Raw genomic sequence first — 113,046 nt, forward strand, 5'->3', positions numbered from 1 at the left:
ATTCGGCGCGAGCAGAATCAAATCAGTGGCGAGGAAAACCGCTTCTTCAATGTCGTGGGTAATCAGGAAAACCGGTTTGGCGGTACGTTGCCAGACTTGCAGCAACAGCTCCTGCATCTGTTCGCGGGTGAAGGCGTCGAGGGCGCCGAAGGGTTCGTCCATCAGCAACACGCGCGGGTCGGCAGCGAGGGCGCGGGCGAGGCCGACGCGTTGTTTCTGGCCGCCGGAAAGCTGCCAGACGCGGCGGTTCTCGAAACCGGAGAGGTCGACCAGCGCGAGCATCTCGCGGGCGCGCTGTTCGCGTTTGTGCTTGGCAACACCGGCCAGTTCAAGACCGAAAGCCACGTTGGCCAACACATCCTGCCAAGGCAACAGGGCGTCGTCCTGGAACACCACGCCGCGTTCGGCGCTCGGGCCTTTGACCGGCACGCCGTCGAGGGTGATACGCCCGGCACTCGGTTCGACGAAACCGGCAATCAGGTTCAACAGCGAAGTCTTGCCACTGCCGGACGGGCCGAGGGCCACCAGCAATTGCTGAGGCCCCAGGGTCAGAGAGATATCCGCCAGCACCGGTTCCGGGCTGCCCGGGTACTGTGCGCTGATGCGCTCCAGCTGTAGCAAGGCCATCGCTATTAACTCCCGATCAGTTGGTGATGTATTTGGCGCTGACGTACGGCGCGTAGTCCGGCAGAACGGCTTCGACCTTGCCCTGTTCCTTGAGGAACGCGGCGGTGTCGGTGATGGCTTTGGTGGTCGGCGCGCCGAGGTCGCTGACCTGATCCGCCGCCAACGGGTAGACGTTGCCTTGCAGCAGCAATGGAATGTCGCTGGCCTTGGCACCGGAGAGCTTCACCAGTTTGTCGACGTTGGATTGATTGGCGAGCCAGGCTTTCGGGTCTTTACGGTAATCGGCGTAAGCGTCGAGGGTGACTTTGGCGAACGCGGTGACGATTTCCGGGTGCTTCTCGGCGAAGTCTTTACGCACGATCCACGCATCGAAAGTCGGCGCGCCGAACTTGGCCAGTTCACCGGAAGTGATCAGCACTTTGCCGTTTTCCTTGGCCACGCCCAGTGCCGGATCCCACACGTAAGTGGCGTCGATGTCACCACGTTTCCACGCCGCGATGATCGCTGGCGGCGCGAGGTTGAGCACGGTGACTTTCGACGGATCAATGTTCCAGTGCTTCAGCGCGGCGAGCAGGCTGTAGTGTCCGGTGGACACGAACGGCACGGCGATTTTCTTGCCGATCAGATCTTGTGGGGTCTTGATCCCGGAACCGTCGCGGGCAACCAGCGCTTCGGCGGCGCCGATCTGGGTGGCGATGAGGAACGTTTCCACCGGGACTTTGCGGGTGATCGCCGCCGTCAGCGGGCTCGAACCGAGGTAACCGATCTGCACGTCACCGGAGGCAATGGCCGCGATGATGTCGGCACCGTTGTCGAATTTGCGCCAGCTGATGTCGGCTTTGGTGGCTTTCTCATAAGCGCCGTCAGCCTGGGCGACTTTCGCCGGGTCAACGGTGGTCTGGTAAGCGACAGTGAGGTCGGCAGCCTGCGCCAGGAAGCTCGCGGCAGCCAGAGAGGCCACGGCCAGCAGGCGAAGCGGGAAATTCAGTTTCATTGAAGAGCTCCATATCAGGCGACCGAGCGTCGGCGAGATAGGAGACTAAATGATCTAAGAATCCAAAAATAAATAACTTTTTAGAATGAGCTTATGAGCGGAAAAATCTAAGGCTCGGCGGATATTGATCGTTCCCACGCTCTGCGTGGGAACGATCCAAGGCGACGCTTAGTTGCTGATTGCGAGAATGCTCGCCTGATACGACCCGACAAACACATCAAAATCGCCCACTTCGTTCTGCTCCAGCTCAGCCTGCGCCGCCAGAGAAGAACGCGCCACCTCCTCAAATTTCGCCTGTTCTTCGGGCTTCAAAGGCTCACTGCGGAAGAACTCCGCATGCGCCTGGCTCTGACGCAGGGAGAACTGCGCGAAGCTTTCCTTGTGTTCAGCCATTGCTGCCAGCACTTGCGCCGACGGTGTCAGCGACGGGTCTTTGACCTTGGTCAGCTGCGTATCCAGCGCCTTGCTGTGCGCATCGCCGCCATGGCTCTGATCCAGCAGCGCCGCCAGCGGCGCAATCTGTTCCAACAGCTCGGCCGCCCAAACCTTCAGCTCGACCGGCTGACCGTCGCGCTGCAATTGCAGGCCCGGACGGCGACCTTCCTTGACCACGCTGAGGAAGTTCGCGGTCGCGTTGCCGCAACTGGTGTTAGTCAGCAGCGGGCTGTCATTCAGCGTGCAGTACAGCAGGAACGCATCCAGGAAGCGCGACTCGGTGAGGTCGATGCCCATTGGCAGGAACGGGTTGATGTCCAGGCAACGTACTTCAACGTACTGAATGCCACGGGACACCAGCGCCTGAATAGGCCGCTCGCCGGTGTACGTCACGCGTTTCGGGCGGATGTTGGAGTAGTACTCGTTTTCGATCTGCAGGATGTTGGTGTTCAACTGAACCCACTCGCCATCCTGGTGCGTGCCGACCTCAACGTACGGCGGGTACGGAGTGGCCACGGCTTTGCGCAAGCTGTCGGTGTAGCTCGCCAGATCGTTGTAGCACGGCGTCAGGCCGGCCTGGGCGTTGCTCTGGTAACCGAGGTCGCTCATGCGCAGGCTGGTGGCGTAGGGCAGATACAGGGTGTCCGGGTCCAGTTGTTCCAGTTGATGCGAACGACCGCGCAGGAAACCGGCATCCAGCGCCGGCGAAGCACCAAACAGGTACATCAGCAGCCAGCTGTAGCGACGGAAATTGCGGATCAGCGCGATATAGGACGACGACTGGAAATCCCGGTCGGTGCCGACGAAACCCTCGGCTTCTTTCAGCAGCGGCCAAAGCTTTTCCGGCAGGGAGAAGTTGTAGTGAATCCCGGCGATGCACTGCATGGTCTTGCCGTAACGCAGTGCCAGGCCTTTGCGGTAGACGTACTTGAGCTGACCGATGTTGGACGTGCCGTAGTAGGCGATCGGGATGTCTTCCTCGGCCGGCAACGGGCACGGCATCGATGGGCTCCACAGGTACTCGCTGCCGAGTTTGCTGTAGGCAAAACGATGAATCTTGTCCAGGCTCGCCAGCGTGTCCGCCGGGTCGGGCAGGGCAGGCGTGATGAATTCCAGCAGCGACTCGGAATAGTCGGTGGTGATTTGTTCGTTGGTCAGCGCGGAACCCAAGGCTTCCGGGTGCGGCGTTTGCGCCAGTCGACCTTCGCTGGTCACGCGCAGGCATTCACGTTCGATACCGTGGAGGCACTGTTCGAGCAGAGAGAGGTTGGCGCGCTCACCGAGCAGAGCCAGGCGGCGGTTGAGAAGTTCGCTCAATTTGGATTCCTTCACGCGTCAGTCGCCCCAATATGGGGGTGGGCAGGACGGTCTACAAGGGTGAAGTTGAAACTGGCGTTTTCGCCTGGTTTTATAGCGGCAGGCCATTTGCCGGTCAGTCAAGAACTGCACAATCCCTGTGGGAGCGAGCCTGCTCGCGAAGGCGGTGTGTCAGCCAACATCTTAAGTGCTGATACACCCACTTCGCGAGCAGGCTCGCTCCCACAGGATTCGTTGCGCCGAAATTAACTCAAATTGATGGCCACAAGCTACAGGACAGCGAACGTGCCTTGCGCTTTTGCGACCAGTTTGTCGCCCTGCATCACATCGGCTTCGACCACCAACGTGCGGCGGCCCGGGTGGATCACCCGCGCCGTGCACAGCACCTCACCGTCGGAAACGGCGCGGATGTAGTTGATCTTGCACTCGATGGTCGCGCTCTGCTGATCGAAACCGTGGGTGCTGGAACAGGCCAGCCCCATGGCGATATCGACCAGACTGAACAGCGCGCCGCCATGCAATTTGCCGCCGCGGTTGCGCAATTCGGGTTCCAGCCCCAGGGCGACTTGCGCCACCCCGGTTTCCAGGCTGTGCAGGCGGCAGCCCAACAGCTTGAAAAACGCGCTCTCGACGAGCCCGGCCGGAATCTCCATCAGCGTTTCTTCAACTGCTTGGCGTTGGCGAACAGCGACGCCATCGCGTTGTTCACTGGCGCGGCGGTGGCGGTTTCCTTGCGTGGCGCGTTGTTCGAAGGCTGGCGTTGCGCCGAGCCCGGACGCGAGCCACGAGCGCCATCGATCTTCTCGCCCGGGGTGTCGCCCATGCGCATCGACAGGCCGACGCGTTTGCGCGGGATGTCGACTTCCATGACCTTCACTTTCACCACGTCACCGGCCTTCACCGCTTCGCGCGGATCCTTGATGAACTTCTCCGACAGCGCCGAGATGTGCACCAGACCATCCTGATGCACGCCGATGTCGACGAATGCGCCGAACGCGGTCACGTTGGTCACGACGCCCTCGAGGATCATCCCCAGTTGCAGGTCTTTGAGGTCTTCGACGCCTTCCTGGAACTCGGCAGTCTTGAATTCCGGACGCGGGTCGCGGCCCGGTTTTTCCAGCTCCTGGAGGATGTCGGTCACGGTCGGCAGACCGAAGGTCTCGTCGGTGAACTTCTTCGGGTCCAGGCGCTTTAGGAAACCGGCATCGCCGATCAGCGAGCGAATGTCACGGTCGGTTTCAGCGGCAATGCGCTGCACCAACGGATAGGCTTCCGGGTGAACCGCCGAGGAATCCAGCGGGTTGTCGCCGTTCATCACGCGCAAGAAACCGGCGGCCTGTTCGAAGGTTTTTTCGCCCAGACGCGCGACTTTCTTCAGCGCTGCGCGGGTTTTGAACGCGCCGTGCTCGTCGCGGTGCGCCACGATGTTCTGCGCCAGTGTTGCGTTGAGACCGGAGATCCGTGCCAGCAGCGCCACGGAGGCAGTGTTCACGTCGACGCCGACGGCGTTTACGCAGTCCTCGACCACAGCGTCCAGACCACGTGCCAGTTTCAGTTGGGACACGTCGTGCTGGTACTGGCCGACACCGATGGATTTCGGGTCGATCTTCACCAGCTCGGCCAGTGGATCCTGCAAGCGACGGGCAATCGACACCGCACCACGGATCGACACGTCCAGATCCGGGAATTCCTTGGCTGCCAGTTCCGACGCCGAGTACACCGATGCGCCGGCCTCGGAGACCATGACCTTGGTCATCTTCATGGCTGGATATTTTTTGATCAGCTCGATCGCCAGTTTGTCGGTTTCGCGGCTGGCGGTGCCGTTACCGATGGCTATCAGGTCAACCGAGTGCTTGGCGCACAGGGCCGCCAGAATGGCGATGGTCTGATCCCATTTGTTGTGCGGCACGTGCGGATAAACCGTGGCGTGATCCAGCAGTTTGCCGGTCGAATCGACCACCGCCACCTTGCAACCGGTGCGCAGGCCCGGGTCGAGACCCAGCGTTGCGCGCGGGCCGGCCGGCGCGGCCAGCAGCAGGTCGTGCAGGTTGTGGGCGAACACGTTGATCGCCTCGGTTTCGGCGCCGTCGCGCAACTCGCCCAGCAGGTCGGTTTCCAGGTGGGTGTAGAGCTTGACCTTCCAGGTCCAGCGCACCACTTCACCCAGCCATTTGTCGGCCGGACGGTTCTGGTTCTGGATACCGAATTGCTGGCCGATCATGCCTTCGCACGGGTGCATGGTGCCCGGCAGTTCGTCGCCGACTTTCAGCGCGGAGCTGAGGATGCCTTCGTTGCGGCCACGGAAAATCGCCAGTGCGCGGTGCGATGGCATGCTTTTCAGTGGCTCGTCGTGTTCGAAGTAGTCGCGGAACTTCGCGCCTTCCTCTTCCTTGCCAGCGATCACGCGGGCACTCAGGGTCGCTTCCTGCTTGAGATAGTTACGCAGTTTTTCCAGCAGGCTGGCGTCTTCGGCGAAGCGTTCCATCAGGATGTATTTGGCGCCTTCCAGCGCAGCTTTCACATCGGCCACACCTTTTTCGGCGTCGACAAAGCGTGCGGCTTCGCTTTCCGGGGCCAGGTTCGGGTCGTTGAACAGGCCGTCGGCCAAATCGCCGAGGCCGGCTTCCAGGGCGATCTGGCCCTTGGTGCGGCGCTTCTGCTTGTACGGCAGGTACAAGTCTTCGAGGCGGGTCTTGGTGTCGGCGAGCTTGATGTCGCGCTCAAGAGCAGGGGTGAGTTTGCCTTGCTCTTCGATGCTGGCGAGGATGCTGATGCGCCGTTCGTCGAGTTCTCGCAGGTAGCGCAGGCGCTCTTCCAGATGACGCAACTGGGTGTCATCGAGGCTGCCGGTGACTTCTTTCCGGTAACGGGCGATGAAGGGAACGGTAGAGCCTTCATCGAGTAGCGCGACGGCCGCTTCGACCTGTTGTGGGCGTACGCCGAGTTCCTCGGCGATGCGGCTGTTGATGCTGTCCATAAAACCACCTGACATATTGTGAAAGCAGGCTCGCAGGCACGGAAATAAAGGCCCGGAGTCTGGTTGAGCGGCATGAAGATGGCCGCTGCCTGGGTCAAAAGGCAGCCCATTGACCCGTGAAATCGAACAATTACTGCGCTGGCCCGGAAAAAATACCGGCCACTTGCGGTAACGATTCAGACGTTGCCTGGCACAAAACGCCGCGCATTATAACCAGCGTTCTGTCATTCGGGGGCGTTGCAGTCTGTAGGCATAAACCCCGGTTTTCTGGCAGTGAAGGAAAAATCTGCTAACAATGCACACGGTGCGTATAACGGCAGCTACGCCATAATGCGCGCCGAGCTAAAAGGAGCATCCAATGAGCAGCACTGCACAAACTGCTGAAGGCGAAAAAATTCTCATCGTTGACGACGATCCGGGGCTGAGCAGCCTGCTGGAACGTTTTTTCGTCAGCAAGGGCTATCGTGCCCGTACCGTACCGAACACCGAGCAGATGGATCGTCTGCTGTCGCGTGAAGTCTTCAATCTGGTCGTCCTCGATCTGATGCTGCCCGGCGAAGATGGCTTGACCGCATGCCGTCGTCTGCGAGCAGCGAATAACCAGATTCCGATCATCATGCTCACCGCCAAAGGCGATGAGATGAGCCGCATCAAGGGCCTGGAACTGGGCGCCGACGATTATCTGGCCAAGCCGTTCAACCCGGACGAGCTGATGGCCCGGGTCAAGGCTGTTCTTCGTCGTCAGGCCGCCCCGGTACCGGGCGCGCCGGGCAGCGAAGACGAAAACGTCACCTTCGGTGATTACGTGTTGTCGCTGGCCACCCGCGAACTGAAACGCGGCGACGAAGTACACATGCTCACCACCGGTGAGTTTGCGGTGCTCAAGGCCTTGGTCATGAACGCGCGTCAGCCACTGACCCGCGACAAGCTGATGAACCTGGCCCGTGGTCGTGAGTGGGATGCGCTGGAGCGTTCCATCGACGTGCAGATTTCCCGTCTGCGCCGGATGATCGAGCCTGATCCGTCCAAACCGCGCTATATCCAGACTGTCTGGGGCGTGGGCTACGTGTTCGTACCGGATGGCGCCGCCACCAAGTGATCGGTGATTTGTAGGAGCGGGTCTGTCGGGACTTGGCCATAATGGCCATCCCCGCAGACTCGCAATCCGCAATATGCGAGCATTGCTCGCTCCTGCAAGTGTGTAGCGGTTATTGATGAAGACCCCCGTCTGGTTTCCCCAAAGTTTTTTCTCCCGCACCCTCTGGCTGGTGCTTATCGTCGTGCTGTTTTCCAAGGCGCTGACCCTGGTTTATCTGTTGATGAACGAGGACGTGCTGGTGGATCGCCAATACAGCCACGGCGTCGCTCTGACGCTGCGCGCCTATTGGGCTGCTGACGAAGAAAATCGCGCGAAGATCGCTGATGCCTCAACCCTGATCCGGGTGGTGGGTGCCGGTGTGCCGGAAGGCGAACAGCACTGGCCGTACAGCGAGATCTACCAGCGGCAAATGCAGGCAGAGCTGGGCGCGGATACGGAAGTGCGATTGCGCATGCACTCGCCGCCAGCGCTGTGGGTTCGTGCGCCGAGCCTGGGGGATGGCTGGTTGAAAGTTCCGCTGTACCCGCATCCTCTGCGCGGCCAGAAAATCTGGAACGTGCTTGGCTGGTTCCTGGCGATTGGTTTGCTGTCGACGGCGTCGGCGTGGATTTTCGTCAGCCAGCTCAACCAACCCTTGAAACGACTGGTCTATGCAGCCCGGCAACTCGGCCAGGGCCGCAGTGTGCGTCTGCCGATCAGTGACACGCCTAGCGAAATGACCGAGGTATATCGCGCCTTCAACCAGATGGCCGAAGACGTCGAACAGGCCGGGCGTGAGCGCGAGCTGATGCTGGCCGGGGTTTCCCATGACTTGCGCACGCCGTTGACTCGATTGCGGCTGTCGCTGGAGTTGATGGGCGATCGCAACGACCTGACCGACGACATGGTGCGCGACATCGAAGACATGGATGCGATTCTCGACCAGTTCCTCGCGTTTATTCGCGATGGTCGCGACGAGTCGGTGGAAGAGGTGGACCTCAGCGATCTCGTGCGTGAGGTGGCGGCACCGTACAACCAGAGCGAAGAAAAGGTTCGCCTGCGTCTGGAGCCGATCCAGCCGTTTCCGTTGCGTCGGGTTTCGATGAAGCGCTTGCTGAACAACTTGATCGGCAACGCCTTGAATCATGCAGGCAGCGGCGTCGAAGTCGCGGCTTATGTGTCTGGTGACACCAGCGCGCCGTATGTGGTGCTGAGTGTGATGGACCGTGGGGCGGGGATTGATCCGTCGGAGCTTGAGGCGATTTTCAACCCGTTTACCCGAGGCGATCGTGCGCGAGGCGGCAAGGGCACGGGGTTGGGTCTGGCGATTGTGAAGCGCATTGCTTCGATGCATGGCGGCAATGTCGAGTTGCGCAACCGGTCCGGGGGCGGATTGGAAGCGCGAGTGCGTTTGCCATTGGGGTTGATGTTGCCGCGGGATGCCGTTTAAACGCTGAAAAAGATCGCAGCTTCCGGCAGCTCCACATGGGAATGCATACCCTGTAGGAGCTGCCGGAGGCTGCGATCTTTTGCTTTTAACCTTTGCCTTTGGTCCGAGTCATGTTCGGCCCGCCATTCTTCTCAAGATGCTCAATGATGATCCCTGCCACATTCTTCCCGGTGGTGGTCTCGATCCCCTCCAGCCCCGGCGATGAGTTCACTTCCATCACCAGCGGCCCGTGATTGGAGCGCAGGATATCCACACCCGCTACCGCCAGGCCCATGACCTTGGCCGCACGCAAAGCGGTCATGCGCTCTTCCGGTGTGATCTTGATCAGACTGGCGCTACCGCCGCGGTGCAGGTTGGAGCGGAATTCACCCGGTTTGGCCTGACGCTTCATCGCCGCGATCACCTTGTCGCCAACCACGAAGCAGCGGATATCCGCACCGCCGGCCTCCTTGATGTACTCCTGGACCATGATGTTCTGCTTCAGGCCCATGAACGCTTCGATCACCGACTCGGCGGCGGTCGCGGTTTCACACAGCACCACACCAATACCCTGAGTGCCTTCCAGCACTTTGATCACCAGTGGTGCGCCATTGACCATGTCGATCAGGTCGGGAATGTCATCCGGTGAGTGGGCAAAACCTGTCACCGGCAAACCGATGCCACGTCGTGACAGCAATTGCAGAGAACGCAATTTGTCCCGCGAACGGGCGATGGCCACCGATTCATTCAGCGGAAACACCCCCATCATTTCGAACTGACGCAGCACTGCGCAGCCATAGAACGTCACCGACGCACCGATCCGCGGGATCACCGCATCGAAGCCTTCCAGCGGTTTGCCGCGATAGTGGATCTGCGGCTTGTGGCTGGCGATGTTCATGTAGGCGCGCAAGGTGTCGATCACGACCATTTCATGCCCGCGCTCGGTGCCGGCTTCGACCAGACGACGGGTGGAATACAGACGCGGGTTCCGCGACAGCACAGCGATCTTCATGCAACACCTGTTGAGGAGGTAGATACCGGGAACACCGGCTTGTCTTGTACATATTTGATGCCCGGATTGACCACCAGGTGGCCGTCGATCAAGGCTTTGGAACCGAGCAACAGGCGATAGCGCATGGACTTGCGGCAGGCGAGGGTGAACTCGATCGGCCAGACCCGATCACCCAGAGCCAGCGTCGTGCTGATCACATAGCGTTCCTGGGCATGGCCATTGGAGCTTTTAATGGTTTTGCGCGTCACCAGTGGCGCTTCACAGCGCCGGTGACGCAACTGCACCACCGTGCCCAGGTGCGCGGTGAAACGCACCCACTTCTCGCCGTCGCGTTCGAACGGCTCGATGTCGGTGGCATGCAGGCTGGAGGTACTGGCACCGGTGTCGATTTTTGCTCGCAGGCCCGCGACTCCCAAATCCGGGAGCGCCACCCACTCGCGCAGACCGACAACGGTCAAATGGTCAAATGTCTTCAAAAAAATGCTCAACCGTGACAACCGATCAGCCCGCAGGGGCCGGATTTGCGGTATTCACGCAGAATAAGGGTTAAAAGGCGACAGATTTCTACAGCCCGGATTATCAGCCCCTGAAGCAGGCGCCGGAATGCATGCATTGTAATCCGGGATGCTGCAATTCATGGCACGACAGAAACGGTAGTACAGTTCACCAATATTTCAGAATGAGGACATTCCATGGCACAAAAAAGCGAAGAGGGCGACAAGGTCCGTCTCGATAAGTGGCTATGGGCAGCGCGTTTTTATAAAACACGTGCCTTGGCCAAAGCAGCGATCGAGAGTGGCAAGGTGCATTGTCGAGGCGAGCGCTGCAAGCCTGGCAAAGAGCCACGCATCGGCGATGAATTCGAGATCCGCACCGGCTTCGAAGTGCGCACGGTGAGGGTCGAAGCCTTGTCGATCGTGCGTCGTGGCGCGCCTGAGGCACAGACGCTATATGCAGAAACCGAGGTGAGTGTTGAAAAGCGCGAAGCGGCAGCGGCGATGCGCAAGGCGGGTGCGTTGGGCGTGAGCACCGACGGCAAGCCGAGCAAGAAACAGCGGCGGGATCTGTTTAAGTTTCGGGGTAACAGCAGCAGCGAGTAGGGCGTCACTGCCTCTTCGCGAGCAGGTTCGCTCCCACAGAAAATTGCATTCCAATGTGGGAGCGAGCTTGCTCGCGAATCGAGTGCGCAGCACCCGCCATGAACAACTCGATATCAGGCGCTACGCACCACACTCATCCGCGAAACAACCGGCAGTTTGCCGAGCAGATTGAAAATCGGCGCTGTCACCTTCAGCCAGAAATTCGCCGCGTGATACGCAAACGGCGTGTAATAACCCCAGCCCAACGCCCACACCGCCAGCAACACACCGCCGATGTAATCGTCCTGACCCCAATGTGCACCGGCCACCAGTCGCGGCAGCATGAACAGCAAGGTCAGACCCCAGATCGTCAGGAACTGGCCAGCCGTGCGGCTGAACACGCCCATGAATAGTGCCCAGATCAGCAACACCGAAGCGTGATCACCGGGGAAGCTCTGGCTCGAGCGATCCTTCAGCTCCCAGGTCTTCTCCAGATGTGGAAAGTAGTCGCTCAGGTGAACGGCGTCTTCAAGCACCATCGACGGGCTGCTGTGCTGCCAGTCCATGTGGTCGGCGAATTTGGAAAACAGTGCGCGGATCACCACCATCAACAGCAGGATCGAGAAAAAACCGAAAAATGCCCGACGTACATCAATCGCCTTGAACACCCAGTCGCCCTTGATCAGCAGCATCAGCAGAATCAGCCCGACCACAATGTCGAACGGGCGCAGACTTGCAATTGCCCAGATGTGGAGCCATATCGTGTTGCTGGCCAGCGGTGCATTGAGCGAGCGGAACAGCCACTCGTCGAAAATCACACACAGCGAGTTGCCCGTAGGCCATAACCAGAAAGCCAGTAGCGCTAATGGCACTACGTTGCACAGAACCAGCCGGCCGAGGTTCCACCTTGATTGGAACAAACCCGGATTGTTCATAAAATGCCTCCCATGGCTAAGCAGTCGGCACCAAAAAGGGTGCCAAGAAACGCAAATTTTCACGTTTTGTAACCATTTTGTCATCACTTTCAGATACCCAGACCTATGACCGACCTGACGGATACCGATTTCACCCAACGCTTCATCTTCGATGACAGCGACACCCGCGGCGAACTGGTTGCGCTTGAGCGCAGCTACGCCGAAGTTCTTGCCAAACACCCCTACCCGGAACCGGTTGCGCAACTGCTGGGCGAATTGATGGCGGCCGCTTCTTTGCTGGTAGGCACCCTGAAGTTCGACGGCTTGCTGATTTTGCAGGCGCGTTCCGAAGGCCCGATCCCGATGTTGATGATCGAGTGCTCCAGCGAGCGTGAAATCCGTGGCCTGGCGCGTTACCACGCCGATCAGATCGCGGCAGATGCGACCCTCAGCGACTTGATGCCCAACGGCGTCCTGGCCCTGACTGTCGACCCGACTGTCGGCCAGCGCTATCAGGGCATCGTCGACCTCGACGGCGAAACCCTGTCCGACTGTTTCACCAACTATTTCGTCATGTCGCAACAGGTTGGCACCCGCTTCAAGCTGTTTGCCGACGGTCGTCGTGCCCGTGGTCTGCTGCTGCAACAACTGCCGGCCGATCGTCTGAAGGACGAAGAAGATCGCGCCGCCAGCTGGCAGCACATCACCGCGCTGGCCAGCACCCTGAGCGCCGATGAATTGTTGAGCCTGGACAACGAAACCGTGCTGCACCGTCTCTACCATGAAGAGCAAGTACGCCTGTTTGATGTGCAGAACTTGCGCTTCCACTGCAGCTGCTCGCGGGAACGCTCGGGCACTGCGCTGGTCAGTCTGGGTCTGGAAGATGCGCAGGCGCTGGTGGCTGAGCAGGGTGGCAAAGTCGAGATCGATTGCCAGTTCTGCAACGAGCGTTACGAGTTTGATGCCGCCGATATCGCTCAATTGTTCGCTGGCGCAGGCGTCGACACCCCGTCAGATACCCGGCACTAAAACGGTTCAGCGCAGGTAAATTCACTGCTCAACGACGTAATTACGCCGTTACGACGGGAGGACCCTACTCTTTTTGGGCTTTTCTGGCATAATCCGGCCCACTTTTTTCGCGGTAGTAGTGCACGACTTTCTACTACAAAACGTTTGGAGCACACTCGGCCACTGGCCGACGGGGAACCTCATGACGCAAGCCAATAACGCCGTGTACACCGATCTGAGTGTTGATGATCTGGTAAAAGAAGCCCTGAATCGCGGTGAGGGCGAGCTTGCCGATACCGGCGCTCTGGTAGTCCGCACCGGTCATCGTACCGGCCGTTCGCCAGTCGACCGTTTCATCGTTGAAGAGCCTTCCACCCAGGCCGCTATCGCCTGGGGCCCGATCAACCGCAAGTTCCCGGCCGACAAGTTCGATGCGCTGTGGGCTCGTGTCGAGGCGTTCAACAACGCGCAAGAGCACTTTGTTTCCCACGTTCATGTAGGTGCGGCCGAAGATCACTACCTGGCCGTGAAAATGACCACTCAGACTGCCTGGCAGAACCTGTTCGGTCGTTGCCTGTTCATCAACCCGGCCCAGTACAACCCGGCTGGCCGTGAAGAATGGCAAGTGCTCAACGTGGCCAACTTCGAATGCGTGCCTGAGCGTGACGGCACCAACTCCGACGGTTGCGTGATCCTCAACTTCGCCCAGAAGAAAGTGCTGATCGCCGGCATGCGTTACGCCGGTGAAATGAAGAAAGCCATGTTCTCCGTGCAGAACTTCCTGCTGCCGGCCGCTGACGTGCTGCCAATGCACTGCGCCGCCAACATCGGTGAAGAAGGCGACGTGACCCTGTTCTTCGGTCTGTCGGGCACCGGTAAAACCACCCTGTCCGCCGACGAAAGCCGTTACCTGATCGGTGACGACGAACACGGCTGGGGCGAAGGCGTTGTCTTCAACATCGAAGGCGGCTGCTACGCCAAGTGCATCGACTTGTCCGAGAAGAACGAGCCGGTCATCTGGAAAGCCATCAAGCACGGCGCCGTGCTGGAAAACGTCGTCATCGACGACGCCAAACACGCCGACTACGCCGATGTCAGCCTGACTCAGAACAGCCGCGCCGCGTACCCGCTGGAACACGTTGCCAAGCGCTCCGAGCACAACCTGGGCGGCGAGCCAAATGCAGTGATCTTCCTGACCTGCGACCTGACCGGTGTTCTGCCGCCAGTGTCGATCCTCAACGAAGAACAAGCGGCCTACCACTTCCTGTCCGGCTACACCGCACTGGTGGGCTCGACTGAAATGGGTTCCGGCAGCGGCATCAAGTCGACCTTCTCCACTTGCTTCGGCGCACCGTTCTTCCCGCGTCCGGCTGGCGAATACGCAGAACTGCTGATCAAGCGCATCCGCGGCTTCGGCTCCAAGGTCTACCTGGTCAACACCGGCTGGACCGGCGGCGGCTACGGCGTCGGCAAACGCTTCAACATCCCGACCACCCGCGCCGTGATCGCAGCCATCCAGAGCGGCGCACTGATCGGTACCGCCACCGAGCACCTCGACACCATCAACCTCGACGTGCCACTGGCCGTACCGGGCGTTGAAACCAACCTGCTCAACCCACGCAACACCTGGGCTGACAAGGCTGCATACGACGAGGCTGCCAAGGCACTGGCCGGTCTGTTCATCGAGAACTTCAAGAAGTTCGAAGTGAGCGACGCGATCAAGGCTGCTGGGCCGAAGTTGTAAGACTTAGTTCTGGTGAGTGAAAAAGCCGCCTCTTGAGGGCGGCTTTTTTGTGGGTGATGGGTTGGGTGTCATTATCAGATCAACTGCCATTATTCCCGCAGCGTTCGCGTTAAACAGCCAGAATAATGCCACTTAAGTAGCCGCGAACTCTATACGCCGTTCTTCTTCTCTTCAGCCTTCATAGCCATTGCCGCCTGGTATGCAGTACTCGCAGCATCTCCACAGCATCAACTTTGATTGTGTAGATGATGTAGTAGTTTGGGGTGACAACCATTTCGCGGGTGCCTTGCGCGATACCTCTTTTGTATAAAGCTGGCTGCTGGCGGACGCTTTCTCCCTTCGATTCGAAAAGCTCATCGAGCTTAATCGCTGCAGCGGGATTTTCCTGGCCGATACGCTCCATGATGTTTTCTCGGTCATCCAGCGCCTCTTGGCGCCAGACCAACCTCATCAACGTACTCGCTGACGCAGAGCATCCCGCTTGGCGGCAAATATCCTGCGAGCGTCTTCATCGCTGACGCTGGGTCTTGGATCATCAATGCTGATTTGTACCTGTTGCTTGACCCATTCTTCATATGCCGCAGCTTCATGAGCTTGTTTCATCGCTTCGGCGCGATCAGGGCGGGCATAGGTTTTTATCTGCAGAGGGTCATAGCTGGAGGCGTCCACATCGAAGTGATTGATACCTACTCCTTGCAGGTAGGTCACCAGTGTTTCGAACCGCTTGAACAGTCGCACCTGACCACTGCGTTGTGCTGCCAGTGAATATTCCTTGTTTCCTTGCTGAATCTGAATTGACCAGCCACCGGGTTTGGCGACGATATGTGCGCTACTGATCGAACCATTCTCAAACAATCGCGCGAGAGTACTGTGATCAATGGTTTCAGTGGTCATGAAGGCGAGCTCTTGGTTGAACAATGGCTCCCATCGTACGCAATCAATAATAGTTTGCAAAATTCAACTCCTGTGCTGGACGCCGGGTGTGCAGCATCCATGTTCTTTGGTCAGGCAGGCGCTAGTTATTTGAGCGCGCATCTGCCTGAGATTGTTTTCAGGCGGGTGCTTTCCAATTGAGCATCTGCTGCTGCGCGACTTGCAGCAGGTCACAGCCATCCTGCGTCAGCAGATAGAGGGCGTGGGTGATGTGGGGGATGTCTTCGACGTCGGCTTGTTTGAAGCTGAGGCAGTAGAGGGTTTTTAGCAGGTCGCTTGACGCGCGCAGGCGTTGGACGGCGCATTCGAGGATGTCTTGCGGGTTGGCCGCTGTGTCGATGATCAGGGGCTTGGTGTCGGTGAGGTTGGATTCGAGTGGGCGGTAGCGATCGGTGGTGAACTGGGTCCATTTTTTCATTGTTCTTCTCTCTATAGGCGTTCCAATAGCCGCCGCCATCATGACCAAACGATGGGAGGCGACTGTGTTCGGGTTGGTCAACCAGAGAGAGAGAACTCCGTGTACGCCGAAGCGTCCCAAACACAGCCGCCATAAAGCATGCCGCACAATAGATGGCGGCAAGCATACAAGGGCATGCGCAGTTTCTCTCTCTCAATTTCAGGTGACCAAACCCGAGTCGCTGATTTGGCAGCGACAGTCACGACTATAGATTTGACTTACCAAGCCGCGATAGGCGGCAAGGGAGTCTGTGTTTGTAGGAACGGGACGAATACCGGATAGGGCATTGCTGTAGGTTTTTTCGCCGGCTCACCGATCCTCGCCATCAACGAACATGCCGACTCGTCGCCACATCCAGCACGGTGGTGTTCAGCCCGGTTGCGGGGGTGTAAATCGTGCCTTTCACCGCTGAGAACTGGACGTCTCTGCCGCCCAGGGACACACGGCGTTCGCCCTGGTCCATTTCGGTGAAGTAGGTGTACGAACACTCTTCCATGGCCCGGTATTGCTCCTGGGCGTTGACGATGGCATCGGCGAGTTGGTTGTTTCCAGGTTTGTTGTTTAAGGGGTGTGCTGGCGGTGTGCGGCTTTCAGTTTTGCAACTTCTAATAGTTCGCAGCCGTCTTGAGTCAATAAATAAAGCGCAGTGATGATGTTTGGAATGTCTTTAACGTCCGCTTGTTTGAAACACATGCAGTAAAGAGTTTCCAGTAGATTGCCGGCGGCGCACAGACGTTGTTGAGCCGCATCCAGCAAGTCCTCATGGCAGGCGTCGGTGTCGATAACCAGCACCGGATTTTCGCCGTAGCTGGTTTTCAAACGGCGGTAGCGGTTGCTGGGTGAGTGCAGTGAGGTCATGGATTAAGGCTGTCCTTTTAGAAGTCGCTACAGTGCGATTCAGTCGCGCCGGTCACTATAGGAGGGCGTCGCGCGGTGGAACAAGACAGCCGGGATGGACAGAGTTCGTAGGGGTTTTTCCTGGGTTCGGGCATTTGCCCTACGTGTTTTCATGGCGTTTTCAAGGCAAAACCCTTAGGCGGGAAGTTTCCTACGGGTTTGTCAGGCGCTTCCGACCAAACCTCTGTATCTTGCGCGCCAGAATCTGTGGGACGTTTCCAAACGTCCGATACGCGCTTAAAGGGAATTAGGTATGCAGTGGCTACGAATGGCCTCGATTGTATTGCTATGGGTCAGCGGTTGCCGTTTGACGATGGCCGCAGAACCCGGCAATTCGCTGGTGTTGAATTATCTGGATCGAACCGGTTGGCCGGAGGCGCTTAACAGCCAGGCGAATGTCGACACGGCCTCGCGCGCCGAAGTGCTGATGTTCGGCAAAGCCTTGCTCGCCAGTGAATCGCTCGACGAATCGGGTCTGAAGCAACGTTTGGGTGTGCCGCAAGTGCAGCTCAAATCGATCAGGCAGGTGCGCGATGGTCTGTGGGATCACTTGCTGAGCACTTATCGCAACGCCAGTCAGGACTGTGCCGAACAGCCGTTTTGTCCGCAGGTGCGCAGCGTCGCCGACCTGCGTCAGTTGGCGGCGGCGTTCACCGGCGATATCAGCCCGGCCCATGCGCTGTGGGCGAGCAAGAGCCTGAGCGTGCATGAGCAGGTATTGAACGAGCAGTTGCGCGTGGCGGTGCTGCTGCCCTGAGTGAAGGTCAGGTTTCGGTGAGGACTTGCGGTGTCGCTGAAATGGCGAACTGCGGAAGGTCTTCGGGTCCCCGCATGCATCCGCCCAACATCAGGGCGGTGAAGGTGAGGACGAGGGCTAACTTCAATCTGTAGTGCATGGTCACTCCTTTGAAATGTTTGCGCGCATCAGCCGTCCGGGCGTGATACGGAGGTGGAGCGGGCACGCTATCGCGATGTCGGCAAACACCGCGATAAACAAATCGTGGCGTTTGTTTCAGCCAGTGGCCAGGCCTCCGGGGCTGTATCATCTCGTATCGATTTGCCCCCCGACCTTTTCTCGACTCGCTGCGATCGCCCGCTAGGCTTTTGGCATGGCAGCAGTCAATGGAGTGACAGCGAATGCACAACACCCTGGAACAGGTTTTTGGTTATCCACAGTTTCGCCCCGGACAAGAGACCGCGATCAGCGCGGTGCTGGCCGGGCGCTCGGCAGCGGCGATTTTCCCCACGGGTTCTGGCAAGTCTCTTTGCTATCAGTTACCGGCGCTGATGCTGCCGAATCTGACGCTGGTGGTCTCGCCGTTGCTCGCATTGATGCAGGATCAACTGGCGTTTCTGCAACGCCACGGCATTTCGGCGGGCAGCATCGATTCGGCGCAGAGCCGCGATGACGCCAATGACGTGATGGCCCGCGCCCGTTCGGGCGAATTGAAGATTCTGATGATCTCCGTGGAGCGCCTGAAAAACGAGCGCTTCCGCAACTTTTTGCAGCAGGTGCCGATCTCGTTGCTGGTGGTGGACGAGGCGCACTGCATCTCGGAGTGGGGGCACAATTTCCGCCCCGATTACCTCAAGCTGCCGGACTACCAAAAGCAGTTCAACATCCCGCAAACCCTGCTGTTGACGGCTACGGCAACGCCAAAAGTCATCGCCGACATGCAGGCCAAATTTGCCATTGCCGCCGAGGATGTCGTGACGACCGGTTTCTATCGGCCCAATCTCAATCTGCTGGTGGAACCGGTGCGCGGGCAGGACAAGCGGCGGCGTCTGGTGGACTGGATGGCCGAGCGTCCGGGCCAGCCAAGCATCGTCTATGTGACCTTGCAGAAAACCGCCGAGCACATCGCCGAACACCTTGAGCGCAACGGCATTCAGGCCGAGGCCTATCACGCCGGTTTGCCCCACGATAAACGCGAAGCCATCCAGAAACGCTTCATGGCCGGTCAGTCCAATTGCATCGTCGCTACCATCGCTTTCGGCATGGGCATCGACAAGAGCGACATACGCAATGTGGTGCATTTCGACCTGCCCAAATCCATCGAAAACTACAGTCAGGAAATCGGCCGCGCCGGGCGTGACGGGCAGCCGTCGGACTGCCTGGTGCTGGCCAACCGTGACAGTCTCAATGTGCTGGAAAACTTCGTTTACGGCGACACCCCGGAGCGCGACGGCATTCGCTATGTGCTCGATGAACTGAAGGCCTCGGAACCGGAAGGGCAGTGGGAGTTTCTGCTCGGACCGCTGGCGGATCAGAGCAACATCCGCGCGTTGCCGCTGAAGACCTTGCTCGTGCAATTGGAGCTGCGTGGCTTGATTGCCCCGCGCTACGCGTATTACGCCGAATACCGCTTCAAATACTTGCTGGAGCCTGAGGCGCTGCTTGAGCGTTTCGAGGGCGAACGTCGGGAGTTTGTCGCGGCGCTTATCCAGACGTCGACCCGTGCGCGTACCTGGGCCACGGTGAATTTCGAGGCGATGTATTCGCAGTATTCGGCTGAGCGTAATCGGGTGGTGAAGGCGCTGGATTATTTCCAGGAGAAGGGCTGGGTCGAGCTTGAGAGCAAGCAGATGACCGAGGTCTACAGCCTGCTGCAAAGCGATTTTGACAGCGACGTGTTGAGCGGTGAGTTACACGATTACTTCACCCGCCATGAGCAGACGGAAGTCGCGCGGATTCACGCGATGCTCGATGTGTTCGCCACTGAACGCTGTTTGGGTTATCGGCTGGCGGAGTACTTCGGTGATCACGATGCGCCTGAGCGCTGCGGGCATTGTTCGGTGTGTCATGGGCATGTCGCTCGACTGCCAGCGCCACCGGAGTTGCCAGCGCTTGTGGATAAAAATTTTGCCGCGCTGTGCAGTGACTTTATCCACAGGCATGAGCAGCACACGGGCAATGCACCGACGTCGGAACGGCTGACGCGGTTTTTGTGCGGGATCAGTGTGCCGCTGTTTACCAAGCTCAAGGCGCGAGCGATTTCCGGTTATGCGACGTTGGAGGAGTATCCGTATGCCGAAGTGCGGGGTTGGGTTCAAGCACATCTCTGAGGCTGCATCCATCCGCTGAATGTCGATCATCACGGTAATAAACTTCAAAAACCGTCGTTGGCTGACTATGGTGAGACCAGTCTTTGGATCGCCAACAAGAGAACAACATGAGCCAGACATTCGATATTCAGCAGGCGGCGGTGATCGGTGCGGGCACCATGGGGCGTGGCATTGTCATGTGCCTGGCCAATGCCGGCGTGACGGTGCAATGGGTGGATAACAATCCACAGATGCTTGAGCAGGCGCTCGCAACCGTTGCCGATACTTATGCACATAACGTGCGTCAGGGGCGGATCGATCAGGCCGAGGCTGATGCGCGTCTCGCGCGGGTCAGCGCGGCGGCCGATTACACGGCGATCCGCAATGTCGATCTGGTGATCGAGGCGGTCTACGAAAACCTTGAGCTCAAGCAGAAGATCTTTCGCGAACTGGATGGCTTGCTCAAGCCTGAGGCTCTATTGGCGAGTAATACGTCGGCGCTGGATATCGATGCGATTGCTGCCGCAACCAAACGACCTGAGCAAGTGCTGGGCCTGCATTTTTTCAGCCCGGCGCACATCATGAAGCTGCTGGAAATCGTTCGCGGCGCGCAGACTTCGCCGGCAGCACTGGAAGCTGCGTTGGTGCTGGGCAAGCGTATGGGCAAGGTCAGTGTGGTCTCCGGCAACTGTCACGGTTTTATCGGCAACCGCATGCTGCATCCGTATGTGCTGGAGGCGCGCAAGATGCTGCTTGAAGGCGCTTATCCACAGCAGGTTGATGCGGCGGTGCAGGGCTTCGGTTTTGCGATGGGACCGTTCCGCATGTACGACGTGGTCGGTATCGATCTGGAGTGGCGTGCGCGTGAGCTGGCCGGCAAAGGCCAGGACGCGCCGGAGGTTCAGGTGGATAACCGCTTGTGCGAGATGGGTCGGTTTGGGCAGAAGTCCGGCAATGGTTACTACCACTATGAGCCGGGCAGTCGTCAGGCTGAGCATGATCCTGAGGTTGATGCGCTGGTATTGCAGGTCAGCGAAAGTCTGGGCTTTCAGCGTCGTGAGATCGGCCCGGAAGAGATTCTTGAGCGTTGTCTGCTGGCGCTGGTCAACGAGGGCGCGAAGATTCTGCAGGAAGGCATTGCCGAGTCGGCCCATGACATCGATCTGGTGTATCTGAATGGCTATGGCTTCCCGGCGGACAAGGGCGGGCCGATGGCCTGGGCGGATCAGCAGGGGCTCGCGGATATTCATCAGCGCTTGTTGGCGCTGGAGACGCGGCAGGGCGATCAGTGGAAACCGGCGCGGTTGATTGGTGAGTTGGCGGCGCAGGGGAAGGGGTTTGCTGACCGTTGAATGATGTGGCGCCTGTGCCGGCGCCTTCGCGGGCAAGCCCGCTCCCACAGGTATAGTGGGCGTTCTCACGGTCAGCGTGAGAACGCCCAATACGAGAACTACGCATGAACCAACGCTCTGACTACCCGCATTTCCAGCCAATCACCACGCGCTGGCACGACAACGACGCCTACGGTCACGTCAACAACGTCACCTATTACAGCTTCTTCGACACGGCCGTTAATACCTACCTGATTCAGGTTGGCGGGCTGGATATCCATGACGGAGAGGTGGTGGGTTTTGTGGTCAGTTCGGCGTGCGATTACTTCGCCTCGATCGCTTTCCCTGATCTGATCGAGATCGGTTTGCGGGTCGGCAAGTTGGGCAACAGTTCGGTGCAGTATGAACTGGCGGTATTCAAGGTCGGCGAAAGCGAAGCGTGTGCCGCCGGGCGTTTCGTGCACGTGTTTGTCGATCGGGCGAGCAATCAGCCAGTGCCGATTCCTGCCGGGTTACGCGGGGCGCTGGAAAGATTGGTGGTGTGAAAAAAGTAAAAAAAATCGCAGCCCTAGGGCTGCGATTTTTGCTTTACCGGCCAACGAGGTGTTTAGGCCTCAGTCGCGATACTTGTGATGTTTGCGGTGGCCATAAGCGTGGCCGCGACCCGGGTGACGGTCGCGATAGTAGCGACGGTCATCGTGACGGCGATCATAGCGACGATCATCGTCATCGCTTTTGTTGCCCATGTAGTTACCCAGCGCGCCACCGGCGCCGCCACCTGCTGCGGAGCCGATCAGGCTGCCGGTGGTGCCGCCCATGCTGCGGCCAACCACGTTACCGCCGGCCGCGCCCAACGCACCGCCAATGGCGGCTTCGCCACGGCTGCGTTTGTCTGCGCCTACCGCACTACCACCCGCGCCGCCCAGGGCTGCGCCGATGGTGGAACCTGTATTGCCGCCTAACGACTGACCGACGACCGAGCCAAGAACCCCGCCCAATGCGCCGCCCACACCTGCTTCGGTGGTGCCGCCGGCGGAAGCAAAACCACTGACCAGGCCAAGGGACAACAAGAGAATCGAGGAGAACTTCATAGATGAGCCTCAAAGGGATGACGGCGCCGATCCTGAGGCTGTGTAACAAGCGTGACAATCGAAATCCGACGAATAGCACGACTTGTATACAAAAGCGTAAGTTACTGTTTTATGGGCGGAACTTAAGCGATTTTCGCCGGTCTTTAGCTACTTCGGACAGGCCGTTTTTGTGAAAAAGCGGCCTTTTTTGTGGGCGATGGAAACGCAAAAAACAAGCGTTGATCGTAACCATGCTATGCGTGGTTACGCATCCTTGGACGCTCCGCGTCTGCTATTGGGACGCGGAGCGTCCCGGTCTGCGTTCCCACGCAGAGCGTGGGAACGATCAAAAGAAAAAAGATCGCAGCCTTTAAGCGGACTTGGCCATGATCAACCCGGTCTCGCTTGCCGCTTCCAACCGGATCGCAATGAACTTGGATGTCGGCGTATGGCTACCATCCCCAGTGCTTTCCAGCGGCACCAGCGGGTTCACTTCCGGGTAATAAGCAGCAGCTTGTCCAGCCGGAATATCAAACGCCAACAGCGTGAAGCCCTTCACCCGACGCTCACGACCATCGTCCCAGATCGAAACGATGTCAGCCTTCTGCCCCGGCCGAAAGCCCAGGCGAATAATGTCGGCTTCGTTGACGAACAACACATCACGCTGACCTTTCACCCCGCGATAACGGTCGTCGAGGCCGTAAATCGTGGTGTTGTACTGATCGTGGGAGCGCATCGATTGCAGGATCAGATCCGGCAACTGTCCGGTCGCGCGGGTGCGTTCGTGTACCAGATCCTTCGGCAGCAGGTTCGGGCGGAAATTGGCGCGGCCCGATGGCGTGTTCCACTTACGTGCGCCGGCGCTGTTGCCGAGGTAGAAGCCGCCCGGATTTTTGACCTTCTCGTTGAACTCCTTGAAGCCGGGAATGGTGTCGGCGATCAGCTCGCGGATACGCCCGTAATCGGCCACCAGCCAGTTCCAGTCCACCGGTTTGCTGCCCAGGGTCGCGGCGGCGATGCCGGCGATGATCGACGGTTCCGAGCGCATCTGATTCGACAGCGGCTGCAACTGGCCGTTGGAGGCGTGGACCATGCTGAACGAGTCTTCCACGGTGACGGCTTGCGGGCCTTCAGTCTGGATGTCGATGTCGGTACGGCCCAGGCAAGGCAGGATCAACGCGTCTTTACCGTGAGCCAGATGGCTGCGGTTGAGTTTGGTGCTGATCTGCACGGTCAGGTCGCAATTGCTCAGCGCCGCGAACGTGCGCGGGCTGTCTGGCGTGGCCTGGGCGAAGTTGCCGCCCAGCCCGATAAAGACTTTGGCGCGGCCCTCGGCCATCGCATGGATTGCCTCGACCACGTTGTGGCCGTTTTCACGCGGCACCTTGAACTGGAAGCGACGCTCAAGCGAATCAAGAAACGCCACCGGCGGACGTTCATTGATGCCCATCGTGCGGTCGCCCTGCACGTTACTGTGGCCGCGCACCGGGCACAGGCCCGCGCCCGGCTTGCCGATGTTGCCGCGCAGCAACATCAGGTTGGCGATTTCCTGAATGGTCGGCACCGAATGGCGATGCTGGGTGATGCCCATGGCCCAGCACATGATCACGTTCTTGCCTTTGGCGTACATGCGCGCCGCTTGCTCGATTTCCACCAGGGTCAGGCCGGATTGCTCGACGATCTGCTCCCATGACGTGTCGTCGACAACGCCGAGGTACTCCAGCACATTGGCGCTGTGGGCGTTGAGGAAGTCGTGGTCGAACACGGCCGGGGCGCCAGCCTTCTGCGCATCGCGTTCCCATTGCAGCAGGAACTTGGCCATGCCGCGCAGCACTGCCATGTCGCCGCCCAGTGCCGGGCGGAAATACGCGGTGTTGGTCGGCTTGTCGCCGTTGGTGAGCATTTCGATCGGGTGTTGCGGGTGCTGGAAGCGTTCCAGACCGCGTTCTTTCAGCGGGTTGATGCACACCACCTGAGCGCCACGTTTCACTGCTTCGCGCAGCGGTTCGAGCATTCGCGGGTGGTTGGTGCCCGGGTTCTGGCCCCAGACGAAAATTGCGTCGGCGTGTTCGAAATCGTCGAAAGTCACGGTGCCTTTACCGACGCCGACACTTTGCGCCAACGCCACACCGCTGGCTTCGTGGCACATGTTCGAGCAGTCAGGGAAATTGTTGGTGCCGAAGGCGCGCACGAACAGCTGATACAGATACGCCGCTTCGTTGCTGGCGCGACCCGAGGTGTAGAACTCGGCCAGATCCGGGCTCGGCAGACTTTGCAGATGTTTGGCGATCAGGGCGTACGCGTCGTCCCAAGCGATCGGTTTGTAACGATCGGTCTCGGCGTCGTAGACCATCGGCTCGGTCAGGCGGCCCTGATACTCAAGCCAGTAATCGCTCTGCTCCAGCAGCGAAGTCACGCTGTGTTTGGCGAAGAATTTGGCATCCACCCGGCGCTTGGTCGCTTCCCAGTTCACCGCTTTGGCGCCGTTCTCGCAGAATTTGACCATGCCGCTTTCCGGCGAATCGCCCCAGGCGCAACCCGGGCAGTCGAAGCCGCCGTTCTGGTTGGTCTTGAGCATCATGCGCAGGTTTTTCAGCGCGTTGTCGCTGGTCAACCAGGCCTGGGCCACACTGATCAGGGCACCCCAGCCGCCGGCTGCACCTTTGTAAGGCTTGTAGCGCGGGACAGGTTTCTGGTCGGCTTGATGATGTTGGCTCACGCTTGATTCTCCATCGCGGGGCTATACACCCGCGGCGCACTTTTCTGCGGCAGGTGGATGAGATTGAGGTTGTGTCGACGGGCCCATTGCACGGCAAGGCCCGTGGGGGCGGACAGGCTGACCAGGGTCTGGATGCCGGCGCGCAAAACTTTCTGGATCAATTCGAGGCTGCAACGGCTGGTGACAATCGCCAGTCCGCCTTCTGTGGATATCTTCTGGCGGATCAGCCCGCCGATCAGCTTGTCGAGGGCGTTGTGCCGGCCGATGTCTTCGCGCCCGAGCAGCAGTTCACCGTTGGCGTTCATGAACACCGCCGCATGCACCGCACCGCAGTGCTGGCCGAGCGGCTGGAACGCGCCGATGCGCTGGCGCAAACCGTCGAGCCATGCAAGCGGTGGCAACGGCGCGCCGGCCAACACTTTGAGATCGGGCAGCGCTTGTTCCACCGCTTCGACGCCGCACAAGCCGCAACCACTGGTGCCGGCCAACTGGCGACGTTGTTGCTTGAGGTTCCAGAAGGCACGGTTGGCGATGGTCACTTGCGCGTATTGCGCCGAGCCTGCGCCAGTCAGTTGCAGGTCATAGATATCGGTAGCGTCTTCGATGATGCCGCTGCCGAGGCTGAAACCGACGATGAAGTCTTCCAGGTCCGTCGGCGTCACCAGCATGACCGCTTGACTGATGCCGTTGTAGGCGATCGCCAACGCGACTTCCTCGGCCAGCGCGGTGCTGGCCGATTCCTCGAGGGGCAAATCGCTGTAACTGTAGGTCTGGCTGGCGGCGGGCGCGGGCGTTTCAAGTGCAGGCGCCGCGCAGGCTGGGCGCTTGGCGTTCATGGCATCACCGACGGATTGATCAACGCTAAGACTAGGCGCGGCAAGATGTCGCGTCTAATCGCTAATGTCGATCTTCCGATAGATGCCGTCGATCAAGACTCGCCTGGTGATTTTTGATACAGCGCAAAACAGGCTTCGGCCAGCGCCGAACGCGGGGCACCACGGCGCATGATCAGGCCCAGCGACGCGAGGGTTTGAGCATTCTCGATCGGTTGCAGGCGCAGGTGATCGGTAAGCTTTTCGAGGCCTCCGTCGAGCGGCATGATCGCGCAGCAAAAGCCGTTGTGTACGGCTTGTAACAATTGATGCACAGCGTCGGTTTGCAGCAACGGCTGCGGCGTCAGGTTACGGCTGTGGAAGTTGTGGTCGATGGACTGGCGAAAATGCATGCCGCTGGTCAGCATGCCCAACGGCAGTTCGATCAACGATTCCCAGCTTAACGGCGCCTCGCCAAAAGTGAACGAGCGCTGGTCGTAGAGCAGGCCCATGCGGGTTTCGCTTAAAGCCAGGGCTTCGAAGCGTTCGTTATCCAGACGATCCAGATAAGACACGCCAAGGTCGATGCGATTGTTCGCCAGATGCTCGAGGATCTGCTCGGAACTGAGCGCCGACAGTTCGAAACGCAGATCCGGGTGCGCGGCGTGCAGGCGTTGCATCAGCGGCAACGGATCGAAGCTCGACAGCGGCACCACGCCCAAGCGCAGCGTGCCGATCAGGTTGCCGCGACACGCCGCCGCTTCCGCCTGCAAACCGTCATAAGCCGCCAACACCGTGCGCGCCCACGCCAGCACCCGTTCGCCCGGCGCGGTGAAGCCTTCGAAACGCTGGCCACGGTTGACCAGCGGCAGGTCGAGCTCTTCTTCAAGGCTACGCAGGCGCATCGACAGGGTCGGCTGGGTGATATGGCAGCGCGCGGCGGCTTGGCCGAAGTGGCGGGTTTCGTCGAGGGCGATGAGGAATTTCAGCTGCTTGATGTCCATCTTCGCTCCGAAGGGTGGCGGCGGGGGTGGGTGATTCTACCGCTTGGGGGGCGGCAGGGTCATTGGTCGGCTTGGAACCGGGTTTGTCATTGGTGGTCTAGGCTTGAGCGACGAACCTATATTTCATGGAGAGAACACGATGAGCCTTTTCAGCTTTTTGAAAGAAGCCGGTGAAAAAATCATTGATGCGCTGACGCCGGAGAAGGCCGAGGCCAATGGTGCGGCGCTTACCAAACACGTGCAGGCCGCGCTGACGGGCATCGACACGTCGAAGATCCAGGTCAAGGTTGAAGGCGAGAAAGTCATTGCTACGGGTGAAGCGGCCACCCAAGAGGAAAAAGAAAAAATTCTGCTGGCGTTGGGTAACGTGACCGGCGTCAGTAGTGTAGATGATCAAATCACCGTGACCGGCGGTGGCAAGACTGAGCCGAAATTTGTCACGGTCGAGAAGGGCGACACGCTGAGCGCAATTTCCAAACGCGTGTATGGCGATGCCAACAAGTACAACAAGATTTTCGAGGCGAACAAGCCTCAGCTCAAACACCCGGACAAGATCTATCCGGGGCAGGTACTGCGTATCCCTGAGTAATCTGCAAGATCCTGTGGTGAGGGGATTTATCCCCGACCGGCTGCGCAGCAGGCGCAAAAAAACCAGGGCCGCTGCGCTGCCCATCGGGGATGAATCCCCTCGCCACAATGGATCTTCATAAACCGGAAATGAGGTCGCGGTAATCCTCGACCGCTGCAAACTCCGCAGTATCTTTCGGCCCTTTGCGGCTGTCCGGTTCTTTGACCGCCAACAAGTGCGCCACACCGAAATCCCGCGCGCTGCGCAGGATCGGCAAGGTGTCGTCGATGAACAGACTGCGCGCCGGATCAAAACCGATATCCGTCTGCAAGGCATCCCAGAACTGCGGGTTCTCCTTGGGGTAACCGTAATCGTGCGAACTGATCAACCGCTCGAAGTACGGCGCCAGTTCAATCCGCTCCAGCTTCAACGACAGCGAATCACGGTGCGCGTTGGTGATCATTATCACCCGTTTGCCGGCCCGGTTTATTGCCGCCAGAAAGGTATCGGCATCCGGGCGCAGGGCGATCAGGTGCGCGGTTTCCTGCTTCAATTCACGCACTGACAACTTCAGCTCCGCGCTCCAGAAATCCAGGCAATACCACTGCAATTGACCGGCATGGCGCTCGAACAGCGGCTGCAATTCCATCTCGGCCATGGCCCGGCTGATCCCGTGGAGATCGGCGTAACGTTGGGGCAGATGTTCCAGCCAGAAATGGTTATCGAAGTGCAGATCCAGCAACGTGCCGTCCATGTCCAGCAGAACGGTATCGATGTCGGACCAGGGTAATGAAGGCATGGCAACGTCTCGAACGGTGAAAAGATATCCGACGTAAACAATCGGGAAAGCCGCGTTATAGTAGCGCGTTCACGCCAAGGAGCTTTGCATGCGCCAGAAACCCACTGTACTTGCCCGCGAAATCGTCGCCACCAGCCGCCTGTTTTGCGTCGAAGAACTGAAGCTGCGTTTTTCCAACGGCGTGGAGCGCACTTACGAGCGGCTGGTCGGCAAGGGGGCGGGATACGGCGCGGTGATGATCGTGGCGATGCTCGATGCCGAGCACGCGGTGCTGGTCGAGGAATACTGCGGCGGCACTGACGAATACGAGTTGTCCTTGCCTAAAGGTTTGATCGAGCCGGGCGAAGATGTGTTGGCGGCGGCCGAGCGTGAACTCAAGGAAGAGGCGGGTTTCGGCGCGCGGCAACTGGAACATCTGACCGAGCTGTCGCTGTCGCCCGGTTACATGAGCCAGAAGATTCAGGTGGTGCTGGCCACCGATCTGTACGAGGAACGTCTGGAGGGCGATGAGCCCGAGCCGATGCGGGTCGACAAGGTCAATCTGCGGGAATTGTCGGCGCTGGCGCTGAATCCGCAGTTTTCCGAAGGGCGCGCCTTGGCGGCGCTTTATTTGACCCGCGACCTGCTGAGCCAGCGCGGTTTTTTCAGTTATGAGTGAGCGTTTGATGAATTTCCCGCACCCGTTGATGGCGCCAGTGATCGAGCTGGCATTGCAGGCAGGCGAAGCGATTTTGCCGTTCTGGCGCGCAGGCGTTGAAGTCACGGCCAAGTCCGATGATTCGCCGGTGACCGCTGCGGACCTGGCCGCGCATCACCTGATCGTTGCGGGTCTGACGGCGCTGGATCCGAGCATTCCGGTGCTGTCCGAAGAGGACGCCGATATCCCGCAAAGCGTGCGCGCCGGCTGGCAGCGCTGGTGGCTGGTGGATCCGCTGGACGGTACCAAGGAGTTCATCAGTGGCAGTGAGGAGTTCACCGTCAACATCGCCCTGATCGAAAACGGCCGGGTGGTGTTTGGTGTGGTGTCGATGCCGACCAACGGTCGTTATTACGTCGGTGGTAACGGGTTGGGCGCGTGGCGCTGGGACAAGGGCGGCACACCGGTTTCGATTCAGGTGCGCGACGTGCCGGCGCCGGGTGAGGCGTTTACGGTGGTGGCCAGTCGTCGGCATTCCAGTCCTGAGCAGGAGCGCTTGCTCGCAGGACTCAGCGCCAGTCTGGGTGAGCTGCAACTGGCCAATATCGGCAGTTCGTTGAAGTTCTGCCTGCTGGCTGAAGGTGCGGCGGATTGTTATCCGCGACTGGCACCGACTTCGCAGTGGGACACGGCGGCGGCGCAGGGTGTGCTGGAAGGCGCGGGCGGTGAGGTGCTGGATTTGCGCGGTGACGCGTTCTGCTATCCGGCGCGGGAATCGTTGCTGAACGAGTTCTTTTTGGCGCTGCCGGCGAAGGCAGCGTGGCGAGCGAGGTTGTTGGAGTTGGCCCGCGGTTAAGATCAAAAGATCGCAGCCTGCGGCAGCTACATGGATAAACCTGTAGGAACTGCCGCAGGCTGCGATCTTTGCTTTAACGATGCAAAACGTACTGCCCGCTAAACGTCACGGCGTCCTCATCATTCCCGGAATTGACGATCCGCGTATTCAACGTCAACCGCGCCCGTCCATAACGCTGATACATCGCCAGAAACTTCTTCCACACCGCCGCCTCCGGCGCCGGGCAAATCGCCGTGGCATCCCCCTTCACTGGCAGGGGATAACTGATCTGCCCCTCCTGAATCACGATGTGCCCGTCCTCGATCCCTTCTTCCTTAAGGCGCAAATGCAGCCAGCCCCAACCGGCCAGCACTGCCCCGCAGTAGAGACTGCCGCCGAACATGGTGCTTTTGTGGTTGACGTTGGCATCCAGCGGCAAGTGCAGACTCAGCTGCTGCGCCTGCCAGTCGAGCACTTTGAGGCCCATCGCCTGAGTCAGGGGAATGTCGTGATGCAGGACCGATTCCAGATAGCGACTGTCGCTGTTCATTCGGCTTCATCTCCGTGGGCGCCGCTGTCGGCAAAGCTCAAGCCGTGCTTGCGCAGTTTGTCGTGCAGCGTCTTGCGCGGAATGCCCAGCGCTTCGGCAAGGCTGCGCACGGAGCTGTGGGCGCGCGACAGTTCGGCGGCGATCAGCGACTTCTCGAAGTTTTCCACCTGCTCGCTGAGTCCGCCGGCGATGACTTCAACGGTCGCGCCACCCCCTTCGGTGCCGGTGTTATCCAGCGCCAGTTCCAGGCCAAGGGCGAAACGTTCGGCCGCGTTCTGCAACTCGCGCACGTTGCCAGGCCAAGTGTGGCGGAGCAGCAGGGCACGTTGTGCCGGTTGCAGTTCGTGCGGCGGCAAGCCGTGGCGGGCGCTGGCTTCATCGGCGTAATGCTGGAAGAGCACAAGCGCATCTTCGCCACGTTCGCGCAGCGGGGGAATGCGTAATGGCGCGACGTTGAGACGGTAATACAAGTCGGCACGGAAGCGGCCCTGATCAGCGGCCTGGCGCAGGTCTTCCTTGGTCGCCGCGATCACGCGGATATCCAGCGGAATCAGCTGATTGCCGCCCAAACGTTCAACGACGCGCTCCTGCAGCATGCGCAGCAACTTCACCTGCACGTCCATGCTCATGCTTTCGATTTCATCGAGGAACAACGTACCGCCATTGGCGAATTCGAACTTGCCGATCCGGCGTTTTTGCGCGCCAGTGAAGGCGCCTGGCTCATGACCGAACAGTTCACTTTCCACGACTGATTCAGCCAGCGCCCCGGCATTGATCGCCACGAACGGGCCGTTGCGGCGGCTCGACAGGTCATGCAATGCCCGAGCGACGACTTCTTTGCCAGCCCCGGTTTCGCCAAGGATCAACACATCAGCCTTGGTCGCCGCCAACGCGCCGATCTGCTCGCGCAGGCGCAGCATCGGTGTCGAGTGGCCGACCAGACGCGCGCTCAGTTCATTGCGATCGCTGAGGGCCAGACGCAGACTGCGGTTGTCCAGCACCAGGCGGCGCACGGCCAAGGCGCGGCGCACGCTGTCGAGCAGGGCGTCGCTGGCGAACGGTTTTTCGAGGAAGTCATAAGCCCCGGCACGCATCGCCTGCACGGCTAGCGGCACATCGCCGTGGCCGGTGATCAGCAGCACTGGCAGCTCGGGATCCTGGGCGTGCAACTCGCTCAGCAATTCGAGACCGTCCATGCCCGGCATGCGGATGTCGCTGACCACCACACCCGGCCAGTCGCGCTCCAGTTGCGCTGCCAGCCCCTTGGCTTCGGACAGCGGGAGGATTTTCAGCCCGGCCAGATCCAGGGTCTGGCCGAGGGCCTGACGCAGGTGCGGATCGTCGTCGATCAACACCACCTGAATGCGATTGTCGATGGTCATGCACTTCGATCCTCGGACGGTTGCAGGCTGACCCCGGGCGCGCCGGCGCGCAGCCGCAGGGTGATCAAGGCGCCACCTTGTTTGTGGTTGGAGAACGACAGTTCACCACCGAAGGCGCGCATCAGGGTTTCACAAATCGCCAAACCCAGACCAAGACCTTGAGTACGGGTCTTGGTGGTGTAGAAGGGCTCGCTGGCGCGACCGAGGGCTTCCATACAGAACCCCGGGCCGTTGTCGCGAATGTACAGATTGACGCCTTCGGCAGTGGATTCGGCACTCAGCCACAATTTGCGCGGCGGGCCCTTTTCGGTGAGGGCGTCGAGGGCGTTGGCCAGCAGATTGCCGAGTACCTGGCGCAGGCGGGTTTCCCCGGCTTCGACCCACAGGGTGGCGGCGGGCAGGTCGCGGATCAGCTCGACTTCCATGCTGCGCCGACGCTTGGCCAGCAAGGCCAGAGCATCGTCCAGCGCCGGTTGCAGGGCGACGCTCTCCGGGGCGTGACGATCGCGGCGGGCGAACGCACGCAGGTGGGCGATGATCGACGCCATGCGCCCGGTCAGTTCGCTGATCAGTTTGAGGTTGCCGCGCGCGTCGTCAGTACGCTCATGGTCGAGAAGCACTTCAGCGTTCTCCGCGTAGCTGCGGATCGCCGCCAGCGGCTGATTGAGTTCGTGGCTGATGCTTGCCGACATGGTCCCCAACGCTGACAACTTGCCGGCCTGTACCAGATCATCCTGAGCACGAACCAGTTCTTGTTGCGCCTGTTCGCGCTCCAGCACTTCCTGTTTCAAGCGGCGGTTGAGGCCTTCGAGGTCGCTGGTGCGTTCGGCGACGCGGCCTTCCAGTTCACGACGGGCCTTGGCTTCAAACGCGATGCGCTCCAGATAGTGGCGGCGGCGCTGCATCATCAGGCCGAGAAGCAGCATCATAACCAATAGCGTGGCGCCACCGATGGCGACCACCGTACGCACCGGGCGGTCGATCAGCGTGCGCGGCGCAAGAATGCTGACGCTCCAGCCGGTTTCGGCGATGTCGTGGGTTTGTGTCAGCCAGGCATCGGGGCTGAGGTTCAGCGGACGCGGTTCACGGGTCGGGTAGGGCTGGATTGCGGTGATCGCTGCGCGCTCGGTATCGCTCAAGACGCGGGTCGAGCGGAAGCGCCATTCAGGACGCGAGGTGAGGATGACCACACCGTTATGGTCGGTCACCAGCAGTTGTTCCGGGGTTTTGCCCCAGAGACTTTCGGTGTGGTCGAGATCGACTTTGATCACCAGCACGCCAGTGATTTTTTCACCATTACGCACCGCAGCGGCGAAGAAGTAGCCGCGCTTGGCCGATGTCGTTCCAAGACCGAAAAAGCGCCCGAGACGCCCGGCCATGGCTTCGCTGAAATACGGGCGGAAGGAGAAATTGCGGCCCACGAAGCTATCGTGTTTGTCCCAGTTCGACGCCGCGAGTGTTTTCCCGGTGGTGTCCATCAGGTACATGACTTCGGCGCCAGTCTGTGCGGCGATGTTTTTCAGCAGACGGTTGGCATTGCCTTGGGTAACACCATCGTCTGGCGCTCCAAGCACGGTACGCAGGGCCGGCAGGTCGCCGAGGATCTGCGGCAACACTTCATAGCGGTGCAGGGTGCCCAGCAGGTTGGCGACGTAGAGGTCGAGGGTCTGGCGATTCTGTCCGGCCAGTTCGCTGCGGTAATAGCGCTCGGCCAGATGTTCCAACGGCCACAGTAAAGGCGCCAGACACAGGGCCAGAAGGGCAAGGCTGCGCCAGCGGGGTCTGCGGGGAAGGGATGGTTTCATGAGCCGGATGCGCCTGAGGGAACAGGCGCATTATGCCCGGCCTCAGGAAAAGACGTCAGCGTCCTTGAGCAACGCTGCAGCTTGATCCTTCGCCGAGAGTTTCGGCGCTTCGTCCAATTGCCAGTCGATACCCAGAGCAGGGTCGTCCCAGCGAATGCTGCGCTCGGACGATGGGTCGTAGTAGTTGGTGGTCTTGTAGAGGAACTCGGCGAACTCGCTCAGCACTACGAAGCCATGGGCGAAACCTTTCGGTACCCACAGTTGACGATGGTTTTCAGCCGACAGGCGCACCGCCACCGACTTGCCGAAGTGCGGCGAGCTGCGGCGAATGTCCACAGCCACATCAAGCACTTCACCGACCGTGACGCGCACCAGTTTGCCCTGGGTGTTTTCCAACTGGTAATGCAGGCCACGCAGCACGCCTTTTTGCGAGCGCGAATGGTTGTCCTGAACGAATTGGGTGTCCAGGCCGGTCGCGTCCTGGAATGCCTTGGCGTTGAAACTCTCGTAGAAGAAACCGCGCTCGTCACCGAACACCTTGGGTTCGATGATCAGAACACCGGGCAGGTCGGTGGTGATTACATCCATGAGGTTTTCCATAGGCAGGTGTGAATGGCCGACATTCTTGCGCAAAGTGCCGGTGGATGCGAGCGCTCGAATAACCACGATCAGGGGTTGCGCATCCTCCGAAGCAGTGGCGATATAAGCGCCTAATAAAATTTCAGGGGTCGTTTCATGCCGCTCGCCACGTTGATTCATCGCGCCAGTTTGCCCAGCCCGCAGGTTTCAGAGGCGCAGGCCTTGCAATGGCTCGCCGAACATTACGGGCTCGGCGGCACGTTACAGGCCCTCGGCAGTCAGCAAGATCTTAACTATCGCGTAGACAGTGAGCGCGGGCGGTTTGTGCTGAAAATCTGCCGTGGCGATTACGCCCTTGTCGAGTTGCAGGCCCAGCATGCCGGCCTAAAGTATCTGGCCGAACACTGCACAGTAAATGTGCCGCGGGTGATTGCCGCCAATAACGGTCAGGACCTGCTGACGCTGCAAGTCGATGGCGAGGCGGTACATGTGCGGCTACTCGATTACATCGAAGGTCAGCCGCTGACCCATCTCGATCACTTGGGCCATGACGTGGTGGCCGGGTTTGGCCGGCTCTGCGGTGAGATGGACCTGGCACTGGCCGGGTTTGACCACCCGGGCCTTGAGCGCACATTGCAATGGGACGCGCGCCATGCCAGCGCACTGATCAGTCATTTGCTGCCAGTGATCAAGGACGACCAGCAGCGCGCATTGATCGCCGACGCCGCCGAGCAGGCCGAGCGCCGCTTGCAGCCACTGGTGGACAAACTGCCGGTGCAGGCGATTCACATGGACATCACTGACGACAACGCCGTCTGGCAGCGCGACGCCGAGCGCCATTGGCAATTGCAGGGTGTGATCGATTTCGGCGACCTGATCCGCACCTGGCGCATTACCGATCTGTCGGTGACATGCGCCGCATTGCTGCATCACGCCGACGGCGATCCGTTTGTGATTCTGCCGGCGGTTCAGGCTTATCACGCCGTCAATCCGCTGCAACACGAAGAACTGCAAGCCCTGTGGCCACTGATCGTCGCCCGGGCGGCGGTGCTGGTGCTCAGTGGCGAGCAGCAGGTCAGTATCGACCCCGCCAATACCTATAGCCGCGACAACCTCACCCACGAGTGGGAAATCTTCCGCGTCGCGACATCCGTGCCGCTGGCGTTGATGGAGGCGGCGATCCTCAGCGCGGTCGGGCAACCCTTGGCGGCGATCAACGGCGAAGACTTTGCGCCGTTGCTGCCAAGTCTGGTCGGGCGTGAATTTGCTCTGATCGACCTCGGCGTTCTCAGTCCGCATTTCGAGGCGGGCAACTGGGAGCAGGAGGGCATCGACCAGCGATTGTTGAATGAAGCGGCTGCCGCGCATGGTCTGGCGGCGAGTCGTTATGGCCAATACCGTTTGTCGCGTACTCAACCGGACAGTGCCGCTGAGCCGGACACCTTCCCGCTGCACGTCGAATTGCGCGTGCCCAATGGCACGCCTGTGGAGTCGCCGTTTGCCGGTGTGGTTCATCAGCGCCCAGAGGGAGCGCTGCAACTGGACGGCCCACAGCTCAGCGTACGTTTGTGGGGCGTGACGCCATCGCTGCAAAGCGGGGCGGCGCTGGTCAAAGGTCAGGTGCTGGGTTCGGTCAGCGGGCCGTTGATCGTACAACTGAGTCGCGGCGCGCAATGGGATGCGCCGCTGTTCTGTACGCCGTCCCGTGCGGCCGCGTGGCAGGCGCTGTGTCCGTCACCGGCAGCTTTGCTTGGATTGGCCTGCGATGCCGAGCAGGAGCTGGATTCGAAGACCTTGCTTGAGCGCCGCGACGCCAGTTTTGCCCGCACGCAAAAACACTATTACGTTGATCCGCCGCGCATCGAGCGCGGCTGGCGCAATCACCTGATCGACATGCAGGGCCGTTCCTACCTCGACATGCTCAACAACGTGGCGGTGCTCGGTCACGGTCATCCGCGCATGGCGGCGGTCGCTGCTCGCCAGTGGTCGCTGCTCAACACCAACTCACGCTTCAACTATGCGGCGGTGGCCGAGTTCTCCGAGCGCTTGCTGAAACTGGCGCCGGAAGGCATGGATCGGGTGTTTCTGGTCAACAGCGGCAGCGAGGCTAATGACCTGGCGATTCGTCTGGCGTGGGCCTACAGCGGCGGTCGCGACATGGTCAGCGTGTTGGAGGCTTATCACGGCTGGACGATCGGTGCCGATGCGGTGTCGACCTCGATTGCCGACAACCCGAAAGCCCTTGAAAGCCGTCCGGACTGGGTGCATCCGGTGATCGCGCCGAACATTTATCGTGGCGAATTCCGTGGCCTCGATTCGGCGCCGGACTATGTGCGCAGCGTCGAGCATCATCTGGCGAAAATCGCTGAGCAGAAGCGTCAACTGGCCGGGTTTATCTGCGAACCGGTGTATGGCAATGCCGGTGGCATCTCGCTGCCACCCGGTTACTTGAAGCAGGTGTATGCGTTGGTCCGCGCGCAGGGCGGTGTGTGCATCGCCGATGAAGTGCAGGTCGGTTACGGGCGCATGGGCCATTTCTTCTGGGGCTTCGAAGAACAAGGTGTGGTGCCGGACATCATTGTCATGGCCAAAGGCATGGGCAACGGCCAGCCACTCGGTGCGGTCATTACTCGCCGGGAAATCGCCGAAGCGCTGGAGGCTGAGGGTTACTTCTTCTCGTCGGCCGGTGGCAGTCCTGTGAGCTGCCAGATCGGCATGGCCGTGCTTGATGTGATGGAAGAAGAAAAACTCTGGGAGAACGCCCAAGTGGTCGGCGGCCACTTCAAGGCGCGGCTCGAGGCGTTGATCGATAAACATCCGCTGGTGGGCGCGGTGCACGGTTCCGGTTTTTATCTGGGGGTTGAGCTGATCCGTAATCGCGACACACTGGAACCGGCGACTGAAGAGACCACATCGCTGTGCGATCGCCTGCGCGAGCTGGGGATTTTCATGCAACCGACCGGCGATGACCTGAACATCCTCAAGATCAAACCGCCGATGGTGACCTCGCGGTGCAGTGTGGATTTCTTTGTCGACATGCTGGATCGGGTGCTTACCGAAGGCCTGTAAGCCACGGATTCCCAACCGCTCCTACACAAAGCAGATTTATATCGGCTATTTGTGATTATTTTTAGATGAAAGGTTGGTAGATAGCTTCTAAAGCCGATATTTATCGTCTATAAAGTCGCCATTGCTCCGGCATGGCGATTTTTTGTCCGGTGCGCGCGTTTTTTCTCTTCGGTCGAATCCTCGACCGTCAAAGCACTTGCCCGGAGATGATTCATGAGCCGTATCGTTACCGTCGCCGCCACGCAGATGGCCTGTTCGTGGGATCTGGAAGCCAACCTCGAAACCGCCGAAAGACTGGTGCGCGAAGCTGCCGCAAAAGGCGCGCAGATCATCCTGATCCAGGAGCTGTTCGAAGCGCCGTACTTTTGCCAGAAGCCGAACCCGGACTATCTGCAACTGGCCACGCCGGTGGAAGAAAACGTCGCGATCAAACATTTCCAGAAAATCGCCAAAGAGCTGCAAGTGGTGCTGCCGATCAGCTTCTACGAGCTGGCCGGTCGTGCGCGTTTCAACAGCATCGCGATCATCGATGCCGACGGCAGCAACCTCGGGATTTATCGTAAAAGCCACATCCCGGATGGTCCGGGTTACCACGAAAAGTATTACTTCAATCCGGGCGATACCGGCTTCAAGGTCTGGAATACCCGTTACGCAAAAATCGGCGTGGGCATCTGCTGGGATCAGTGGTTCCCGGAAGCGGCGCGGGCGATGGCGCTGCAAGGTGCGGAAATCCTGTTTTACCCGACCGCCATCGGCAGCGAGCCGCACGACAAGAGCATTTCGTCCCGCGATCACTGGCAGCGCGTGCAGCAGGGCCATGCCGGCGCCAACCTGATGCCGCTGATCGCCAGTAATCGCATCGGCAACGAAGAACAGGACGGCTACGACATCACGTTCTACGGCTCATCGTTCATCGCCAACCAGTTCGGCGAAAAAGTGCAGGAGCTGAATAAAACCGAAGAAGGTATTCTTGTGCACACTTTCAACCTCGACGAGCTGGAACATATTCGCAGCGCGTGGGGTTCATTCCGTGACCGCCGGCCGAATCTGTACGGCGCGTTGAAAACCCTCGACGGTTCCCTGGAGTCCTGATCCCGATGACCACATTGAAAAGCACCCCGCGCGCCGACGGCTTCCACATGCCGGCCGAGTGGGCACCCCAAACGCAAACCTGGATGATCTGGCCCGAGCGCCCGGACAACTGGCGCCTGGGCGGCAAACCTGCACAAGCTGCCCACGTGGCGGTGGCCAAGGCCATCGCCCGTTTTGAACCGGTGACTGTTGCGGTGTCCGCCGGCCAATACGAAAACGCCCGCGCCCGTCTCGACGTGCCGAATATCCGCGTGGTCGAGATGTCCAGCGATGACGCCTGGGTTCGCGACAGCGGTCCGACCTTCGTTATCAATAACAGTGGCGAAGTGCGCGGTGTGAACTGGGACTTCAACGCCTGGGGCGGCTTTGACGGCGGCTTGTACTCGCCGTGGAACCGCGATTCGCAGGTCGGCGGCAAGATCCTCGAGATCGAGCGCAGCCCGCGTTATCGCACCGAAGGTTTTGTGCTGGAGGGTGGTTCGATTCACGTCGACGGCGAAGGCACGCTGATCACCACTGAAGAATGCCTGCTCAACCGCAATCGCAACCCGCACCTGAGTCGCGAAGAAATCGAAGCAGTGCTGAGCGCCAATCTGGCTGTGGATAAAATCATCTGGCTGCCGGACGGTTTGTTCAACGACGAAACCGATGGCCATGTGGATAACTTCTGCTGCTACGTGCGTCCGGGCGAAGTGCTGTTGGCGTGGACCGATGATCCACAGGATCCGAACTACCCACGCTGTCAGGCCGCGATGAAGGTGCTGGAAAGCAGCACCGATGCCAAGGGCCGCCCGTTCACGGTGCACAAAATGCCGATTCCGGGGCCGTTGTTCGCGACCGAAGAAGAGTGCGCCGGGGTCGATCCGGTGGATGGCACTCAGGAGCGCAATCCGAGCGTGCGCCTGGCCGGTTCCTACGTGAATTTCCTGATCGTCAACGGCGGCATCATCGCACCGAGCTTCGACGATCCGATGGACGCCCCGGCTCGGGAAATCCTGCAGAACCTGTTCCCGCAACACGAAGTGGTGATGGTGCCGGGCCGCGAACTGTTACTGGGTGGCGGCAATATTCACTGCCTTACCCAGCAGCAACCCGCGCCGCACAAAGAGTGAGTTGAGTCGTAACAGCCTGAGTTGATTAATAAATCAGCCGGGCGACGATTAGCGCGCGATGTACCTGAAGAAGCCCGCAGCCCGGTTGGACTGCGGGCTTCTTTGTATCCGCTTGTCGACAAATCGGAAACCTTGGCATAGCTCTTGTATCGGACAAAGGGCACTAGGGAGGGAGGCGAACTTCAACAGTTCTGTCATAAACCTTGGATAACGTAGCCGCTCATGACCGGGGAGAGAGCGCTGAAATGAACGCCGAAGTGAACGTAGTCAGCGAGCGGACGTTGCATCCCATGGCCGTAAACGGCGAATCGCTCCAGATTGTCGCGCACTTTTTGAAGTCCAATGGAACGCGTCAGATCAGGGAACCTGATCCGCGCCGGATGATGATCGAGCGCTACCCCGCTGACCTGTTCAGCGAGGCCGAACTGGAAGCGTTGTGGGCTGTGATGCAGGGATAAGAAAAACAACAGGGATTGGTAAAAGCGCTGCCGGGATGGCGGCGCTTTTTTATGCAAAACCGAAAAGATCGCAGCCTGCGATCTTTTGATCCCGCTTTTAAAAACTATAGGTGCCCGTCATCACGACGCTACGCGGCGCGCCCGGCTGGATTTGATACTGGCTCGTCGCCGATTCGTAATACTCGCGATCGCTGATGTTGTTCAGCGCTGCGCGCAAATCCCAGTCCTTGAAGCGATAACCGACCAGCGCATCCCAACGGCCATAACCCGGCAGCACGGTGGTGTTGGCGTTATCGGCATAACGCTGGCCAACCAGGGTCAGACCGGTTTCGCCGTACCAGCCCATTTCCGGCTTCCAGGTCAGGAACAGGCTGCCGTTGCGTTTGGCAACGTTGTTGATGCGTTTGCCTTCCAGACCGTTGTTGTCCTTCTCGATCTTCGCATCCTGCACACCGACGCCACCGCGCACGTACCAGTTGCCGACGATGTTGCCGGTGGCGGTCAGCTCGATCCCGCGTGAGCGCTGTACGCCGGTCATGATGGTCAGGGTCGGATCATTCGGATCGGTGGTGCGGCGGTTGTAGAGTTCAAGATCATAGATCGCCAGGGTGGTGCTCAAACGGTCATCGAGCCAGTCACTCTTCACGCCGATTTCTTTCTGCTTGGTCAGCTCGGGGCTCAGATCGTTGGTGTTGCCGGCCGCGCCCGGTGTGATGCCGATCAGGCCTCCGCCCACCGGCGAGAAAGTTTTCGACCACGAGGCGTAGAAGGAGTGATTCTGCAGCGGCGTCCAGACCAGACCCACGCGCGGGCTGGTGCTGTGGCTGTCGCGATCTTCGGAAAGGTTCCTGAGCTTGTTGGTCGACTCGATATCAAAGGTGTCGTAGCGCAACCCGGCGAGCAGTTGCCATTGATCGTTCAGGCGCAGTTGATCCTGAACATAGACCGCGCGGCTTTCGATCTCGGTGTGGCTGCTGCTGTTGAGCTGCATGCTGCCGGTGTGGCGCAGGTCGCGGTTGGGGTTGAACAGGTCCAGCGACGGCACAGGTTGCGCACCCGGTGTTCTGCCGGTGGCGGCGTTATACAGTTTTGGATCGCGGCGCTGACTGCCGATCTCGACACCGGTCAGCAGGCGATGCTCAAGGCCGAACGTATCGAAACCGCCTTCAAGTTCGAGGTTGTTGTAGACGTTGCGGGTGTTCAGATCCTGCTGCCAGTGCTGACGCGTGACCTTGTTGGTCGCAGGCGTGTAACCGGTGAGGTAGGTGTTGTCGAAATCACTGTCGAGCTTGAACACGCCGAGGGTCTGGCGCAGTTGCCAGTTGTCGTTGATCTCGTAGGTGAGTTTCGAGCGCAGGGATTGCGACTTGTCGTCGATGAAATCGTGATCATTGCCGTAGGTTGTGTCGCGGCCGACATCCGCCGGGCGCCCGTTTACCCCAGGAATGCCGCGATCCGGTGTGCGGTTGTAACGGCTGTATTCGTACTGCACCAGCCAGTTCAGCTCGGGCGTCAGTTGCCAGCTCATCGACGGAGCGAACAGTTGGCGGTTGCCGCTGACGCCGTCGCGGAAGCTGTTTTCATCCATATTGCCCATGTTCAGGCGCAGGCTGATGTTCTCGCTCGGGTCGGTGCTGAGGTCGGCGTACAGGCTGCGTAGATCTTCGCTGCCGGCCTGGGCTTCTATGGTTGAGCGACGTCCGGCCTCAGGCGCTTTGCTCACCCGATTGACGATCCCGCCCTGACTGCCACGGCCATACAGCACGGCGGCCGGACCTTTGAGCACTTCGACGCGCTCGATGTTGTGCAGGTCGCGCTTGTATTGGCTGTCGTCGCGGATGCCGTCCAGATAAAAGTCGTTGCTGGCGTCGAAGCCACGAATGCGCAAGCTGTCGAAGCGGGTGTCGGCGCTGCTGCTGACGTTGGGCATGCCACTCAGGGCATCGCCGATATCATTGGTGCCGTAGTCGGCGACGTTCGACGTCTTGATCGAATCAATGGCCTGCGGCACATAACGCACCGGGGTCGAGGTGCGGGTCGCGGTATTACTGACTTTGACGCGCGGGTCATCGGCTTGCGCTTCGGCGCTGATGGCGGTGGCGGGCAACTCAGTGGCCGACCAGGCAAAACCGCTGGACAGGAAAGCAGAAAGCCCAAGGGTGACGGGCGTAAGACGGAACGGGGCAGGCATTGAAAAGCGCATCCGAAAGGGTGGAAGAATTCGAGCGTGCGAATGGTAATGCTTTGCATTTGCTCCCGTTAATTATTCCTTAAAAGTTCCCTTGTCTGATTGTTTCAATTTGTGTCGATCCGGACACAATCTGACCGTTCAGGCAATTCGACCGATTCACGAAACAGTCTGAAAGCCATTCCAGCGTTTTTCCCCCACGCCCCGAGGACTAGTCTGCCGGCATTGATTTTTCCCACTTTCAGGCCGGAGTTTTCCGATGATCCTTCATTACATCTATGACCCGCTGTGCGGCTGGTGTTATGGCGCCAAACCGCTGGTACAGGCCGCGCAGCAAGTGCTGCCGGTAATCGCTCATGCCGGCGGGATGATGAGCGGTGCCAACCGCCAGCGTGTTTCCCCGCAATTACGCAATTACGTCATGCCCCACGACCGGCGCATCGCTGAATACACCGGGCAGCCGTTTGGCGAGGCCTATTTCGAAGGCTTGCTGCGCGATCACACGGCTGTGTTCGACTCGACGCCACCCATTGCTGCCGTCATGGCGGCCGAGGCAATCGATGACCGTGGTCTGCAGATGCTCGGGCGGTTGCAGACCGCACACTACGCAGAAGGGCGGCGGATCGCCGATGAATCCGTACTTTTGCTGTTGGCGGATCAGATGGGCTACGCCGAGGAAACTTTCCGGGCCGCGTTTAAATCCGTTGATACCGAGCAGCATGTAAAAACCAGTCGCGCATTGTTGGCGCGCCTTGGCGGGCAGGGGTTTCCGACGTTCGCCTTGGAGCAGGACGGCCAGTTCACCTTGATCGACATCAGTGCCTGGCTGGGCAAACCGCAGGCCTTTGCCGATTGGTTGAGACAGGCCTTGGAGATTAATGAGAAGGGTGAATCGTCAGCGCTCTGCGGCCTCGACGGCTGCTTTTGATAGACGCTGGATTCACTAGCTGCCGGCATTTCCGTGCAAGGAGTCAGCGCAAAATTTACGTTTCTTAGACGATTTTTGCCTATTTAAAGACGATTCTTGAAATTGACACAATGTTCAAGGCGCGGCTACGATTCGGCCCAACGCCTGTGGCCAACCGCCATGACTCAAAAATAATAAGAAGGCCCGCCACGACTTTGTCGTGGGCGGGCCTTTTTGTTTCGGGGTGAAAAAAGAGTGCATCAGCGCCGTTTCAGCCGTTCGACACAGCGCGTTTCAACCCGTAATAAGGAAAATAAAATGTTGAACAAGCGTATCAGCCTGATCGCTCTGGGGATGTTGAGCGCCACACAGGCCATGGCTAACGACCAGGCCGAATCCAAGGGTTTTGTAGAAGACAGCAGCCTGAAAGTGCTGCTGCGCAACGCCTACATCAATCGTGATTACAAAGACGGAAACGACGACAAGGCCGAATGGGGCCAAGCGGCCATCGGTACGTTCTCGTCCGGCTTCACCCAAGGCACCGTGGGTGTCGGTGTTGACGCTTTCGGTCTGTACGCACTGCGTCTGGACGGCGGCAAGGGCCGCAGCGGCGCCGGTGGTATCGATTTCTTCAAGCAAGAAAATGACGGTCGCGCGAACCACGATCTGGCCAAGGGCGGCGCGGCGGTCAAGTTCCGCTTCTCCAACACTGTGCTGACCTACGGTGACCAGATGCCGGCCTTGCCGGTACTGAGCTACGACAACGTGCGTCTGCTGCCGGAAAGCTACACCGGCACTTTGATCACTTCCAAAGAGATCAAAGGTCTGGAACTGAACGCCGGTCGTTTCACCGCCGAATCGCGCAAAAGCGATGAAGGTCGTGACAGCGGTGGTCTGAAGTCAATCAACGTGATCGGCGGTAGCTACCAGTTCACCGAACAGTTCAAGGCTGCGCTGTACGCTTCCGACGTTGAAGACGTGTTGAAGAAGCAATACGTGAACGCCAACTACGTGTTCCCGATCGACAAGGATCAGTCCCTGACCCTGGACTTCAACGGCTACCGCACCAAGCTCGACAGCGCCTACGTTCGCGAAAACACCATTCCGGGCGAAAGCATCGTGACCGGTCGCGACAATAAGATCTGGAGTCTGGCAGCCACCTTCGCCACTGGCCCGCACTCGTTCACCGTGGCGCACCAGCGCTCCACCGGCGACAGCAACCTGGGCTACGCCTACGGCGGTTACCAGAAAGGTCAGGGTCGCGTCGGCGATGGTGGCAACTCCATCTACCTGGCCAACTCCTACTGGTCGGACTTCAACGCCGAAGACGAACGCAGCTGGCAGTTGGGTTACGGCCTGGACTTCGGCGCATTCGGCGTACCGGGTCTGAGCTACAACTTCGCTTACGTGCGTGGCGACAACATCACCACCTCCACCAGCGAAGGCGGCACCGAGCGCGAAATCTTCAACCAGTTCAAGTACGTGGTGCAAAGCGGCCCGGCCAAAGACCTGAGCGTGAAACTGCGAAGCTCGATCCTGCGTGTTTCGCAGAAATCCAGCGAATACAACGTCAGCGGCAACGAGCTGCGCGTGTTTGTGGATTACCCGATCAACATCTTCTGATGCTCGATCAGGTGTAACAGATATGAGAAAAATCCCGACTGGTTCGGGATTTTTTTTCGTCGATTTTTCAGTGAAAACCCGAAAAAACCCGTGTTTTTGTCATGTAAAAGTTGTTTTTAAGTCGCTTCAAACGCCGTTTCAAACAGGCCTTTAAATGCCTGAAATTCTTTCTCATGGACGCAAATTCTCCACCTAATAGATTAGGCCGCTCAACGCAGCGGAGAATTTGGTAATGATCGTTTTGAACAGAGAAGTGGGCGAATCGCTACGGCGCGACAAATATGTCAACGTCCAGGGTGGTGACTTCAATCTCTACGGTCATTTTGCCGACTTCGTCAGACTGACCAAAAGTTGGGAAAACATGGAGCCTGATAGCTACTACGGTCAGGCCGAAGCCGGCATGCGTTACCGTCGTTACAGCGACTTTGAGTACAACCCGAAGACACGCGAACTGAAGCAACTCGAACATCGCGCCTACGTGCAATCCAAGGAAAACAACGCCTATGTGGGCGGCCTTGTGCGGCACTTCCAGGACTTCTCCGATGAAGTCATCGAGTCGCCGGTGATGCGCAGCCTCATCGACACCGATTTTGAAGTGTACAAAAGCGTGTTGCCGGAAGAACTGCACGATGAAATCTGGCAGTGCCAGATCCATCAGATCCGCATCGAGATCAAACCGGGCAAACAGCTTGAAATCACACCTGAAGGGATTCACTGCGACGGCTACCCGTTCAGCGGTGTGCACTTCTGGGGCCGAAACAATGTCGAGGGTGCCGAGAGTCGTTTGTACGATATCCACGAGCATCAATTGGCGTCGACCACCTACCAGGAGATTCTCGACACCACCTACTTCCTCGATCGTGACATGCGTCACTACGTGACCCCGGCGCGCAATACGCACACCCATGCCATGGCGTACCGGCAGATTCTGGCGATTTCCTTCTCGCGGCCCGGGACCGCTTTCGACATTGTTCGCTAATCAGATCACCCCAATCGACGGCGTCGAGTGCTCGACGCCGGTGGTGCTGCGCCGCGCCACGGCAAAGGATGCGCAGCGCATGGAACGCTTCTTCCGTCAGTTCGACGAAGTGTCGTTCTGCGAATGGCAGGATGCCAAATGCCTGCGCGGCGTGTTGATCCAGAAAACCACCACGGCCTATCTGGCCTTCGACGTGGCGGGTGAAATCGTCGGCGCGGTGTTGGGCGGCATGCTCGGCAGTCGTGGCACGATCAATCATCTGGCGGTCAGCCCGCGTTATCGCAGCCAGGGCGTGGGTCAACGTCTTGTTGAAGCGGCGTCGTCCGACATGAAGCGGGTCGGTGTGCTGCGGATGTTTCTGTTCGTCGACGATGCTAACCTCGCGGGCAAGCGATTCTGGGCTGCCCAGGGTTTTTGCGAGCCTCATGGCGAACGGACATTTGAGAGGGATCTATGAATGAAACGTCCGGCAGCGCGCCGCTGATGGTCAACCATCAGCCGTCGCGTACATTTGCCGAAGCCAGCCCGGTGGTGGCCGGTTACTTCACGGTGGCGTTTGTGTTCGGCTTGATGGCCGTCAACGCCGGGCTGCCATTGTGGCTGCCGGTAGCGATGTGTTTATTCGTGTATGCCGGCGCTTCACAATTCGCCGCGCTGGCGCTGATCTCCAGCGGCGCGTCGCTGACCACCATTGTGCTGACCACTTTCCTGATCAACGCACGCCACATGCTGATGTCGGTGTACATGGCCAAGGCCCTGCGCGCGTTGGGGCTCAGCCGCATGGAGCGCTGGTGCTACGCCGGTGGCCTGACCGACGAATCCTTCGCCTTCCACAGCGTGAAACTCGGCACTGGCGCGCCAGTCAACGTACGCTACCTGATTGGCTTCAACCTGTTCTGCCACACAGCGTGGGTACTCGGCGGTTTGCTGGGCGCGGTGTGCGCGCAATACGCAGCACACTTGATCAAATATCAGCTCGACTACGCGCTGACCGCGATGATGCTCTACGTGCTGGTGTCGCTGTGCAATACCCGCAACAAGTTGATTGCCGCAGCAGCGGCCGTCATCTGCATGGGCGCACTGAGCCTGGTCGGCAACTCGCCGTTTAATGTGTTTATCGCCACGTTTGTGGGCTGCGGAGTGGGTGTATGCCTGACCAAACGTTCCTGATTCTGGTGGTCGCGCTGATGATGGCGGTGACTTTCCTGCCACGTGCCTTGCCACTGCAAGTGAATACCGAGCACTGGCCGCCGTTCATCGCGCGCGCGCTGGAATACTTGCCGGTGGCGATCGTCGCTGCGATCAGCCTGACACCCTTGTTGATCAAGGATCAGCACATACAGCTCGATCGCCCGGAATTCTACGCAGCGATTCCGACGCTGTTATGTGCGTATTTCAGCAAAAACCTCTTTCTCAGTGTGGCGGTTGGGACGGCTGCGTACATTGCGCTCGGCTCGTTCATGTAACGGCAGATCGACGACGTCGCTCAACGCCTGATTGGACAACTCCGGATTGTTCACCGCCAGGCGTACTTCGAGGAAATCCTCGAACCCGGGGAAAATCGTCAGGCCGTTTTTCTGCGCGGCCTCGCGCGAGACCATGCCCACCGCATCCATCTGTGTGATCAGCGACAGGGTCAACGTCTCACTGCACGAGTAGACCATGCGCTGGCCGTTCTCTTGATTGCCCAGCCCGGCGTCGAGAAAACGCAAAAAGCTGTGGGAATACGGACAATCTTCCGCAGGACGCACCTGAAATTTGTTGCCCAGCAACGTCAACGGATCGTTTTCCTGCCCGCAATGCGCGCCAACCACCTGCACCTGCACATCCGGCAGGACGATGCTCGGCAAACCCGGACGCTGCGGGCCGATCAGCACCGCCAGATCAAAGTCTTCATTCTTCAGCTTGCTGAGGTTTTCCATCGACTCGGCGTAGCTGAACTCCATCTGATAATCGGGAAACACCTCGATCAGGCGTCCGATCATTCGCCGGTTGAAGTCAGGCGCCAAGGTGTTATTCAACGCGACCTTCAACGTGCGCTGCCCGGGCACTTTCAGCGCCTCGACTTTTTCTTCCATCTGTCGCGTGGCAATCAGCACTTTGTCGATATACGGCGTCAGCTCAGTGCCTTGCGGCGTCAGCGTCAGCCCTTTGTTGGAACGACGAAACAAGCGGAAACCGAACTGCTCTTCGACCTTGTTCAACTGCGCGGCCAACGCCTGCACAGTCAGGCACGAATGCTCGGCTGCGGCCGACAACGAGCCGGTCTGCACGATGCGCATGAGGTTGCGTAAGGTTCTGCTATCCATGGGTAATGCCCTCTGAAGTGGGCTGGGTATTGTTGTTTACGAGACTGCCGATCCGGCGCCATATGCCGGCTATATTCCTGCACCTGAGCATAGTTGTCGCGGGTTTAGTAGCGAATTGATGTCCCTGCCGATGGCTGGAAGCTGACACAGGATCGGGTTTTTTGATGACTTGGGGGTGATGAAGGTCAAAAAAACTCACGCGAAATAACAAATCACGGCGTTTTTAACATTCATATTGGGTTAACGAGCTGATTCGTTAGCGGATTAAAAGAAAACAAATATCCGTATCTGTACTAGGCTTGAAGTCATGTCAGCTACCAATGGAGGCGGTCATGCCCACCTCAACCCCAGCCCTCACCCCACGCGAACAACTCGATGCCCCCGAAGCCGGTCGCGTCGCACTGAAGTTTTTCTTCAACCTCATGGAACGATGGGGCTGCAGCGCCGATCAGCAACGCACGTTGCTCGGTGGAGTCGGCAACACCACGTTCTACAAGTACAAACACCTGCCGCCGAACGTGCGCCTGCCTCACGACACCCTTGAGCGCATCTCCTATCTGATGGGGATTCACAAGGCGTTGAGCATCATCTTCAGCAACAGCCGTGAGCGCGCTTATACGTGGGTCAGTAGTCCAAACACCGCCGCGCCTTTCAATGGTCGAACCGCGCTGGATTACATGCTGGCCGGGCGCGTTGTGGACATTGCCGATGTACGGCGCTACCTCGACGGAGTGCGCGGTTGAACGCGCCAGCGCTGGCCGATCCGCAGTGGCCGCGGGCTTACCGGATCGTCAACAGCAGCTTCCCGCCGATTGCGTTGTTCGAAGACGTACTCGACCCCGAAGACCTGGAAATCGCCTACGCCATCGAGGCACTGACCAATGATCGCCTGATCGAACAGGCCGGCGTGCTTGCCCGAGTGCGCCCGGAAGATCGACTTTCCGGCCCCGGCTCGACCCCGGTCATGGCTGCGTTCACCCACATCGGCAAAAGCAGCCGCTTCTGCGACGGCACCTTCGGCGTCTACTACGCCGCCAGCAGCCAGGCAGCCGCCATCGCCGAAACCTGTTATCACCAGGAGCGTTTTCTCGCCGCGACGCAGGAAGCGGATCTTGAGTTGACCATGCGCACCTACGTCAACAAGGTCGTCAAACCGCTGCACGATATCCGCCACGATTACCCGGACCTGCACAACCCGGATCCCGACGCTTACAGCCCGTCCCAGGCATTCGCCCGGCAACTGCGTGAGGCCCAATCCTGGGGTCTGCTCTACAACAGCGTCCGCCTGCCGGGCCACGAATGCGTCGCGGCATTCCGCCCGCCAGCGGTGTCGATACCGAAGCAGGGCAAGCATCTGCGTTATGTGTGGAGCGCGAGCCAGCGCAGGATTTCGTTTGTGTTTGAGATCAGTGAGGTCTGAAACGCAAAAAGCCCTCGCATCAACGAGGGCTTCATGTGGGTGATTTACATCAACGGCTTGTCCGGCGGCGCATCCATCACTTTCACTACATCATCGATCAACGCCTTGCTTAACTCCTGCAAATACTGCGAGGCATAAGAGTGAAGGTCAGGGTCGCGAGAGACTGTGGAGTCAGCGGTCAGTAGCTTGGAGATGTGAAGCAAATGTGAGGCGTGCGAGAGAGCAGCTATTACTGGAACACCACGATTGGTGCGGAACAGCGCTTGATTGGCCTGGGAGGAAAAGTGCGTGAGGCCTGGGGTTTTCAGATCGAGGTAGTTGGTCATTTCGCTTCACCTGCCGTAAGGAAGTGTCGTGAGGTGACCGTTGCTGCAGTTCGGTGAATTGCTGATGGATCAATGGCATTCATTTGTGAACTCCCTGTATCAAATGAGAGCCGCCATTTTCGTTCTCAGGCGAAAGGGTGGCAGCTATGCGCAGGCTGAGAAACCGGAGATACAGGAACCCGGCAGACCCGGAGGTCTCCCACGCACAGCCGCCATTACACTTGGATGCGGGCACAAAAAAGCGCCGGCAATCGTGATTTGGGGCGCTGGTGCGCCTGTATCTTACGCGGGTTCTCAGGCCCGGTCGCTGAATTGGCAGCGACGAATTGAACGGTAGCTTGAGGAAGAGCCGATGCACAATCATGGCCCGTAGTGGCTTTGCTTGGCTTCTCGTTACAACAAATTTCGCAGGATGTCGCGCTATGCGTTTTGTCGGTCATGACTTGTCCTTAGCCTTTTCTAAGCAACAAAACAAGGAGATCAGCGATGGTCGATGAACTGGAGCAATTCCAGCAGGATTTACTGGAGTCTATACGTCAGATGAAGGCCGGTGAGGCCGCGCGCGTAACGCAGATGCTGCTTTCTGCGGCGGAGGAACAAAGCGTCGAGGCATCAAGCACTCTTGGACTGGGAAACCGGGTTGCCATTGACTCCGCCGGTTCAGTGAGCTGAGAAACGCTGCTCATGCGATTACACTTTTTATGGGCACGCCATAATTATTGCCAGCTCATAATTTGGCATAAAAGCGGAAATTCGGCGTTTTGGGTAAAAGCCGTGCTTTGTGGGAAAAGGGCGTATGGCGTTTAGATCGACGTGCGCGGAGGAGAGGCGCTATTTCTACTGAAGCTGAAACGCGGCTAAAAATATAAAAACCTCAGAAACAACAAAGCCCCTGCATTTCTGCAGGGGCTTTGTTTTGTATGGTGCCGGCACCAGGAGTCGAACCCGGGACCTACTGATTACAAGTCAGTTGCTCTACCAACTGAGCTATACCGGCGTGTGGGCGACGATTATAGCGATTGGGAAGATCCTGTAAACCCCTGAATTCAGACTATTTTTGCGCAGGCTTCGAATCAGGCTCTGCGCAGGACGTTGCGCAGTTTCTGAACGGTGCGCCAGGCGCGACTGTTTTGCATGGCGCGTAGCTGTGCTTCGGCGTGTTCGGCCCGTTGCAAGGCGGTTTCGAGGTCGGGATTGACGGGGTGGGCGAGGGCGTGGCCCTTGCAGAGCTGGAAGTTGTCGAGGTTGCAGGGCGGGAGGTCGAAAGCGGGTTTGAGGTTGAGGTGTTCGTCTGCAAGGAAAAAGCTGTTGAGGCCGTCGAACAGTACATTCTGATAGCCCGCGTCGGTGATCAGATGTTCCCAGGTATGGTCGCGCTCCCACGGTGTTTCGATGAGGATGATCCATGGGCGGAAGCGGTTGAAGTCCATGCCGCGCAGGACTGTTTCTTCGTGGCCCTCAACGTCGATTTTCAAAAAGTGTATGGGACGGTCGGCAGCATGCTCTTCGCAGATAGAGCTGAGGGTGCGGGCCTTGACGGTGAGACTGTGCACATCCATGCCGAGATTCTTGCGTTCTTGTGCAACGGCGGGGTCGGCAGTGGAGAGTCCGGTATCCGGGATGCTGTAGAACGTTACTTCGCCGGGCTGATCACTGGCAATGCATTGCAAGGTCTCGTCCCGTGGACGCTGTTGACGTAAGGCGTCGTGGTAGTTCTGCACTGGCTCGACATTGATCCCGTGCCAGCCGCGATCATAGAAGGCTTTGGTGACCGAATCGTGGGTCGGATCGTTGGCGCCGACATCGATATAGAAGCCATTTTCAAAGTATCTGAGGGCGCGCCACAGGCGGATGTCTTCGAAATTCTGTGCGTAAGAAATGAACGTCACGGTCGCTTCCTGTCGGTCTGATTTTTTCTTGTTCGTGCGTGCGCTGGTGGCACGTTGTGATCCTGTATAGCAAGGGTCTCAGGCGGCTGCAATTATTCACTTTACCGACCTACCAATAGGCGGTTATGCCGTTTTGGTTGGCCGCTTATGCACAACACGCACGGCATCAAACGTGCTTGGCGACGATTTTGTGGACATATTTTCAATTTGTTCGCAAATCACTGTTTTACAGGTTTTTTATCTATGTGAACAAAAAATGACCAGTAGTGATAATGGCCCGAAACGGGCAGGGATATTGGATCCACAAGAATTCTATCAACAGAGTTATCCACAGGCGCTGCGTGTTTAAGCGCGTTCGGCCAGCAGCAGGAAATTGCGGGGGGTAAGCGCGGTTTCACAGAAGACGCCGAGGCGTACGACGTATCCCTGCTCGACGAGGAAAAGTGCGCGATCCAGATTCAACCAAAGCTCCAGTGGCCGTCGGAATAATCCTCGCAGTAATTCCAGGTTGCGAACTTCGGCTAACCGCTGCCAACCAGCAGCTTCAAAAGTTGGCCAGTCTTGCGTCCCGATTGTGGATAACTCTTTGAGCGCAGCCAGATCGCGGCAGTAGTCAGCAAACGGTTTGTCCAGCCACGCGCTCGGTAGCGAGGGGGTTGGCAGGTATTCATCAATGCCGCGCGACTGCCGTTGTAACAGGTCGAAGGCCAGGCGTCGGGCCATCGACGTGTCGCGCTGGCGCCTGACGCGTGCGCCGGCGGTGACGGTTTCGCTCATTGGCAGTGCCAGATCGTCCCGCGACAGCTGTAGGGCGGACTTCAAACCCGCGCAGGACAATGCCTGATACGTAGTGCGATTGATCCGGTTGAAGCAGCACGGGGCGATGGCCAGTTGGCGGCAGCCGCTGGCGGAGGCGAGTTGCATCAGGCGCACATGCAGATCGCCGCAGGCGTGCAAGGCGATCGGTGTGTGTTCAGCGTTCAATAAAGACGCGGCGTCCGACGCTGTCACGTCCTGTTCGATGTGCAAGGCATGCAGATGATGGCGCTGACTCAATGCCTGACCGCTGACGACCAACGAAGGATCGTATTCAACGCAGGTCAGTTGTTGGCCGTCGCCCAACAGACGTCGACCCAAGTGCCCCTTGCCGGAACACCAATCGAGCCAGTGGGTCGGTTGCGACGCGAAGGACAGTCGACTGGCAAACGCTTCAATCTGCTGCCATTTGCGCCCCGGCACATCGACATTCAAGCGATGGCCCGCAGCTTCCAGCGCATATCCGGGCAACTCACCGACCGCACCCAACTCAGCCGATAACGCCGCCAATGAAGCGAACGGCTCCGGCGCATCGGCAAGATCAGCAGGTTGGTTATGAGCGTTTTCCGCATCCTCCAGCGACCGCCCGCGTAGCCACAAGGCCAACTCCGGGTAGGACGCTTCCCATGGAAGCTGCAAGTAAGTGAACGGTCGAGGTTTCCACAACGCCTGATGCGTCGTGAGAAATGAGTCCAGTGCCGTGAAGCGGGCGAGTAAGTCCTCGCCCGTCAGCACGTGGGACGTTTCAGCGCCCTTGGCAGGCATCGACGCGCAGCCAGCGCTCCAGCAGCTTGAAGCCGCGCACCAGCACGTAGGACATCAGCAGATAGAACACGCCCGCCGCGAAGAAAATCTCCACCGGCAGATAGGTGCGGGCAATGATCGTGCGCGCCATGCCGGTCAGTTCCAGCAGGGTCACGGTGCTGGCCAGCGCGCTGGCCTTGAGCATCAGGATCACTTCATTGCTATAGGCCGGCAGGCCGATGCGCGCCGCACGCGGCAGGATGATGTAGAACATCGCTTTGGGTTTGGACATGCCAAGGGCGCGTGCTGCTTCGATCTCGCCCGGTGGAATCGCCTGGATTGCGCCGCGCAGGATTTCGGCGATGTACGCCGCCGTATGCAGGGTCATGGTCGCGGTGGCGCACCAGAACGGATCGCGCAGGTACGGCCACATTGAGCTGTTGCGCACAGCGTCGAACTGCGCGAGGCCGTAGTAGACCAGGAACAACTGAACCAGTAACGGCGTGCCACGGAAAAAGAAGATGTAGGCGTAAGGCAAAGCGCGCACGTACCACAGCTTCGAAGAGCGGGCGATGCCTAGCGGAATTGCCAGCAGCAACCCGGCGATCACGGCGATGGCCACCAGTTCCAGGGTCAGGGTCGCGCCCTGCGCCAGTTTCGGCAGCCACTTGATGATGACTTCCCAGTTCATTGGGTGCTCCTCGCGAAGCCGCGAGCGGCGCGTTTTTCCAGGAAGTGCATGCCGGTCATCGCCAGCACGGTCAGGCCGAGGTACATCAGCGCGGCGACCATATAGAAGGTGAACGGCTGTTTCGATACGGTCACGCCGATCTGCGCGTGACGCATGATTTCTTCCAGGCCGATTACCGACACCAGTGCGGTGTCTTTCATCAGGATCATGAACAGATTGCCAAGGCCCGGCAGGGCAATGCGCCACATCTGCGGCATGATCAGTTTGGTGAATATCCGCCATTTCGACAGGCCCAGGGCCACGCCGGCCTCACGGTGACCTTTGGGAATGGCGAGGATCGCGCCACGAAACACTTCCGTGGCATAGGCGCCGAAGCACAGGCCCAGCGCAATGACGCCGGCAGCGAAGGCGCTGAGTTCCAGATCGGGATTGCCGAAAAACTCACCGAGCGCGCGCATCAGGTTGACCGTACCGAAGTAGATCAACAGCACCCAGAGCAATTCCGGGATGCCGCGCACCAGCGTTGAATAAAAGCCGCCAAGCCATTGCAGCGGCTTGTACGGGGAAGTTTTGGCCAAGGCGCCGAGCAGACCGAGCACCAGCCCCAGGCACAGGGCCGAGAGTGCCAGTTTGACGGTCATCAGCGCGCCAGCGGCGAGCGCCGGGCCGAATCCGTAGAGGTCGATAATCATGGATTTCTGTTCAAATCGCGGCAGGCAGGGCCGGGAGCCTGCACCGTCAGATAACGGCGCAGGTCCCGCAGGTCAGGATCAGTAGATGCTGAACGGGAAGTACTTGTCGTTGATCTTCTTGTAGGTACCGTCAGCAACGATTTCCTTCAGCGCAGCGTTCAGCTTCTCGCGGATCGGGTCGCCTTTGCGTACAGCGATACCGATCTTGTCGCTTTCTTCTACCGGGTCGCCCTTGAATTCGTAGGCTTTGCCGGCGTCGCTTTTCAGCCACTCGTAGTTGACGTATTTGTCAGCGAGGATGCCGTCCAGACGACCGGAAGTCAGGTCGAGATAGGCGTTTTCCTGGGTGTCGTAGAGTTTCACTTCGACGTCCGGCATTTTGTCTTCCAGGAAGGTGCCGGCCAGGGTCGCGCGCTGGGCGCCGATCACTTTGCCTTTGAGGGAGTCCTTGTCAGTCTTGAACTCTTTGTCCTTCAGCGCGATGAATTGCAGCTTGTTGGAGTAGTACGGCTCGGTGAAGTCCACCGCGCCCTTGCGCTCTTCGGTGATCGACATCGAAGAGATCAGGAAGTCGAATTTCTTGGCGTTCAGGGCCGGGATGATCCCGTCCCAGTCGGACGTGACCACGGTGCATTCGACTTTCATCTTGGCGCACAGGGCGTCGCCGATGTCTTTGTCGAAGCCGACCACGTTGCCGCTGGCGTCTTTATTGTTGAACGGCGGGTAGGCCGCTTCGATGCCCATCTTCAGGGTTTCGGCCATGGCACCGGCGCTGAACGCCAGGGTAACGGCGGCGGCCAGGAAGACCTTTTTAAAATTCTGCATGCATGTTGCTCCGTTAGCGGTTGCTGGACATGAATTGTTTGCAGCGCGCCGAAAGCGGGTTTTCGAACACCTGCTGTGGCGATCCTTGCTCTTCTACCAAGCCCTGATGAAGGAACACCACTTCGCTGGAGACCTGACGGGCGAAGCCCATTTCGTGGGTCACGAGCAGCATGGTGCGGCCTTCTTCGGCCAATGCGCGGATGACACTAAGTACTTCCTGAACCATTTCCGGGTCAAGGGCGGAGGTGGGCTCGTCGAACAGAATCACCTTCGGTTGCATCGCCAGCGTGCGGGCAATGGCCGCGCGTTGCTGCTGACCGCCGGACAATTGCGCCGGGTAAGCATGGCGCTTGTCAGCGATGCCGACCTTGGCCAGCAGCGCTTCGGCGACTTCGATGGCCTCGGCTTTGCTCTGGCCGAGCACGCGGCGCGGGGCTTCAATGATGTTGTCGAGCACGCTCATATGCGGCCACAGATTAAAGTTTTGAAATACAAAACCAATCTCGGAGCGCAGGCGATTGATCTGCTTGCCGTCGGCAGCAACCAGTTCGCCATTCTTGGTGGCTTTGAGCTTGAGTTCTTCACCGGCGACCAGAATCTGGCCCTGATGCGGGTTTTCCAAGAGGTTGATGCAACGCAGGAACGTGGACTTGCCGGAACCGGAGGAACCGAGGATCGAGATCACATCGCCGTCGCGGGCGGTCAGCGAGATGCCTTTGAGCACCTCAAGCTGTCCGTAGCGTTTGTGCAAGTTGCGGATTTCAAGCGCGGGCGTGGCCTCAGCCATGTGCGTTCCTCATATATGTTGCGCTCCTGCTGTTGGTTGGCCTTCCTGGCGAGGCGGCCAAGCTAGCATAGCGTTTCAATGGCAGCCAACAGCGCTACGAGCGGTAAACGGATGGCGTGTGGCAGGTTGTCGCATCGGCGCAGCAGACTGTCGCCCCATCAACAACCGAACGGCTGTTTGAACGTGCAAACCCGTGGGTGTCGCGTAAAAAAAGGCGCGATGTTGCCAGCTTTGGCGGGGTGTTGGAAGCGCTATCCGGCTGAACGTTCCCGATTCGCCCTTTTATTGTGCATCCCACACTTTTTCAGTGTGTTTCTGGTGCGCTGTTTCGTTTGGAAAGTGAGTCGCTGGGTAACGCTCTGGCGGATTGCCATTAAATCCAATGACTTGCGATGACTGTCCGGTCGCGCGCAAAGCCCCATCCCAGAAGAGTTTGAAACATTTTGGCGCAAATATTGCGTGCAGAATAAGGAACGCCCCGTTGGATTCTTTTTACGAGAAGGAAAAACCAGACGGGCCGGACGCAATCGCTTTCCTTGCAAAGGTAGTTTCGATGAGCAGTACCCCAAGCTCCAATGGCCTCGAACAGGGGCTCAAACCGCGTCATGTGACCATGCTGTCGATCGCCGGTGTTATCGGCGCAGGTCTGTTCGTTGGCTCCGGCCACGCCATCGCTGCCGCCGGCCCTGCCGTGCTGTTGGCCTATGCGGCCGCCGGTACCCTCGTGGTTTTGGTCATGCGCATGCTCGGCGAAATGGCGGTTGCCTCGCCGGACACCGGCTCGTTCTCGACCTACGCTGACCGTGCCATCGGCCATTGGGCCGGCTTCACCATCGGCTGGCTGTACTGGTGGTTCTGGGTATTGGTGATTCCGCTGGAAGCCAACGCCGCCGCGACCATCCTGCACGCGTGGTTCCCCGATGTGGGCATCTGGGCGTTTGCTCTGATCATCACGATGTTGCTGACCGTGACAAACCTGTTCAGCGTGAAGAATTACGGCGAGTTCGAATTCTGGTTCGCCCTGATCAAAGTGTTGGCGATCATCGGCTTCATCATTCTCGGTCTGGCGGCAATCTTCGGTTACCTGCCAAACAGCCAGGTCAGCGGTGTTTCGCACCTGTTCGACAGCGGCGGCTTCCTGCCAAACGGCATGGGCGCAGTGCTGGGCGCGATCCTGACCACAATGTTCTCGTTCATGGGTACCGAGATCGTGACCATCGCGGCTGCGGAATCGAAGAACCCGGGCAAGCAAATCTCCAAGGCCACCAACTCGGTGATCTGGCGGATCGGCCTGTTCTACCTCGTGTCGATCTTCATCGTTGTGGCCCTGGTGCCATGGAACGATCCGACCCTGGCCAACCTCGGTTCCTACCAGACCGTGCTTGAGCGCATGGGCATCCCGAACGCGAAAATGATCGTCGACATCGTGGTGCTGGTCGCGGTAACCAGTTGCCTGAACTCGGCGCTCTACACTTCGTCGCGCATGCTGTTTTCCCTTGGCAAACGCGGTGACGCCCCAGCCATGTCGACTCGGGTCAACAAAAGCGGTACGCCTTACTGGGCGGTGATGTTGTCCACTGGCGCAGCGTTCCTGTGCACATTCGCCAACTACGTGGCCCCGGCTGCGGTGTTCGAATTCCTGCTCGCCAGTTCCGGCGCCATCGCATTGCTGGTGTACTTGGTGATCGCGTTCTCGCAACTGCGTATGCGCAAACAGCGCATGGCTCGCGGCGAGAAGATCGTCTTCAGCATGTGGCTGTTCCCGGGCCTGACCTACGCGGTGATCATCTTCATCGTGGCCGCCCTGGCCATCATGCTGTTCCAGGAAGCGCACCGCGTGGAAATCCTCGCCACCGGTCTGTTGAGCCTGCTGGTAGTCGCTACCGGCCTGCTGGTGGCACGCCGCCGCAAGCTGGAAAAACGTGGCGCGGTGGTGTTGAACTGATCCGTAACGCGTAATGCAAAACGGCCGCTGTCAGTGATGACGAGCGGCCGTTTTTATTTGTGAGCGGTGTTTATTCGCTCTTCTCTTCCTGCGACTTGCCGTAAGTATCCAGCGCAATCCCGAAGTCAGTGATGAACTGCGGTTCGCTCAGCCAGGCCTGGGCGGTCTCGATGTCCATGCCGTCGGCCCACATGCGGTAGTCGATCAGCATGTCGGCGGCCAGGTGGGTGGCGGCCATGCCTTCGTTTTCGGCGTTTTCCATGTCCAGCAGTTCAGGGTGATCGACGATGATGAACGCCAGTTCACGCAGCAGTGTCAGCAGCATCTCGTTACGGCTGACAGCTTCGGCGTCGCGCATTTTGCTGAACATCGCCAGGGTGTATTCCGGGATCGGCTCGGCGAGGTGGCCGAGGTCGTCGTCCTGATCCAGCGGTTTGCGGCCGACCATACGGATTTGCTTGGCTTTGGCCTTGGCGCGTTTGGCGCGTTTCTGTTGCTTGTTCAGGGATGCCATGGGAACTCAGTTCTTCTGTTGGGTTTGTGCAGCGATCGCGTCGGAGGCCGCCACATAGTCGGCCTGGAAGGCCGGGGATTCAATCCACGCCAAGGCACCTGCCTCGTCGGTTTCCTGCGACCACTGGCGATACTCGATCAGTGCGGCGAGGATGAAATCCATCGCGCCTTCTTCGCCTTCCTGTTCATAGACCAATTCAAGCAACGGGTCTTCGAGGAACGCGGTGCACAGGGCTTGTTGGCTGATCTTCTCGGCGTCGATCATTTTCTTGAACAGTTCGGTCAGGTCCACCGATTCGAAGTCGATGCGATCATCGTTCGGGTCCAGCTCGACCGGCGCTTCGGCACGTTTGGTGCGGTTCTGCTTGGCCTTGGTTTTGGCCCGGGCGGCGCGTTTTTGCTGCTTGTTGGCGGAGGCCATGATGTGTTCCGTCGTGCGTTGGAGGGGCTCAGCTGCGCGGTACTTGCCGCCCGGGTGTGTCGGGGGCCAGTTCGCCGGTTTGCAGCCAGGTCAGAGCGATGGGCCATAGTGTGGCTTGGTATGCGCTGCGAAAAAAGGCGAAATGTCCGACTTGTTGCTCGCCAACGTCCTGCGGTTCGATGCGCAGATGGGTTTTCGAGGCGTTGCTGAAGTAATTGAGCAGGCGTTCGATGGCCGCAATTGTGCCGTATGGATCGTCGCTGATGCTGATCGCCAAGGTTTGCGCACGCAGGTTTGAGAAGGGCAGATGCCCGGTTTTCGCCAGCATCACCCGGCCGCTTGGCCGCCCTTCATAACGCGGCGAGGGCGTGCTCCAGTCGCGTACAACGCCTGCCGGCGTGTCTTCCAGCCAGCCGAGACGTTTACCAGGGAAGTAGCCGCAGATCAGCGTCAGCAGCGGCATCAGCACATGCCATTTGCCGAACATGCGCCAGCGCTGTTCGGGTGCGTAATCGCGCCAGTAGGCGAACTGCGCGCCGACCGTTACCAACCGTCGGATAACCTTTCCTGACTCGCCCAAGCCTGCCGCGCAGCCACCAAAACTATGCCCGACCACATCGATCGGTTGACCGGGAAATTCCCGTTGCGCGCGTTTGAGCATCGCTTCGAAATCCAGTGCGCCCCAGTCTGTCCACGAAGCGTGCAACCCTTTCATTGAGCCGGGACGCGATTCGCCGATGCCACGGTAGTCGTAAGTGATGACATCGAAGCCATTGGCAAACAGATAAGCGGCGAACCGCGAGTAATGACGACAGCGTACCGACGTGGCCGCGTTGATGATCACCACCGGGCGCTGGATATCGGGCAGGGCATGCCGCCAGGTGAAACCGCCAAGGACAAAACCGTCGGCGGCTGTTTCCTTGATGGGTTCACCTTCTAACTGCGCTGCCGATGACGACGTTTGCTGCACATCTGCCAATTCGGGCGTGTCCTGAAAACTCATGGCGTTCGACCTTCGCGGGTAGCTGCCAACAATAATCTCGGTACGCCCAAGGGACAATCCGCAGTTCTTCCACAGTTGGGAGCACCGTTTTTTAGCTGCTGGCGAACAGTTACTCATTACCTTTGAAGATCGAGTAACGCGCGACCGCCTCGTTGTCCTGCGCGCACAAAGTGATCCCGACGGTCGGCTTGTCGCCCTCACTGAGATTGAGGGTCGCGCATTCATCCATGTACCACTGACGTGCCTTGTCGTTTTCGACCCGCAGGAGCCTGCGATAGTGGGTCCAGCTCAATTCGAGACGCAGTGCGTCACGAATTGGAAATGCTTGATAAAACAGGCGCATGTACCGAAGGTTGGAGGCATCAAAGCCCTTCCCGAATTGAGCCGTCAGCTCTTTCGCCAGTGTCGGCAGTAACTGCTTGCCATACCCCCTGATCACAGTCGTATCCCTGCCCGTAGACGCCGCGCTGGACACCGTTCTGCTGCCTGTGGACTACGTCAATCCGATCTGATTAGCGTCGCGTGCGCTTGCCCTTCGGCTTCTCCGCAGGCGCCTGCACTTTGCGATAAATCCACAACCCGAACACGCCAATCAGCAGCAGAAACACGGTACCTATGCACTGCGACACGAACTCTATCCAAAATCGCCGTGGTTGTAGGGCCAGGGTATAGGTGTCCTTCGGGCCGCGGTTGGTTGTGGTGATCGAGCCGCTGATCCAGTTTTCGATCAACGTATAAATCGATGCACTGATAGCGAAGGCAATCAGCACGCCAACGAACACGGTCAGCCAGAAGGTCGCACGGCTCTGGCGATACGGTGGCGGGTGGGGCAGGGGGATGCGGGTTCGTTTCTGATTCATGGCAATTCTGCGAGCGTCCTTGTACGGTCAGGAAACTGCTGGCTCTTCTCGTTGTTGAGTCAATTGGCCTTGCGTTGTTGGCGGTCGCCCGGCGAGGTGCGCACACTCGGCAATCACCTTCAAGATCTCGATCACCCCCGGGGTCAGCGCTGTGCCAAGACAGATGCGCACGCCTGTGGTTGCATGGCCGTCGGCGAAAAAGATCCCGCTGCCGGCCACGTGGCAACCGCGTTCGGAGGCCAACTGTTGCAGTGCCGGCATGTCGGTGTGCCCGGGCAGTTCGATCCAGTGGATGAAGCCTCCGCGCGGTGGCACGTACACGGTTCCCGTGGGGAAGTCCGTGCGCACCAGTGCTTCGACAAAGCTCGCCAGCGAAGACAGTTGCGAGCGGAGCCTGGCGCAGTGTTCTTCCATGTAGCCGCGCCCGATAAATTCGTTGAGAACGTTTTGCGCAAGGCTCGATACCGCCAGGTTGCGCGAAAACATTTGCGCCAGAATGGCATTGCGGTATTTGCCGGCCAGGCACCAGCCCACGCGATAACCTGGCGCAATGGTCTTGGAGAATGACGAGCAGTAGATCGTCTGCCCGCTGGTGTCGTAGCTCTTTATGGCGCGCGGGCGGTCCGCTTCTGGCACCAGATCGAAGAAAATGTCGTCCTCGATAATCGGCACGTCAGCTTCGCGTGCGATTTGCGAAAGCCGTGCGCGCGTCTCGTCGGGCATGATGAAACCACGGGGATTCTGCAGCGTTGGGTTGAGAAAGATCACCGCGACCTTTTTCAGCTTCAGCGCTTCTTCGAGATGATCCACGTCCAGGCCCAGTCTGCCGTGCGTGCGGATCGGCAAGGCGCGCATGCCCAGGCGTTCGATGGTCTGCAAGATGCCGTAATAGGTCGGGGTTTCGATTGCCACCGTAGCGCCTTTTGGCGCGACGGCTTCGAGGGCCAGTTCCAGGGCAATGGTGTCGCCCGAGGTCACGAGGATATCGTCCGGCCCGCAGACTACGCCGCGGGTCAGCATCAGCCCGGCGATGCGCCGTCGCAGCGCCGGCAGGCCGGGTGGCGCGACGAGTCCTGTCAGCGAGTTGTCAGCCTTGCCGGCCAGCACTGAAAGGCATTTGTTGAGGAGCACATTCGGCGTGAGGTCGCTGTGCAGGACGGCCGAGTTCAACGACGCGGTGGTGCGCGAGGCGGCTTGGGAGAGCATCGCGACCACCGCATGATTGACGTTGACGGTGACGCTTGAGAAATCGAAACCACTGGCGGGTTTTGCGTGTCCCGAGGCCGAAACAAAATAGCCGATTCGGGGTTTGGTCGAAACATAGGCATCGGCTTCCAGATCAGCCAAGGCGCGCTGAACGGTGGTGATGCTGGTTTCAAACATTCGTGCCAGGGTGCGGATCGAGGGCAGTTTTGTTTCGGCTGCCCAATCACCACTTTCGATCTGACGAATAATCCAGTCCTTGACGATCCGCCAGCGTTTGTCCGGTAAATCAAACCTGTCCATAAGTTCTCTGTTATTTCTCGAAACAATTCAGAGAAAGTAGAGCAAAACGACTCCCGTTGCAGCAACTATGACGATGTTGAGGGCGACCAGGCCGAAGGCGAATCGGATCAGGTTGTTCTCTTCATGCCGATTGGCGCCTGCCAGCCCGGTGATCAGCGACAGAATCGACAGCGATCCCAGCGCACCATGCCCGGCGGCACTGTTGACCATCGCGGCCAGCCACGCGCCGTGTTCGCTGGTCAGGGCGGCAATGGACGGCATGACGAGGGTGTTGCCGCCGACGTTGGAACCGGTGACGTAACCGGCGATACCCGCCAGCAAGGCGATCGTTGGCGCCAGGGAAAGCCCCGACAGTGATTGCAGCGTGCGCTGCGCCTCGACGAGGAATCCGGCATTGACCATCACCTGAGAAAGCAGCAGGAACAGGAAAATCGTCGTGACCGGAAACTTCGCCCGGTTGAACAGCGCACGCCAGGGGAAACCCGCTGCGGTGCTTTGTTTGATGGCCATCAGCAGGGTGACGATCAGTAGCGCCAGGCCCGGGGATGCCAAAGGCTTCCATGAAACGTGCTCGCCCTTGATGATCCACAGCGCATCCCAGCCCGACAGCACAAACAACCCGCGCGACGCCACGATCACCCCCAGCAAGGCCAGATAGGGCCATGCCGCGCTCGGCCAACGCACCAGTTTCTTGCGTTGCGCGTATGAGATGCCCAGACCCACGCAGGCCACGGCGAGACCGGCCAGCACACCGGAAACTTCCGGGCCGATCCACAGGTTGATGGAAAACAGTACCGCGACGAACAATGCCGTCACCACGATCAGCCCAAGCCACGGCGTAACAGTGCGGATGCCGCCCTGCCACATGGCGATGGCGGCCAGGCAGAGGAACACCGGCGCGCTGATCAGCGCTGAATGACTGCCAAGGGTTTGCGCCGGTAAATGCGCCAGCAACGCGCCAATCACCGTGGCCAGACCCAAGGTGCCCCACGGCATGATGACCATGCCGGCCAAGGCAATTTTCATCCCCGACTGGCGGGTGAACAGGCCCATGAGCAAGGGCACGGTAGCGATCAGCGAGACGCCGAAACCGGTCATTGCTTCGAGCAGTGGCGCCAGGCCCAGCACGATGAAGATGACTTGTGCCGGTGGCGTCCAGCCGAGCTCCTTGACCCAGGCGCCGATGGCCTGCGGTGCACCTCCGCGCTCAACCAGAATGACGAAGGCCAGCCCCGGTACGATCACGCACGCGGTGCTGAGAAACAGGATCGTGGTGTCCTGAAAGATCGCCGAGGTGATCGCGGCGGACACAGGTCCGGCCGCGCCCAGTGCCCACAGCACCAGCACCAGCACCACACCCGCCAGCGCGGCTTGTACCGGCGGCCGGCGGACGATCAGGATCAATGCGATGACCAGAGCGATGGGTGACATTTGCAACAAGAGAGAGCTCATACACAGTTTTCCTTAACTTAATCGTGAGTCTGCCCGCTGTACTCGGTCGCCCGCATGGAAGCGCGCTCACAAAAAGTCTGATACCACTCGGTCAGGCGTGCTTGAGCGGAAAAGTCCGATAACTGGCGAAAGGCGATCCAGTCGAGCGCGGTCGCCAGGGCAACGTGGCCGATAGTGATCGGGCCATTGAGGTCGACATGTTCTTCGATGAAGCGGTAAGCCTCTTTGAGTTTGAAAGCCTGACCGTCGGCGTAGGCCGGATAGCGCAAGGCCTCCGGGCGACGCTCGACTTCCCAGCGCAGCTTGATGCCGACATCGCACATGCCCTGCGCCAAGGCCTGAAGGCGCAGCGCCTTATAGCGCTCGGGGCCGCTTGCCGGGATGAGTTTCGGCCCGTCACTCAGGTCGTCGAGGTATTCACAAATCACGATGGAGTCGAACAGCGCCGTGTCGTCGGGCAGCATCAGCACCGGGACTTTACCTAGCGGGTTGGCCTTGTAGATGACCGCGTTCGGCGACGTCGGGCTGGTCTCGTGGTGGATGACTTCCAGGTTCGAAGCCATTCCGAGTTCGTGAGCCAGCACCAGTACTTTGCGGGCGTAGGGCGAATGCGTCTGGTAGAAAAGTTTCATGCTGGAGTACCTGCCTCAAGGATTGCAGTGGCCGCGCGATGAGCGTCCATGAACAGACGCGAGGGCGCACCCGCCGAAGTGACGTAGTGGTTGTAGTAGCAAGAGCCTTCGGCGAGCGGGCCGAGTACCCAGATGTTGCGTACCGGTTCGCCCGAAACCGATTTGGGGTGGCACGCCGCGTCGACGTCGATGCCGTCGATGCCCGGCTCGTTGGTTCTCGGGCGGATAAGACCCAGGCGCGCCAGATCGCGTACCGGTGCACAGTCGCTGTTGTTCACGCCACTGCCCTGGACATAACCGGCGATACGCCGGAAGTTGTCTATCGCCGGTCGTGAGCCGGGTTTGAGAAACGTCAGCAGGCCTGCGTCACACAGGGCGAGCAGGTCGGCGTGGCGCTCTTTCTGCGGGCCGGCAACGAGGCGGTTGATCGCCTTGTGCCAACGGCCGTAGAACTGGCGATGCGAGGCGTCGGTCAGCCCGTCGAAATCCACGGCTTCGCGCAGTCGGTCACGCAGATCGCGCCAGACCTCGATGGCCGCTTTGATCGCCGATTCCCCACGCCCAAGCCGCGATTCGTGCAGGTCGGCTTCGATCGTGTCGTAGATCCAGGCGTGATAGTTGTAAGGCGTCACGTCGTCGGGCAGTGCGTGCCAGATCAGCGCTAGCGGGTTGATGGAGCCGCCGGTCGCTTCGTAATCGCGCAGCAGCGCCTCGCAAGCGACAACACCGGGATTGCCCGCAACACTGACGGCTCTGAGCTTTGCCAGCACCTGCTCCCGCCCTGATTCGCCAAGTACCACGGCCACGGCCGCCGCCCGCATCTCAAGCAGCATGAGCGGCAGGATGTCCTGCTCGAAATCCAGCTGCCGGTGTTGTGCATTTGCCCGCAAGGCTTCGATGCGCGCACTCGTCAGCAGCACGGCGTGGTGGCGAGGATTTTCTATCAGACCATTGGGACGGGTTCGAAACGGCAGCCCGTCCCGTGACTGGATAAAGATCACCGGCTCCTGACCTGAGGGTTCATAGGCGTGACTGGCGTCGGCCATCCGCTTGTAGTGTCCGCCTCGTCCAGAGGTGAGGGCCGCCAAGGTGTCCATTGCGCCCAGCCCCAGCCCTTCGATCAGTACGGTCTCGCCGGGCTCGATGGTGTCGAGGCTGCCGGGCAGTGGATAGATGTTCTCAACGCGTTGGTGATCAGCCGTTTGCAGGCGACCGGTGTGGCCGACCGTCAGGATCAGCCGATCCACCGTCACCGCAGCACCTGAAGCGGTTTTCAGAACGTAATGAGAACCCTCGTTGCGCTCAACAGCCGTGACGGCGTGCTGATGCAGATTCACCGTCACCCAATGAGGAGCGGTGGCGAGGATTCGCGCAAAGGCGTCGGCCAGGTAAGCGCCGAGCAAGTAGCGCGGCAGGAAGTCCTCTGGCTCGACATCGCGTCCATTGGCGGCGAGCAAACCGCTGTCCGGATCGACCTTGAGCCGCTGCGCGCGGCACCACGTCAGGAAGTCCGGTCCCGATCGTTCCCGTGCATCCGCAAGGTTGCCGAATGCCGCCGCGTCCGGAAATACCCCGAGCTGACCGGCAACGGTGTTGAGCAGCAGGTAGTCCGGTTGGTTTGGCCAGTGCGCGCCGCTACCGAGCACATTGGGATCGAAGATGTCGATCACGACGTGTTGCTCCGGGCGCTCTTCAGCAAGGCTCAACAGGCGTTCGAAAATCGACAGCCCGCGCGATCCGCAGCCGACCAGGCCGATGTGCAGAGGCGAATTCACCATCTGCGCTCCTCCCCGAAGAAGGACGGGATGGCGACCGCCGAGCCGTCCTTGACCGCGATGTCGTGGATCATCCGGCCAATCGCCAGATCGAGAATGCCCATGCCGAACGGCGAATAGATCAGCGGTTTGTCTGTGGCGACTTGCAGATCGCCGCGAATCAATTGCGCCACGGTGCCGGTGACGAACTCGCGATGACCGTACTTTTGCTCGGCCAGATGCGGCGATGTATTGGCCTTCAGGCAATGGGTCACGTCGTCGAAGTAGTTGTAACTTTCCTCGATGATTTCTGCGCCGATATCACGCAGCGAGATATTCAACACAATCTGCCCTGGGCGGAATGTCCCGCTGCCTTTGACATAGGGCTCGCCGGCGCTGGTAGCGAATACCACGATGTCGGCGGTCAGTGCGTCCTGCAGCGACAACTGTTGCACATCCGGTAATCCGAGTTGCTTGCCGAATGCCGACAGCGCCTGAGCTGATTCTGCGTTGAGATCGTGAATGCCAACGCTATCGAAAGACCAATCGTCGGCGATGAACGTCTCAAGGATGTTGCGCGAGATCACCCCGCCACCAATGATCGACAGCTTTGGAGCGCTGCGACTTTGGCCATTGAGCCACCAGGCGCCGAGCACCGCCGACGCCGCCGTGCGCACAGCACTGATCAACGCACCTTCCAGTAAGGCGTAGGGATAACCGGTGTCCGGATCGTTGAGGATCAGCACCGCCGAAGCGCGCGGGATACCCGACTTGATGTTGTCGGGATAGCTGGCAATCCACTTGATCCCGGAGACCGATTGATCACCCTCGCTATCGACGATCGCCGCCGGCAGGGCAATGATCCGGTTCGCCGGCTCCGCCGGAAAACGCAGGAAGTAACTGTCGGGGTTAACGGTCTCGCCACGTTCATGGGTGAGGTAAGTCTGCGCGACGATCTCGATGGCTTCCTGACGAAGTCCGTTGAGGATGTCCTTCACGACTGCACCGGGAATGACGTGGAACGGTTGAATCGAAGTTTGAGTGGTCATTGGGGATTACGCCGAAAGTGCCAGAGCGATTTCTGGGAAAAGGGGATGCAGCGCTGCTGCGCCGATGCGCTGGGAAACCCAGTCGTCGGAATAGATGGTTTCGAGGTAGCGCTCACCCATGTCCGGTGAGATCGCCACAACGACATCGTCGGGACGAATGTGCGGCGCCCACTGCTGGATGCCGGCGAGGACAGTGCCGGTGGAGCCGCCGAAGAGCAGGCCGTAGCGTTGCGCCAGCCAGCGGCAGACCTTGATCGTCTGCTCCTCGGGAATCGACAGGAAGTCGTGAATACCGGACGGCTCGAATATCTCCGGCAGGCGGCTGGTGCCGAGCCCCGGAATATGTCGCGTTCCTCCCGGCAAACCGAACGTGACCGAGCCGACGGTATCGACGGCGATGACTTTGGTGTGCGGATGATGTTCGGCGAAGTAGTTCTTGCAGCCCATCAGCGTGCCGGTCGTGCCGGCGCCGACAAACAAGTAATCCACGTGCGCAAACTTACGGGCGATGGACTTGGCCGTGGCTTGATAGTGGGCGAAGGGATTGGTTGGATTCTTGTATTGATTGAGCCAGATGTAGTCGGGGTTTTCCGCGACCATTTGCTCGATCAAACGAATACGTGAATTCAGGTAACCGCCGTTTTCGTCACGCTGATCAACCATGATCATCTCGGCACCCAGTGCCTGCATGAGCTTCCTGTTCGGCGCAGAGATATTCGGATCGATCACACAGACAAACTTGTAGCCCTTGGCAGCGCAGACCATGGCCAGCGCGACCCCCAGATTGCCCGACGAAGACTCGACCAGTCGGGTTTTATGGGAAATCCGGCCCTGGTTTTCCAGATCCGTAACGAGGGCGTGCGCGGTTTTGAGTTTTATCGATCCGGCAGGATTCAGCCCTTCGATTTTCAGTTGGATCGTCGCGCTGCAAAGATCCCCAATCTGCACATAACTGTCTTCATTGATAAGTTGCTTGATCATACGTCGTCCGTTTCGTCTCTATTGCCGGGCGCACGGGGGCGCCAGCATTCATCCTGGAATGTTTGAAAAGCAGTAAATGCAGTTCGCCTGTTGGGTCTGTTTTCAGATTTTTTAGCTGGACGGGAAGTGACCTTGCGGTGGACGCCGATCTATTCAAAAAATCAGGTATTGCGCTCTGAGGGCTTCAGGAGCCCAGAGTTTTGCGGGGCGCAAAGTAGAGCCAGTCATTGGCTCGCCAAGGCTTGGAGAAATACTGGCGAATTTTCCTACACGGGGAGAGATACAGATTTCGGGTTTTTTCCAGTACAGCGGGGGTTGGGGTGTACCGGGAGAAGGGGGAGAAGGCGGGGGGATTAAATCGCAGGCATAAAAAAACCCTGAATCTTGCGATTCAGGGTTTTCGGTATTTGGTGCCCAGAGACGGAATCGAACCGCCGACACGGGGATTTTCAATCCCCTGCTCTACCGACTGAGCTATCTGGGCAACGGGGCGCATTAAAAGGGTTTTTCGGATTCTCGTCAACGACTTTTTTAAAATTTCTTAAATTAATTCCGTCGCTTACGATCCGCCCCCGATTTCTCGGGGTTACTCGGCAGGCGGAACGTAGCCTTCGGCCTGGGCGTATTCCTCGCCGGAGAAGTACTTGTCCATTTCGCCCTGCAGAAATTTACGATCTTCGGCGTTCATCATGTTCAGGCGCTTTTCGTTGATCAGCAGGGTCTGGTGTTTCTGCCAGTCGGCCCAGGCCTTGGCGGAGACGTTGTCAAAAATATCCTGACCTTTTGTGCCCGGGAAAGGAGCGCGATCCAGGGCTGGCAGTTCTTCGTGGTACTTGCGGCACATTACGGTGCGGGTCATGTCGACTCTCCTGCATTCAATACGGCGGCCGCGCGTTCGAGCAAGGTTTTGACCGGGGCGGCGAGGCCCAGGCGCGGCGGGGTGGCGAGGTTATACCAGAGCCAGTCGGCCTCGGCCACGTGATGGCTGGCCTCCTGCACCTGAACCAGCCAGGGTTCGATGGACAGCTGGAAGTGGCTGAACGTGTGGACGAGGCTCGGCAGCGCCTGCTGCTCGCCCAGTGCCAGCGAGTGCTGATCGGCGAGATGTTGCAAGTCGTCGAGGTCGTCAAGTTCCGGCAGGCTCCACAAACCGCCCCACAGACCGGTCGATGGGCGGCGATACAGCAGAATCGCGCCGTTGCCATTGGCGAGCATCGGCATCAGCGTGCGTTTCTGCGGGATAGCCTTGCGCGGCTTGGGAATCGGGTAGCGCGTTTCCAGGCCGAGCATGTGCGCCTCGCAGCCACGCTCCAGCGGGCAGAGCAGGCAACTCGGCTTGCTGCGCGTGCACAGCGTAGCGCCGAGATCCATCATCGCCTGGGTGTAGGCGTTGACCCGATCGTGCGGCGTAAAGCGCTCTGCGTTGGCCCACAGCTGTTTGGCGACCTTCGGCTCGCCGGGGTAGCCCTCTTGCGCGGTAAAGCGCGCAAGAACGCGTTTGACGTTGCCGTCGAGGATCGGCGCGCGCAGGCCCATGCTGATGCTGGCGATGGCGCCCGCGGTGGACAAGCCGATGCCCGGCAGATCCGTTAACTTTTCAACATCGCGCGGAAACTCGCCGCCGTACTCGCTGACGACGATTTTTGCGGTCTTCTGCAAATTGCGCGCGCGGGTGTAGTAGCCCAGGCCCGTCCACAGGTGCAGCACTTCGTCTTCTGGCGCCTCTGCCAGCGCTTCGACCGTTGGCAGTGCGGCCATGAAGCGGTCGAAGTAATTGAGCACAGTGCTGACCTGAGTCTGCTGCAACATGATTTCCGACACCCACACCCGATACGGGTTGATGTCCTGCTGCCAAGGCAAGTCGTGGCGGCCGTGGCGGTCGAACCAATCCAGCACCGCCTCTGAAAACTGCTCCGCTCTCATCGCTTGAACAGCCCCTTCAGTGCGTTTTTCAGTTCCGGGCTGACCTTGTCGCCCAGTTTTTCGTCGATTTTTTCGCTCAACTTGTCGCCGGCGAGTTTGCTTGCGACCTGGCCAAGGCGTTCGTTATCCAAGCGGCAGGCTTTGGCGCCCAGCTCCAGCGGGCCGCGGCAGCGCAGCGGCCACTCGACACCGACGAATTTATCGCCAACCTGGCAGGCCGGGTCCGGCATGGCGCTGGTGTCGCCTTCGACGATGATGCCGACGCGGTAATCCATGCCCAGCACGCGCAAATCGATATCGCCGTCACCGTTGACGGTCATGCCCGGGATTCGCACTTTCAGATCCGGGTTGCTGGCGATGCCGTTGCGGAACGTCAGGTTGCCCTTGAGCTCCTGGAACGGCGTGTCCTTGCCCCGTGGCTCGCCGCTGAGGGTTTTGCGATTGAGCGTGGCGATGCCTTTGCACAGTTGCTGCTCAAGGTTGGCGTTGAGCAACACGCCGTTGTTGATCACGAAGCTGGCGTTGCCGTTGAGGGAGTCGATCAGCGCCTGTTGGCTGTTGCCGCTGCCGGTAACGTTGCTGGTGAGGTTCACCAAACCTTTGACCGGTGGGGTCTTGCCTTGGCTTTCGAGGATTTTTTCCACCGGCACGCGGTTGATCCGGGTTTGCAGGTTCAGCACCGGTGCCGTTGGGCGCACGTCGAGAGTGCCTTTGGCTTCGAAGTCGCCGTTGTACAACTCACCGCGCAGGTTCTCCAGGGTCAGCAGGCCGCTCTGACCGGTGGCCTTGAGCGCGGCATTCTGGATTGGCAACTTGTCGAGGGTCAGCTGGCCGAAGGTCAGGTCGGCGTCGACGTCGAGTTTGGCCAAACGCTCAACCGGCAGCAGGCGCTCGGTGCTCCAGGCGCTTTTGCTCGGTTTGTCCGGCAGCGGCGTGGAACCTGCGCCGGCCATGGCGTCGGCTTCGGTGCTGGCGACTTCGGCCTGACGCACTTGCGTGGCGCTGGTAGCTTTTTCCGATTTCGGCGGCAGGTAGCGGTCGACGTCGAAGGTGTCGGCCTTGAGGATCGCCCGCAGCGATTGTTTGGCGAAGTCTTCGACGGCGATGCGGCCGCTGAAGCTGCTGTCGTCGAGTTTCAGGTTGATGTTGTCGAAAGCGACGCTGGTCGGCGTCGCCGCAACGCGGCTGACCAGTTCGACCTTGCTCAGGCTGCCCTCGGCCATGGCTGGCAGTTTCTGGCCGATGCTGTCGACGAATTTTGCTAGATCAAACTGGGCGATCGAGATGCCGCCAGTGATCTGCGGAGTCTTGTCGAGATCGTTAGCCTTCAGTTCACCCAAGGCGCGCAATTGATTGGCGGAGATCTTGATGCCAGTCCATTCGGCGACGTTCGCGGCTTTATCGAGCAATATTTGCCCTTGGGCTGAGAAGGTCATGGTCTTGCCTTGCAGCGGATCTCCCGCCACTTCGCCGGAGAGCTTCATGTCTTCGAACTTGTAGCGTTGCAGGGCGCGCTCGAAGCGCAGTTCGCCGCTGAGTTCGGTACGCACCCGCAATACCGGCTGATTGGTGCCTAGGAAAGCGGTGGCCTTGATCGGAATGTTGGTCGAATCGTGCACCGGGCCGGTGCTCAATTGGATGCTCTCGGCGCTGAACTGCTTGCCGGTGAGTTCGTCGTTGTACTCAACGCGGGCGTTGTTGACGGTCAGGCTGTCGATGTCGAGGCGAATCGGCTGGGCCGGTTTTTCCACCGCTACCGGGGTGTCGCTGGCCGGTTGGCTTGGGGTGGCGGGTGGCGTGGAACCAGCCGCTACCGGCACCTTGCCGATGTCTTCCCAGTTGCCGTGGCCATTCTTGTCGCGGTTCAGGCGCAGATTCAGACCTTCGACACGTACGTCACTCATCTGCACTTCGCGGCGCAACAGCGGCAGCACGCGCACGGACAGGCCGAGCATCTGCAAATCGGCAAAAGGTTCGGCAGGCTTGGCCAGGGTGGCAACGCTGGCCTCGTGCAGTTCCAGGCCGAGCCACGGGAACAGGCTCCAGCCGATATCGCCATTGAGCGTCAGCTCGATGTGGGCCTTGTCGCGGGCTATCTGGCGGATCTCGTCTTTGTAATCGTTGGGATCGAAGAGGTGGGTCAGGGCAAAGCCTGCCGCCACAATGATCAGCAACAGCCCGAGAAGTACCAGACCCAGGATTTTGCCGAACGCTTTCATGGGCGAGTCCTTGTAATTTAGTCGAATTCGTAATTTAGCCGGGGAGTATAGCGCTGCAACGACCCGGTCCGGTGTGGCGTCATGTTGCCGTTATCGTCAGCAGCACCTGAAACTTCGCGGCCAGCGCCTGAATCTCAAGCTGCCCCGCAGGCGCCAGCAGGCATAGTCCTGGCCTCGCTTGCGACGCCATTTTCTGCGTTTGGTTCACCCGTCTCTCGGCGAGACGATCTTCTGATTTTGAAAAAACCGGTTCAAAAGATCCCGGCGTTTCCCTGCTTCTTCAGAGGAGGAGATCAGATGACACGAAAAAAGGTGATATCAGTTTGGTTTTTCTGTCACGTGCAAATGGTAACCTTCGCCGGTTCGTCCGTCCTTCTGCGACTTAACGTCGCGCCTTCAAGGAGCTTCACCCAAAAAAAGGTCATGCCTGCGTGCATAAGGCCGAGGGTGAACAGTGGCTGGCGAACCATTCTAATAATTGGGGGATACACAATGAGCACGAGCATCACGGCGGACGGCCTTCGCGCCGACCAGCCTGCGTTCCTGTCCAAGGAGCGCATCATCGCCAAGCCCGGTTTCAACCGTTGGCTGGTTCCACCGGCCGCTCTGGCCATCCACCTGTGCATCGGCATGGCCTACGGCTTTTCGGTGTTCTGGTTGCCACTGTCCAAGGCGCTGGGCGTCACCAAACCGGTAGCCTGCGCGCCGGACATGAGCTTCATCGCACAAGTCTTCTCTTCGCAATGCGACTGGCCGATCTCGATGCTCGGCTGGATCTACACCCTGTTCTTCATCTTTCTCGGCTGCTCGGCCGCGATCTGGGGTGGCTGGCTTGAACACGCAGGGCCGCGCAAGGCTGGTGTTGTATCGGCATTGTGCTGGTGTGGCGGTCTGCTGATCTCGGCGCTGGGGATTTATACCCACCAGATCTGGCTGATGTGGATCGGCTCCGGCGTGATCGGTGGTATCGGCCTGGGTCTGGGCTACATCTCGCCGGTGTCGACCCTGATCAAGTGGTTCCCGGACAAGCGCGGCATGGCGACCGGCATGGCGATCATGGGCTTCGGTGGTGGCGCGATGGTCGGTGCGCCGTTGGCGACGGCGCTGATGAGCCACTTCGCCTCGCCTGAAGGTGTCGGCGTGTGGCAAAGCTTTGTGGCCATGGCTGCAATCTACTTTGTGTTCATGATCGGTGGCGCCCTGGCCTACCGCGTGCCGCCTACCGGCTGGAAGCCTGAGGGCTGGACTGCACCGGCGAAAAAAGCGTCGAACTCGATGATCACTCATCGTCACGTGCACGTGAATGTGGCTTGGAAAACTCCGCAATTCCGTCTGGTGTGGCTGGTGCTGTGCCTGAACGTATCGGCCGGTATCGGCATCCTCGGCATGGCTTCGCCACTGTTGCAGGAAGTGTTCGGTGGCAAGTTGCTCGGTGTTGATGTGCCGTTCGGCCAGCTGGATGCCGGGCAACTGGCTTCGATTGCCGCGATTGCTGCCGGTTTCACTGGTTTGCTAAGCCTGTTCAACATCGGTGGCCGGTTCTTCTGGGCATCGTTCTCGGACTATCTGGGTCGTAAAAACACCTACTTCGTGTTTTTTGCGCTGGGTTTTGCCCTGTACGCATTGATCCCGAACCTTGGCCACTTGGGCAACGTTGCGCTGTTCGTGGCGGCGTTCTGCATCATTCTGTCGATGTACGGCGGTGGTTTTGCGACTGTTCCGGCATATCTGGCTGACTTGTTCGGCACGCAGATGGTCGGTGCGATTCATGGTCGTCTGCTGACTGCCTGGGCTGCGGCTGGCGTGCTCGGCCCGGTGCTGGTGAACTACCTGCGTGAGTATCAACTGAGCATCGGCGTTGAACGCGCCGCCGCTTACGACATCACCCTGTACATCCTGGCAGGCCTGCTGGTGTTGGGCTTCCTGTGCAACCTGCTGGTGCGCCCGGTGGCCGACAAGTACTTCATGACCGACGCCGAACTGGCTGCCGAACAGGCACTGGGTCATGACAAAGGTGCTGATGCGAGCACCGTTCTGGAGTGGAAAGCTGCACCGGGCAGCAAGCCATTGGCTATCGCTGCGTGGCTGGCGGTCGGCATTCCGTTGGCGTGGGGTGTGTGGGTGACCCTGCAGAAAACGGCGGTATTGTTTCACTAAGTAAACGCTAAAACGCAGTACCCCTGTGGGAGCGAGCCTGCTCGCGAAGACGGAGTGTCAGTCGACATCAGTGTTGGCTGATATACCGCTTTCGCGAGCAGGCTCGCTCCCACATTTGTTTTTGGGGTGTCCAAAATGAGTTGTATGGACATGTCTACCCGCGACAGCCGGGCGTTCTATCCGTCTGCCATATCACCTCGCGTGTTTCTGTTTCGGCCCCGCGCCCCTATAATGGCTGCCTTTTTCGCCCAATGATTTTGCGGAGCTGGTGATGGCCGAACGTAAGGCGTCTGTCGAGCGCGACACTCTGGAAACCCAGATCAAAGCCTCGATCAACCTTGATGGCACCGGAAAGGCCCGATTCGATATCGGTGTTCCTTTTCTTGAGCACATGCTGGATCAGATCGCCCGTCACGGGTTGATCGACCTGGATATTGAATGCAAGGGCGATCTGCATATCGACGACCACCATACGGTGGAAGACGTCGGTATCACTCTCGGCCAAGCCTTCGCCAAAGCCATCGGCGACAAGAAAGGCATCCGTCGCTACGGCCACGCCTACGTGCCGCTCGATGAAGCGCTGTCGCGCGTGGTGATCGACTTCTCCGGTCGTCCGGGCTTGCAGATGCATGTGCCGTACACCCGCGCCACCGTGGGCGGCTTCGACGTTGACCTGTTCCAGGAATTCTTCCAGGGCTTCGTCAACCACGCGCTCGTCAGCATGCACATCGACAACCTGCGCGGCACCAACACCCACCACCAGATCGAAACCGTGTTCAAGGCTTTCGGCCGCGCCCTGCGCATGGCTGTGGAGCTGGATGAGCGCATGGCCGGGCAGATGCCATCGACCAAAGGCGTTCTGTAATGCAGACGGTTGCAGTTATCGACTACGGCATGGGCAACCTGCACTCGGTGGCCAAGGCCCTCGAGCACGTCGGTGCCGGCAAGGTGCTGATCACCAGCGATGCGGATGTGATCCGTGAAGCCGACCGCGTGGTCTTCCCCGGCGTTGGCGCGATTCGCGATTGCATGGCGGAGATCCGTCGCCTCGGTTTTGACTCGCTGGTACGTGAAGTCAGCCAGGATCGGCCGTTCCTCGGTATCTGTGTCGGCATGCAAGCCTTGCTCGACACCAGCGAAGAGAACGACGGCGTCGACTGCATCGGCCTGTTCCCGGGCGCGGTGAAGTTCTTCGGCAAAGACCTGCACGAAGACGGCGAACACCTGAAAGTCCCGCACATGGGCTGGAACGAAGTGAAGCAGTCGGTGAGTCACCCGCTGTGGCATGACATTCCGGACATGGCGCGTTTCTACTTTGTGCACAGCTATTACATCGCCGCCGCCAATGCGCGGCAGGTGGTGGGCAGCGGTCATTACGGCGTCGATTTCGCTGCAGCACTGGCCGAAGGCTCGCGCTTCGCCGTGCAGTTCCACCCGGAGAAGAGCCATACCCATGGCCTGCAATTGCTGCAGAACTTCGCCGCGTGGGACGGTCGCTGGTAAATGGCCGCCAAGAAGTCCAAGCCGCCGATCCTGACCCTCACTCCCGAGCAGGAGAGCGAGGCCAATCACAAGATCAAACGCTTTATGGAAGATCGTTTCGAACTCGACCTCGGGTCATTCGAAGCGGCCGAGATTCTTGAGTTGTTTACCCGCGAAATTGCTCCGCACTATTACAACAGGGCGATTTTCGATGTGCAGACCCACCTCAAGGAGCGGTTTGACAGCATCGAAAGTGACCTGTGGGCGCTCGAGAAAAACTGATTTCCGAGCCAAGCTGAACATTCAAATTTGAAGGTTTGCCAGATGCTGATTATTCCCGCTATCGATCTTAAAGACGGTGCCTGCGTACGTCTGCGCCAGGGCCGCATGGAAGATTCCACAGTGTTCTCCGATGACCCGGTGAGCATGGCTGCCAAGTGGGTAGAGGGCGGTTGCCGTCGTCTGCATCTGGTCGATCTGAATGGCGCATTCGAAGGCCAGCCGGTCAACGGCGAAGTGGTCACGGCCATCGCCAAGCGTTACCCGACCCTGCCGATCCAGATTGGCGGCGGCATTCGCTCGCTGGAAACCATCGAGCACTACGTCAAGGCTGGCGTGAGCTACGTGATCATCGGCACCAAAGCGGTGAAAGATCCGGCGTTCGTGGCTGAAGCCTGCCGTGCGTTCCCGGGCAAAATCATTGTCGGTCTGGATGCCAAAGACGGTTTTGTCGCTACTGATGGCTGGGCTGAAATCAGCACCGTGCAGGTGATTGATCTGGCCAGGCAGTTCGAAGCCGATGGTGTGTCCTCGATCGTTTATACCGACATCGCCAAAGACGGCATGATGCAGGGCTGCAACGTGCCGTTCACCGCCGCGCTGGCGGCGGCCACGAAGATCCCGGTGATCGCTTCCGGCGGCATCCACAACCTCGGTGACATCAAGTCACTGCTCGACGCCAAGGCACCGGGCATCATCGGCGCGATCACCGGCCGGGCGATCTACGAAGGCACTCTCGATGTCGCCGAAGCGCAAGCTTTCTGCGATTCGTACAAAGGCTGAGGACTGACCATGGCGCTGGCCAAACGCATCATCCCTTGCCTGGACGTGGACAACGGCCGGGTCGTCAAAGGTGTGAAGTTCGAGAACATCCGCGATGCCGGCGACCCGGTGGAAATCGCCCGTCGCTATGACGAGCAGGGTGCCGACGAGATTACCTTTCTCGACATCACCGCCAGCGTCGATGGCCGCGACACCACGCTGCATACCGTCGAGCGCATGGCCAGCCAGGTGTTTATCCCGCTGACCGTCGGCGGTGGCGTGCGTACCGTGCAGGACATCCGCAATCTGCTCAATGCCGGTGCCGATAAGGTTTCGATCAACACCGCTGCGGTGTTCAATCCGGAATTCGTTGGCGAAGCGGCGCAGCATTTCGGCTCGCAATGCATCGTCGTCGCCATCGACGCGAAGAAGGTTTCCGGCCCGGGCGAAACCCCGCGCTGGGAAATCTTCACCCACGGCGGTCGCAAGCCGACCGGCCTCGACGCGGTCGAGTGGGCAAAGAAAATGGAAGGCCTCGGTGCCGGTGAGATCCTGCTGACCAGCATGGATCAGGACGGCATGAAAAACGGTTTCGACCTCGGCGTGACCCGTGCCATCAGCGATGCACTGGGCATTCCGGTGATCGCTTCCGGTGGTGTCGGCAACCTGCAGCATCTGGCCGACGGCATCCTCGAAGGTCACGCCAGTGCGGTGTTGGCGGCGAGTATTTTCCACTTCGGCGAATACACCGTGCAGGAAGCCAAGGCGTATATGGCGCATCGTGGGATTGTAATGCGCTAAACCATACAGGCCAGTGGACAGCATGGCGTACCCAAGGCACTCTTGGGCACGCCATGGATTTCGGTAGCCCGACATGATCAAACGCCTGCTTCTTGTTCTCGCCAGTGCCTCTGTGTTGCTGCTCAACACGGCCCGTGCGGAAAACAGTCCCGACACCGATCTGGTGCTGCTCACCGAAAACTTCCCGCCGTACAACATGGCGAAGAACGGCAAAAACTTCGCCCAGGGCGAGAACATCAACGGTATTGCGACCGACATCGTGCGCGAGATGTTCCAGCGTGCCGGTGTCAGCTACAGCCTGACACTGCGCTTCCCTTGGGAGCGGGTCTACAAACTGGCGCTGGAAAATCCCGGTTACGGTGCCTTCGTGATGGCGCGTTTGCCGGATCGCGAGAAACTCTTCAAATGGGTCGGCCCGATCGGCCCCGACGACTGGATTTTGTTGGCCAAGGCTGACAGCAAGATCACCCTCGAAACCCTCAATGACGCGCGCAAATACAAGATCGGTGCCTACAAGGGCGATGCGATTGCCGAGACGCTGATCAAGCAAGGCCTGAAGCCGGTAGTGGTGCTGCGCGATCAGGACAATGCGAAGAAGCTGGTCAACGGTCAGATCGACCTGTGGGCGACGGGTGATCCTGCCGGCCGATATCTGGCGCGACAGGATGGTGTGACCGGGCTCAAGACCGTGCTGCGTTTCAATAGCGCAGAGTTGTACCTGGCACTGAACAAAGACGTCTCCGACGACGTTGTCGCCAAGCTTCAGGCCGCGCTCGATCAACTGCGCAAAGAAGGTGTAGTTGACGACATCATGGCGCGGTATCTGTAGCGCTCGGCAAATCTGGCTCCGGTGGCGAGGCGATGACTTCGTTGTCTGCTCCGGGAGTCCGTGTTTCCATTTCCACTTCTGGCTCCTGTTGCGCAACGACAGTGACTTCAGGCTCCGCGGGCGTGTACTGGCTGATGTGCAGGCTGGCGCCATCGGTGTAACTGAAACCACCTGTCACCGGCGTACCGTCTGCGCGCATTAGCCGGTAGTCGCTCTGCTTCAGATAAACCGCCACGGATCTGTTTTTGTCCACGACAGCGACCACGTCAATGGCTGCTGTGTTTAACCATTCGTTGGCGTGAATTTCACATTGGGTGAAATCGTGGCTCAGTCGCGCCGAAAACAGGAGCGGGTTGGGCAGGCTGGTTTGCCATTGAGCGCCAAACTCGACCGAGGTGATGCGGGTGAATGTGCGCAGGCTTTCAGTTCGCTGCGCACGGGGAGATGTCCATCTGAACGTCTTGCTCTGGTCGTCTGTGTTGTGGCCATGGCCGACCAGCACATACTGATCCGTGCGTTCCAGAAGATAGCAAGGTGACAGGCGTAGCTGCTCAAGGGGAGGGAGTTGCGGGTCTCTTACTGCAAACCAGGGAAGTCGAACGATGTAAGTGGGCTTGTCCGCAGCCTCCGCAAGCGCTGGCGTTTCCCCGCAAAGCACAGGTGCTGTTGGCTGCGGGTTGACCTGAAGCGGGATCTGCATGCGCAACGAGTAGACGGGAGCATTGGCCGGCCTTGAGTAGCCGCTGAAACCGGTAAAGGTGCCCGGTGCCAGATGGATCTCACCCGATGCGGGGTCTGGCGGTACGGCAGTCCAGACGCTCACACTTTGTCGGGCACCGCTGCTTTTGTCGTTCCAGACCGGTTCGGTGCCGCTCGATGCAATCACCAGATCCTCACGGACACAACGGACCGCGTTGAACGAAGGTTTTTCGTGGTCGCTTGAGCAAACCGACCCCAGTGCCACGTAGCCGTCTGGGGGGATTGGTTTCCAGATCGATAGGTCTCTTTTCGATCCTGAGCCGGAATCTTTCCAGATCAACTGGTAATCGTCGGGGCGACACAGCGCCTTGCCCTTGGCGGGATCGGTGCTGGGTGTGTCTGCTTCGCAAACCACAGCCACCACGCGCGTGCCGTTGATATTGCCGTGACCGACAGAGGCGACGTCGCCCAGAGGGAAATAGCCTGGCAGCAGATCAGGGGCAGGGGTGGGGTGCCAGAAGGCTGCAGGTTTTGCCTGCAAACCGCTGGTATCCCAGATTCGCAGAAATTCTGTCGTGAAGTTGATCAGCAGGTTGTCGGTTTTTATGGAGTTCATTCGCCCGGCAGACGAAGTGATTTGTTCATCGGTCGTCATAGTCAGTCCTGATAGTTGATGGGCGACTCAAGGGGAGTCGCGACCTGTTGCAGGTCTCACTATCAGCAAGTGCGCCAGACCTCTGGCGGTAACTATGTATTTACATTCGTGACCGGGTGTTACCGATACACGCCGTCTTTGCCATGACCGGCCATGGCGCGATTGCTGCGCACGCTGATCATCTGCTTGATGTCGATCCACTCGATGCCCTGGGCCTTGAGCTTGGGCAACTCGCGCTCGAGCACCGCCAACGTCTGTGGATAAGGATGTCCGATCATCACGGCTGAACCTTGTTTGTGCGCAAGGCTGATCGCTGTCTGCAACTGGGTAAAGATCGCCGCCTCGGTGCGCTCGTCATCGAGGAATACATCGCGGGAAACACTCGCCAGATCGATCTTCTGCGCCTGTTGCGCGGCCACGGTCTGCGCGCTGGTGCGGCTGTCGACGAAGAACTTGTGGCGGCGCTGCAATTCCGCCATCAACCACGCCATCGCTACCGGTTGCGCAGTCATGCGACTGCCCATGTGGTTGTTGATGCCGGCGGTGAAGGGGACCCTTTTGAACGCAGCGTTGAGGCGTTTTTCGAGTTCTTCGATGGGTAGTTCCGGATGCCAGGCAAACGGACCGGTGGCCGGGTCCATCGGCATGTGCAGGATGACGACCTTGCCGGCGCGATGGGCCTCGCGGGCGAATTCGGTGGCGTGCGGTGTGTCGGGCATGATCGCCGTGGTCACCGGGCCAGGCAGGGCCAGCACACGGCGGTCCCGGGGCAGGTTCTGCCCCAGGTCGTCGATGATCAGCGTCAGGTAGGCTTTGTGCGGTGTTGGTTTGGCGGGCTCTGCGTGGGCAGTACCCGCCATACAACACAACAGGACGAAGAGGAAACGCAAACCCATCCTCAACGGCCGGAGGTGATGCTCAGGCCTTTGAGCAGGCTGAGGGCCTGGGCCAACTGGTAATCATCATCCTGCGGCATCGCTTTGGCCTTGGTGCCGGAACCGGTCGGTTTGTCGGCGCCGCCGTTGCCATTGCCCAGGTGACCTTGCAGATCAGCTTCCTTGAAGTAATCGCCGTCCGCCTCGTTGGTGATCTTGGCCTTGCGCACTTCGATGTCCGGGACGATGCCCTGGGCCTGGATCGAGCGACCATTGGGCGTGAAGTACAGCGCGGTGGTGATCTTCAGCGCGCGGTCGTTATTCAGCGGCAGCACGGTTTGTACCGAGCCTTTGCCGAAACTGGTGGTACCCATGACCACAGCGCGTTTCTGATCCTGCAGGGCGCCGGCGACGATTTCCGAGGCCGAGGCGCTGCCACCGTTGATCAGCACGACCATCGGCACGGCTTCGCTTTCGTCCTTGCCGGTGGCGGAGAAGCGCAGCTCGGAGTTGGCGATCCGGCCTTTGGTGTAGACGATCAGGCCTTTGGTGATGAAGTGGTCGACCACTTCAACCGCCGCCTGCAACACGCCGCCCGGGTTGTTGCGCAGGTCGAGAATGATGCCGTTGAGCTTCTTGCCGTTGTCCTTGCGCATCTTGGCCAGGGCCTTGGAGACCTCTTCACCGGTCTTGACCTGGAACTGGGTGATGCGGATGTAACCGTAGCCCGATTCGAGCAACTGCGACTTGACGCTCTTCACCTGAATCACTGCACGCGCCAAAGTCACGTCGAACGGCGTGCCGCCGTCACGGACCAGGGTCAGGGTGATTTTCTGGCCGATCTTGCCGCGCATCTTGTCCACGGCTTCGGTCATGGTCTGGCCGCGCGTCGGCGCGCCGTTGATCTTGACGATGAAGTCGCCGGCCTGAATGCCGGCCTTCGACGCAGGCGTGTCGTCGATTGGCGAGACGACTTTGATGAAGCCGTCTTCGGCACCGACTTCGATACCCAGACCGCCGAACTCGCCGCTGGTGCTTTCCTGCAACTCGGTGAAGTCTTCAGGGCCCAGATAAGCGGAGTGTGGATCAAGGTTGCTGAGCATGCCCTTGATCGCGTTCTCCAGCAGGGTCTTGTCGTCCACCGGTTCGACATAGGCGGCTTTGATCCGGTCCATGACCTCGGCAAAGGTGCGCAACTCTTCCAGCGGCAGCGGGGCTTTGGAGGTCGCGGCAGTGCCTGCCGGCGCGACGGCCGGGGCCGGTTGAGCGGCGAACGCCAAAGGCGCGCCGATCACCAGGGCGATCGTCAGGGCCAGCGAGGTAAGGCGGGACAAATGCAGCATGTCGAACGAACTCCTGAAATTTGGTGACTCAACGCCTATCCTTGCGCGCGGCACCATTGCGCCGGATCACTCGGGTGACCCTGCTGACGAATTGCAAAATACAGCGCTGATGTGTCCTGGCCGCCACTGTTACCGACAGTGGAGATGGACTCACCGGCTTTAACCACGTCGCCGGCTGACTTGAGCAGCGTCTGGTTGTGACCGTAAAGACTCAGAAAACCGTTGCCGTGATCGAGGATCACCAGCAGCCCGGCACCGCGCAACCAGTCGGCAAACACTACGCGCCCGCCGTGTACGGCGTGCACCTGGCTACCGGCAGAGGCGCTGATCATCACGCCATCCCACTTGGTCCGGGCATCGTCGCCACGACTTTCACCGAAGCGTGCCAGCAGTCGACCATCAACTGGCCACGGAAGTTTTCCCCGGGTTGCAGCAAAAGGCCCGCCAAAGGTCTCGCCGCTGCTGGAAACCAGCGCGCCGGCTGTTGATCTGGCTGGTTTTCGTGGGGCGTCGCTGTTTTCAGCCTGCGCCTCACGCAAGCGCTTTTTTTCCGCTTCCTGCTGGGCGATCAGCGCTTTCTGCCGCGCTTCTTCTGCCTCACGAGCCTGGCGGGCCAGGGTTTCTTCAATGGTTTTAAGGACTTTAGACAGGTCTGCCTGATCCTGCTCGCGAGCGACGAGTTTCTGGTCGCGGGCCTTCACGTCATCGTTGAGCTTGGCGAGGACTTGCTGGCGTTCCTTGCGAACCTTGTCGAGCTCGTCACGCTGGCTGTCGAGGCTGCTTTTCTGCACGAGCAATTGCGCTTGCTGCAAGCCGATGTCTTTTTCGACATTAGCCAGTTGGCGCAGGGTTTCGTTGAAGTTCTTCAACTGCTCCAGGCGGGCCTGGCTCAGGTAATCGTAATAGGTGAGGGTGCGGGCGAATTTCTCGGGGTTCTGCTGGTTGAGCAGCAACTTGAGGTATTCCTGACGGCCGTTCTGATAGGCAGCGCGGGCCTGGATGGCGATCAGTCGCTGCTGTTCAGTGCGCGCGCTCTGGAGTTTTTTTTTCTCCGCATCGAGTCGCTGCAGCTCGGATTCGCTCTTTTGCAGTTCTTTCTGCAGCGCATCGACCTGTTTCTGCAGCTTGCCCATCTCGGTTTCAGTGCCCTTGAGCTCTTTCTGCACGCCGGATTTTTCCTCCTGGAGCTTGCCCAGCAGCTTTTTCAGCTCGGCAATATCCTGACGCGTGGCATCCAACTGTTGTTGGGTTTGCGCGCGCTCGTCAGCGAAGGCCGGTTGGAGCAGGCAGGTCAGAGCGAGGGCAATCAGGACGCGAAGCATAGGGGCGGGCGGCACCAGGGTAAGGGACGGCCTAGTATGCCCGCCCGACGCTGCAAAAAAAACGCCCAATTGGGGCTGTGTGATAACTGGACTGAAAAACACCACAAACCTTTGTAGGAGTGACCTGTGGCGAGGGGATTTATCCCCGATCGGCTGCGCAGCAGTCGTAAAACCCGAACACCCGATGCATCTGATACGCCGCGGTGTCAGGTTTCAGGGCGGCTCCGCCACCCATCGGGGATGAATCCCCTCACCACAAAATCATTCCAACAGGGTTTTTGCGGTGCTTGCTGATTCGAGTCAGACCAGAATCGAGGTACCAGTCATTTCTGCCGGTTTTTCCAGGCCCAGCAGTTTCAGCATGGTCGGCGCCACGTCCGCCAGTACGCCGCCTTCACGGATCTTGAGGTCACGCTTGCCGACATAAATGAACGGCACCGGCTCGGTGGTGTGCGCGGTGTGCGCCTGCCCGGTGGACTCGTCAGCCATTTGCTCGACGTTGCCGTGGTCAGCGGTGATCAGTGCTTCGCCATCGACCTTCTCCAGCGCTTCGACGATGCGGCCGACGCAGGTGTCGAGGCATTCAACCGCCTTCACCGCCGCGTCGAACACGCCGCTATGACCAACCATATCGCCGTTGGCGTAGTTGACCACGATCACGTCGTAGCGCTGGTTTTCGATGGCATCGACGATGCGGTCGGTCACCTCAGGCGCGCTCATTTCCGGCTGCAGGTCGTAGGTGGCGACTTTCGGCGACGGGATCAGGATGCGCTCTTCGCCCGGGAACGGTTCTTCGCGACCGCCGGAGAAGAAGAAGGTCACATGGGCGTATTTCTCGGTTTCGGCGATGCGCAGCTGGGTCTTGCCGTTTTTCGCCAGGTAGTCGCCCAGCACGTTTTCCAGGCTGCCGGCGGCGAAGGCGCAAGGCGCGGGAATGCTCGCCGCGTATTGGGTCAGCATGACGAAACCGGCAAGTGCAGGCTGGCGTGCGCGCTCGAAGTCGTTGAAATCGTTTTCGACGAATACGCGGGTCAGCTCGCGGGCGCGGTCGGCGCGGAAGTTCATGAACACCACGGCGTCGCCGTCTTCGACTTTCACCGGCTCGCCGATGGTGGTGGCTTTGACGAATTCGTCGCTCTCGCCGCGAGCGTAAGCGGCTTCCAGGCCTTCCTGAGCGGTGGCGGCGTTGTATTCGCTGTTGCCGTCGACGATCAGGTTGTACGCCTGAGCCACGCGGTCCCAGCGGTTGTCACGGTCCATGGCGAAGTAGCGGCCGACGATACTGGCGATGCGGCCCTTGCCGAGTGCCTGGAACGTCGCGTCGAGCAGTTCGATCGACGACGCGGCGCTTTTCGGTGGGGTGTCACGGCCATCGAGGAAGGCGTGCAGGTAGATTTTTTCGGCGCCGCGCTTGAAGGCCAGTTCGGCCATGGCGATCAGGTGGTCCTGGTGGCTGTGCACGCCGCCATCCGACAGCAGGCCCATGAAGTGCACGGCTTTGCCCGCAGCCACGGCTTTATCCACAGCGGCGCAAATGGTCGGGTTCTCGAAGAACTCGCCGTCGCGGATCGATTTGGTCACACGGGTGAAGTCCTGATACACCACGCGACCGGCACCGAGGTTCATGTGGCCGACTTCGGAGTTGCCCATCTGACCGTCCGGCAGGCCGACGTCCATGCCGCTGCCCGAGATCAAGCCGTTCGGCACTGTGGCCCACAGGCGATCCAGCACGGGCTTCTTCGCCGCGAAAACGGCATTCGATTCGGGGCTGTCGCTGTGACCGAAGCCGTCGAGAATGATCAGGACCAAAGGTTTAGGCGTGGTAGTCATGGAATCCACTCGTGGCTAATAAAGAAGAAGGCGATGGAAAAGGGAGTTGGAGTTTAAAGCCAAGTTCAATCCACGTCACCGCCGGACGGGGTTTGGCCCACCATAGGGGCTGTGTATACTGGCCGACATTTTAACGCCCTGGAACCTCCTTCGATGGTTGCTCACCTGATTGAATTTGCCACTAACCACTACATTCTTGTCGGTATCTTCGTCGTACTGCTGGCTCTGCTGCTGGCGCACACGATGCAGGGCGGCGGTAAAAGCCTGAGCACGGGCGAGCTGACCGCGCTGGTCAACAAAGAAGCAGGCGTGGTGGTGGACATCCGTCCGGCCAAGGATTTCGCTGCCGGCCACATCGTTGGCGCGATCAACATTCCTCAAGACAAGCTGGCCGCGCGCACTGGCGAGCTGGAAAAACACAAGGCCAAGACCATCATTCTGGTCGATGCCCTGGGCCAGACCGCCGGCACCCACGCCCGCGAACTGATGAAGACCGGCTTCACCGCCGCCAAGCTGTCCGGCGGGATCTCCAGCTGGAAAGGCGACAACCTGCCGTTGGTGAAGTGATATGAGCGAAGTCATCGTCTACTCCAGCGATTACTGCCCTTATTGCTCGCGAGCCAAGTACCTGCTCGAGAACAAAGGCGTGGCCTTCAAAGAGATCAAGGTCGATGGCAAGCCGCAGGTGCGCGCCGAAATGACCCAGAAGGCCGGCCGCACATCCGTGCCGCAGATCTGGATCGGCAGCAAGCACATCGGCGGTTGTGACGATTTATATGCCCTGGAGCGCGCCGGCAAGCTCGACGCGCTGCTCAAGGCCTGAACGGCTGCACCCACGTACAGCAATCCCTAAAGACCCAAGATCAGAAAGGATCTGAGATGACTGACCAACAGAACACTGCAGCCAGCGAAGAAGAAACCGCACCGCAATTCTCCTTGCAGCGCATCTACGTACGCGACTTGTCCTTCGAAGCCCCGAAAAGCCCGGCGATCTTCCGCCAGCAGTGGGATCCGAGCGTCGGTCTGGATCTGAACACTCGCCAGAAAGAGCTGGAAGGCGATTTCTTCGAAGTCGTGCTGACCCTGTCCGTTACCGTGAAAAACGGCGACGAAGTGGCCTTCATCGCTGAAGTGCAACAGGCCGGTATCTTCCTGATCAAGAATCTGGACCCGGCTTCGATGAGCCACACCCTGGGTGCGTTCTGCCCGAACATCCTGTTCCCGTACGCTCGTGAGACTCTGGACAGCCTGGTGACTCGTGGTTCGTTCCCGGCGTTGATGCTGGCTCCGGTGAACTTCGACGCCTTGTACGCGCAAGAGCTGCAGCGCATGCAGGAAAGCGGCGAGACGCCAACCGTTCAATAAACGGTCTGAGCAACAACGAAAAAAGCGCCGTAACAGGCGCTTTTTTCTTGGCTGATCGTTCCCACGCAGAGCATGGGAACGATCGGTCAGGGGCTTGCGTGTTATTTGAAGTCGTTTTGGCGCCACGCTTCGTACACGGCCACTGCCACGGTGTTGGACAGGTTCAGGCTGCGGCAGCCTTCGCGCATTGGCAGGCGCAAGCGTTGTTCGGCGGGCAGGGCGTCCAGTACCTCTGGCGGCAGGCCACGGCTTTCCGGGCCAAAGATGAACGCATCGCCCGGGACGAACGCGGCATCATGAAACGGTCGCGAGCCCTTGGTGGTGAAGGCGAACAAGCGCGGGTTGCCCAAGCTTTCCAGGCAACTGGCGAGGTCGGCGTGGCGTTGCAGCGTGGCATATTCGTGGTAATCGAGACCGGCACGACGCAAGCGCTTGTCGTCCATCTCGAAGCCCAGCGGTTCGATCAAATGCAGGTGGCAGCCGCTGTTGGCGCACAGCCTGATAACGTTGCCGGTATTCGGCGGAATTTCTGGTTGAAAAAGGATGACGTGAAACATGCACGGCTCCGAAGGTAAAGATGACGCGCATTCTACGCCGCAAGCGGACTCGCGTTCGAAACTATTCCCACGGGTGATCGGTTCGCTGGCGATTGTCGGACTGATGATCGGTTTGATGATTGGTCGCCTGACCACGCCCGACCCGAGCGTGCTGCAGCAGATCGAGGCGACTGACGGCGGTCTGGTGGTCTGGTTCAACAACGAGCCGAAGCTGCACGGTGAAATCATCGACGGCACGGTGGCGCTGTTGTTCCAGGCTGAGGGCAAGGCGCAGAAGGGCCAACTCAAGCTCAACGGCAAAGACGTTAATTGGCGGACGCGAGTGAGTGATGGCGGGTTGTTGCTGACGGTACTGGCAGCGCGGCCGCTGCAGGGTGACTGGGCCGGGAGCGAGGTCGATGACCGCTGGCGGCTGGAGATCCATCTCCGGGAGCAATAAAAGCGGGAATCCCTGACCTGCCTGTATCAGGGCTCCCAAAAGGCTGGACTGCGCGATGGCGTCAGTCCGGTGTAAAGAGGGAACCCCCGGCCTGCCTGTACCAAGGATCCCAAAAGGGTGGGCGCATCCGTTGCGGTGTGAGCCCGGTGTAAAGAGGGGAATCCCCGGCCTGCCTGTACCAAGGTCCCCGAAAGGGTGGGTGAATCGAATCACCTGTAAGAGCTATTGCAGGGGGCGTGCCAGCTTTTTACGGATTGAAACAAAAACCGTCTTCAGAAATGCGAAAGCCCCGGAATACGGGGCTTTCGTGTTTATAAAGTTTCAGTTTTCAAGTGATTTTGTGTCGGATTTTGAACCGCTCGCTGTGCGCGATAGCGGGTCAAAGTGCCTTATGGTGGTGCATGCGAAAAAAGATCGCTCAGGTGTTGAGGTCGAACTCAACCCTCATCCCCTTCATCATCATCCCCACCATCGACCTTCATCCCCAGTTCTTTGATCTTGCGCGTCAGGGTATTACGCCCCCAACCCAGCAACACCGCGGCATCACGACGACGCCCGGCGGTATGTTTCAACGCCGTTTCGATCATGATCCGCTCAAACGCCGGCACTGCACTGTCGAGCAGACTCGACTGGCCACGCGCCAACGCCTGATCCGCCCACTGGCGCAACGCCTGCTCCCAGTTGGTTACTGGCGCCGAATCCTGCGGCAGGCTCAGCAGTTCCGGCGGCAGGTCGCTGATGTGTACTTCGCGCCCGGAGGCCATCACCGTGATCCAGCGGCACGTGTTTTCCAACTGGCGCACGTTGCCGCCCCACGGCAGGTTTTTCAGGTATTCCTCGGTCTCGCTTTTCAGCAGCTTCGGCTCGACCGCCAGTTCTTGCGCGGCGCGGCTAAGGAAGTGCTTGGCCAGGGTCGGGATGTCTTCGCGACGATCCGACAGGCGCGGGATGTGGATGCGAATCACGTTGAGGCGGTGGAACAAGTCTTCACGGAATTTCCCGGCATGCACCAGGGTTTCCAGATTCTGGTGGGTCGCGGCAATGATCCGCACATCGACCTTGACCGGCACGTGTCCGCCAACGCGATAGAACTCGCCGTCGGCCAGTACCCGCAGCAGACGGGTTTGGGTGTCCGCCGGCATGTCGCCGATTTCATCGAGGAACAGCGTGCCGCCGTCGGCCTGTTCGAAGCGCCCGCGACGCAGGTTGGCCGCTCCGGTGAAGGCGCCTTTCTCGTGGCCGAACAGTTCGGATTCCATCAGATCCTTGGGGATCGCCGCCATGTTCAGTGCAATGAACGGCGAGGCCGCGCGCGGGCTGTGGCGGTGCAGGGCGTGGGCGACCAGTTCTTTACCGGTGCCGGATTCGCCGTTGATCAGCACGGTGATGTTGGAGTGGCTCAAGCGGCCAATGGCGCGAAACACTTCCTGCATCGCCGGCGCTTCGCCGATGATTTCCGGAGTGCGAGTCAGCGCTGGCACCACTTCCAGGCCTTGCTGTTCTTGCGCATGCTGATTGGCGCGCTTGACCAGCGAAACCGCCTCATCAACGTCGAACGGCTTGGGCAGATATTCGAACGCGCCGCCCTGATAAGAGGCGACAGCGCTGTCCAGATCGGAGTGAGCGGTCATGATGATGACCGGCAGCCGTGGGTGCTGCTCGCGAATCCGCGCCAGCAGGTCCAGGCCACTGGCACCCGGCATGCGGATGTCGGAAATGATCACGTCCGGTTGCTGACGGGCCAGACGACTCATCACGCCATCGGCGCTGTCGAAGCTCTGGGTGGTCATGCCTTCCTGCTGCAAGGCTTTTTCCAGAACCCAACGGATAGAACGGTCGTCATCGACGATCCACACAGTTTCACTACGGCTCATGTCGATGTGGCTCCTTGTTCCAGTGGCAGAAAGATCGAGAACGTGGTGTGGCCTGGGTGGCTGTCACACTCGATCAGACCCTGGTGCTGGCTGATGATGTTCTGGGTAATGGCCAGGCCCAGCCCGGTACCGTCCGGACGGCCGCTGACCATGGGAAAGAAAATGGTTTCCTGGAGTTCCGCCGGGATGCCCGGGCCGTTGTCGATGATCTCGATCTTGGTCACCAGACGATGGCGGACGTGGCCGATGGTGAACTGACGCATGGTCCGGGTACGCAAACTGATGCGACCCAGGCGCAGCTCGTTCTGGCTGCTGATCGCCTGCATCGCATTGCGCACAATGTTCAATACGGCCTGAATCATTTGCTCGCGGTCGATCAACACGTCGGGAATGCTTGGGTCGTAATCGCGCACCAGCGTGATGCAGCCCTGACTCTCCGCTTCGACCAGTTGGCCGACGCGTTCGAGCACTTCGTGAACGTTGCACATAGCCAGTGACGGTAACTTGTTCGAACCGAGCATGCGGTCGACCAGATTGCGCAGACGATCGGCCTCTTCAATGATCACGTTGGTGTAGTCGCGCAGGCTGTCTTCCGGCAGTTCGCGGGCCAGCAGTTGCGCCGCGCCCCGAATACCGCCGAGGGGATTCTTGATCTCATGGGCGAGGCCGCGAACCAACATCTTGCTGGTTTCCTGCTTGGACAACTGCGCCTCTTCCTTGGTGATCCGCAGCAAGCGGTCACGCGGGTGGACTTCCAGCAGCAGCATGGTTGCGCCATTGCTGAGGATCGGCGTCACCGCGTAATCCACGGTCAGGGTCTGGCCGGTGAGGGCGGTGAGCATCGCTTCGCGCTTGGTGAATGGATGCGCCTGTTCCACTGCCTGGCGCAAAGAGTTGAGCGCCTCGGTGGATTCGGTGAACAGCTCGCTGATGAACTGCCCATGGCTTCGCTGACCGCTGATGGCCAGCAGCATCTCTGCCGCCGGGTTCATGTACTCAAGGCGCAATTCGGCGTCGAGCAGGATGGTAGCGGTGGTCAGGTTGTCGAGCAGCAAACGATGAATTGCGTCACTTATAGTCATCAGAGCCTCTTTTGGGGGCGGAGCGTGCGCAAGAAGCAGGCGTCGTTAAACGGAAAATGCAAAAACCAAACCAAGGCTCCGAAAAGAAGCGCTCAACCCATGAAACAGGCGTTTGACGCTCGTTTGCGTGGCAGTTCGCCAGCGCTTGCGGGTACTTTCGAACCAAAATGGGTTGGAATGTGTGAAGAGTGCAGCTTCTTGCACCAATATAGTGCGCAAAGCTGATAGGCGTTAGAAGAAACGCAGGAAAGGGTTTTTCGGTTCCTCAGGTTTGTCTTTAAGCGGACATTCCGGGCGGACGCCGTAATCGTCCGTTGTGCAGGGTTTGACCTGGCGCTTCTGCGCCAGCGAGATGCGCAGCATGTGGAAGGGCTGATTAGCAGTGCGTTCGACGGTGCGGCCCTGCGCATCGAGAATCTCGACCGAAAGGCTGTGGCTGCCACGGTCGATATTGCTCAACGGGAACACCGGGCTCAGGCCGGGCTTGCCGGTGGCCTTGCCGTCCAGCAACAGGCGATAGCGATGGCCCGCTTGCAGGCCCGGCTCGCTGGTCACGCTGACGATCACTTCGCCGGCGCTGCTGCGAATGGTTGCATCGGGCTCGGGCACCAGAACACGGAGCATGTCGTAGTGGAACAGCGGTTGCTCCGGAGATTTTTTCGCCGTGGTGATCGGCGCGGCGCCGGTTGGATTGGCCGACATTCGGTTGCTGGTTGCCAGCGGCACTCGCTTGGCGTTACCACGCGGCTGGTCGGTGTAGACGCGATTGCCCTGCGCATCGACGTAAGTGAACACCTCTGCCGAGGCTTGCAGCGCCGTCAGTGCCAACACGGCGACCAGCCATTCGCGGATCATGGCTTGTGCACCCGCTGCACGGTAAAGACCACTGGCGGACTTTGCTGAATGATCATCTGACCATCGATCACCTGCACTGCGAGTCGATGATCACCTCGGTCGACGTTAACCAGTTGCAGGATCGGCACGTTGCTCGGCTGGCCGTAGGGTTGATCGTCGAGCAGCAGTCTTAATTGTTGCGGCGGTTGCAGGCGCGGCTTGATCAGCACATTGACCGTGAACGTGCCGTTGTTCGCGCGCAGGGCTTCCTCGGTGGGCAGGCCGGCGAGCTCGAGGATGGCGTAGGCATTACGCGGCGGCTCCCGGTTGTCGGAGGTGGGCGCGGCAGGTGCGCCTGGTGACTGAGGCTCGACCGTGTTGAGCGGCGGCAACTCCACCGACTGCGCGTTTACGCCGTCCGGCGAGTGATCGCTGTACACCGTGTTGCCGTTGGCGTCGGTGTACTTGTAGATCTGCGCGGCGGCGGGCAGGGCGATCAGCAGCAGGATGTAGAGAAAGGTGCGACCCATGAACTCGACCGGGGAAGAAAACGATGGGGTGCAGCATAGGTCAGGTGCGGCAGTTGTCCCAACTCAGGACGCATTTTGCCAAGCATTACTGAAACCTTTCATACGCCTCAGTTCCTACAGAACTCATCGTTTGCCATAAAGCCGAGCAATAAAAAAGGCCTCCCGAAGGAGGCCTCTTTTTGTGACAGCCGCTTAGCGCGGCGCTACCGGATCAGCAGCTGTAGTACAGCTCATATTCCAGTGGGTGTACGAAGGTGCGGACCTTGATTTCTTCTTCGGATTTCAGCGCGATGTAAGCGTCGATGAAGTCGTCGGAGAACACGCCGCCCTTGGTCAGGAACGCACGGCCCTTGTCCAGCTCTTCCAGGGCTTCTTTCAGGCTGCCGCAAACTTGTGGGATCTCTTTCGCCTCTTCAGGCGGCAGGTCGTACAGGTTTTTGTCAGCGGCATCGCCTGGGTGGATCTTGTTCTGGATACCGTCCAGGCCGGCCATCAGCAGTGCTGCGAAAGCCAGGTACGGGTTGGCAGCCGGATCCGGGAAACGTGCTTCGATACGACGGCCTTTAGGGCTGTTGACGTAAGGAATACGGATCGAGGCGGAACGGTTACGAGCCGAGTAGGCCAGCATGACCGGAGCTTCGAAGCCTGGCACCAGACGCTTGTACGAGTTGGTAGCCGGGTTGGTGAAGCCGTTCAGGGCCTTACCGTGCTTGATGATGCCGCCGATGAAGTACAGAGCGGTTTCGGACAGGCCGGCATAGCCTTCGCCAGCGAAGGTGTTCTTGCCATCTTTGGAGATGGACATGTGTACGTGCATACCCGAACCGTTGTCGCCGTACAGCGGCTTCGGCATGAAGGTAGCGGTGCGGCCGTAAGCGTCGGCTACGTTGTGTACAACGTATTTCAGAGTCTGAACTTCGTCAGCTTTCTTCACCAGGGTGTTGAACTTGACACCGATTTCGTTCTGACCGGCAGTCGCCACTTCGTGGTGGTGAACTTCAACGGTCTGGCCCATTTCTTCCAGTGCGTTGCACATGGCAGTACGGATTTCGTGGTCGTGGTCGAACGGCGGAACCGGGAAGTAGCCACCTTTGACGCCTGGACGGTGACCCTTGTTACCACCTTCGATGTCCTGGTCGGACATCCACGAACCTTGTTCGGAGTAGATTTTGAACATCGAGCCGGAGATGTCCGACTTGAACTTCACTTCGTCGAAGATGAAGAATTCTGGTTCTGGACCGGCGAAGACGGTGTCACCGATACCGGTGGTCTTCAGGTATTCCTCGGCGCGGTGAGCGATGGCGCGCGGGTCGCGATCGTAACCTTGCATGGTCGACGGTTCGATGATGTCGCAGACCAGGATCAGGGTCGCGTCTTCGGTGAACGGGTCGAGAACGGCAGTTTCGTCGTCCGGCAGCAGGATCATGTCGGAGGCTTCGATGCCTTTCCAGCCAGCGATGGAGGAACCGTCGAACATCTTGCCGACTTCGAAGAAGTCGTCTTCCAGCGCATCGCGAGCCGGCATGGTCACGTGGTGCTGAGTGCCTTTGGTGTCCGTGAAGCGCAGATCAATCCACTTGACGTCATGATCTTTGATGAGTTGAACCGACTTCGACATAGTGTCCTCCGGGTGAATTAGGGCTGGTAGTGGATGCCCTTAATAGTGGTGATGCCGGCGCGAATACTCTGCCAAGGCAACCTGCCTCACAAGGGAGCAAATTGCATGCCAGTGCCCCAGCATGGGTTTTTTGCCCCAAATTCACGCTTATAAAGGTGCAAAGCGCCCTGATGGTGAAAATCTCGCCCTCTAATGTAGCGTCTTAATCCATAAATGACCCGTTTTGGTGCGCGCAAAACCTTCTGCACATTAACTGGTTAAACCTTGAGCAATTTCCGCTATAATCCGCGCCCCCCTTTTTCGGCTGGCCCTGCGCGCGCTGTTTTCATGAAACTAATCGTAAAAGTCTTCCCCGAGATCACCATCAAAAGCCGACCTGTCCGGACGAAATTCATCCGCCAGTTGGCCAAGAACATCCGCGCCGTGCTCCGCGATCTGGACCCGGCTGTGGTGGTGAACGGCGTGTGGGACAACCTCGAGCTGGAAACCCGCGTTACCGACCCCAAAGCCTTGAAAGAGATGGGTGAGCGCCTGACCTGCATGCCGGGCATCGCGCACTTTTTGCAGATCGACGAGTACCCGCTGGGTGACTTCGACGACATTACCGAGAAGTGCAAACAGCACTACGGCGATGCGCTGGCGGGGAAGGTTTTCTCGGTGCGCTGCAAACGTGCAGGCAAGCACACGTTCAGCTCGATGGACGTCGAAAAATACGTCGGCAGCAAGCTGCGCCGTGAGTGCGGTGCCGCCGGCATCGACCTGAAAGCACCGCAAATTAAAGTTCGCATGGAAATTCGCGACAAACGGTTGTTTGTCATCCACAGCCAGCACAACGGCATCGGCGGCTACCCGCTCGGCGCGTTGGAGCAGACGCTGGTATTGATGTCCGGCGGCTTTGATTCGACCGTTGCGGCCTACCAGATCATGCGCCGCGGCCTGATGGCGCACTTCTGCTTCTTCAATCTTGGCGGACGTGCACACGAATTGGGCGTGATGGAAGTCGCGCATTTCATCTGGAAGAAGTACGGCAGCTCGCAGCGCGTGCTATTTGTCAGTGTTCCATTTGAAGAAGTGTTGGGCGAAATTCTCGCCAAAGTCGATAACAGTCATATGGGCGTCGTATTGAAGCGTATGATGTTGCGCGCGTCCTCAGCGATCGCCGACCGCCTGCATATCGATGCGCTGGTCACCGGTGAAGCGATCTCCCAGGTTTCGAGCCAGACGCTGCCGAACCTGTCGGTGATCGATTGCGTGACCGATAAACTGGTCCTGCGCCCGCTGATCGTCGCCCACAAGCAGGACATCATCGACACGGCCAACGAGATCGGCACCGCCGATTTCGCCCGGCACATGCCGGAATACTGCGGCGTCATCTCGGTCAATCCGAAGACCGCCGCCAAGCGTGGCCGCGTTGAGCACGAAGAGAAAGAATTCGACATGGCGGTGCTCGAGCGTGCGCTCGCCAACGCCAAACTGGTCGCGATCGATCGAGTCATCGACGAATTGGGCCAGGATTTGCAGATTGAAGAAGTCGGCGAAGCGCTGGCCGGTCAGATCGTCATCGACATCCGTCACCCGGATGCCGCTGAAGACGAACCGCTGGAGCTTGCCGGCATAGAGGTACAGACGATGCCGTTCTATGCAGTGAACGCACGTTTCAAGGAACTGGACCCTACTCGCCAGTACCTGCTGTATTGCGACAAAGGCGTGATGAGTCGCCTGCATGCCCACCATTTGCTCAGTGAGGGGCATGCCAATGTGCGCGTTTATCGACCGAGCTAAGTGCCCGGGGCTGTTTGCCTGTGGCCTGCGTCACCGGCCCCCCGACACCGCCGTCAAGCTGTAACGGCCATGCCGGACACTACTGCTAATCGCTGCCAAGACTTGTCAGCAAACCGAATCCTCTGATCGAGATACACAAGTGATCGAAAATCTACGCAACATCGCCATCATTGCCCACGTTGACCACGGTAAAACCACCCTGGTAGACAAACTCCTGCGTCAATCCGGCACTCTGGAGCGCAACGAGCTCAACGACGAGCGCGTGATGGACTCCAACGACCAGGAAAAAGAGCGCGGTATTACCATTCTGGCGAAAAACACCGCCATCAACTGGAACGGCTACCACATCAACATCGTGGACACCCCGGGCCACGCCGACTTCGGCGGCGAAGTTGAACGCGTAATGTCGATGGTTGACTCCGTTCTGCTGCTGGTTGACGCTCAAGACGGCCCTATGCCGCAAACCCGTTTCGTGACCAAGAAGGCTTTCGAAGCCGGCCTGCGTCCGATCGTGGTCATCAACAAGGTTGACCGTCCAGGCGCGCGTCCGGACTGGGTTCTGGATCAGATCTTCGACCTGTTCGACAACCTCGGTGCTACCGAAGAACAACTGGACTTCCAGGTTGTTTACGCCTCGGCCCTGAACGGCATTGCCGGTCTGGATCACACCGCCATGGCTGAAGACATGACCCCGCTGTACCAAGCGGTAGTCGATCACGTTCCAGCGCCAAAAGTTGACCGTGAAGGTCCGTTCCAGATGCAAATCTCGGCACTGGACTACAACAGCTTCCTGGGTGTTATCGGCGTTGGCCGTATCGCTCGTGGTAGCGTCAAGCCGAACACCCCGGTTGTTGCTATCGGTGCCGACGGCAAGAAGCGTAACGGTCGTATCCTGAAGCTGATGGGTCACCACGGTCTGCACCGTATCGACGTTGAAGAAGCTTTCGCAGGCGATATCGTTTGCGTCAGCGGTATGGACTCGCTGTTCATCTCCGACACCCTGTGCCACCCGGACACTGTCGAGGCGATGAAGCCTCTGACCGTTGACGAGCCAACCGTTTCGATGACCTTCCAGGTAAACGACTCGCCATTCTGCGGTAAAGAAGGCAAGTTCGTGACGTCCCGTAACATCAAGGACCGTCTGGACAAAGAGCTGCTGTACAACGTTGCTCTGAAAGTTGAAGAAGGCGACACCGCTGACAAGTTCAAGGTTTCCGGCCGTGGTGAGTTGCACCTCTCGGTACTGATCGAAACCATGCGTCGCGAAGGCTTCGAGCTGGCCCTGGGCCGTCCGGAAGTGATCATTCGTGAAGTGAACGGCGTCAAGCAAGAACCGTTCGAAAACGTGACCATCGACATCCCTGAAGATTCGCAGGGCAAGGTCATGGAAGAGATGGGTCTGCGTAAAGGCGACCTGACCAACATGGTTCCGGATGGTAAGGGCCGTGTTCGTCTGGAATACAACATCCCTGCTCGCGGTCTGATCGGTTTCCGTAACCAGTTCCTGACCCTGACCAACGGTGCTGGCATCCTGACCTCGATCTTCGATCGCTACGACACCGTCAAGTCGGGCCACATGTCCGGCCGTCAGAACGGCGTTCTGGTATCGGTTGAAACCGGTAAGGCTCTGACCTACTCGCTGGAAACCCTGCAGGCGCGTGGCAAGCTGTTCGTTGAACACGGTCAGGAGGTCTACACCGGTCAAATCGTCGGCCAGAACAGCCGCGACAACGACCTGGGTATCAACCCAACCAAAGGCAAGAAGCTCGACAACATGCGTGCTTCGGGTAAAGACGAAACCATCGCTCTGGTTCCACCAGTGAAGTTCACTCTGGAACAGGCTCTGGAATACATCCAGGAAGACGAGCTGTGCGAAGTTACTCCTAAGTCCATCCGTCTTCGCAAGAAGATCCTGGACGAAAGCGAGCGTACCCGCGCTGCCAAGAAAGCCAAGATCTAAGTAATTAGTTCAGGCTGAATGAAAACGCCCCCGGTCGAGAGACCGGGGGCGTTTTTGTTTGTCTGGGGTTTGATGATCTCGTTCCTACGCTCTGCGTGGGAATGCCTCAACGGACGCTCCGCGTTCGGCTTTTTGGGACGCAGAGCGTCCCGGGCTGCGTTCCCACGCGAAGCGTGGGAACGCTCAGCATCAGAACTTCTCGATCGCCCGGAAATTCTGCACCCGCTCGACTTCCTTCGGCTTGTAAGCGCAGTATCCCGGGCGCGGGCCGATTTTCGGGTGGTTGCGGCAGGTGTCGGGGCGCTTGTCATAAATGGTGCACAGGCGGCTCTTACGATCCAGGTAGTAGCAATCGTTGTTGCTCATGCGCTGGAGGGTGAAGATGCCCGACTTCTGATTGAAGCGCTCGACCAGCCCTTCCTTTTGCAGGCGCTTGGCGATGTTCTTCGGCGGATCGCCCAGCTCGAATTCATCGACCACGCCGATGCGCACCAGATCCTTGATCTTCACCTCGACCGGCAGCGTGCAGCAGCTGGAGATACAAGAGCCGCACATCGGGGCCGAATATTTGGCCCACGTATCGAGACGATCGATCTCGGCGGCGGCAATCAGGTTGGGCTTCATCATCGGGAGTTACCAGGCGTGTGTGCATCAGGGCGCGCGATCATACCGGGACTGGTGGATTTTTGAACAACCTTTCGCCAGATTTTTTCTGCGTGCGGCCAATCGGTTGGACAAATCGGCACGGCCCCTGCATTCATTGGGGCAGATGCCAAGCGTTTGCCGGGCTATCTCACAGTCCCGGGAAAAACTGCCGAACCAGAGCCGTTACCGTCGGTCAGACCGTCTAGGCTCAGACAATTCCACCGCTCGCCCGAGGTCGTATCGATGACTCAAGAACCGCTAGTTCGCGAAGCAGAGGTGGCCGCATTTCGCGACGCCGTCCTGACCAAACTCACCTACGCGGTGGGCAAAGACCCTGATCACGCCTTCGACCATGACTGGTTCGAAGCCATTGCCCTGGCGGCGCGCGATCACATGGTCGAGCACTGGATGGACCACACCCGGCAGATCTACCGCAAAGGTCAGAAGCGGGTGTATTACCTCTCGCTGGAATTTCTCATCGGCCGGCTGCTCTACGACAGCCTGAGCAACCTCGGCCTGCTCGACGTCGCGCGTGAAGCCCTGACCGAGCTCGGTGTCGATCTGGAGCGCATCCGTCTGCTGGAGCCTGACGCGGCGCTCGGCAACGGCGGCCTCGGACGACTGGCGGCATGCTTCATGGAAAGCATGTCGACCCTCGGCATCGCCGGCCACGGTTACGGCATTCGTTACGAGCACGGCTTGTTCCGGCAGGCCATCGTCGATGGCTGGCAACAGGAGCAGACCGAACACTGGCTGGATTTCGGCAACCCGTGGGAGTTCGAACGGCCGGAAGTTGTTTATTCCATCGGCTTCGGTGGCAGCGTTGAAACCGTCACCGATGCCAGCGGCAAAACCAAACAAGTCTGGTCTCCCGCCGAAACCGTCCGCGCGATTGCCTACGACACGCCGGTAGTCGGCTGGCGCGGGGCGAGCGTCAATACCTTGCGCCTGTGGCGTGCGCGGGCCATGGAAGATTTGCACCTTGAGCGCTTCAACGCCGGTGACCACCTCGGGGCCGTTGCCGAAGTGGCCCGCGCCGAAAGTATCTCGCGTGTGCTTTACCCGGCGGACAGCACCGAGGCCGGGCAAGAGTTGCGCCTGCGCCAGGAATACTTCTTTGTCGCCGCGTCGTTGCAGGATTTGCTACGTCGCCACCGCAACATGCACACCTCGGTGTTGACCTTGGGCGATCATGCCGCGATCCAGCTCAACGACACCCACCCCTCGATTGCCGTCGCCGAATTGATGCGCCAACTGGTCGACGTCTACGACGTGGCCTGGGATGCGGCGTGGCAAGTCACCGTCGACACGCTGTCGTACACCAACCACACGCTGCTGCCGGAAGCGCTGGAAACCTGGCCGGTAGGTTTGATGGAGCGCATGCTGCCACGGCACATGCAGATCATTTACCTGATCAACGCCCAGCACATCGACTCGCTGCGGGCCAAGGGCATCCACGATTTCGACGTGCTGCGCGCGGTGTCACTGATTGAGGAAGACAACGGTCGCCGGGTGCGCATGGGTAACCTCGCATTCCTTGGTTCGCACAGCGTCAACGGCGTGTCCGGATTGCACACGCAACTGATGCGCAGCACGGTGTTCTCCGAGTTGCACAAGCTGTATCCGGAGCGGATCAACAACAAAACCAACGGCATCACTTTCCGGCGCTGGTTGTATCAGGCCAACGCCGAGCTGACCTCGATGCTGGTCGATGCCCTCGGCCCGGACCTACTCGACAACCCTGAAGAGCGCCTGCTCGATCTCGAACCGTTTGCCGAGAAACCCGCGTTCCGAAAAGCCTTCGCCGAGCAACGCCTGCACAGCAAGAAGGCCTTGGCCTATCTGATTCACGAGCGGCTGGGGATCGCAGTCAACCCGGCGGCGATGTTCGACGTCCAAGTCAAACGGATCCACGAATACAAACGCCAGTTGCTCAATTTGCTGCACACCGTGGCGCTGTATCAGGCGATTCGCGCCGAGCCTGAAGTGGACTGGGTGCCGCGCGTGAAGATCTTCGCCGGTAAAGCGGCGGCCAGTTATCACCAGGCCAAACTGATCATCAAGCTGACCAACGACATCGCCCGGGTGGTGAACAACGACCCGACCGTGCGTGGCTTGCTGAAAGTGGTGTTCCTGCCCAACTACAACGTCAGCCTGGCGGAGAGCATTATTCCGGCGGCAGACTTGTCCGAGCAGATTTCCACCGCCGGTTTCGAGGCCTCGGGCACCAGTAACATGAAGTTCGGCCTCAACGGTGCGCTGACCATCGGCACCCTCGACGGCGCCAACGTGGAAATGTGCGAGCGCATCGGTGCCGAGCACATGTTTATCTTCGGCCTCAGTGCCCAGCAGGTTGAAGCGCGCAAACAGAACCACGAGTTCAGCGCGGCGCCGGACATCGCTGCGTCCCATCGTCTCAACGACGTGCTGCAAGCGATCCGCAGTGGCGTGTTCTCGCCGGATGACACTTCGCGCTACACCGGGTTGATCGATTCGCTGGTGGACTACGACCGCTTCCTGGTCTGCGCTGACTTCGACTCCTACTGGGAAGCACAGAAGCGCGTCGAAGAGCATTGGCACGACAGCAACAACTGGTGGCGTTCGGCGGTGCTCAACACTTCGCGAATGGGCTGGTTCTCCTCTGACCGGACGATTCGCGAGTACGCCACGGATATCTGGAAAGCGCTGGAGTAACTTTCCGCTCGGCTCGATATACTGGCGCCCCGGAAAAGATCGCAGCCTTCGCCAGCTCCTACACAGGTCATGTGAACCCCTGTAGGCGCTGCCGAAGGCTGCGATCTTTTTCGATCAGGCTGCGCTAATCTTCCCGGATTGGCCTTCGCGCTTAGGGATATCGACCATGCAATGGATGTTCATGTTGATCGGGCTGGTGCTCGGCTGGCTGCTCGACGAGTCGTTCAGCTCGGCGCTGTTGGGCGCGCTGCTGGGGCTGGTGATCGGGCAAGCGCTGCGCATCGCGCGGCTTGGCTCGCAGGCTGCGCATCAGCAGCATCAACTTGAGCAGGCGAAGGTTGCCTTGCAGGGCATTGAACAGCGCGTGTTCCTGCTCGAAGGCGCACCGGTTCGTGCTGCGCCGCCACCGAGTGTGGCACCGGTCAGCGAGCCATTGGCCGAACCTGTCAAAGTCGTCGAAGAGGCCCCGGCCCCCGAACTGGTCTGGGAACTGCCGGCCGATCTGGAACCACTGTCCGCCGTCGCTCGCGAAACCAGCCAACCGTTGCCGGACGATGTCTGGCGTCTGGACGCCGTCACGCCCGAACCTGAAACACAACCACCCGTCGAACCCCGTGGCCCGAACCTCATCGAGCGCGGGATCAGCGCCGCGCGCAACTGGCTGTTCGGTGGCAATACCGTGCTGCGGGTCGGTGTGGTGCTGTTGTTCTTCGGTCTGGCATTCCTGCTGCGCTACGCCACTGAAGGCATGGTCGTACCGATCGAATTGCGTTACGCCGGGGTCGCGGCTGCGGCGCTGGGCTTGCTGGCGTTGGGCTGGTGGCTGCGACACCGCAACAACAGCTATGCGTTGATGCTGCAAGGCACTGGCATCGCGGTGTTGTACCTGACGGTGTTTGCAGCGATGCGTCTGCATCCGTTGCTGGATCCGTCCGCCGCACTGGGCTTGCTGGTAGCGGTGACGGTGTTCTCGGCGATCCTGGCGATTACCCAGGACTCTCTGGCGCTGGCGTGTGTCGCCGCGCTGGGTGGGTTTGCCGCACCAATCCTGACGTCCACCGGCGCGGGCAACCATGTCGCGCTGTTCAGTTATTTCGCTTTGCTTAACGCCGGCATTCTCACCATCGCCTGGTTCAAGGCCTGGCGGCTGCTCAACCTGATCGGCTTCGTCGGCACCTTCGGTATCGGCTTCGCCTGGGGGCTGCGTTCGTACGCGCCGGAGCTTCTGTGGAGCACCGAGCCGTTCCTGATTCTGTTCTTCCTGATGTATCTCGCCATCGGCCTGCTGTTTGCCCGGCGGAAACTGCTGGATATGCCCGATGCCCCGGCGGATGGCGATCGTGAGGCGCTGCTGAAATGGTCGGCGCGCAAGGGCGATTATGTCGATGGCACGATGCTGTTTGGCCCGCCGATTATCGGCTTCGGTTTGCAGTTCGCGTTGGTTCAGCATCTGGAATTTGCCGCCGCGTTCAGCGCCCTCGCGCTGGGCATGATCTACATGGGCCTGGCCAAGGTGTTGATGGGCGGGCGCGCCGTGTTGCTGGGTGAAACCTGTCTGGCGCTGGGGGTGATTTTCGCCAGTCTGGCGATTCCGCTGGGTCTCGATGCGCGCTGGACTTCGGCAGCCTGGGCCGTCGAAGGTGCGGGGATTTTCTGGCTCGGTTTGCGTCAGCATCGACCGTTTGCCCGGGCCTTTGCCTTGCTCCTGCAATTGGGTTCGGCGCTGGCGTTCATCAGTCAATTGAATGTCGGCGAAAGCAGCCTGCTCGACGGTGCTCCGCTGGGCGCGCTGATGCTCGGCATGGCGTTGTTGTTCAGTTTCTACCAACTGCGTCAGGCCTCGCCGGAACAATTGTCGCCGTGGGAGCGTCAGGTCTTGCCGGTTTTGGCGTGTCTGGGCCTGACCTTCCTTTATCTGCTGGCGCCGTTGTTCTTCTTCGTCCAAGGCACCGCGATCAGTTGGGCGCTGGCGGGTCTGGCGACGTTGTTTGTCGGCCTGCGCCTGCAATCGCGGACCTTCCTGTTTACCGCGTTTGCCGTGCAACTGCTGGGTGGCGCGTTGTTCCTGCTGCGGCTGCAAGGTGCGGGCGAGGATTCGGCGGCGGTGTTCAGCGCCGGTTGGAGCGGTTTGCTTAGCGCATCCTTGATCGGTCTGGCATTGATCGCCGGCATGCTGCTGGCCGCTCGCGACGAGATGGTGCGCGGCGATGTGCGCCTGTTGCGCGGCTTGTCGGTGGTGCTGCTGGCCGGTCTGGTGCTGATCAATCTGGCGGTGTTGTTTGTCCTGCCTTGGCAGACCGCGAGCGCGGTGTGGGCGGCCAGTGGTTTGCTGATCATCTGGTTGAGCCTGTACCTCAAGCAGCGCGTGAGTTTTGTCTTCGGTCTGCTGTTGCAGGTGATCGGCGGTGCGGCGTTCTTGCTGGCCGGTCCCGAGTTGCTTGGGCCGCTGTCTGGTGAGGGTTTGAAACCGTTGGCACATGGCGGATTCTGGACGCCGCTGGTGCTGGGTCTGGCCGCCATGATCGGTGCGTGGCGCCTGCAACTGGGCAATCACGCCTCGGCGTTCGATGCGCTGAGTTTGCAGCGCTTATCCGAGGTGTTGCTGGTGTGGGGTGCCGGTTGGTGGGTGCTGGCGTGGGTCAGTGAGGTGCTGCGTTTTGCCCCTGTGAATCTGCAAGGCACTCTGCTGTTACTGGTTGCGGCGCTGAGCGTGGCGTTGTGGACGCTGCTGTCGCTGCGCTTGAAATGGCCGGCGCTGGGCTTGCTCTGCACGCTGCTGATTCCGGCGGCCGGGCTGGTGCTGCTTGCGGCCTGGCACTCGCGTTATCACCCGGCGGCAGACTTCGGCTGGCTGGCGTGGGCGTTGGTGTTCGCAGTGCATTTCTTCAGTCTGCGGCGTTTGGCGCCGATGCTGCCGGCGCGGGCCTTGAGCACTGCGCATGTGCTTGGCTGCTGGCTGCTGATCGGCGTGTTGGCGCTGGAATTGCGCTACGGCTTGCTGCTGTTGTCCGAGCAATACAACGCCTGGCGTTGGCTGGGCTGGGCGATTTTGCCGAGCCTGTATCTGTTGCTGGCAGCCGCACCGCGCAACTGGCCGTGGCCGGTCGCGGCGTTTGCCCGCGAGTACCGCTTGTACGCCGCCGCGCCGCTGGCGGTGTTGATGCTCGGCTGGTTCTGGCTGGCCAACGGCGTCAGCGATGGCAATGCCGAACCGCTGCCGTATGTGCCGCTGCTCAACCCGTTGGAACTGGGCCTGTTGTTCGCATTGTTCGGGGTTTACGTGTGGTCGCGCAGTGCGGTGTCGCAGCTGTCGATCCGCCAGGACTACGCCGATTACGCCACACAACTGGTCGCCGGGGTGTCGCTGTTCGCCTTCTGCACCGCGTTGGTGACCCGCGCCGCGCACCACTGGGCGGGGATTCCCTTTGAGCTTGATCAACTGCTCGCTTCCATGCTGGTGCAGGCCGGGTTGTCCATCGTCTGGACGTTGATGGCGCTGGGGTTGATGATTGGCGGGCATCTGCGCCATCGTCGCGAGGTCTGGCTGATCGGCGCGGCGCTGATTGCGCTGGTGGTGGCCAAACTGATTTTTGTCGAATTGAGCAACCGTGGCGGCCTCGCCCGAATCGTCTCGTTTATCGGCGTTGGCGTGTTGTTGCTGGTGGTCGGCTACTTCGCGCCGCTGCCACCCAAACGTGTTGAAGCTGAGCCGGCGGCGGACAAACCGGCCCCGGACACCGAAGGAGTTGCATCTTGAGTCGCATGCGTAATCTGGGGTGGTTGGCGTTGGGCGTGGTGATGGCTGCCGGCGCCCAGGAAAAACCGGCGGACTTCGCCACGCAAGTGCCGCTGACGGTCACGGGCAATGGCCCGTGGTATCGCCTCGAACTGCCGCTGAGCGTGCAATTGCAGGCGCGCCAGACCGATCTCGGCGATCTGCGCGTCTTCAACGCTGCCGGCGAAGCCCAGGCCTATGCCTTGGCTCGCGAATCGGCGCAAACCCGCGACGACGGCCAGTTGCACGACGTGAAGTGGTTCCCGCTGTACAACGCCGCCGACGCCACTGAGCGCGCGCCGAATGTGCGCGTGCAATCGACCACCACTGGCACGCTGGTGGAAGTGCAACCGTCCAGCCAATTGGAGGCCGGTGAAGAAGTGCTGCGCGGCTGGCTGCTCGATGCCAGCGCGATCAAGGCGCCGTTGCAGCAACTGATCCTCGACTGGACCAGCGAGCGCGACGGCTTTCAGCGTTTCAGCATCGAGGCCAGCGACGATTTGCAGCGCTGGCAACCGTGGGGCGAAGGGCAGGTCGCGCGCCTGACCTTTTCCGATGAGCGCATCGAACAACACGAAGTGACGTTGCCGGGGCAATCGGCGCGTTATTTGCGCTTGCTGTGGGATTCGCCGAGTTCGGCGCCGATCCTCACCTCGGCACAACTGAAAAGCAGCGACCCGCGCAATCTGCCGCTGCCATTGGTCTGGTCGCAGGCATTGGCCGGCAGCAGCACCAAGGCCGGGGAATACACCTGGCAGTTGCCGATGGGGCTGAATGTCGAGCGGGTTCAGGTTGAGTTGAAACAACCGAACAGTCTGGCGCCGGTGACGTTGGCCGGTCGGCGTGAGAGCAGCCTGCCTTGGCAGACGCTGAGCAGTGGCTTGCTGTATCGCCTGACGCAGAATGGTCAGGACGTGGTGCAGAACGAATTGCAACTTTACGGGCAGACCGTGCAGCAGTTGAAGCTGACGGTGGATGAGCGCGGTGGTGGTTTGGGCGAGCAGGCGCCGAGTTTGAAATATGCGGTGCGGGCGACGCAGGTGATTTTCCTTGCGCGTGGGGCGGGGCCTTACAGTCTGGCGCTGGGCAGTCCAAGTGTGAAAACCGCTAACTTGCCGTTGTCGACGCTGATCCCGGATTTCAAACCGGAGAAACTGGCGACGTTGGGTAAGGCGACGGTTCAGGGGGAAGCAATAATCACGCAGACCTCAACCGCCACTACGGCGGCCGTGGCTGAGACTAATTGGAAGAAGATCGGTTTGTGGGCGGTGTTGCTGCTGAGTGTGGTTTTTCTCGGGACGATGGCGTTCAGTCTGCTGCGTAAGCCTCCCGCTAATTCCTGAAAAAGGCGGGTGCTGCGCACCCGATCGCGAGCAGGCTCACTCCTACAGGGATCGCATTCCATCTGAAGAAATGCGCTCCCTGTAGGAGTGAGCCTGCTCGCGATCGCGGTCTACCAGCCAGCAAAAATCTTCGAACTGTTGCCGTCAGCCAAGCACCACCCGTCTCGAACCGGTCTACGCTAAACCCCGTACCTGAACTCTCCCGACCCAATCACGTCTGATGCAAGCAATTGCGCCCCAACGCACGTTACCGGGCGTCTTCGCTCGCTACGTTTTCAGACTCCCTGTAAACTGCGCGGGTTTTTAGCCCCCCATTCCACCGGAGCCGTCCATGTCCCGCGTTACCTTGAGTCGCTATTTGATTGAGCAGACCCGCAGCAACAACACTCCTGCCGATCTGCGCTTCCTGATCGAAGTGGTGGCGCGTGCCTGCAAGGAGATCAGCCACGCCGTGTCCAAAGGCGCCCTGGGTGGTGTTCTGGGCAGCATGGGCACTGAAAACGTACAAGGCGAAGTGCAGAAGAAGCTCGACGTGATCTCCAACGAGATCCTGCTCGAAGCCAACGAATGGGGCGGTCACCTGGCCGGCATGGCGTCCGAAGAAATGGACAATGCCTACCAGATCCCGGGCAAATACCCGAAAGGCGCGTACCTGCTGGTATTCGACCCACTGGACGGTTCGTCGAACATCGACATCAACGCCCCGGTCGGCACTATCTTCTCCGTGCTGCGTTGCCCGAACGAATACCTGAGCCAGAACGAAGCGCTGAATGAAAAAGCCTTCCTCCAGCCAGGCACCGAGCAGGTCGCTGCCGGTTACGCGATCTACGGCCCGCAGACCATGCTGGTACTGACCCTGGGCGACGGCGTCAAAGGCTTCACCCTGGACCGCGAAATGGGCAGCTTCGTGCTGACCCACGAAGACATCACCATTCCTGAGTCCACCCAGGAATTCGCCATCAACATGTCCAACCAGCGTCACTGGGAAGCCCCGGTGCAGCGCTACGTTGACGAGCTGCTGGCTGGCGAAGAAGGTCCGCTGAAAAAGAACTACAACATGCGTTGGGTCGCGGCGATGGTTGCCGACGTTCACCGCATCCTGACCCGTGGTGGCCTGTTCATGTACCCGCGCGACAGCCGCGAGCCGTCGAAGCCGGGCAAACTGCGTCTGATGTACGAAGCCAACCCGATGTCGTTCCTGGTGGAACAAGCAGGCGGCGCGTCCACCGACGGGCACCAGCGCATTCTCGACATTCAGCCTGAAGGCCTGCACCAGCGTGTTGCGGTGTTCCTCGGCTCGAAAGAAGAAGTCGCACGCGCCACGGCCTACCACAAGGCTTAAGCCTTGAACGCGCCCTGGCAGCCGTTGCTCGATTGGTGGTTCGGTCACGCCGAATTACCGGACGAGGTTTCGGCTGACAAGGGCAAGTTGTGGTTCGGCAAGCGTGACAGCCAAGACCTCGAAGCGCGAACGCGTTTCGGGGTCTTTGTCGATCAGGCCCTGGCCGGCGAATTGACCGAGTGGACGCAATGTCCCGAAGGTTGGCTGGCGGTGGTGCTATTGCTCGATCAATTGCCGCGAATGATCTTTCGCGACTCTCCCAAAGCTTTCTCCGGTGATCTGCGTGCGCAGAAGCTCGTCGCGCAAGGCATTGCTGCGGATTTTGACCGGCAGTTGAAGCCGATTCAGCGGGTATTCATCTACCTCGTCTTCGAACACTGCGAAAACCTTGCGGTGCAGAACGAAGCGGTTTCGCGGTTTATCGATCTGGTGGCTGAGCAGCCGCTAGCGCAGCGGGCGGTGTTTGCCGACAATCTGGATTATGCCGAGCGGCATCAGAAAGTGATTGCGCGGTTTGGACGGTTTCCGCATCGCAATGCGGTGTTGGGGCGCGAGTCTACGGCTGAGGAGTTGGAGTTTCTGTCTGGGCCGGGGTCACGGTTCTAAATCTTCATCGCGGCTGAATCCCTCTTCGCGAGCAGGCTCGCTCCCACAGTTGAAATGCATTCCAATGTGGGAGCGGGCTTGCCCGCGAAGAGGCCTGTGGCAGCGCCTTAAATCCTGAAACTACCCACCAACTGCTTCAACCGCGCCGCCTGCTGCTCCAGATCCGAGCACGCCCGCAACGTCGCCTGCAAGTTCTCCACGCCTTCCTGATTCAGCGTGTTTATCTCGTTGATATCAACGTTGATCGACTCGACCACAGCGGTCTGTTCTTCAGTCGCAGTGGCTACCGACTGGTTCATTCCGTCGATCTCGCCGATGCGCTGGGTCACGCTGCCAAGGCGTTCGCCGGCCTGGTTGGCGATGCCGACGCTGCTTTCGCTCTCGCGCTGGCTCTCGGTCATGATGCTGACCGCCTGACGCGCGCCGACTTGCAGTTCTTCGATCATCTTCTGCACTTGCTGCGCCGAATCCTGGGTGCGGTGCGCCAGATTTCGCACTTCGTCAGCGACCACGGCGAAACCACGGCCAGCCTCACCGGCACGGGCCGCTTCAATCGCGGCGTTCAGCGCGAGCAGGTTGGTTTGCTGGGAGATGCTGGTGATCACTTCCAGAATCTGGCCGATATTCACCGTGTTGCTGTTCAGGGTTTCGATGTTGCCGCAGGAGTCGCTGATCTTCGCCGAGAGCTGCTGCATCGCGTGGATGGTTTTATCCACAACCTGCTGACCGTCGACCGCGAGGCTGCGCGCATCACTTGAGTGTTGCGAGGCGAGGGCGGCGTTCTGGGCGATTTCCTGGGCGGCGGCGCCGAGTTGGTTGATCGCCGCCGCGACGCTGTTGGTGCGGCTCGATTGCTGATCGGAGTTGTACATCGACGAGTTCGACGCGGCGACCACGCGCAGGGCGACTTCGTTGACCTGGCCGGTGGCCGAGGCCACTTCGCGGATCGAGGTGTGGATGCGTTCGACGAAGCGGTTGAACGATGTGCCCAGCGCGCCGAACTCATCGTTACCGTGGATCACCAGACGCTTGGTCAGGTCGCCTTCACCTTCGGCGATGTCATGCATGGCTCGGCCCATGGTCAGCAGCGGTTGCATCAGCACGCGGATCAGCATGCCGAGCAGGGCGATGATGATCACCACGGCAATGACCATGGCGATCAGCGCCGAGGTGCGGAATTCGCTGAGCATCGAAAACGCGGTGTCTTTATCCAGCACCAGCGCCACGTACCAGTCGGCCGATGGCACACCGTTGACGCGGGTGAAGGAGATCAACTGAGTCTTGCCGTCGAACTCGACTTCTTTCAGGCCCGGGCTGACTTTTGGCGCACCGTTTGGATAGGCCTCGGCGAGGGTCTTGAGCACCAGTTTGCTGTCCGGGTGGATCAGGATTTTGCCGTCGGCACTGACGATGAACGCATGGCCGTGGCCGCCGAAGTTCAGCGAGTTGATGATCGCGCTGACGCTGGTCAGGTCGATGTCGGCACCGGCGACGCCGAGCATCTGGCCCTGACGCTGTACCGGGGTGGCGACGGTGATCACCAGTTTGCCCGAGGAGGCGGCGATGTACGGTTCGGTGACGATGGTCTGCTGGGCGCTGTTGGCCGCTTTGTACCAGCCACGGGCACGCGGGTCGTAATCCGGCGCGCGGTTGCCGGCGGGCACGGAGAACATCACGCCGTCCGCACCGCCAAAGTAGCTGAGCTGGAAATTGCCGGTGTAGGCGGGCAGGTCGATGATGCGTTTCAGGCTGGCAGGCGCATTACCGTCGACGACAACCTGTTGAGACAGCGATTGCAGCAATTGAATGCGACTTTCCAGCCAGGTCTGGATGTTGCTGGTGGTCAGGCTGCCCAGCTCCTGCATCGTGGCTTCGGTGCTGCTGCTCAGGGCTTCGCGTTGTCGATAGTCATTGAAAAAGATGAAACAGGCGAACGCAACGGCCACCACGAGGGCGGCAGCCAACAAGATTTTGTGGCTGAATTTCATGTTTCTGGTCATCGAATGAACTACCGCGAAGGTGCTGGTCAAGAAAGGGCGGCAATTTGCCACACTCGTGGGCTTTGCGCTGCTCTTATTTCGACCGCCGCGCGCCAAAGATTAGGCTGCTTTGGTGAAATACGACGAAATGCTCAATAGCCCTACAAAGTGTCTGATTTAAAGGCAAAAGCCAGACGGGCGGGCTAATAAATAGCCGTCCGCCCACGGAACCAGATGAGGGTTTTCTCTTCTAAGCTTCTGGTTGGCACCATGCCATCCCCCCTCGTTCCAGGAGTTACACCATGTCGCTGCGATCTATCGCCCTTCTGTCGTTTTGCGTGCTGTTGGCCGCATGCAGCAAGGTCAATCAGGAAAACTACTCGAAGCTTTCGGCTGGCATGGCCAAGGCTGAAGTCGAGACACTGCTCGGCAAACCCACTGACTGCTCGGGTGCGCTCGGCATGTCCAGTTGCACTTGGGGCGACAAGAACAGCTTTATCAGCGTGCAATACGCCGGTGACAAAGTGCTGATGTTTTCCGGCCAAGGCCTGAAGTAAACCGGGGCTTCGCGCCCACGGAGAAGAAAAATGAAGCGGTTATTGCTAATCCTTTTTGCCGGCCTGGTACTGGCCGGCTGCGCCACTTCCGGCGTAGATCCGTTGGCGCCGAAAACCGTCAACAGCGTCAATCTCAAGCGTTACCAGGGCACCTGGTATGAGCTGGCGCGCTTGCCGATGTACTTCCAGCGCAATTGCGCGCAATCCGAAGCCCATTACACCCTCAAGCCTGACGGTAATGTCGCGGTGCTCAATCGCTGCCTGACTCCGGACTGGCAATGGGAAGAAGCCAAAGGCACGGCTTATCCACAGGTGCCGGGCAAGACCGACAAGCTGTGGGTCGAGTTCGATACCTGGTTCTCACGCCTGATTCCGGGTGTGGCGAAGGGCGAATACTGGGTGTTGTACGTCAGCGATGACTACAAGACCGCCATCGTCGGCGACCCGAGTCGCAAGTACATGTGGTTGCTGTCGCGCACGCCGACTGTCAACGGTGTGGTGCGCGAAGAGCTGCTGAGCAAGGCGCGTCAGCAGGGTTATGACACCACGCGATTGATCTGGCGGGCGTCGGATCGGCAGATGGCCAAGACTTCGAATTAAGCATCGCCACAAAATCGAAATGTGGGAGCGAGCCTGCTCGCGAAGAGGGCGTGTCAGTTAACGAAAATGTTGACTGATACACCGCTTTCGCGAGCAGGCTCGCTCCCACATTTGGTTTTGGGTCAGCCCAGAAGTTCGCGCAGGACTTGGGTGAAAGCGCGATTGCTTTCTTCTTCTGCCGCGTGGCGTCCATCGCGCACCACCCACTGGCCATTGACCAACACATCACGCACCTGACGATCGCCGCCGGCAAACAGCCAGCGATTCAAAATCCCGTCGCCAGTGGCTGTCGCCAGATACGGATCGTTGCCATCGAGCACAATCCAGTCCGCACGTTTGCCAACTTCCAGCGCACCAATCGGTTGCCCCAGTGCCTGAGCACCGCCATCCAGTGCGGCGTCGTACAGCGTGCGGCCGACCATCGGCTGATCTGCGCCATACAAGCGGTTACGTCGCTGATCACGCAGACGCTGGCCGTATTCCAGCCAACGCAATTCTTCCACCACGCTGAGCGACACATGGCTGTCGGAACCGATACCCATGCGCCCGCCCTGAGCGAGGAAGTCCACCGCCGGGAAAATCCCGTCGCCGAGGTTCGCCTCGGTGGTCAGGCACAGGCCGGCGATGGCGCGACTCTTGGCCATCAGCGTGACTTCTTCCGGGTTGGCATGAGTGGCGTGAACGAGGCACCAGCGCTGATCGACTTCGGTGTTTTCGTAGAGCCATTGCAGCGGACGACGACCGCTCCAGCTCAGGCAGTCATCGACTTCCTTCTGCTGTTCGGCGATGTGGATGTGCACCGGGCACTGCTTGTCGCTGGCCGCCAGCACTTCGCTGATCTGCTGCGGGGTGACCGCGCGCAACGAGTGGAAGCACAGGCCCAGGGATTGCGCCTTCTGTTGCGCCAGCAGCGGCTGTAAGCGTGACTGCAGATTCAGGTAGTTTTCAGTGCTGTTGATGAAGCGGCGCTGGCCGTCATTCGGGATCTGCCCACCGAAACCTGCGTGGCTATAGAGCACCGGCAGCAGGGTCAGACCGATACCACTTTCACCGGCGGCCTGACTGATGCGTAACGCCAACTCGGCCGGATCGGCGTAAGGCTGGCCGTTGCTGTCATGATGCACGTAGTGAAATTCGGCCACCGAGGTGTAACCGGCCTTGAGCATTTCGATGTACAGCTGTCGGGCGATGACGCCGAGTTGATCGGGGCTGATTTTTCCGACGAGCCGATACATCAAGTCGCGCCACGTCCAGAAACTGTCGTTGGGATTACCGGCCACTTCGGCCAAACCGGCCATTGCTCGCTGGAACGCGTGGGAGTGCAGATTGGGCATCCCCGGCAGCAGCGGACCGCTTAACCGTTCGGCGCCATCTGCGGTGGAATCGGCCTGGATTTGGGTCAACACGCCATCGGCGCTGACCTCAAGACGTACATTGTTGGCCCATCCGTTAGGCAGCAGCGCGCGCTCGGCAAAGAAAGCGGACATGGTTCAGCACCCCATCGTGTGTTATTTGTATATACATATACAGACGTTTGCCTGCCCGGTAAACTCCGGCAAGCTAGCAACCTCTACCGACGAACAAGGATTCACCGTGCCGACTCCGCCTCCAGTTTCCCCGTTGGCCGCGAACATGGGCGACAGTCCGGCGCCCTTGTACGCCCGCGTCAAACAGATGATCACCCAGCAGATCGACAGCGGTAACTGGCCGCCGCACTACCGCGTACCGTCGGAAAGCGAACTGGTCAATCAGCTCGGTTTCAGCCGCATGACCATCAACCGCGCGCTGCGCGAGATGACCGCCGACGGCCTGTTGGTGCGTATGCAAGGCGTCGGGACTTTTGTCGCCGAACCGAAGAGCCAGTCCGCGCTGTTCGAAGTACACAACATCGCCGACGAGATCGCCTCGCGCGGTCATCGCCACACCTGCCAGGTCATCACCCTCGAAGAAGAGGCCGCCGGCTCCGAACGTGCGTTGGCACTGGACATGCGCGAAGGGCAGAAGGTCTTTCACTCGCTGATCGTGCATTACGAAAACGACATTCCGGTGCAAATCGAAGACCGTTTCGTCAATGCGCTGGTCGCCCCTGAATATCTCAAGCAGGACTTCACCCTGCAAACGCCTTACGCCTATCTCAATCAAGTCGCGCCACTGACCGAGGGCGAGCACGTAGTCGAAGCGATCCTCGCCGAGTCATCCGAGTGCAAG

General features: G+C 59.5%; 104 protein-coding genes, 2 tRNA genes and 3 pseudogenes (2 of these 109 cut by a window edge). 47 read left to right on the forward strand and 62 right to left on the reverse strand.

Annotated features, from left to right (window positions below; genetic code table 11):
• The 5 genes from tauB to ACA074_RS01285 form a co-directional block, all read right to left on the reverse strand.
• Positions 1-627, reverse strand: the 5' portion of a protein-coding gene (gene tauB / locus ACA074_RS01265; RefSeq protein ID WP_187679399.1) for a taurine ABC transporter ATP-binding subunit. The gene continues 168 nt to the left of window position 1, outside the view; 627 of the gene's 795 nt are visible here — the first part of the coding sequence; the start codon lies at positions 625-627; the stop codon falls past the left edge of the window.
• A gap of 16 nt (positions 628-643) precedes the next feature.
• Positions 644-1,621 (reverse strand): taurine ABC transporter substrate-binding protein, encoded by a 978-nt coding sequence (gene tauA, locus ACA074_RS01270; protein WP_401387751.1) that lies wholly within the window; start codon positions 1,619-1,621, stop codon positions 644-646.
• Positions 1,622-1,789: 168 nt separating this feature from the next.
• Positions 1,790-3,373 carry a glutamate--cysteine ligase gene (gene gshA, locus ACA074_RS01275; protein WP_497678300.1) on the reverse strand — a complete coding sequence of 528 codons (1,584 nt, stop codon included), beginning with the start codon at positions 3,371-3,373 and terminating at the stop codon, positions 1,790-1,792.
• Between the two features lie 269 nt (positions 3,374-3,642).
• Entirely contained in the window at positions 3,643-4,026 is a 384-nt protein-coding gene (locus tag ACA074_RS01280) for a PaaI family thioesterase (protein WP_187679402.1), read from the reverse strand.
• Positions 4,026-6,350: a Tex family protein gene (locus ACA074_RS01285; RefSeq protein WP_497678301.1), complete on the reverse strand. Its 2,325-nt coding sequence runs from the start codon at positions 6,348-6,350 to the stop codon at positions 4,026-4,028. Before ACA074_RS01285 ends, ACA074_RS01280 begins: the two co-directional genes overlap by 1 nt.
• A gap of 358 nt (positions 6,351-6,708) precedes the next feature.
• On the opposite strand from ACA074_RS01285, the gene ompR reads away from it, so the two are divergent.
• Complete coding sequence (gene ompR, locus ACA074_RS01290; RefSeq protein ID WP_016986271.1) at positions 6,709-7,449, forward strand: osmolarity response regulator transcription factor OmpR; 741 nt, start codon at positions 6,709-6,711, stop codon at positions 7,447-7,449.
• 115 nt (positions 7,450-7,564) lie between these two features.
• Positions 7,565-8,878: an ATP-binding protein gene (locus ACA074_RS01295; protein ID WP_187679404.1), complete on the forward strand. Its 1,314-nt coding sequence runs from the start codon at positions 7,565-7,567 to the stop codon at positions 8,876-8,878.
• A gap of 85 nt (positions 8,879-8,963) precedes the next feature.
• Here ACA074_RS01295 and rimK read toward each other — a convergent pair whose 3' ends face one another.
• Positions 8,964-9,869 carry a 30S ribosomal protein S6--L-glutamate ligase gene (gene rimK / locus ACA074_RS01300; protein ID WP_007949201.1) on the reverse strand — a complete coding sequence of 302 codons (906 nt, stop codon included), beginning with the start codon at positions 9,867-9,869 and terminating at the stop codon, positions 8,964-8,966.
• Positions 9,866-10,345 carry a retropepsin-like aspartic endopeptidase RimB gene (gene rimB / locus ACA074_RS01305; protein ID WP_016986269.1) on the reverse strand — a complete coding sequence of 160 codons (480 nt, stop codon included), beginning with the start codon at positions 10,343-10,345 and terminating at the stop codon, positions 9,866-9,868. Before rimB ends, rimK begins: the two co-directional genes overlap by 4 nt.
• Positions 10,346-10,561: 216 nt before the next feature.
• Here rimB and ACA074_RS01310 point away from each other — a divergent pair, with 216 nt between their 5' ends.
• On the forward strand, positions 10,562-10,969 hold the full coding sequence (locus ACA074_RS01310) for an RNA-binding S4 domain-containing protein (RefSeq protein ID WP_497678302.1): 408 nt from the start codon (positions 10,562-10,564) through the stop codon (positions 10,967-10,969).
• A gap of 113 nt (positions 10,970-11,082) precedes the next feature.
• Here the strand turns inward: ACA074_RS01310 and ACA074_RS01315 are convergent, their stop codons facing one another.
• Positions 11,083-11,883, reverse strand: a complete 801-nt coding sequence (locus ACA074_RS01315) for a phosphatase PAP2 family protein (RefSeq protein ID WP_497678303.1) — start codon at positions 11,881-11,883, stop codon at positions 11,083-11,085.
• A 105-nt stretch (positions 11,884-11,988) separates the two neighbouring features.
• Here ACA074_RS01315 and hslO point away from each other — a divergent pair, with 105 nt between their 5' ends.
• A complete protein-coding gene (gene hslO / locus ACA074_RS01320) occupies positions 11,989-12,891 on the forward strand; it encodes an Hsp33 family molecular chaperone HslO (RefSeq protein ID WP_187679407.1) in 903 nt (300 codons plus the stop codon).
• A 181-nt stretch (positions 12,892-13,072) separates the two neighbouring features.
• Positions 13,073-14,614, forward strand: a complete 1,542-nt coding sequence (locus ACA074_RS01325) for a phosphoenolpyruvate carboxykinase (protein WP_187679408.1) — start codon at positions 13,073-13,075, stop codon at positions 14,612-14,614.
• Positions 14,615-14,792: 178 nt separating this feature from the next.
• Here ACA074_RS01325 and ACA074_RS01330 read toward each other — a convergent pair whose 3' ends face one another.
• The 5 genes from ACA074_RS01330 to ACA074_RS01350 form a co-directional block, all read right to left on the reverse strand.
• On the reverse strand, positions 14,793-15,065 hold the full coding sequence (locus ACA074_RS01330) for a type II toxin-antitoxin system RelE/ParE family toxin (protein ID WP_123449450.1): 273 nt from the start codon (positions 15,063-15,065) through the stop codon (positions 14,793-14,795).
• On the reverse strand, positions 15,065-15,508 hold the full coding sequence (locus ACA074_RS01335) for a hypothetical protein (RefSeq protein WP_213028728.1): 444 nt from the start codon (positions 15,506-15,508) through the stop codon (positions 15,065-15,067). Before ACA074_RS01335 ends, ACA074_RS01330 begins: the two co-directional genes overlap by 1 nt.
• Before the next feature lie 157 nt (positions 15,509-15,665).
• Entirely contained in the window at positions 15,666-15,965 is a 300-nt protein-coding gene (locus ACA074_RS01340) for a hypothetical protein (RefSeq protein WP_401267671.1), read from the reverse strand.
• A 364-nt stretch (positions 15,966-16,329) separates the two neighbouring features.
• Entirely contained in the window at positions 16,330-16,500 is a 171-nt protein-coding gene (locus ACA074_RS01345) for a hypothetical protein (protein ID WP_401267673.1), read from the reverse strand.
• Between the two features lie 65 nt (positions 16,501-16,565).
• Positions 16,566-16,862: a hypothetical protein gene (locus ACA074_RS01350; RefSeq protein ID WP_489879664.1), complete on the reverse strand. Its 297-nt coding sequence runs from the start codon at positions 16,860-16,862 to the stop codon at positions 16,566-16,568.
• A 292-nt stretch (positions 16,863-17,154) separates the two neighbouring features.
• Between ACA074_RS01350 and ACA074_RS01355 the strand changes: the two genes are divergently transcribed.
• The 4 genes from ACA074_RS01355 to ACA074_RS01370 all read left to right on the forward strand — a co-directional run bounded on the left by ACA074_RS01355 (position 17,155) and on the right by ACA074_RS01370 (position 21,822).
• Positions 17,155-17,658, forward strand: coding sequence for a polysaccharide deacetylase (locus ACA074_RS01355; RefSeq protein ID WP_401267675.1), 504 nt, complete (start codon positions 17,155-17,157; stop codon positions 17,656-17,658).
• Positions 17,659-18,038: 380 nt separating this feature from the next.
• Positions 18,039-19,967 carry a RecQ family ATP-dependent DNA helicase gene (locus ACA074_RS01360; RefSeq protein WP_497678304.1) on the forward strand — a complete coding sequence of 643 codons (1,929 nt, stop codon included), beginning with the start codon at positions 18,039-18,041 and terminating at the stop codon, positions 19,965-19,967.
• Between the two features lie 107 nt (positions 19,968-20,074).
• Complete coding sequence (locus tag ACA074_RS01365) at positions 20,075-21,298, forward strand: 3-hydroxyacyl-CoA dehydrogenase (RefSeq protein ID WP_497678305.1); 1,224 nt, start codon at positions 20,075-20,077, stop codon at positions 21,296-21,298.
• 104 nt (positions 21,299-21,402) lie between these two features.
• Entirely contained in the window at positions 21,403-21,822 is a 420-nt protein-coding gene (locus ACA074_RS01370; protein ID WP_231990980.1) for an acyl-CoA thioesterase, read from the forward strand.
• Positions 21,823-21,891: 69 nt separating this feature from the next.
• Here the strand turns inward: ACA074_RS01370 and ACA074_RS01375 are convergent, their stop codons facing one another.
• From ACA074_RS01375 to ACA074_RS01390, 4 genes are all read right to left on the reverse strand, one after another.
• The gene (locus tag ACA074_RS01375; protein ID WP_095190584.1) at positions 21,892-22,368 is read right to left on the reverse strand and encodes a glycine zipper domain-containing protein; all 477 of its coding nucleotides are present in this window, start codon (positions 22,366-22,368) and stop codon (positions 21,892-21,894) included.
• A gap of 349 nt (positions 22,369-22,717) precedes the next feature.
• On the reverse strand, positions 22,718-25,066 hold the full coding sequence (locus ACA074_RS01380) for an FdhF/YdeP family oxidoreductase (RefSeq protein WP_187679418.1): 2,349 nt from the start codon (positions 25,064-25,066) through the stop codon (positions 22,718-22,720).
• Positions 25,063-25,902 carry a formate dehydrogenase accessory sulfurtransferase FdhD gene (fdhD, locus tag ACA074_RS01385; RefSeq protein ID WP_497678306.1) on the reverse strand — a complete coding sequence of 280 codons (840 nt, stop codon included), beginning with the start codon at positions 25,900-25,902 and terminating at the stop codon, positions 25,063-25,065. The genes ACA074_RS01380 and fdhD overlap by 4 nt, the downstream gene beginning before the upstream one ends.
• Before the next feature lie 92 nt (positions 25,903-25,994).
• Positions 25,995-26,882 (reverse strand): LysR family transcriptional regulator, encoded by an 888-nt coding sequence (locus ACA074_RS01390; RefSeq protein WP_187679420.1) that lies wholly within the window; start codon positions 26,880-26,882, stop codon positions 25,995-25,997.
• 139 nt (positions 26,883-27,021) lie between these two features.
• Between ACA074_RS01390 and lysM the strand changes: the two genes are divergently transcribed.
• Positions 27,022-27,471 carry a peptidoglycan-binding protein LysM gene (gene lysM / locus ACA074_RS01395; RefSeq protein ID WP_497615988.1) on the forward strand — a complete coding sequence of 150 codons (450 nt, stop codon included), beginning with the start codon at positions 27,022-27,024 and terminating at the stop codon, positions 27,469-27,471.
• Positions 27,472-27,586: 115 nt separating this feature from the next.
• Here lysM and yrfG read toward each other — a convergent pair whose 3' ends face one another.
• A complete protein-coding gene (gene yrfG / locus ACA074_RS01400) occupies positions 27,587-28,249 on the reverse strand; it encodes a GMP/IMP nucleotidase (protein ID WP_497678307.1) in 663 nt (220 codons plus the stop codon).
• A gap of 88 nt (positions 28,250-28,337) precedes the next feature.
• Between yrfG and nudE the strand changes: the two genes are divergently transcribed.
• Both nudE and cysQ read left to right on the forward strand, forming a co-directional pair.
• Positions 28,338-28,907, forward strand: a complete 570-nt coding sequence (gene nudE / locus ACA074_RS01405; RefSeq protein ID WP_497678308.1) for an ADP compounds hydrolase NudE — start codon at positions 28,338-28,340, stop codon at positions 28,905-28,907.
• A 7-nt stretch (positions 28,908-28,914) separates the two neighbouring features.
• Positions 28,915-29,742: a 3'(2'),5'-bisphosphate nucleotidase CysQ gene (cysQ, locus tag ACA074_RS01410; protein WP_497678309.1), complete on the forward strand. Its 828-nt coding sequence runs from the start codon at positions 28,915-28,917 to the stop codon at positions 29,740-29,742.
• Between the two features lie 73 nt (positions 29,743-29,815).
• On the opposite strand, the gene ACA074_RS01415 is transcribed toward cysQ, so the two are convergent.
• The 4 genes from ACA074_RS01415 to rfbC are packed head-to-tail and all read right to left on the reverse strand — an operon-like array spanning position 29,816 to position 34,046.
• Complete coding sequence (locus ACA074_RS01415) at positions 29,816-30,271, reverse strand: YiiD C-terminal domain-containing protein (RefSeq protein WP_497678310.1); 456 nt, start codon at positions 30,269-30,271, stop codon at positions 29,816-29,818.
• Positions 30,268-31,653: a sigma-54-dependent transcriptional regulator gene (locus ACA074_RS01420; RefSeq protein ID WP_497678311.1), complete on the reverse strand. Its 1,386-nt coding sequence runs from the start codon at positions 31,651-31,653 to the stop codon at positions 30,268-30,270. The genes ACA074_RS01415 and ACA074_RS01420 overlap by 4 nt, the downstream gene beginning before the upstream one ends.
• Positions 31,650-33,458 (reverse strand): sensor histidine kinase, encoded by a 1,809-nt coding sequence (locus tag ACA074_RS01425; protein ID WP_187678917.1) that lies wholly within the window; start codon positions 33,456-33,458, stop codon positions 31,650-31,652. Before ACA074_RS01425 ends, ACA074_RS01420 begins: the two co-directional genes overlap by 4 nt.
• Positions 33,459-33,500: 42 nt before the next feature.
• The gene (gene rfbC, locus ACA074_RS01430; protein WP_489879671.1) at positions 33,501-34,046 is read right to left on the reverse strand and encodes a dTDP-4-dehydrorhamnose 3,5-epimerase; all 546 of its coding nucleotides are present in this window, start codon (positions 34,044-34,046) and stop codon (positions 33,501-33,503) included.
• A gap of 147 nt (positions 34,047-34,193) precedes the next feature.
• On the opposite strand from rfbC, the gene ACA074_RS01435 reads away from it, so the two are divergent.
• The 4 genes from ACA074_RS01435 (at position 34,194) to ACA074_RS01450 (ending at position 39,768) form a co-directional block, all read left to right on the forward strand.
• Positions 34,194-37,106: an aminotransferase gene (locus tag ACA074_RS01435; protein WP_497678312.1), complete on the forward strand. Its 2,913-nt coding sequence runs from the start codon at positions 34,194-34,196 to the stop codon at positions 37,104-37,106.
• 213 nt (positions 37,107-37,319) lie between these two features.
• The gene (aguB, locus tag ACA074_RS01440; RefSeq protein WP_497678313.1) at positions 37,320-38,198 is read left to right on the forward strand and encodes an N-carbamoylputrescine amidase; all 879 of its coding nucleotides are present in this window, start codon (positions 37,320-37,322) and stop codon (positions 38,196-38,198) included.
• A gap of 5 nt (positions 38,199-38,203) precedes the next feature.
• Positions 38,204-39,310 carry an agmatine deiminase gene (gene aguA / locus ACA074_RS01445; RefSeq protein WP_401267702.1) on the forward strand — a complete coding sequence of 369 codons (1,107 nt, stop codon included), beginning with the start codon at positions 38,204-38,206 and terminating at the stop codon, positions 39,308-39,310.
• Positions 39,311-39,555: 245 nt separating this feature from the next.
• Positions 39,556-39,768 carry a hypothetical protein gene (locus ACA074_RS01450; RefSeq protein ID WP_489879674.1) on the forward strand — a complete coding sequence of 71 codons (213 nt, stop codon included), beginning with the start codon at positions 39,556-39,558 and terminating at the stop codon, positions 39,766-39,768.
• 97 nt (positions 39,769-39,865) lie between these two features.
• Here ACA074_RS01450 and ACA074_RS01455 read toward each other — a convergent pair whose 3' ends face one another.
• A complete protein-coding gene (locus ACA074_RS01455; protein WP_497678314.1) occupies positions 39,866-41,959 on the reverse strand; it encodes a TonB-dependent receptor in 2,094 nt (697 codons plus the stop codon).
• 256 nt (positions 41,960-42,215) lie between these two features.
• Between ACA074_RS01455 and ACA074_RS01460 the strand changes: the two genes are divergently transcribed.
• The 6 genes from ACA074_RS01460 (at position 42,216) to ACA074_RS01485 (ending at position 46,931) form a co-directional block, all read left to right on the forward strand.
• Positions 42,216-42,884, forward strand: coding sequence for a DsbA family protein (locus ACA074_RS01460; protein WP_497678315.1), 669 nt, complete (start codon positions 42,216-42,218; stop codon positions 42,882-42,884).
• Positions 42,885-43,181: 297 nt separating this feature from the next.
• On the forward strand, positions 43,182-44,486 hold the full coding sequence (locus ACA074_RS01465) for an OprD family porin (protein ID WP_497658482.1): 1,305 nt from the start codon (positions 43,182-43,184) through the stop codon (positions 44,484-44,486).
• Positions 44,487-44,718: 232 nt separating this feature from the next.
• Positions 44,719-45,465 (forward strand): 2OG-Fe dioxygenase family protein, encoded by a 747-nt coding sequence (locus tag ACA074_RS01470; RefSeq protein WP_166218415.1) that lies wholly within the window; start codon positions 44,719-44,721, stop codon positions 45,463-45,465.
• Between the two features lie 79 nt (positions 45,466-45,544).
• Positions 45,545-45,922, forward strand: a complete 378-nt coding sequence (locus ACA074_RS01475; protein WP_016986309.1) for a GNAT family N-acetyltransferase — start codon at positions 45,545-45,547, stop codon at positions 45,920-45,922.
• Positions 45,919-46,635 (forward strand): AzlC family ABC transporter permease, encoded by a 717-nt coding sequence (locus ACA074_RS01480; RefSeq protein ID WP_123529786.1) that lies wholly within the window; start codon positions 45,919-45,921, stop codon positions 46,633-46,635. Before ACA074_RS01475 ends, ACA074_RS01480 begins: the two co-directional genes overlap by 4 nt.
• Positions 46,614-46,931 (forward strand): AzlD domain-containing protein, encoded by a 318-nt coding sequence (locus ACA074_RS01485; protein WP_007909127.1) that lies wholly within the window; start codon positions 46,614-46,616, stop codon positions 46,929-46,931. The genes ACA074_RS01480 and ACA074_RS01485 overlap by 22 nt, the downstream gene beginning before the upstream one ends.
• Here the strand turns inward: ACA074_RS01485 and ACA074_RS01490 are convergent.
• Positions 46,848-47,774, reverse strand: a complete 927-nt coding sequence (locus ACA074_RS01490; protein WP_497678316.1) for a LysR family transcriptional regulator — start codon at positions 47,772-47,774, stop codon at positions 46,848-46,850. The two genes, ACA074_RS01485 and ACA074_RS01490, sit on opposite strands and share 84 nt — an antisense overlap.
• Before the next feature lie 332 nt (positions 47,775-48,106).
• On the opposite strand from ACA074_RS01490, the gene ACA074_RS01495 reads away from it, so the two are divergent.
• Both ACA074_RS01495 and ACA074_RS01500 read left to right on the forward strand, forming a co-directional pair.
• A complete protein-coding gene (locus tag ACA074_RS01495) occupies positions 48,107-48,517 on the forward strand; it encodes an MbcA/ParS/Xre antitoxin family protein (protein ID WP_497678317.1) in 411 nt (136 codons plus the stop codon).
• Positions 48,514-49,194 carry an RES family NAD+ phosphorylase gene (locus tag ACA074_RS01500; protein ID WP_497678318.1) on the forward strand — a complete coding sequence of 227 codons (681 nt, stop codon included), beginning with the start codon at positions 48,514-48,516 and terminating at the stop codon, positions 49,192-49,194. Before ACA074_RS01495 ends, ACA074_RS01500 begins: the two co-directional genes overlap by 4 nt.
• A 44-nt stretch (positions 49,195-49,238) precedes the next feature.
• On the opposite strand, the gene ACA074_RS01505 is transcribed toward ACA074_RS01500, so the two are convergent.
• On the reverse strand, positions 49,239-49,520 hold the full coding sequence (locus ACA074_RS01505; protein ID WP_497678319.1) for a DUF3077 domain-containing protein: 282 nt from the start codon (positions 49,518-49,520) through the stop codon (positions 49,239-49,241).
• 486 nt (positions 49,521-50,006) lie between these two features.
• Between ACA074_RS01505 and ACA074_RS01510 the strand changes: the two are divergent.
• Positions 50,007-50,117 (forward strand): annotated as a pseudogene (locus ACA074_RS01510) (helix-turn-helix domain-containing protein); the annotation flags it as partial.
• Positions 50,118-50,441: 324 nt separating this feature from the next.
• Here ACA074_RS01510 and ACA074_RS01515 read toward each other — a convergent pair.
• The 7 genes from ACA074_RS01515 to ACA074_RS01545 all read right to left on the reverse strand — a co-directional run bounded on the left by ACA074_RS01515 (position 50,442) and on the right by ACA074_RS01545 (position 55,964).
• Positions 50,442-50,517, reverse strand: a tRNA-Thr gene (locus ACA074_RS01515).
• Between the two features lie 76 nt (positions 50,518-50,593).
• Positions 50,594-51,409: an FkbM family methyltransferase gene (locus ACA074_RS01520; protein WP_497616046.1), complete on the reverse strand. Its 816-nt coding sequence runs from the start codon at positions 51,407-51,409 to the stop codon at positions 50,594-50,596.
• Between the two features lie 345 nt (positions 51,410-51,754).
• Positions 51,755-52,990 carry a methyltransferase gene (locus tag ACA074_RS01525; protein ID WP_497678320.1) on the reverse strand — a complete coding sequence of 412 codons (1,236 nt, stop codon included), beginning with the start codon at positions 52,988-52,990 and terminating at the stop codon, positions 51,755-51,757.
• A complete protein-coding gene (locus ACA074_RS01530; protein ID WP_187678898.1) occupies positions 52,971-53,660 on the reverse strand; it encodes an ABC transporter permease in 690 nt (229 codons plus the stop codon). Before ACA074_RS01530 ends, ACA074_RS01525 begins: the two co-directional genes overlap by 20 nt.
• Positions 53,657-54,352 (reverse strand): ABC transporter permease, encoded by a 696-nt coding sequence (locus tag ACA074_RS01535; RefSeq protein WP_187678897.1) that lies wholly within the window; start codon positions 54,350-54,352, stop codon positions 53,657-53,659. The genes ACA074_RS01530 and ACA074_RS01535 overlap by 4 nt, the downstream gene beginning before the upstream one ends.
• A 78-nt stretch (positions 54,353-54,430) precedes the next feature.
• Entirely contained in the window at positions 54,431-55,177 is a 747-nt protein-coding gene (locus tag ACA074_RS01540) for an ABC transporter substrate-binding protein (protein WP_497658488.1), read from the reverse strand.
• A gap of 13 nt (positions 55,178-55,190) precedes the next feature.
• The gene (locus tag ACA074_RS01545; protein ID WP_187678895.1) at positions 55,191-55,964 is read right to left on the reverse strand and encodes an ABC transporter ATP-binding protein; all 774 of its coding nucleotides are present in this window, start codon (positions 55,962-55,964) and stop codon (positions 55,191-55,193) included.
• 553 nt (positions 55,965-56,517) lie between these two features.
• Between ACA074_RS01545 and gabP the strand changes: the two genes are divergently transcribed.
• Positions 56,518-57,909, forward strand: a complete 1,392-nt coding sequence (gene gabP / locus ACA074_RS01550; protein WP_497616049.1) for a GABA permease — start codon at positions 56,518-56,520, stop codon at positions 57,907-57,909.
• Positions 57,910-57,979: 70 nt separating this feature from the next.
• On the opposite strand, the gene ACA074_RS01555 is transcribed toward gabP, so the two are convergent.
• The 15 genes and pseudogenes from ACA074_RS01555 to ACA074_RS01625 form a co-directional block, all read right to left on the reverse strand.
• Positions 57,980-58,423, reverse strand: coding sequence for a hypothetical protein (locus ACA074_RS01555; protein ID WP_187678893.1), 444 nt, complete (start codon positions 58,421-58,423; stop codon positions 57,980-57,982).
• A 6-nt stretch (positions 58,424-58,429) separates the two neighbouring features.
• The gene (locus ACA074_RS01560; RefSeq protein ID WP_489879692.1) at positions 58,430-58,843 is read right to left on the reverse strand and encodes a hypothetical protein; all 414 of its coding nucleotides are present in this window, start codon (positions 58,841-58,843) and stop codon (positions 58,430-58,432) included.
• Between the two features lie 28 nt (positions 58,844-58,871).
• A complete protein-coding gene (locus ACA074_RS01565; RefSeq protein ID WP_497678321.1) occupies positions 58,872-59,846 on the reverse strand; it encodes an alpha/beta hydrolase family protein in 975 nt (324 codons plus the stop codon).
• Between the two features lie 199 nt (positions 59,847-60,045).
• Positions 60,046-60,276 (reverse strand): annotated as a pseudogene (locus tag ACA074_RS01570) (DUF1016 N-terminal domain-containing protein); the annotation flags it as partial.
• A gap of 82 nt (positions 60,277-60,358) precedes the next feature.
• Positions 60,359-60,706, reverse strand: a complete 348-nt coding sequence (locus ACA074_RS01575) for a hypothetical protein (protein ID WP_401267750.1) — start codon at positions 60,704-60,706, stop codon at positions 60,359-60,361.
• A 27-nt stretch (positions 60,707-60,733) separates the two neighbouring features.
• Positions 60,734-62,212 carry an aminotransferase-like domain-containing protein gene (locus ACA074_RS01580; RefSeq protein WP_497678322.1) on the reverse strand — a complete coding sequence of 493 codons (1,479 nt, stop codon included), beginning with the start codon at positions 62,210-62,212 and terminating at the stop codon, positions 60,734-60,736.
• 27 nt (positions 62,213-62,239) lie between these two features.
• Positions 62,240-63,664: an L-lactate permease gene (locus tag ACA074_RS01585; protein WP_497678323.1), complete on the reverse strand. Its 1,425-nt coding sequence runs from the start codon at positions 63,662-63,664 to the stop codon at positions 62,240-62,242.
• Between the two features lie 17 nt (positions 63,665-63,681).
• The gene (locus ACA074_RS01590; protein ID WP_497658493.1) at positions 63,682-64,296 is read right to left on the reverse strand and encodes a glutathione S-transferase family protein; all 615 of its coding nucleotides are present in this window, start codon (positions 64,294-64,296) and stop codon (positions 63,682-63,684) included.
• Positions 64,293-66,074 (reverse strand): FAD/NAD(P)-binding protein, encoded by a 1,782-nt coding sequence (locus ACA074_RS01595; RefSeq protein ID WP_497678324.1) that lies wholly within the window; start codon positions 66,072-66,074, stop codon positions 64,293-64,295. Before ACA074_RS01595 ends, ACA074_RS01590 begins: the two co-directional genes overlap by 4 nt.
• A complete protein-coding gene (sbnB, locus tag ACA074_RS01600) occupies positions 66,068-67,099 on the reverse strand; it encodes a 2,3-diaminopropionate biosynthesis protein SbnB (RefSeq protein ID WP_401267764.1) in 1,032 nt (343 codons plus the stop codon). Before sbnB ends, ACA074_RS01595 begins: the two co-directional genes overlap by 7 nt.
• Before the next feature lie 6 nt (positions 67,100-67,105).
• Positions 67,106-68,080 carry a 2,3-diaminopropionate biosynthesis protein SbnA gene (sbnA, locus tag ACA074_RS01605; protein ID WP_401267767.1) on the reverse strand — a complete coding sequence of 325 codons (975 nt, stop codon included), beginning with the start codon at positions 68,078-68,080 and terminating at the stop codon, positions 67,106-67,108.
• Between the two features lie 408 nt (positions 68,081-68,488).
• Positions 68,489-68,564, reverse strand: a tRNA-Phe gene (locus ACA074_RS01610).
• Between the two features lie 102 nt (positions 68,565-68,666).
• Entirely contained in the window at positions 68,667-68,939 is a 273-nt protein-coding gene (locus ACA074_RS01615) for an oxidative damage protection protein (RefSeq protein ID WP_497616061.1), read from the reverse strand.
• Positions 68,936-70,003, reverse strand: a complete 1,068-nt coding sequence (gene mutY / locus ACA074_RS01620; protein ID WP_497678325.1) for an A/G-specific adenine glycosylase — start codon at positions 70,001-70,003, stop codon at positions 68,936-68,938. Before mutY ends, ACA074_RS01615 begins: the two co-directional genes overlap by 4 nt.
• Positions 70,000-72,222, reverse strand: a complete 2,223-nt coding sequence (locus ACA074_RS01625; RefSeq protein WP_497678326.1) for an AsmA family protein — start codon at positions 72,220-72,222, stop codon at positions 70,000-70,002. Before ACA074_RS01625 ends, mutY begins: the two co-directional genes overlap by 4 nt.
• A 492-nt stretch (positions 72,223-72,714) precedes the next feature.
• Between ACA074_RS01625 and ACA074_RS01630 the strand changes: the two genes are divergently transcribed.
• The 7 genes from ACA074_RS01630 (at position 72,715) to ACA074_RS01660 (ending at position 78,532) form a co-directional block, all read left to right on the forward strand.
• Positions 72,715-74,379 carry an OFA family MFS transporter gene (locus tag ACA074_RS01630; RefSeq protein ID WP_187678881.1) on the forward strand — a complete coding sequence of 555 codons (1,665 nt, stop codon included), beginning with the start codon at positions 72,715-72,717 and terminating at the stop codon, positions 74,377-74,379.
• Between the two features lie 271 nt (positions 74,380-74,650).
• Entirely contained in the window at positions 74,651-75,244 is a 594-nt protein-coding gene (gene hisB, locus ACA074_RS01635; protein ID WP_042557195.1) for an imidazoleglycerol-phosphate dehydratase HisB, read from the forward strand.
• Entirely contained in the window at positions 75,244-75,882 is a 639-nt protein-coding gene (hisH, locus tag ACA074_RS01640) for an imidazole glycerol phosphate synthase subunit HisH (RefSeq protein ID WP_187678880.1), read from the forward strand. The genes hisB and hisH overlap by 1 nt, the downstream gene beginning before the upstream one ends.
• The gene (locus tag ACA074_RS01645) at positions 75,883-76,143 is read left to right on the forward strand and encodes a DUF2164 domain-containing protein (protein WP_187678879.1); all 261 of its coding nucleotides are present in this window, start codon (positions 75,883-75,885) and stop codon (positions 76,141-76,143) included.
• 42 nt (positions 76,144-76,185) lie between these two features.
• Positions 76,186-76,923, forward strand: a complete 738-nt coding sequence (gene hisA, locus ACA074_RS01650) for a 1-(5-phosphoribosyl)-5-[(5-phosphoribosylamino)methylideneamino]imidazole-4-carboxamide isomerase (RefSeq protein WP_331693569.1) — start codon at positions 76,186-76,188, stop codon at positions 76,921-76,923.
• A 9-nt stretch (positions 76,924-76,932) separates the two neighbouring features.
• Entirely contained in the window at positions 76,933-77,703 is a 771-nt protein-coding gene (gene hisF / locus ACA074_RS01655; protein ID WP_007897430.1) for an imidazole glycerol phosphate synthase subunit HisF, read from the forward strand.
• Between the two features lie 73 nt (positions 77,704-77,776).
• A complete protein-coding gene (locus ACA074_RS01660) occupies positions 77,777-78,532 on the forward strand; it encodes a substrate-binding periplasmic protein (protein ID WP_497678327.1) in 756 nt (251 codons plus the stop codon).
• Here the strand turns inward: ACA074_RS01660 and ACA074_RS01665 are convergent.
• The 5 genes from ACA074_RS01665 to gpmI all read right to left on the reverse strand — a co-directional run bounded on the left by ACA074_RS01665 (position 78,513) and on the right by gpmI (position 85,256).
• Entirely contained in the window at positions 78,513-79,886 is a 1,374-nt protein-coding gene (locus ACA074_RS01665; protein WP_497678328.1) for a Vps62-related protein, read from the reverse strand. The two genes, ACA074_RS01660 and ACA074_RS01665, sit on opposite strands and share 20 nt — an antisense overlap.
• Positions 79,887-80,005: 119 nt before the next feature.
• Positions 80,006-80,782 carry a divergent polysaccharide deacetylase family protein gene (locus ACA074_RS01670; RefSeq protein WP_497678329.1) on the reverse strand — a complete coding sequence of 259 codons (777 nt, stop codon included), beginning with the start codon at positions 80,780-80,782 and terminating at the stop codon, positions 80,006-80,008.
• A 2-nt stretch (positions 80,783-80,784) separates the two neighbouring features.
• Positions 80,785-82,104 (reverse strand): S41 family peptidase, encoded by a 1,320-nt coding sequence (locus tag ACA074_RS01675; RefSeq protein WP_123529840.1) that lies wholly within the window; start codon positions 82,102-82,104, stop codon positions 80,785-80,787.
• Between the two features lie 35 nt (positions 82,105-82,139).
• The gene (locus ACA074_RS01680) at positions 82,140-83,426 is read right to left on the reverse strand and encodes a murein hydrolase activator EnvC family protein (RefSeq protein ID WP_187678874.1); all 1,287 of its coding nucleotides are present in this window, start codon (positions 83,424-83,426) and stop codon (positions 82,140-82,142) included.
• Positions 83,427-83,726: 300 nt separating this feature from the next.
• Positions 83,727-85,256 (reverse strand): 2,3-bisphosphoglycerate-independent phosphoglycerate mutase, encoded by a 1,530-nt coding sequence (gene gpmI / locus ACA074_RS01685; protein ID WP_497678330.1) that lies wholly within the window; start codon positions 85,254-85,256, stop codon positions 83,727-83,729.
• Between the two features lie 153 nt (positions 85,257-85,409).
• Between gpmI and ACA074_RS01690 the strand changes: the two genes are divergently transcribed.
• Genes ACA074_RS01690 through secB form a run of 3 tightly spaced genes read left to right on the forward strand, consistent with a single transcriptional unit; the run spans position 85,410 to position 86,621 of the window.
• A complete protein-coding gene (locus ACA074_RS01690; RefSeq protein ID WP_187678872.1) occupies positions 85,410-85,823 on the forward strand; it encodes a rhodanese-like domain-containing protein in 414 nt (137 codons plus the stop codon).
• 1 nt (position 85,824) lies between these two features.
• Entirely contained in the window at positions 85,825-86,079 is a 255-nt protein-coding gene (gene grxC, locus ACA074_RS01695) for a glutaredoxin 3 (RefSeq protein ID WP_038359971.1), read from the forward strand.
• Positions 86,080-86,135: 56 nt separating this feature from the next.
• Entirely contained in the window at positions 86,136-86,621 is a 486-nt protein-coding gene (gene secB, locus ACA074_RS01700) for a protein-export chaperone SecB (RefSeq protein WP_095190086.1), read from the forward strand.
• Between the two features lie 101 nt (positions 86,622-86,722).
• Here secB and ACA074_RS01705 read toward each other — a convergent pair whose 3' ends face one another.
• Entirely contained in the window at positions 86,723-87,178 is a 456-nt protein-coding gene (locus ACA074_RS01705; RefSeq protein WP_003220777.1) for a tRNA (cytidine(34)-2'-O)-methyltransferase, read from the reverse strand.
• On the opposite strand from ACA074_RS01705, the gene ACA074_RS01710 reads away from it, so the two are divergent.
• Positions 87,177-87,617, forward strand: coding sequence for a hypothetical protein (locus ACA074_RS01710; protein WP_401267801.1), 441 nt, complete (start codon positions 87,177-87,179; stop codon positions 87,615-87,617). The two genes, ACA074_RS01705 and ACA074_RS01710, sit on opposite strands and share 2 nt — an antisense overlap.
• A gap of 437 nt (positions 87,618-88,054) precedes the next feature.
• Here the strand turns inward: ACA074_RS01710 and ntrC are convergent, their stop codons facing one another.
• The 5 genes from ntrC to glnA all read right to left on the reverse strand — a co-directional run bounded on the left by ntrC (position 88,055) and on the right by glnA (position 93,555).
• Positions 88,055-89,491, reverse strand: coding sequence for a nitrogen regulation protein NR(I) (ntrC, locus tag ACA074_RS01715; protein WP_003220781.1), 1,437 nt, complete (start codon positions 89,489-89,491; stop codon positions 88,055-88,057).
• Positions 89,488-90,573 carry a nitrogen regulation protein NR(II) gene (gene glnL, locus ACA074_RS01720; protein WP_187678868.1) on the reverse strand — a complete coding sequence of 362 codons (1,086 nt, stop codon included), beginning with the start codon at positions 90,571-90,573 and terminating at the stop codon, positions 89,488-89,490. The genes ntrC and glnL overlap by 4 nt, the downstream gene beginning before the upstream one ends.
• 231 nt (positions 90,574-90,804) lie before the next feature.
• Positions 90,805-91,428 carry a DUF4124 domain-containing protein gene (locus ACA074_RS01725; RefSeq protein WP_401267806.1) on the reverse strand — a complete coding sequence of 208 codons (624 nt, stop codon included), beginning with the start codon at positions 91,426-91,428 and terminating at the stop codon, positions 90,805-90,807.
• Complete coding sequence (locus ACA074_RS01730) at positions 91,425-91,937, reverse strand: DUF4124 domain-containing protein (protein ID WP_497678331.1); 513 nt, start codon at positions 91,935-91,937, stop codon at positions 91,425-91,427. Before ACA074_RS01730 ends, ACA074_RS01725 begins: the two co-directional genes overlap by 4 nt.
• Before the next feature lie 211 nt (positions 91,938-92,148).
• The gene (glnA, locus tag ACA074_RS01735; RefSeq protein WP_150604017.1) at positions 92,149-93,555 is read right to left on the reverse strand and encodes a glutamate--ammonia ligase; all 1,407 of its coding nucleotides are present in this window, start codon (positions 93,553-93,555) and stop codon (positions 92,149-92,151) included.
• Between the two features lie 327 nt (positions 93,556-93,882).
• On the opposite strand from glnA, the gene thiI reads away from it, so the two are divergent.
• Both thiI and typA read left to right on the forward strand, forming a co-directional pair.
• A complete protein-coding gene (gene thiI / locus ACA074_RS01740) occupies positions 93,883-95,337 on the forward strand; it encodes a tRNA uracil 4-sulfurtransferase ThiI (protein ID WP_497616077.1) in 1,455 nt (484 codons plus the stop codon).
• Positions 95,338-95,476: 139 nt separating this feature from the next.
• Entirely contained in the window at positions 95,477-97,297 is a 1,821-nt protein-coding gene (gene typA / locus ACA074_RS01745; protein ID WP_489879706.1) for a translational GTPase TypA, read from the forward strand.
• 189 nt (positions 97,298-97,486) lie between these two features.
• Here the strand turns inward: typA and ACA074_RS01750 are convergent, their stop codons facing one another.
• Positions 97,487-97,924: a YkgJ family cysteine cluster protein gene (locus tag ACA074_RS01750; protein WP_064117051.1), complete on the reverse strand. Its 438-nt coding sequence runs from the start codon at positions 97,922-97,924 to the stop codon at positions 97,487-97,489.
• A 261-nt stretch (positions 97,925-98,185) separates the two neighbouring features.
• Here ACA074_RS01750 and ACA074_RS01755 point away from each other — a divergent pair, with 261 nt between their 5' ends.
• The 5 genes from ACA074_RS01755 (at position 98,186) to ACA074_RS01775 (ending at position 107,702) form a co-directional block, all read left to right on the forward strand.
• Positions 98,186-100,636, forward strand: a complete 2,451-nt coding sequence (locus ACA074_RS01755; protein ID WP_187678863.1) for a glycogen/starch/alpha-glucan phosphorylase — start codon at positions 98,186-98,188, stop codon at positions 100,634-100,636.
• Between the two features lie 166 nt (positions 100,637-100,802).
• Positions 100,803-104,393 carry a DUF2339 domain-containing protein gene (locus ACA074_RS01760; RefSeq protein WP_497678332.1) on the forward strand — a complete coding sequence of 1,197 codons (3,591 nt, stop codon included), beginning with the start codon at positions 100,803-100,805 and terminating at the stop codon, positions 104,391-104,393.
• The gene (locus tag ACA074_RS01765) at positions 104,390-105,754 is read left to right on the forward strand and encodes a DUF3999 domain-containing protein (protein ID WP_497678333.1); all 1,365 of its coding nucleotides are present in this window, start codon (positions 104,390-104,392) and stop codon (positions 105,752-105,754) included. The genes ACA074_RS01760 and ACA074_RS01765 overlap by 4 nt, the downstream gene beginning before the upstream one ends.
• 331 nt (positions 105,755-106,085) lie before the next feature.
• Positions 106,086-107,096 carry a class 1 fructose-bisphosphatase gene (locus ACA074_RS01770; RefSeq protein ID WP_187678860.1) on the forward strand — a complete coding sequence of 337 codons (1,011 nt, stop codon included), beginning with the start codon at positions 106,086-106,088 and terminating at the stop codon, positions 107,094-107,096.
• 3 nt (positions 107,097-107,099) lie between these two features.
• The gene (locus tag ACA074_RS01775) at positions 107,100-107,702 is read left to right on the forward strand and encodes a DUF924 family protein (RefSeq protein ID WP_497678334.1); all 603 of its coding nucleotides are present in this window, start codon (positions 107,100-107,102) and stop codon (positions 107,700-107,702) included.
• 107 nt (positions 107,703-107,809) lie between these two features.
• Here ACA074_RS01775 and ACA074_RS01780 read toward each other — a convergent pair whose 3' ends face one another.
• The gene (locus ACA074_RS01780; protein ID WP_370872645.1) at positions 107,810-108,574 is read right to left on the reverse strand and encodes a methyl-accepting chemotaxis protein; all 765 of its coding nucleotides are present in this window, start codon (positions 108,572-108,574) and stop codon (positions 107,810-107,812) included.
• A gap of 93 nt (positions 108,575-108,667) precedes the next feature.
• A pseudogene (locus ACA074_RS01785) lies at positions 108,668-109,702 on the reverse strand (HAMP domain-containing protein); the annotation flags it as partial.
• Positions 109,703-109,983: 281 nt separating this feature from the next.
• On the opposite strand from ACA074_RS01785, the gene ACA074_RS01790 reads away from it, so the two are divergent.
• Together ACA074_RS01790 and ACA074_RS01795 are read left to right on the forward strand one after the other, a co-directional pair.
• Positions 109,984-110,238: a hypothetical protein gene (locus tag ACA074_RS01790; protein WP_007952486.1), complete on the forward strand. Its 255-nt coding sequence runs from the start codon at positions 109,984-109,986 to the stop codon at positions 110,236-110,238.
• Positions 110,239-110,268: 30 nt separating this feature from the next.
• Complete coding sequence (locus ACA074_RS01795) at positions 110,269-110,838, forward strand: lipocalin family protein (protein WP_093430049.1); 570 nt, start codon at positions 110,269-110,271, stop codon at positions 110,836-110,838.
• 122 nt (positions 110,839-110,960) lie between these two features.
• Here the strand turns inward: ACA074_RS01795 and ACA074_RS01800 are convergent, their stop codons facing one another.
• A complete protein-coding gene (locus ACA074_RS01800; RefSeq protein ID WP_497678335.1) occupies positions 110,961-112,325 on the reverse strand; it encodes a formimidoylglutamate deiminase in 1,365 nt (454 codons plus the stop codon).
• A gap of 145 nt (positions 112,326-112,470) precedes the next feature.
• On the opposite strand from ACA074_RS01800, the gene hutC reads away from it, so the two are divergent.
• Positions 112,471-113,046 carry the 5' portion of a histidine utilization transcriptional repressor HutC gene (gene hutC / locus ACA074_RS01805; RefSeq protein ID WP_162130175.1) on the forward strand. Its footprint extends 135 nt past the window's final position, so the window shows 576 of its 711 coding nt (coding positions 1-576); the start codon lies at positions 112,471-112,473; its stop codon lies beyond the right edge, outside the window.

The organism is Pseudomonas sp. LBUM1655, assembly GCF_059716085.1.

What these genes read in the sequence shown, in the direction of transcription:
- ACA074_RS01370 (WP_231990980.1), top strand. Translation starts at nt 21,403, where the DNA reads ATGAACCAACGCTCTGACTACCCGCATTTCCAGCCAATCACCACGCGC.
- ACA074_RS01495 (WP_497678317.1), top strand. Translation starts at nt 48,107, where the DNA reads ATGCCCACCTCAACCCCAGCCCTCACCCCACGCGAACAACTCGATGCC.
- ACA074_RS01285 (WP_497678301.1), bottom strand. Translation starts at nt 6,350, where the DNA reads ATGGACAGCATCAACAGCCGCATCGCCGAGGAACTCGGCGTACGCCCA.
- gabP (WP_497616049.1), top strand. Translation starts at nt 56,518, where the DNA reads ATGAGCAGTACCCCAAGCTCCAATGGCCTCGAACAGGGGCTCAAACCG.
- ACA074_RS01310 (WP_497678302.1), top strand. Translation starts at nt 10,562, where the DNA reads ATGGCACAAAAAAGCGAAGAGGGCGACAAGGTCCGTCTCGATAAGTGG.
- ompR (WP_016986271.1), top strand. Translation starts at nt 6,709, where the DNA reads ATGAGCAGCACTGCACAAACTGCTGAAGGCGAAAAAATTCTCATCGTT.
- grxC (WP_038359971.1), top strand. Translation starts at nt 85,825, where the DNA reads ATGAGCGAAGTCATCGTCTACTCCAGCGATTACTGCCCTTATTGCTCG.
- ACA074_RS01485 (WP_007909127.1), top strand. Translation starts at nt 46,614, where the DNA reads ATGCCTGACCAAACGTTCCTGATTCTGGTGGTCGCGCTGATGATGGCG.
- ACA074_RS01795 (WP_093430049.1), top strand. Translation starts at nt 110,269, where the DNA reads ATGAAGCGGTTATTGCTAATCCTTTTTGCCGGCCTGGTACTGGCCGGC.
- ACA074_RS01540 (WP_497658488.1), bottom strand. Translation starts at nt 55,177, where the DNA reads ATGCAGAATTTTAAAAAGGTCTTCCTGGCCGCCGCCGTTACCCTGGCG.
- rfbC (WP_489879671.1), bottom strand. Translation starts at nt 34,046, where the DNA reads ATGGATGTAATCACCACCGACCTGCCCGGTGTTCTGATCATCGAACCC.
- ACA074_RS01790 (WP_007952486.1), top strand. Translation starts at nt 109,984, where the DNA reads ATGTCGCTGCGATCTATCGCCCTTCTGTCGTTTTGCGTGCTGTTGGCC.
- rimK (WP_007949201.1), bottom strand. Translation starts at nt 9,869, where the DNA reads ATGAAGATCGCTGTGCTGTCGCGGAACCCGCGTCTGTATTCCACCCGT.
- ACA074_RS01460 (WP_497678315.1), top strand. Translation starts at nt 42,216, where the DNA reads ATGATCCTTCATTACATCTATGACCCGCTGTGCGGCTGGTGTTATGGC.
- lysM (WP_497615988.1), top strand. Translation starts at nt 27,022, where the DNA reads ATGAGCCTTTTCAGCTTTTTGAAAGAAGCCGGTGAAAAAATCATTGAT.
- ACA074_RS01595 (WP_497678324.1), bottom strand. Translation starts at nt 66,074, where the DNA reads ATGGTGAATTCGCCTCTGCACATCGGCCTGGTCGGCTGCGGATCGCGC.
- ACA074_RS01590 (WP_497658493.1), bottom strand. Translation starts at nt 64,296, where the DNA reads ATGAAACTTTTCTACCAGACGCATTCGCCCTACGCCCGCAAAGTACTG.
- ACA074_RS01455 (WP_497678314.1), bottom strand. Translation starts at nt 41,959, where the DNA reads ATGCCTGCCCCGTTCCGTCTTACGCCCGTCACCCTTGGGCTTTCTGCT.
- ACA074_RS01295 (WP_187679404.1), top strand. Translation starts at nt 7,565, where the DNA reads ATGAAGACCCCCGTCTGGTTTCCCCAAAGTTTTTTCTCCCGCACCCTC.
- ACA074_RS01730 (WP_497678331.1), bottom strand. Translation starts at nt 91,937, where the DNA reads ATGGGTCGCACCTTTCTCTACATCCTGCTGCTGATCGCCCTGCCCGCC.
- ACA074_RS01480 (WP_123529786.1), top strand. Translation starts at nt 45,919, where the DNA reads ATGAATGAAACGTCCGGCAGCGCGCCGCTGATGGTCAACCATCAGCCG.
- ACA074_RS01325 (WP_187679408.1), top strand. Translation starts at nt 13,073, where the DNA reads ATGACGCAAGCCAATAACGCCGTGTACACCGATCTGAGTGTTGATGAT.
- ACA074_RS01375 (WP_095190584.1), bottom strand. Translation starts at nt 22,368, where the DNA reads ATGAAGTTCTCCTCGATTCTCTTGTTGTCCCTTGGCCTGGTCAGTGGT.
- ACA074_RS01770 (WP_187678860.1), top strand. Translation starts at nt 106,086, where the DNA reads ATGTCCCGCGTTACCTTGAGTCGCTATTTGATTGAGCAGACCCGCAGC.
- yrfG (WP_497678307.1), bottom strand. Translation starts at nt 28,249, where the DNA reads ATGCCTTCATTACCCTGGTCCGACATCGATACCGTTCTGCTGGACATG.
- ACA074_RS01505 (WP_497678319.1), bottom strand. Translation starts at nt 49,520, where the DNA reads ATGACCAACTACCTCGATCTGAAAACCCCAGGCCTCACGCACTTTTCC.
- ACA074_RS01710 (WP_401267801.1), top strand. Translation starts at nt 87,177, where the DNA reads ATGCACGGCTCCGAAGGTAAAGATGACGCGCATTCTACGCCGCAAGCG.
- ACA074_RS01565 (WP_497678321.1), bottom strand. Translation starts at nt 59,846, where the DNA reads ATGAGTTTTCAGGACACGCCCGAATTGGCAGATGTGCAGCAAACGTCG.
- thiI (WP_497616077.1), top strand. Translation starts at nt 93,883, where the DNA reads ATGAAACTAATCGTAAAAGTCTTCCCCGAGATCACCATCAAAAGCCGA.
- tauA (WP_401387751.1), bottom strand. Translation starts at nt 1,621, where the DNA reads ATGAAACTGAATTTCCCGCTTCGCCTGCTGGCCGTGGCCTCTCTGGCT.
- ACA074_RS01335 (WP_213028728.1), bottom strand. Translation starts at nt 15,508, where the DNA reads ATGACCACTGAAACCATTGATCACAGTACTCTCGCGCGATTGTTTGAG.
- ACA074_RS01760 (WP_497678332.1), top strand. Translation starts at nt 100,803, where the DNA reads ATGCAATGGATGTTCATGTTGATCGGGCTGGTGCTCGGCTGGCTGCTC.
- ACA074_RS01465 (WP_497658482.1), top strand. Translation starts at nt 43,182, where the DNA reads ATGTTGAACAAGCGTATCAGCCTGATCGCTCTGGGGATGTTGAGCGCC.
- ACA074_RS01585 (WP_497678323.1), bottom strand. Translation starts at nt 63,664, where the DNA reads ATGAGCTCTCTCTTGTTGCAAATGTCACCCATCGCTCTGGTCATCGCA.
- ACA074_RS01450 (WP_489879674.1), top strand. Translation starts at nt 39,556, where the DNA reads ATGAACGCCGAAGTGAACGTAGTCAGCGAGCGGACGTTGCATCCCATG.
- ACA074_RS01345 (WP_401267673.1), bottom strand. Translation starts at nt 16,500, where the DNA reads ATGGAAGAGTGTTCGTACACCTACTTCACCGAAATGGACCAGGGCGAA.
- ACA074_RS01580 (WP_497678322.1), bottom strand. Translation starts at nt 62,212, where the DNA reads ATGGACAGGTTTGATTTACCGGACAAACGCTGGCGGATCGTCAAGGAC.
- ACA074_RS01725 (WP_401267806.1), bottom strand. Translation starts at nt 91,428, where the DNA reads ATGATCCGCGAATGGCTGGTCGCCGTGTTGGCACTGACGGCGCTGCAA.
- ACA074_RS01665 (WP_497678328.1), bottom strand. Translation starts at nt 79,886, where the DNA reads ATGACGACCGATGAACAAATCACTTCGTCTGCCGGGCGAATGAACTCC.
- fdhD (WP_497678306.1), bottom strand. Translation starts at nt 25,902, where the DNA reads ATGAACGCCAAGCGCCCAGCCTGCGCGGCGCCTGCACTTGAAACGCCC.
- ACA074_RS01800 (WP_497678335.1), bottom strand. Translation starts at nt 112,325, where the DNA reads ATGTCCGCTTTCTTTGCCGAGCGCGCGCTGCTGCCTAACGGATGGGCC.
- ACA074_RS01645 (WP_187678879.1), top strand. Translation starts at nt 75,883, where the DNA reads ATGGCCGCCAAGAAGTCCAAGCCGCCGATCCTGACCCTCACTCCCGAG.
- ACA074_RS01420 (WP_497678311.1), bottom strand. Translation starts at nt 31,653, where the DNA reads ATGACCATCGACAATCGCATTCAGGTGGTGTTGATCGACGACGATCCG.
- ACA074_RS01545 (WP_187678895.1), bottom strand. Translation starts at nt 55,964, where the DNA reads ATGGCTGAGGCCACGCCCGCGCTTGAAATCCGCAACTTGCACAAACGC.
- ACA074_RS01425 (WP_187678917.1), bottom strand. Translation starts at nt 33,458, where the DNA reads ATGAAACCATCCCTTCCCCGCAGACCCCGCTGGCGCAGCCTTGCCCTT.
- ACA074_RS01675 (WP_123529840.1), bottom strand. Translation starts at nt 82,104, where the DNA reads ATGCTGCATTTGTCCCGCCTTACCTCGCTGGCCCTGACGATCGCCCTG.
- ACA074_RS01780 (WP_370872645.1), bottom strand. Translation starts at nt 108,574, where the DNA reads ATGTACAACTCCGATCAGCAATCGAGCCGCACCAACAGCGTCGCGGCG.
- ACA074_RS01280 (WP_187679402.1), bottom strand. Translation starts at nt 4,026, where the DNA reads ATGGAGATTCCGGCCGGGCTCGTCGAGAGCGCGTTTTTCAAGCTGTTG.
- hisF (WP_007897430.1), top strand. Translation starts at nt 76,933, where the DNA reads ATGGCGCTGGCCAAACGCATCATCCCTTGCCTGGACGTGGACAACGGC.
- hisH (WP_187678880.1), top strand. Translation starts at nt 75,244, where the DNA reads ATGCAGACGGTTGCAGTTATCGACTACGGCATGGGCAACCTGCACTCG.
- hisA (WP_331693569.1), top strand. Translation starts at nt 76,186, where the DNA reads ATGCTGATTATTCCCGCTATCGATCTTAAAGACGGTGCCTGCGTACGT.
- ACA074_RS01660 (WP_497678327.1), top strand. Translation starts at nt 77,777, where the DNA reads ATGATCAAACGCCTGCTTCTTGTTCTCGCCAGTGCCTCTGTGTTGCTG.
- hisB (WP_042557195.1), top strand. Translation starts at nt 74,651, where the DNA reads ATGGCCGAACGTAAGGCGTCTGTCGAGCGCGACACTCTGGAAACCCAG.
- ntrC (WP_003220781.1), bottom strand. Translation starts at nt 89,491, where the DNA reads ATGAGCCGTAGTGAAACTGTGTGGATCGTCGATGACGACCGTTCTATC.
- ACA074_RS01690 (WP_187678872.1), top strand. Translation starts at nt 85,410, where the DNA reads ATGGTTGCTCACCTGATTGAATTTGCCACTAACCACTACATTCTTGTC.
- ACA074_RS01470 (WP_166218415.1), top strand. Translation starts at nt 44,719, where the DNA reads ATGATCGTTTTGAACAGAGAAGTGGGCGAATCGCTACGGCGCGACAAA.
- glnL (WP_187678868.1), bottom strand. Translation starts at nt 90,573, where the DNA reads ATGACTATAAGTGACGCAATTCATCGTTTGCTGCTCGACAACCTGACC.
- ACA074_RS01630 (WP_187678881.1), top strand. Translation starts at nt 72,715, where the DNA reads ATGAGCACGAGCATCACGGCGGACGGCCTTCGCGCCGACCAGCCTGCG.
- ACA074_RS01530 (WP_187678898.1), bottom strand. Translation starts at nt 53,660, where the DNA reads ATGAACTGGGAAGTCATCATCAAGTGGCTGCCGAAACTGGCGCAGGGC.
- secB (WP_095190086.1), top strand. Translation starts at nt 86,136, where the DNA reads ATGACTGACCAACAGAACACTGCAGCCAGCGAAGAAGAAACCGCACCG.
- hslO (WP_187679407.1), top strand. Translation starts at nt 11,989, where the DNA reads ATGACCGACCTGACGGATACCGATTTCACCCAACGCTTCATCTTCGAT.
- ACA074_RS01575 (WP_401267750.1), bottom strand. Translation starts at nt 60,706, where the DNA reads ATGAATCAGAAACGAACCCGCATCCCCCTGCCCCACCCGCCACCGTAT.
- gpmI (WP_497678330.1), bottom strand. Translation starts at nt 85,256, where the DNA reads ATGACTACCACGCCTAAACCTTTGGTCCTGATCATTCTCGACGGCTTC.
- ACA074_RS01475 (WP_016986309.1), top strand. Translation starts at nt 45,545, where the DNA reads ATGGAACGCTTCTTCCGTCAGTTCGACGAAGTGTCGTTCTGCGAATGG.
- ACA074_RS01670 (WP_497678329.1), bottom strand. Translation starts at nt 80,782, where the DNA reads ATGGGTTTGCGTTTCCTCTTCGTCCTGTTGTGTTGTATGGCGGGTACT.
- ACA074_RS01705 (WP_003220777.1), bottom strand. Translation starts at nt 87,178, where the DNA reads ATGTTTCACGTCATCCTTTTTCAACCAGAAATTCCGCCGAATACCGGC.
- ACA074_RS01415 (WP_497678310.1), bottom strand. Translation starts at nt 30,271, where the DNA reads ATGAACAGCGACAGTCGCTATCTGGAATCGGTCCTGCATCACGACATT.
- ACA074_RS01390 (WP_187679420.1), bottom strand. Translation starts at nt 26,882, where the DNA reads ATGGACATCAAGCAGCTGAAATTCCTCATCGCCCTCGACGAAACCCGC.
- cysQ (WP_497678309.1), top strand. Translation starts at nt 28,915, where the DNA reads ATGAATTTCCCGCACCCGTTGATGGCGCCAGTGATCGAGCTGGCATTG.
- ACA074_RS01315 (WP_497678303.1), bottom strand. Translation starts at nt 11,883, where the DNA reads ATGAACAATCCGGGTTTGTTCCAATCAAGGTGGAACCTCGGCCGGCTG.
- ACA074_RS01750 (WP_064117051.1), bottom strand. Translation starts at nt 97,924, where the DNA reads ATGATGAAGCCCAACCTGATTGCCGCCGCCGAGATCGATCGTCTCGAT.
- ACA074_RS01535 (WP_187678897.1), bottom strand. Translation starts at nt 54,352, where the DNA reads ATGATTATCGACCTCTACGGATTCGGCCCGGCGCTCGCCGCTGGCGCG.
- glnA (WP_150604017.1), bottom strand. Translation starts at nt 93,555, where the DNA reads ATGTCGAAGTCGGTTCAACTCATCAAAGATCATGACGTCAAGTGGATT.
- ACA074_RS01680 (WP_187678874.1), bottom strand. Translation starts at nt 83,426, where the DNA reads ATGCTTCGCGTCCTGATTGCCCTCGCTCTGACCTGCCTGCTCCAACCG.
- ACA074_RS01625 (WP_497678326.1), bottom strand. Translation starts at nt 72,222, where the DNA reads ATGAAAGCGTTCGGCAAAATCCTGGGTCTGGTACTTCTCGGGCTGTTG.
- ACA074_RS01350 (WP_489879664.1), bottom strand. Translation starts at nt 16,862, where the DNA reads ATGACCTCACTGCACTCACCCAGCAACCGCTACCGCCGTTTGAAAACC.
- ACA074_RS01755 (WP_187678863.1), top strand. Translation starts at nt 98,186, where the DNA reads ATGACTCAAGAACCGCTAGTTCGCGAAGCAGAGGTGGCCGCATTTCGC.
- ACA074_RS01525 (WP_497678320.1), bottom strand. Translation starts at nt 52,990, where the DNA reads ATGCCTGCCAAGGGCGCTGAAACGTCCCACGTGCTGACGGGCGAGGAC.
- ACA074_RS01435 (WP_497678312.1), top strand. Translation starts at nt 34,194, where the DNA reads ATGCCGCTCGCCACGTTGATTCATCGCGCCAGTTTGCCCAGCCCGCAG.
- ACA074_RS01490 (WP_497678316.1), bottom strand. Translation starts at nt 47,774, where the DNA reads ATGGATAGCAGAACCTTACGCAACCTCATGCGCATCGTGCAGACCGGC.
- sbnA (WP_401267767.1), bottom strand. Translation starts at nt 68,080, where the DNA reads ATGATCAAGCAACTTATCAATGAAGACAGTTATGTGCAGATTGGGGAT.
- ACA074_RS01615 (WP_497616061.1), bottom strand. Translation starts at nt 68,939, where the DNA reads ATGACCCGCACCGTAATGTGCCGCAAGTACCACGAAGAACTGCCAGCC.
- aguB (WP_497678313.1), top strand. Translation starts at nt 37,320, where the DNA reads ATGAGCCGTATCGTTACCGTCGCCGCCACGCAGATGGCCTGTTCGTGG.
- mutY (WP_497678325.1), bottom strand. Translation starts at nt 70,003, where the DNA reads ATGAGAGCGGAGCAGTTTTCAGAGGCGGTGCTGGATTGGTTCGACCGC.
- ACA074_RS01340 (WP_401267671.1), bottom strand. Translation starts at nt 15,965, where the DNA reads ATGAAAAAATGGACCCAGTTCACCACCGATCGCTACCGCCCACTCGAA.
- ACA074_RS01360 (WP_497678304.1), top strand. Translation starts at nt 18,039, where the DNA reads ATGCACAACACCCTGGAACAGGTTTTTGGTTATCCACAGTTTCGCCCC.
- sbnB (WP_401267764.1), bottom strand. Translation starts at nt 67,099, where the DNA reads ATGACCACTCAAACTTCGATTCAACCGTTCCACGTCATTCCCGGTGCA.
- aguA (WP_401267702.1), top strand. Translation starts at nt 38,204, where the DNA reads ATGACCACATTGAAAAGCACCCCGCGCGCCGACGGCTTCCACATGCCG.
- ACA074_RS01365 (WP_497678305.1), top strand. Translation starts at nt 20,075, where the DNA reads ATGAGCCAGACATTCGATATTCAGCAGGCGGCGGTGATCGGTGCGGGC.
- ACA074_RS01330 (WP_123449450.1), bottom strand. Translation starts at nt 15,065, where the DNA reads ATGAGGTTGGTCTGGCGCCAAGAGGCGCTGGATGACCGAGAAAACATC.
- ACA074_RS01555 (WP_187678893.1), bottom strand. Translation starts at nt 58,423, where the DNA reads ATGGCATCCCTGAACAAGCAACAGAAACGCGCCAAACGCGCCAAGGCC.
- ACA074_RS01355 (WP_401267675.1), top strand. Translation starts at nt 17,155, where the DNA reads ATGCAGTGGCTACGAATGGCCTCGATTGTATTGCTATGGGTCAGCGGT.
- ACA074_RS01560 (WP_489879692.1), bottom strand. Translation starts at nt 58,843, where the DNA reads ATGGCCTCCGCCAACAAGCAGCAAAAACGCGCCGCCCGGGCCAAAACC.
- nudE (WP_497678308.1), top strand. Translation starts at nt 28,338, where the DNA reads ATGCGCCAGAAACCCACTGTACTTGCCCGCGAAATCGTCGCCACCAGC.